Below are 114,325 nucleotides of genomic sequence, written 5' to 3' on the forward strand. Positions count from 1 at the left end.
CTCGCCCGCCCCGCTTTTGCCGAAACCATGGCGTGGGCACAGGAAACCGCCGCCCAGATGCCGCTCGAAGCGTAGGTTTTTCAGGCGGCCTGAAAGAACCTGAAAATCCGATACAACATTTATTTCTCAACCAATAAGGAGTATCTATGAAGTGCTTCATGTTGGTGAAAAATGATTATAAAAAACATATTCCAGTTGCCAGATGGAAGAATGCGGCACATAAAGGCGCAATGACCATGTCCCATTCGCGCCGCTGCCAGCCTATCCACGCATCGCCGAATTGCATGGCGGCGGGGATGGCGTGCGCGGCATACATCCGGGCATAAAATTTTTCGTTAATGTATGTGCAGCAATGCACTTTAATTTTTAGAAAGGAGAAAATATGAGCACCTACATCGTCTTGCTGCGTGGGGTAGTGCCCAGCGGTAAAAACAGTATCAAAATGGCTTTTTTGAGAGAAATTTTGGAAGAGGCAGGGTTTAAAAATGTCAAAACCTATATCCAAAGCGGCAATGTGATTTTGCAAAGTTCACTTTCGCCAAGTGAAACCAGCCAAAAAGTTCATTCTGTGATTTTGGAAAAAAACGGTTCGGATTTGCCCGTTATCGTCAAAACTGCCGATGAAATAGAGCGGGTTTTAAGTGAAAATCCTTTTGGCGAAGGTTATGACATCGGCCGTGTGTTTTTCACTTTAAGCAATGAAACGGCAGATAAAAATCTGGTGCGGGAGCTTGAAAACGGGGATTTTGGCGATGAAAAAATTGTCTTTGGAGAATACGCTGTTTATCTGTATCTCCCTAAAGATGCTTCACGCAGCAAATTAAGCAATAACTTTGTGGAGAAAAAGCTGAAAATCACAGCCACTACCCGTAATTTTAATACGCTGACGAAATTGTCGGACTTGGGCAGGCAGTGATGAAAATGATACGGAAGATTACCGTTTGATTGATGATAAGTTGGTTTTGGTGTCTGCCATGCAACACCATAGAATCGATGAAGATACCGTAAGAATAGACACGTTTAACGGACAAGGGGAATTGCTGTATTACGACATCTATGCATGAGAGCCGGAGCCTGAATAGATTAAGTACCGCTTGCAAAAATGCAAGCGGTTGTTTTTTTAAATTCTTTGCAAAGGTCTCAGATTGCATGGTGGCTTAAATTTAAAAGAGGACAAGGCGGCGGAGCCGCAGGCAATACAGATGGTACGGAACCGATTCTGTTGCCGCTTCAGCGGCTTACAAAACCGTTCTCTTTGAGCTAAGGCGGGGTAATGCAGTATCGTTTTAAATTTAAGCCATTATATCTACGGAAAACACACCGCGCAGGGCATTGCTCAGGCGGATCTCTCCGGCATCGCGCAGCATGGCGCGGGTGATGCGGCTTTCGTGCACGGTTGCCGTGCCCAAATAGCGTTCGGGGTCGGCCAGCACGGCTTGGCGCATCACGCCGTTGAGTATGTCCAAATCAAGGGCGGGGGTGTGCCATTCGTTGCCGGTTTTCACAAACACGTTGCTGCGGCCGCCTTCGAGCAGGAAGCCGTCGCGGTTGAAAAACAGGCTGTCGAACGCGCCTTGCCGTTCGGCTTCCCGCCAACCCGTATCGTAAATTTCACGGCGGGTGGTTTTGAAACGGCGCAGGTAGTCGTGCACGGGCAAAACCGTTTCGGCCAGGCACACCTTCGGCAACGGCAGCCCGCCGCCCAACGGCGCGTGGCTGAAGCTGAGGCCGCTTGAAGCGGTTAATTCGGCTTTTACTCGGAAAATGCCGTTGTCGGGCAGGGTGTTCAGGTAGGCGCGGATATGTGCTTCGGGATTGTCGGGGCAGGGCAGGTTGAGGGCGGCGGCAGACTGTTTCAGACGGCCTGCATGAAGGTGCAGCAGGGCGCATTGTTTGTGTTGCGCGCGCAGGGTTTCAAAAATGCCGAACTCGGGTTGGAGTCGGGTGAGAAAACGGGCTTTCCATTGGCATTCGGTGTATTCGGCCTGCGCTCCGCTGTCGGCCACGATGCCCGAGCCTACGCCGTAAACGCCGCGGTAGAGGCCGTCTGAAAGCGGGGAGAGTTCCAGTGTGCGGATCACCACGTTGAGCGTGCCGTGAAAGCCCAGGCCGCCTTCGCAAGGTTCGAGAAAGCCGATGCTGCCGGTGTAAAGCCCGCGCGGCGCGGTTTCGGTTCGGCCGATAATCTGCATACTCATGCGTTTGGGCGCGCCGGTAATCGAGCCGCAAGGGAAGGCAGCGCGGAAAATATCGGCGGCGCGGGTTTGCGGCTTGGCTTCGGCTTCTATCAGGCTGGTCATCTGCCACACGCTGCCGAAGCGGCTCACTTTAAACGGCTCGGGCACGCACACACGGCCGGTTCGGGCGATTTTGCCCAAATCGTTGCGCAATAAATCCACAATCATCACGTTTTCGGCGCGGTTTTTCGGATCGGCCTGCAAGGTGCGGGCGCGTTGGTTGTCGAGGCCGTCGTTCAGAACCGGCGCCGTGCCCTTCATCGGCTCGGTGCGGATGAGGCCGTCTGAAGAAATATCGAGAAACAGTTCGGGCGAAAAACACAATATCCAGCGCGGCTTGCCGTGCACGTCGGGCAGGCAGGCGCAGGCGCCGTAGGGAACGGGCTGGCGCAGGCGGCGGTAGAGTTCGGCGGGGTGGCCGTAAGCCGTGAGGTGCAGGCGCGTGGTGTAATTGATTTGGTAGGTGTCGCCGCGAGCAATCGCCGCCTGTATGTCGTGCACGGCCTGTATATAGGCAGTTTGCGGGGTGTCGCTTTGCGGGGCGGAAATGCCGGCCGGCGCGCTTTGCGGGCAATGTGCCGCCAGCCACGAGGCCGCGTCGGTTTCGCGTCTGCGCGCAAACCAATGCAGGGCGAGGCGGGCGTCGGCGCGGCCGGGCAGGTTGGCAAGCGGCAGGCCGAATTCGTAATCGGCGCAGATAAAAACGTGCAGGCCGCGCTGCCAGCCTTCGTGCAGGCAGGCATCGAGCGTGTCGAGTTCGGCAGCGGTGAGAAAGCGGCTGTGGGCATAGCCTTCGTAACAAACGGCACGGCCGTTTACGGCATCATCAAGCAGCGCGGAATAAGGCATGGCAGGCAGGATTCAAAAACCGCCATTATAGCGGACAGCGGGGCTTGGCGGAGGTGCGGAGGAAATCCGGCCGCATGTGGTTTTTTGTTCGTTTAAGTGAAAAGGAGTAGAATAACCCTATAAAGTTTACAGATTCCGATTAACCCTTTCTATATAAGGAGCACACATGGCCGACCACCAATTAAAACCGTTTGAACGAGTGGATCTCGGTGAGAAAAAAGAAGAGCTGAAAGTGTTTGAAAAAGCCGTTTTGGAACACAAAGGCCGCGCAACCAAAGAGGATTCGGGCACCGCGCCGCTGCCGGAAAGCTACCCCTACCGCACCCGCATGAACCGCAGCGTTTATGAAAAAGAAAAGAAAAAACTGCAAATCGAGCTTTTGAAAGTGCAAAGCTGGGTGAAAGATTCCGGCCAGCGCATCGTGTGCCTGTTTGAAGGCCGCGATGCAGCAGGCAAGGGCGGCACCATCAAGCGTTTTATGGAACACTTAAACCCGCGCGGCGCGCGCGTGGTGGCTTTGGAAAAACCCACCGAAACCGAAAAAGGCCAATGGTTTTTCCAACGCTATATCCAGCATCTGCCCACTGCGGGCGAGATGGTTTTTTTCGACCGCTCTTGGTACAACCGCGCCGGCGTGGAGCGCGTGATGGGCTTTTGCGAGCCGCATGAATACCTGCTGTTTATGCGCCAGACGCCCGAGTTCGAGCGTATGCTGGCGGCCAGCGGCATCCATCTGTTCAAATTCTGGTTTTCGGTAAGCCGCGACGAGCAGCTGCGCCGCTTTATTTCCCGCCGCGACGATCCTTTGAAACACTGGAAGCTCTCACCCGTAGATATCCAGTCGCTCGACCGCTGGGACGACTACACCGATGCCAAAAACGCCATGTTCTTCCACACCCACACGGGCGACGCACCGTGGACGATTATCAAATCCGACGATAAAAAACGTGCCCGTTTGAACTGTATCCGTGCGTTTCTGCATTCGCTCGACTACCCGGGCAAAGACATAAAAGCCATCGGCGAAGCCGACCCGCAGATTGTGAAAGTGCCTGATACCAAATTCACCAACAACAACTTTGATGTGATTGCCGATTAGGCAGGCAAAAGCCGTTGTGCAGGCCGTCTGAAAACCTTTGAGCGTTTCAGACGGCCTGTTTTTTAGCGGCCCCGATTTCTTGAAATATGCAATTAAGATATAATAACTGTTTCGATAACATAAAAACCGAACATTATGACACGATACGCCTTCTTACTTACCGCCGCCGCGCTGGCGCTGACCGCCTGCGGCACGCAAAAAGCCGTCCGCCCCGATGCCCCCGCCCCCGCAGTAGCCGAATCGCAGGCGCAGACTGTTCACTACAAAACCAAAAAAGGCAAACGCTTAACCGCCGTTTACCACAATAACCACAGCCCGCTGACCGTCGAGTTAAAGCAGGGTAACAGCGTGGAAAAACTGAAACAGGTTCAATCGTGGGCAAAAGGTGTGGAATATGCCAACCGCACAACCCGCTGGCACGTTCAGGAAGGCCGTGCCACACTCAGGCGCAAGGGGGTGGCCAGGATTTATTATGAAACGGATTAACGCTGTTTTTTGTGAGGGTTGAATGCAACAGGCCGTCTGAAGAAGTATTTTCAGACGGCCTGTTGCAGTTCCGCAGCGGGTTTACGGTTAAGGGTTCATAATCCGCGCAATCAGCGCGTTTTCTTTGCCCCGCATATGCGGGATTTTCACTTGAATGCCGTTGCCGGGCGCGGCATCCACCGCTTCGCCTTTGCGCATGATGGCTTCCAGCACCAGCGTTTGGTTGCCTGAAGGGTGGATGATTTCCAGCGTGTCGCCCACGGCGAAGCGGTTTTTCACGTCTACAGTGGCCCAGCCTTCGGCGTCGATTTCCAACACCCGGCCGACAAACCGGCTTTGTTTGGCGAGCGAATGGCCGGCCAGATAGTTTTGGTAGTCCTGCGTTTGGTGGCGCTCCAAAAAGCCGGAGGTGTAACCGCGGTTGGCCAGCCCTTCGAGTTCGGAGAGCAGGCCGTAGTCAAACGGTTTGCCTGCCACGGCATCGTCAATCGCTTTGCGGTAGGCCTGCGCCACGCGGGCGACGTAGTAAACCGATTTGGTGCGGCCTTCCACTTTGAGGCTGTCCACACCGATTTCGGCGAGCCTGGCTACCTGCTCGATGGCGCGAAGGTCTTTGGAATTCATGATGTAGGTGCCGTGTTCGTCTTCCATAACCGGCATGTATTCGCCGGGGCGGTTGGCCTCTTCGATGAAAAACACTTTGTCGGCGGCGGGGTGGCGCTGCTGGCCGTTGATGCCTTCGAAGGCGGCATCCGCTTCTTCCTGCGCACGGTTGAAATCGAAGCCTTGCAACAGCCCGGCATCACCCGCTTCGTCTTCAGTGCTGCCGTGCACTTTGTAATCCCAGCGGCAGGCGTTGGTGCAGGTGCCCTGGTTGGGGTCGCGGTGGTTGAAATAGCCCGACAGCAGGCAGCGGCCTGAATAGGCGATGCACAAGGCGCCGTGTACGAATACTTCCAATTCGATATCGGGGCATTCTTGGCGGATTTCGGCGATTTCTTCCAAACTCAGTTCGCGCGAGAGGATAATGCGCTCCACGCCGGTTTTCTGCCAGAACTGCACGCCCCAATAGTTGGTAGTGTTGGCCTGCACCGATAAATGAACCGGCACATGCGGCCACTTTTCGCGCACCTGCATAATCAGGCCGGGGTCGGCCATAATCAGCGCATCGGGCTTCATGGCGATTAAGGGTTCCATATCGGCCGTAAAGGTTTTCAGCTTGCTGTTGTGCGGCAGGGTGTTGACGGTCAAATAAAATTTTTTGCCGCGCGCATGAGCTTCGCTTATGCCTTGTTCAAGCACGGGCAGTTTGGCGAATTCGTTGTTGCGGGCGCGCAGGGAATAGCGCGGGCTGCCGGCATAGACGGCGTCGGCGCCGAAATCGAAAGCCGCGCGCATACGGTCAAGGCCGCCGGCGGGAAGAAGCAGTTCGGGTGATTTCATGATGTGTGTTGAAAATAAATATATTTCAAACGTTTAGGCCGTCTGAAAAAGAAACGGGAAAGGGGTGGGATTATCCGCTTTTTCGCGGTGGCGGTCAATTTGCGAGAGCCCGGGTTTTCAGACGGCCTCCGGGTTCGAAGGATAACTGCCGGAAACGGCAGCACCGCCAATACGGTAGTTTTGCTGCTTGAAATAAATCGTTTCAACGAATGTGTTTTCTTGTAAAATAGCCTGTTTCACACTGCGGCCGCACGCCGTTATCTTTAAGCTTCTTTTTCTGAAAAGCCAGGCATGAATTTCCGTTTCGACATTATCTACGAATACCGCGAGATGTTTTTCTACGGTGCGCTGACTACGCTGGGGCTGACGGTGGCGGCCACCTTGGGCGGCACGGTTTTGGGTTTGTTCGGCGCGCTGGCGCGTATTATCCGGGTGGAAAAAGGCAATTTCCTGCTGCGCGCGCTGGCGTGGCTGCTGCGCACCGTTTCACTGGTGTATGTTACGCTGTTTCGCGGCACGCCCCTGTTTGTGCAGATCTTTATCTGGTTCAACGTTTGGGCGGTGGCGCTTATCCACCCCGCCGGCGGCTGGTTGGTTTCGGGCGATCTGGCGGTAGAGCTGCGCCGCAATTACGGTGCGCTGATTGCGGGTGTTTTGGCCCTGACGTTTAACGCCGGCGCATATATTACTGAAATATTCCGCGCCGGCATCCAGTCTGTCGACAAAGGGCAGATTGAAGCGGCGCGTTCTTTGGGGCTTACCTATCCGCAGGCGATGCGCTATGTGGTGCTGCCGCAGGCGCTGCGCCGCATGCTGCCGCCTTTGGCCAACGAGTTTATCACGCTGCTCAAAGACAGCTCGCTGTTATCGGTTATCGCCGTGGCCGAGCTGGCCTATGTGCAGCGCACGATTTCGGGGCGTTTTTCCATTTATGAAGAGCCGCTCTACACCGTGGCGCTGATTTATCTGGTGATGACCATGTGTTTGGGCTGGCTGTTTTCACGGCTGGAAAAACGCTATAACACGACAGGGCAGCGTTAGCATAAAGGCCGTCTGAAAAGAAAATATTTTCAGACGGCCTTTCACTTGATTTGATTGATAGGGAAGGCTGTTTTAGATATGAGGGCCGTTATCCAAAAAGTTACCCGCGCCGCCGTAGAGGTGGCGGGCGGAAGCGGGCGCGAAACCGCCGGGCGCATCGGGCACGGTTTGGTGGTGCTGCTCGGCGTGGGGCGCGGCGACACCGAAGCCGATGCCCGCTATATCGCCGATAAAACCGCCAACCTGCGTATTTTTGAAGACGGCGCGGACAGGTTGAACCTGTCGCTGCAAGACGCCGGCGGTGCGGTGCTGCTGGTTTCGCAGTTCACGCTTTACGGCGATGCCCGCAGCGGCCGGAGGCCGTCGTTTTCGGAAGCCGCCCCGCCGGAAGAGGCCAACGCGCTCTATGAGCAGGTTGCCGCCATGCTGCGCGGGCACGGCATCACGGTAGAAACCGGCCGTTTCCAAACCCATATGCAGGTGGAGCTGTGCAACGACGGGCCGGTTACGCTGCTGCTGGATTCTCGAAAAATGTTTTAGCGGTTTCGCCGCCTTGTCCTCTTTTAAATTTAAGCCGCTATAACGGCAGCCTCCCCCCTTTTCAGACGGCCTCTTTGCTGACGGGCGGTTTGGGAAGGAGGCAAATTCAAGTATTGCGCGGGCAAGTTGGAAACCGATATGGTTTGAAAAAACCGGATGGTGTAAGGCTTCGGTTTATTTTGCCAGCTCCCGGTCTATTTCCTGATAGAGCTTGGCGAAATCCGGTTCGCCGACAAAGGTTTTCAGCAGTTCGCCTTTTTTATTGATGAAAAACGAAGTGGGGGCGACTTTTACGCCGAAGGCTTTGCCGGTTTTGCCGTCGGCATCATACATGACGGTAAACGGCAGTTGGCGGTCGGCGGCATAGTTTTTGACGCTTTCCGGCGGGTCGTAGGGCAGGGAAATGGCGATGATTTGGAAATCTTTGCCGTGGTAGTCTTTGGCGGTTTGAATCAGCTTGGGCATTTCGCTGACGCAGCCGGGGCAGGAGGGATACCAAAAGTTAATCAGGGTAACTTTGCCCTGCAGGTCGGCATTGCTGACGGTTTTGCCGTTTAAGTCGGGCAGGAAAAAGGCGGTGGCGGGTTGGTTTTTCGGCCACAGCACAAAGGCAAGCAGGGCGGTGACAATAAGCGCGGCGGCGGCGGTGAGGATTTTTTTCATGATTCGGTGTGTGCGTGTCCGGTTAAAAAGGTGAGCAGTTCGGCAGGCAGGTCGGTGGCGCGGCCGTTGGCGGCGCTGACGGGAACCAGCGTGATGCCGGCTTCGGCGGCGGTTTTGCCGGTGTCGGCGCGGCGGACGGTTTGGCGGAGCACCACTTGGCGGGGTGCGGCAGACCGGATGCGGGTGGCGATATCCAGCGTTTGGCCCTCTTGTGCGGCGCGCAGGTAGCGGATGTCGGTGCGGGCAACCACCATCATGATGCCGTCGAGCAGGCTCAGCAGGTTGTGCCGTTCGAAAAAAGCCCAGCGCGCTTCTTCGAGAAATTCGAGATAGCGCGCGTTGTTGACGTGGCCGTAGCCGTCGAGGTGGTAGCTGCGTATGCGTATGCGGGTCATGCCGAAGGCCGTCTGAAAACTTAATTCAGGGTGATGGGCTGGAAGATTTCGCGGCCGAGCGGCTCTTGTTCCAAATCGGTCAATACGGTGGAAAGTTGGATGTCGAACCATTCGTTGAAGATGTCGGGGTCCAAATCGGGCCACAGGCTTTCGTCTTCGCACCAGTCGGCCAGCTCGGCGGCGAAAAGCTGTTCGCAGCGGCTTTCGATTTCGTCCCACACTTCGTCGGCGGTTTCGCAGGGGCGTACGAGGTAGGAATTGGAATCGGCCTGCAGGTCTTCGAGACGGATGTCTTCGGGGCTTTCGGGCAGTGATTGCAGCCAGTTCCAAAACGGCTCGAGGGGAATCAGGAAAAATACGCTGCGGTTAACTTCATACATGGCTGTGCTCCTGCAAACAGATGAGTGAATGATATAGCAAAGGAAGGTGGAAATCTATAACGGTTCGGGCATCAGCCTGTGCGAATCTGCCGTTTGCGGCATATTTTGCGTGGTCTCTGTTGTGTTGCAAGCGGGGTCTGTTAAAAATCTTCGGCCGTCTGAAAATTTTTTCAGACGGCCTTGTGTTGCGTACCTGTTTATTCGCGGTGGTAGGGGTGGTTGTGCAGAATCGATACGGCGCGGTAGAGCTGTTCGGTGAGCAGCACGCGCACCATGCCGTGCGGCAGGGTGAGGCTGGATAAACGCATCATCAGGCGCGCCTGTTGTTTGAGCCGGTCGGTCATGCCGTCGGCGCCGCCGATAACGAAGCAGACGTGCTCGCCGTTGCGTTGCCAGTTTTCCAAATGATCCGCCAGTTCTACCGATGTGGGGGCTTTGCCGCGCTCGTCGAGCACAACCAAAAATGCGCCGGCGGGTATGGCTTCGAGTATGCGCTTTTCTTCTGCGGCCATGCCTTGGGCGGCGTTCACGCCGGCGCCGCGCTTTTCGGGTTTGATTTCTTTTAAGGTATAGCAAACATCGCTCCCGAAGCGCTTGGCGTATTCGTTGACGGCCTCATCGACCCAGCGCGGCATTTTGGTGCCGACGGCCAAAACGGTGATGTTCATAATGGATAATCTTTCTGCACGGCCAAATCTTGTTTGGTTGCGGTTGGCTTGACGGGTTATGTTTTCAGACGGCCTTAATAAAGCGCAGCGGCGGCGGATACCAAACAGGCCGTCTGAAAACATACATAATGGTTCAGACGGCCTGAGACCTTTGCAAACTCCCCATCTGCGGCGCATTTCTGCGTTGTGCGCTGCTCGCTCGCTTGCCTAACTCTATGTTATGTCTGCGCTCGCTGCGCTGCTACGCCTTGAACTGCATCCACATCTGGGAAGTTTGCAAAGGTCTCGGCCTGTCGGCACATTCAATAATGCGGCGGGATTTCGTCTGCCGGATTGTATGCGGTATCGCTGCCTTCGCCTCCCTTGTCTTGCAGTCGCCGGTAGAGCAGCCTGAGCTGCCCCTGCTGCAAATCCAACGCTTGCTGCATTTTGGCGACGGTGTCGCTGAGATTGTCGAGCAAGTCGGCCTGTAGTGCGGTTTGGATTTCCAATTCGGTGATGCGGTTTTCGAGATTCTGCATCACAACACCATGGCGGCAATCCAACCCGATACCATCAGCGGCAGGTTGTAGTGTAGAAAGGTGGGGATAACCGTATCGCGTATGTGGTCGTGTTGGCCGTCGGCATTCAAACCGGCGGTGGGGCCGAGGGTGGAGTCGGAAGCGGGCGAACCGGCATCACCCAGCGCGCCCGCTGTGCCGATAATCGCCAGTGTCGCCACCGGCGAGAAACCCATACCTATGCACAGCGGCACATAAATGGTAGCGATAATCGGCAGGGTGGAAAACGAGCTGCCTATACCCATCGTAACCAGCAACCCCACCAGCAGCATGGCGGCGGCGGCCATACCTTTGCTGCCTGCAAACATATCGGCCGAGGCTTTTACCAGCGGCTCGATTTCTTTTGTGGTTTTCATCACTTCGGCAAAGCCTTGGGCGGCAATCATGATGAAACCTATCATCGCCATCATTTTTACACCATTGTTAAATACGGCATCAGCCTCACCCCAGCGCACCACGCCGGCGGCCATAAACACAGCGAAGCCCACCATCGCGCCCAGCAGAAGCGAATCGGCCCAAAGTTGCACGACAAACGAAATCACAACTGCCGCCACCGCCACCGTGCTGCGGTAGGCCGACATTTCCGGCCTGGCGGCGGCCTGGCGGGCGGCTTCTACGTCGACGGTGCTGTTTTGATACGCGCGCGGACGGCGGTAGCTGAACAGCAGCGCGACCAGCAGCCCTGCCACCATGCCTAGGGCGGGAATGGTCATGGCGTGCATTACATTCACATCATCTACGTTCAGCCCGGCTTTATTAATGTTGCCTACCAGAATCTGTTTCAGAAAAATCTCGCCGAAGCCGTAAGGCAGCCACATATAAGTGGTAACCAGGCCGAAAGTCATCACGCAGGCGAGCAGGCGGCGGTCGATCTGCATGCGGTTGAACACCAGCAGAAGCGGCGGAATAATCAGCGGGATAAAGGCGATATGGATAGGAATCAGGTTTTGGCTCATCACGCTCATTGCCAGCAGCGCCAGCAGCAGCCCCCATTTAACTGCATTCATACTGCCGGGAACACGGTCGCGCACGTGGCCGGCATCCAAGCGTCGGATAACTGCATTGGCCAGTGTTTGCGGCAGCCCCGAATGGGCAATTGCTACGGCAAATGCCCCCAGCATGGCATAAGAGAGTGCAATTTGCGCGCCGTTGGCCAGGCCGGTTTGGAACGCTTTCATGGTTTCGGCCAACCCCAAGCCTGCCGCCAACCCACCTGCCAGCGCCCCCAGCAGCAGGCTCAATACAACATGCACCCGCGCCAGCGACAACACCAGCATCACAAGAACTGCAATCACCACGGCATTCATAGCTGTTTCTCCATAAAAATAACGGCATTGCCTGCCGCATAAAAAATTTAAGTTGCAGATTTTACCCTGTGCATAGGCTTACTTACAAACCGAAACTTTCGAAAAGCCGCACAGACGCCGTCAAAGAGGTGTTCCTCAGCGGGTTATGCTGTCTGCAACAAAATATTCAATATAAATTTCTGTTTGTTTACAACGGGTTTTATTCAAACAGCCAAATACCTGTGTAAATATATTGCTGTTTTTTGTAAATATCAGGATAATTCAAATATCTTAAAGGTGATTATTTCTGATATTCGGCATATTCAGACGGCCTTCAGCAATTCTGAGGCCGGCGCCCGCAGCAATAATCCCCGTAAGATGATTTTTCCGAGTTTAAACATAAAAACAGCCGGATATCCGCAAGCCGCCGTTTCCGGCAGGTTGCGGAACGGCCTTAATAAAAGGACATTACACATGAAAACGGTAAAAAACCTCTTTGTACTCACCACGACTGCGGCCGCTTTGCTGGCGCCCGGTATGGCGGCAGCCGAAACCAAAATTGCCGACTTCCACGTTACCATCCGCATCAAACCCATCTGTGAAGTGGTAACCAATACCGGCGGTGCGCCCACCGTAGAAGAATCCACTCCTTCTGCCGGTGCGGATATCGATTTCGGCGAATACTTCTCCAACCACAGCACCGACGTTGACGGCCAAAGCAAAGCGGGCGGTTCGGAAGGTATTGCCGTGAAATGTACCAAAGGCACACCGTACCAAATCGCTCTGACCCCCGCCACCGACAACAATAACGCCGGCGGCGGCAGCATGAACGGTTTGAGCGGTTCCGGAGCGGCGGGCAGCAAAATCGCCTACACCCTGTATCAGGACAGCGGCCGCAGCAAAGTATGGGGCGATCAAAGCGGCACCAACACCGTATCGGCCATCGGCGAGGGCTTTGCCCAAAACGTCAACTACCCCGTGTACGGCCGTGTTGCAGGCAGCGAGTTCGACAAACCGGTAGGCCGCTATACCGACAAAGTTACTGTTTCCGTTATCTATTAACCAAAAAGCAAGCCGATACACCTATGTTATGGTTTACACAAAAACCGGTACGCCTGCTGTGCGGCATGATGCTGGGTGCTGCGGCACTCGGCAGTCATGCCGCCGGGCTGCAAATCAGCCCGACCGGACTCTCCCTGCCCGCCAAACAGCGGGCAGGTATTTTCACACTTACCAACACCGGCGGCCAGCCGCTGACGGCACAGGTGCGGGTATACCGTTGGGATCAGGATGAAAACGGCAAAGACGTCCTCACGCCCAGCAAAGAAGTTATCGCCAGCCCGCCTATGGTGAAACTTGCCGCAGGAGGCGTGCAACAGTTCCGCGTCATCCGCACCAAACCTGCGGTGCAGGCAGAAGAAGCCTACCGGCTGGTGGTAGACGAGCTTCCTCCGCCGCAGGCCAAACAGAAAAAAGGCCTGCAATTCGTATTGCGTTATTCTGTGCCGTTGTTTTTAAACCAAACAGAAAATCCTGAAGCCGCGCTGCAATGGCATATCCGAAATGCGCCCGGCGGCAGGATGCTGCTCACTGCAGCCAATACCGGCACGGCACATGCCCAATTGAGCAATATCGCCGTGCAGACCGTTAAAGGCAGGCACAACCTGGTAAACGGCCTGGCAGGATACGCACTGCCCGGTAAAACCTGGCAATACAGTTTGGATTCTTCTGCTTCTGCCGCCGTTCGCCAAGGCAAATTGTCCGTTACGGTAAACGGCCGCACCGTCCAACCGGAGGTTCGATTTGCAGCCCGCTAATGCTGCTTTCACCCTCAAACACATTGTTTCCGGCATTTTGCTGTGCTTCTGCTCCTTACAGGCGGCGGCGCAACCCAATCTTCCGGAGGCCTCCGCATATTCTGAAGAATGGCTGCCCGTTTACCCGCAGGTAAATATCAACGGCAGCGATTCAGACGGCCTCTTTGAATTTATCTCCCATAACGGCAGGCTGCTGGTAAACAACGAAACACTGGCGGCACTCGGCATACGAGTGCCGCCCGAAGCACTGCGGCAGGCCGCCGTGTCAGCAGTACCTGTTTCAAACGGCGGTGAAAACAGGCATACAGCCTCCGGTGGCAGCACAACAGAAAACGAAACGCCGGAAGAAACATCAGACGGCGCATCAAACGGAGAAACTGCCGCCGATCCGTCTGCAGGCCGGGAAGCCCTTTCCTCTTCCGATGACGGCACCGCCCGGAAATGGTATGCGCCCGACAGCATTCCCGGTTTGGAAATGCAGTACGACGCAGGCAGGCAGACATTGGCCCTGACCGCCCCTTTGGCATGGCTCAACCTGCCGCTTACCAAAATCGGCGGCCGTCGGGAAGCAGCCTATGACGTTGCCAAAGCGGGCGTGGCGGGTATCTTCAACTACGATTACAACATCACGCGCAACAGCAGCGGCGACACCGGCCAAGGTCTGCTGGCCGAAGCGCGCCTTACCGCCCCGGCAGGCTATTTGAGCCACAACCATCTTTGGAGCCGGCAAAACCCGCAAACCGGCGGTTCATCATCTGAAAGTGTGCGCCTGGACACCTATTGGCGCACCGTATGGGAAGACAAAGGGCTGGTTCTGACCGCAGGCGATGTTTTAACCGGCCGTTCGGGCAATTCCGGCGGTTCGCGCATCGGCGGTTTGAAATTGGAGCGCACCTACAGCGTGCAGCCGTGGCGCAGCACCGCGCCGCTGCATTCCTATGTGGGAGAAAGCACGCTGCCGGGCACGGTTGATCTGTATTTGAACGGTGTCAAACAATACGGCCGCGATATTGCCGCCGGCAATTACGAAATCACCCTGCCGCCGGTTATCGGCGGCAGCGGCATGGCGCAGATAGTGGCTACCGATATTCTGGGGCGCACCGTCGTGGTAGACATGCCCCTGTACGGCGGCAGCGGCATGTTGGCCGAAGGGCTTTCGGAATGGTCGCTGGAAGCAGGCTACCTGCGCCGCAACTATGGGCTGAAATCTTCCGGCTACGGTAAAAAACCGGTGGGCGGCGGCATGTGGCGCCACGGCTTTACCAATTTCCTTACCGCACAGATCAATGCCGAAGGCGGAGGCAGTTACCGCAGGCTCGGCATGGCTTCCAGCGCCGTTTTGGGTGTTTTGGGGCAATTGGATCTCAGCCACACCCAAAGCCGTATCCGGTCAAAAAGCGGGCGGTACAGCAGCGCTTTTTTCAGCACCCAAAAGGGGGCTTGGTCGTTCGGCACGGGATTCGGCCGCACAAGCGGCAACTTTGCCGATTTAAGCGCCGTGCTCGATCCCGATGCCTACCTCGACAAATCCTCCCCCGTCCGCACGGCTTCCGCTTCTTTGGGTTGGAGCGGCAACAGTCTGGGTTCGTTCACCCTTTCCTACCTGTATAACCGGCAGGGCGGCGACACGGCCGACAAAGTCGGATCACTGGGCTGGAACCGCAACTTCGGCCGCCGCACCAATATTTTCCTGAACGGCACCCGCAACTTTAACGGCAGCAGGCAGCACAGCATCTACGGCGGCATATCGCTGAGTTTTGATAAAGGCTATTCCGCCACCCTCAGCGGCCAGCGCGACAATGCCGACAACAGTTACCGCGCTTCTTTAAACAAATCTTCCCACGGCTTAGGCAGCCCCTCGTGGCATCTCGGCTGGCAGCAAAACCGCAACGAAAGCGCAAACAGAAGCCATTTGAACGGCCACATAAACTACGACACCCAATACGGCGACGCGCGCGCCAATGTTTATAACAGCAGGGGCGATACCAACTGGAATGCAGGCTGGCGCGGCGGGCTGGTATTGATGCGCGGCGGCCTGTTTGCCTCGCGCACCGTCAATAACAGCTTTGCTGTGGTCAGCACCGGCGGCGTGGGCGGTATTCCCGTTTCCCTGTTCAACAACAAAGCGGGGGTTACCAACCGCAAAGGCCTGCTGCTCGTGCCCGATTTGTCGGCCTACCAGAAAAACACGCTGGATATCGACATTACCGGCCTGCCGCCCGACATATATGCCGAACAAGGCCGCATAGAAGCCGTGCCCCCCGAGCGTTCCGGCGTTGCCGTAGATTTCCGCCTCAACCGTATGCGTGCCGCCTCCATAACCTTAAAAGACGGCGGCGGCGCGTTTGTGCCCGCCGGCAGCACCATATACGGTGAAGACGGCACTGCCGCCGCCGTGGTCGGCTTCGACGGCCAAACCTTTATTGAAAACCTTTCGTCAGGAAAAAACCGCTTTACCGTTACCCTGCCCGAAAGCGGCGGCACATGCCGCTTCAGTGCAGATTATCCGGCCGACGGCGGCGGCAGCCTGCCCGATCTAGGTGAAACCATATGCGAAAATTAAACCCGTTCCGCCCCGGCTCTGCCCGGCTCAAAAGAAATGCCGCCGCCTCCGCCGCAAAAACGGCAGCCGCAGTGGCGGCGCTGTGTGCCTTTCAGACGGCCTGTGCGGCCTGTACCGCAACCATGGGCAATATCAATTTCGGCAATATCGACCCGCTGAATCCCGGCAACCTGACTGCGCAGGCGCAACTGACGGTTACCTGCAGCAGGGACAGAACCGGTTGGACTGCTTTTAGATATAGTGAATATATGAATGTATGTCTGGCTGTAGATGGCGGCCGTGCTTCGGGTTGGAATAACCGCACTACCAATCCGCGCGGCCTGTGCCTGAACGGTTCGTGCGCAGGTTCTACGCCCCTGTATTACAACCTCTACACTGATAGCAACTACAGCACCATTTGGGGGACGCCCAACCTTTCCGCTACACCAAACGTATTTCAGACCACATTTACCTTTCCTGCAAGGAATACTGCTTCACAATCCAATACTTTCACTGTTTATGCCAAGCTGAACGAGCCTTTTACCGGTCTCGTACCCGGCGCTTATTCAATAGCCTACACAGAAGGTGCCACCGCCTTGGCTTCCGCCAGTTCTACCGGCTCTATGCCCGCGTCGTGCGGTTCTATGCAAACTATCCGATTTCCCTTTACCGTTTCGGCCAACATAATAAAAAACTGCATCGTCGGCACGCCCGACGATATCGATTTCGGCACGGCTGCACCGACCGACACCAACCTGCAGGGTCAGGCCTCCTTCAACGTAACCTGCACCAACAGCACGCCCTACAATATCGGCCTGAAACCCTCCAACAACAGCACTACGGGGGCGGGCATTATGAGCCCGACTTCATCGGGCAACGCCGACCGCGTGCCCTATCAGCTGCGATCTGCAAGCGGCGCCAACGGCAAAATCTGGGGCAACACCGCCACCGCTTCCGCCAACGGCAACGGAGTGGGCGGCATGGGGACGGGATCGGCACAGAGCTACACCGTTTATGCCACCGTGCCTTCGGCCGATTACCATTACGGCGAATACCGGGATACTGTAACCGTGATGGTAAATTATTGATATGTTTTAATATACAGGAAGGCGTATCACGAAGCCGCCACCCTGAAACAATGGGTCTTTGCAAAATCACTCAGGCCGTCTGAAACACAGGTTTTCAGACGGCCTGAGTGATTTTGCCGTATGGCAGAAAATAACGTTACCGGCCGCTGTTTCTGCCGCCTGCCGTTTCATTTTTAGGCACCGCGCTGAGCCACTGCCATTGCTCGCGCAGAATATCGGCAACGGCCTGCCGCTTCTCTTCGGGGCTGGAAAGGCCCGAGGTGAGGCGGTTGTAGTCGAGCGTAACCGAAGGGTTGTCTGCAGGGCCGCTGATTTTGATGGGGATGGGCTTGGCATTGGGATTGGCATTGTTGCGGATCAGCATGTTTTCCGAAACGGTTTGGGTGTTAAGGTCGGTTTGGCCGCTGCCGGTGATGTTGAAGGCATCGGATTTCAGCTCGGCGTGTTCGTGGCGGCCTATGCCCGCACTGATTTCGCTGTTGAGCGAAAAGCTGCTGAACGGCGTTTGCACTTGTTCGTTGCGGGTTTGGCCGCTGCCGGAGGTGTTGTTGCGCAGGCTGCGCAGAAAATTGGCCATGTCCACGCCCAGCCATGCGCCGTCGGAAATATTCAGCTGCAGGCTGCCGTTAAGCGTTTGGGTGAGGCCTGCGCGGCTGCTGCCTTCGGCGGTGAGGTCAATAACGGCGTTGCCGCTGCCGCTGATGTTGTGATAGCCGAGCAGGTCCTGCAGCAGCGGGCGTATTTGCACGCCTTGGGCGTTTTGCTGCAAACGGTAAACGGGCGGGCTGGTGTTGGCGATGCTGATACCGCCTTCGGTGCGGCCGCCGTACAGGCCGGCGCTGAAGCCGGTGAGCGCGATACGGCGGCTGTCGGCATGGAGGGTGGTTTGCAGGTCGTCGATTTGCAGGCCGGGCAGGGTGAGGCCGCCGATGCGGATGTCGGCTTCGATGTGCGGCATCAGGGGGTGGTTGAGAAAGGGAGAAAGGAGGCCGCCGCCTTGCGCCTGCAAATCGTTCCAATAGGGGGCGAGTGAAATTCTACCTGCATTCAGCCCGGCGGTGAGTTTGGCGGGGGCGGCAGCGGCTGAGGCGGTATAGCGGGCAGAAAGGGCGGCGTGTTGGCGGTCGAACAGGCCTTTGAGGTCGAGCTGCCAGTTGCGGCCGCCGTCCATGGAGAAACGCCCTTCCATGCGGCTGTTCAGGCGCGGGTGCGGAGCGGCTTTGATGTTGTCTTGGCGGGTAGCCAGCACCAGGCGGTCTGATTCAAGCAAGGTGTTTTTCTGCCAGACAAGCGGGCCGGAAAGGCCGAAAGTGGTTTGCCGCGAAGCGTTTCTGTGGCTGCCGTTGAGGTTGAACCCGCCTACGGTGGCCACGCTCGGGCGCAGGCTGACGCGGGAAAGCGAAAACGATCCGTCCCACCGGCTGTTGCTGCTGCCGGCGCTAAACACGCTGTTGATTTCGGCGGTGCTGATGTGGCTGCCTTTCCACAGCACCAGCGGGCTGCGGGCGGTTAAGTGGAACTGCCGGTAGGTGCTGTCGGCGCGCAGGCTGATGTTTTCAACACGCAGGGTGTTTTGTTGCGGCTGCCAGAGCACATCTGCATCGGCGGCCGCGCGGGCGGTGCCGTTTCGGAAAGGCAGCCCGGCTTCAAGGTGCAGTGCGGGCAGCAGCCAGCCGTTGTCCGACCATGAGGCCGTGCCGCTGCCTTTCCAGTTCAGGGGCAGGCCGTTGTTGCGGCGGGTGGTGCCGCTGCTTTGGAAAATGCCGCCTGCTTCGGCAGTCTGTTTGGTATTCAAATGAAAACGTTCGGTGCGGTAGCTGCCCTCGGGCAGGTGCAGGCTGATGCGGCTGTTTTCCACAATCAGGCGGTTGACGCGCCATGTGCCGCCGCGCTGCCGCCATAAGTCTTGCAGGCTCCAGCTGCCGTCGGCGCGGCGGGTGATCTCGGCATCGGCGTTTTGCAGCACCCATTTTTCGATTTCCGCGCCGTTCCATAAACTGCGCCACGAAAGGCCGATACGCATTTGGCCGATATGTACGGCATCGGCGCGGCTGTTGGGTTTGCTTACGGCTACATCGCGCAGGGTGAGGGTGGGGCGGGGCAGCCAGCTGCGGCCGATATCGGTGCTGAAGCGCACCGTGCGGCCGGTGCCGCGCACGGCTTCGTCGGCCAGCGCCTGAATGCGGCGGCCGTCGAACAGGTGGTGAAGCAGGAAATAAAGGCCGGATACGGCGGCAGCGGCGGCCAGTGTGCCGTACACTGCAAAACGCAGCCAGAACTTTCCTGATTGAAGCAGGCGGGTCATGATAAAGGAATAACAGGTAGGAGGGGGCAGTATAGCACAGGGGCCGTCTGAAACGCCGTGCGACCGGCACGTGCGGCAGATTACTATTAATGAATCCGATTTGTTTCCGATATAAGGCGAAGCAATGCCGTAGCGGAAGTGAAGTGGATTCACTATACTATGCGGCCAAATAGAATCAGGAGGTTGCGATGATTATCGTGATGCAGAAACAGGCGGCGCCGGAAGCAGTGGAGCAGGTGATCGGCTTTATCCGCAGCAGGGGGTTGCAGGAACATATTTCGCGCGGCGAAGAGCGCACCATTATCGGAGCGGTGGGCGATGAACGGGTGTTTCACCCCAACGAGCTGGAAAGCCTGCCCGGCGTGGAGCGCGCCATACGCGTGTTGAACGAGTGGCGCATCATCAGCCGCGAAACCCAGCCCGCAAACAGTGTGATTACCGTGCGCGGCGTGTCGTTCGGCGGCGGCACCATGCTCGATATCACCGCCAATCCGCAACGCGCAGACAGCGCCGGCGCAGTGTTCTCCGACCCGTTCTATCTGCCCGCGCGTCCGTATGCTTCAGAAGGGGGCGGCAACGAAAAAGAACAGATCCGCACCATGCAGTCTGTGGTTGCGCGCTGTCATGAAGCGGGCAGGCCCGCAGTAGTGCGCATACGCGACGTGCGCCAGATTGTCCCGGCGCTGGAAGCCGAAGCCGACGTGCTTTATCTGGGCGGCGAGCTGATGAGCAACCGCGCCCTGCAAGACGAAGTAGGCCGTCTGAACACGCCGGTGGTGCTGTGCAAAGACAAACACCACCGCGCCGATGAATGGCTGGTGGCCGCCGAACACATCGCCCTGCGCGGCAACCATCACATCATCCTCGGCGAAGCGGGTACGCTCAGCTTCGAGCCGGAACACCCCTACCGTTTGGACGTGGACGCCATCGTACGTGTGCGCAAAGCCAGCCACCTGCCCGTGATTGCCAATATCACCCGCCTGTGGCACGGCGATATGCCGCAGCAGGTTTTATACAAACTGGCCGAGGCGGCAGGTGCCGACGGGATTGTGAACAGTTTATAGGCACTCAGGCCATCTGAAGGCCGAATCCTTGGCTTTAACGGTTTTTCGTTTGAAATTTCACGCCGGCGGATAATTTCCAATTGGAAAACCTGCTTAAAAAATGTACAATTCCCAATTTCGGCCACCGCAGTTTCATTTATGTACATCGGCGCTTATCCTATCGACCCCCCCATTGCGCTGGCACCGATGGCCGGCATTACCGACAAACCTTTCCGCCGCCTCTGCCGCGAATACGGTGCCAGTTGGGCGGTGGGCGAAATGCTCAACAGTGATCCTGCACTGCGCCATACCCGCAAAACCTTGCGCCGCAGTGATTTTGCAGGTGAAAACGGTGTAACCGCCGTGCAGATTGCGGGCAATAATCCCGTGCAGATGGCCGAAGCGGCGCGCTACAACGTGGAGCAGGGCGCAGAGGTTGTCGACATCAATATGGGCTGCCCGGCCAAAAAAGTCTGCAATGTTTCGGCGGGCAGCGCGCTGATGCAGAACGAACCGCTGGTGTACGAAATATTAAACGCCGTGGTGAAAGCCGTTAACGTGCCCGTTACCCTGAAAACCCGCTTGGGCTGGCACGACGAACACAAAAACATCTTAACCGTGGCGCGCATGGCCGAAGAAGCGGGCATAGCCGCCATCGCCATTCACGGGCGCACGCGCACGCAGATGTATCGGGGCGAGGCAGAATACGGTTTGATTGCCGAAGCCAAAAGCCGTCTGAACATACCCGTGTGGGTGAACGGCGACATCACCAGCCCCCAGAAAGCGCAGGCAGTGCTGGCGCAAACCGGTGCCGACGGCATTATGATAGGACGCGGGGCGCAGGGGCAGCCGTGGCTGTTCCGCGATATAAGCTATTTCGCCGAACACGGCCGCCTGCCCGAGCCGCTGAGCGTGGCACAATGCGGCGAAACCGCTTTGCGGCATATCGGCGCCATGCACGAATTTTACGGCGAGCGCGACGGCGTGCGCATCGCCCGCAAACACATAGGCTGGTATATAGCCGCGCTGCCCGGCGGCGAAACCGTCCGCCGCGAAATCAACCGCATGGAAAGCGCGGCAGAGCAATACGATGCGCTGGCGGCGTTTTTGGAAAAAGCCCCCGAAACCACCGACCGCTGGCCGTGTGTCTACCGGCAGTAGCAGTATGCGGCGAACCTTGTTTTCAGACGGCCTGTATTTCTGTAATTTAAAGTATTCAAAGACAATCAGGCCGTCTGAAAACTGCCTGTACCATTAAAGGGAAATCATGAAACAACCTCCCCCCGATATAGCCCGCTGCATCGAGCAGAACCTGCAACAGTATTTCCGCGACCTGGGCGGCGAAGCCGCCTGCGGGGTGTACGATATGGTGCTGGAGCAGGTTGAAAAGCCGCTGCTGCAGTGCGTGATGGCAGAATGCGGCGGCAACCAGAGCAAAGCCGCCGCCGTGCTGGGGCTGAACCGCAATACCCTGCGCAAGAAACTGGTGCAGTATGGTTTGCTGGATTCATAATGTAAAACAAGGCCGTCTGAAAGCATAAATGTTTTCAGACGGCCTTGTTGAATATCTTTATCTAGCGTTGTTTGACACTTTAAAAATAAGGAACCGAAATGCCCACCGTAAAACGTGCCCTAATCAGCTTGTCCGACAAAACCGGTGCAGTCGAATTTGCCCGCGCACTCGATAAAATCGGCGTGGAAATCCTCTCTACCGGCGGCACCGCCAAACTCTTGGCCGATGCCGGCCTGCCCGTTATCGAAGTGGCCGACTACACCGGCTTCCCCGAAATGCTCGACGGCCGCGTGAAAACGCTGCACCCGAAAATCCACGGCGGCATCCTCGGCCGCCGCGATTTGAGCGAGCACGCCGCCCAAATGGAAGAACACGGCATCGATAATATTGATCTGGTGTGCGTAAACCTTTATCCGTTTGCCGCAACCATCGCCAAACCCGGCTGCACGCTGGAAGACGCGGTTGAAAATATCGACATCGGCGGCCCCACCATGGTGCGTTCCGCCGCCAAAAACTGGAAACACGTCGCCATTGTTACCGATAACGGCGACTTCGCCGCAGTTGTTGAAGAGTTGCAAAACAACGGCGGCAAGCTGAGCGACAAAACCCGCTTCAACCTTTCGCGCAAAGCCTTCAGCCATACCGCTCAATACGACGGCATGATTTCCAATTATTTAACCAGCGTATCGGACGAAAAATTCTCGGGCGAGCCGGAAATCCGCGAATTTCCCGAACAGTTTAACCAAAGCTGGGTAAAAGTGCAGGAAATGCGTTACGGCGAAAACCCGCACCAGCAAGCCGCGTTCTACCGCGATTTATACCCCGCCGCCGGCAGCCTGGCCGCCTACAACCAGTTGCAGGGCAAAGAATTATCCTACAACAACATCGCCGATGCCGATGCGGCTTGGGAAGCAGTCAAAGCATTTGATGCGCCCGCTTGCGTAATCGTGAAACACGCCAACCCCTGCGGCGCGGCGGTGGCCGATACCCCGCTCAACGCCTACAAACTGGCGTTCGCCACCGACACCACCAGCGCGTTCGGCGGCATCATCGCCTTTAACCGCGAAGTGGATGCAGAAACCGTAGAAGCTGTTACCGGCCAGTTTCTCGAAGTTTTAATGGCGCCGAAGTTTACCGACAAAGCCAAAGAAATCATCGCTGCCAAGAAAAACGTGCGCGTGCTGGAAGTGCCGATTTTGGCCGGTGCCAACCGCTTCGAGCTCAAACGTGTGGGCGGCGGCCTGTTGGTGCAAACGCCCGACATCTGCCGCATCCGCCGCGAAGATTTGAAAGTGGTGAGCAAACGCCAACCCACCGAACAGGAATGGAACGATTTGCTGTTTGTGTGGAACGTGGCGAAATTCGTGAAATCCAACGCTATTGTGTTCGGCAAAGGCGGCCAAACCTACGGCATCGGTGCCGGTCAGATGAGCCGTGTAGATTCTACCCGCATCGCCGCGCGCAAAGCGCAGGACGGCGGCTTCGATCTGAACGGCGCCTGCGCCGCCTCCGATGCCTTCTTCCCGTTCCGCGACGGCATCGACGTGATTGCCGGGCAGGGCATCAAAGCCATCATCCACCCCGGCGGTTCGGTGCGCGACCAAGAAGTGTTTGATGCGGCCGACGAACACGGTATCGCCATGGTGCTCACCGGCGTGCGCCACTTCCGTCATTGATGGTTCGGGCAAACCTTGAGGGGCCGTCTGAAAACCTTTCAGACGGCCCCTCCGATTCGGTTTGAAAACAACAGAAGCTGATCTGAGAAAGTAGAAAAACACCGCCTTTTCAAAAAACAAGCTTGAAACACAAATGCTTTTTGTGGTATAAATTGCGTTTTACTGTTTTTCTTTTAGAAGTTTGGAGATTAAACCATGGCACGAGTTTGCAAAGTAACCGGTAAACGCCCGATGTCTGGCAATAACGTATCACACGCCAACAACAAAACCAAACGTCGTTTTTTGCCCAACTTGCAATCACGTCGTTTTTGGGTGGAAAGTGAAAACCGCTGGATTCGCCTGCGCGTATCCAACGCTGCGCTGCGCACCATCGACAAAGTAGGCATTGATGCCGTTTTAGCCGAAATGCGCGCCCGCGGCGAAGCTTAATTAACGAATTACAAGGAATACCGTAATGCGCGATAAAATCAAATTGGAATCATCAGCCGGTACCGGCCACTTCTATACCACGACCAAAAACAAGCGTACCATGCCCGGCAAACTGGAGATTAAAAAATTCGATCCGGTAGCCCGCAAGCATGTGATTTACAAAGAAACCAAATTGAAATAAACCGGTTTTTACCATGCAGCCGCGAAGCCCTTGCTGAAAAGCAAGGGCTTTTTCGTTATAGTGGTTTAAATTTAAAACAGTACGGCGTTGCTGCGCCTTAGCTCAAAGAGAACGATTTTGTAAGCCGCTATAGAGGGTTTGGGCCGGACGGATTATTTTATTGAAATAAAAATATTAAATATATCATTATGTTATTTTAAATTAAAAAGCCATTAAGCATTTTTTGTGCCGGTATGGAAGCATTAAAACCGTGTTGCAGGACAGCCCCGACCGGCCTTGTTGGAAGACAGTGTGATTTATTTTCTATGTAACAGTAATCTTGTGTATAAAATTAACGACAATGACATTATTACGGGTAAGCTGTTACAAACAATAAATTTTATTCCTTTCGGTTGAACTTTGTCCAGTATGGGTTGTCCCACTAAGTTAGCAGTATTGCTGAAATAAAGAAATTTGTTTGGTATATTGCATTCCGGTTAGATGTGGTTTTAAGGGAGGGTGTTGAATTAAAACTGCTGTTAAACCGGATTTAAGAATATTTTTGCAGAACTACTATTTATGGTTAATTAAGAAGAGGATGCCATGGGCAATACTCAAATGGTTTCAGAGTTAACAGATGAGCAAAATTTCTCATTAAAGCGTTATCGCGGCATCATTATTTCTATTGCTGTGTTTTTGGCTGTTGTATCGGGACTGATGTATTACGGCTATCTCATTACACAGCAGGTCAATAAAAGCCAGGTTCAAATCGATGCGGCCGGCACTTTGAGCGATACTTTTTATGATTTATTGGTAACAACCCAATCCTTACAGCTGGCAAACTTAGAACATGCCGCCGAACAGGGGGCTGCCGATGATATGGAATATGTTGCCGATCAAGTTGAAAGCCAAAAGCTGCTGGAGAAGTACCGCAGCCTCACGCAAAACTTACTTAATGTAATGGATAAGGGCGGAGCGTACGATATTGTAGAAGGTGCGGACAGTGTCGACGCCCTTGACCAAGGAGCCGCGCGCCAATCACTCGGCAAGGTTCAGAAGGTTTGGGAACAATATCAATCCTTGCTTGACGGCACGATCAAATATCCGGTGGCTTCGGGAACCGACCCCGACTTTGCCAAAGCCGTCGCCGCATTTGCAGCAGACAACCAAGATACGCTGTATGAAAGTATTGATGAAATTATTGTTTATTTAAATGAAAACATTACGGAAAATTCTGCTGAACTGAAAACGGTGCAGATAATCGGTATCGGTTTGTCGTTGCTGTATTTTCTGTTTTTTGTAAGCTTCTTTATACGACGTTTGGGTAAGGCGGACAGGGCGGCCGCCCTTGTGCGCCGGGAAAACCGCGAGATTCTGCAAACGGTAAACAGCGGTTTGTTTTTGTTGGATAAAAACCTGAACATCGGTTCTCAATATTCGGATGAGTTGGAGCGTTTGTGGGGTAAGAAAAATTTTGCCGGCCAGAATATGCTCAGTGTTTTGTCTGATATGGTATCTGACCCTGCAGACTTGGAAACGGCGGGCAGCTTTATGCGCCAGCTTTATAACCCGCGAACCAAAGAAAAACTGATTGCGGGTCTGAATCCTTTGTCGCGCAGCCCGATGAATGTTACCAACCCGTCGTCAGGCATTAAAGAAACACGCTACCTTGATTTCAAATTTAACCGCGTTTACCAAAACGGGGAAATCATCCGTGTGCTTGTCAGTGTGGGCGATGTAACCAATGCCGTGCTGCTGGAAGACAAAATTGCCAAAGAGCGGGAGCAGAATGATTTGCAGATGGAAATGCTGTCTTTCATTTTAAATGCAGATGCACAACTGTTGAGTGATTTTATCGAATCGGCCAAGAAACGTAACCACAGCATTAACGAAGTATTGAAGCAGCCGGTGCAGGAGCAGGCCGATTTCTTTAATAAATTGAGGATTATTTTCCGGGAAGTACACGGACTGAAAGGCGATGCCAGCTCGTTGAGCCTGCACGGTTTTGTTTCTATTGCCGAACATTTGGAAGACAGCCTGCGGGATCTGCAGAACAGGAAAACTTTGAATGGCGAAGATTTTCTGACGTTGACAGTTTCGTTGGAGGAACTGTTCAACCTGACTCAAACCATTGAAGATTTCAATAACCGTATCAATAACCTGACTGTGGATAATAACGGCAAGCCTTCCGGACTGACTGCCCGGAAGACCGTTGATTCCGAGCCGGTCAGGGGGCAGTTGTCAAAATATGTTGAAGAGCTTGCGCAACGGAACCGCAAAAAAGTGGATTTCAGCTGCGAGGGAATGGACAACCAAACCGTTAATCTGACCGTCAGAAGCCAGCTTAGGGAGCTGGCGGTGCAGTTGCTGCGTAATGCGGTGGTGCACGGCATTGAAACGCCTGAAGAGCGTATTAAGCGGCATAAACTTGATGCGGGCCATATACGTTTGGTTTTGGATGACGGCGGCGATTTCGTGCGGCTGACCGTTCAAGACGACGGGGCCGGTATCGATCCGGAGCTAATCCGCAGCAAACTTGTGGAAAACGGCGGTTATTCCCATGATGAGGCCGCCAAACTGGATAGCCGTGCACTGATTCAGAAAATATTTGCCCCCGGCTTCTCTACAGCTGCCGACAGCGGAGAAGATGCAGGCCGCGGGGTGGGTATGGACATCATCAGCGAACGCATCAAACAGATGAAAGGCAGGGTGTCTCTGGCTACCCGCACAGGCGCCTACACGAGGATTGTTTTGACGGTGCCGAAGAAACTTTAAAACGAAGCCTAAAGCCGCATTGGCGCAGCAGGCGGGGCGGACTCCCATCCGGATCGGGGCTTTCATAATATCGGACAGGGCCGGTTTTAACACGATAGGGATAAATGATGCTTACGGTAATGGTGGTAGACGATTCCAATATTATCCGAAACCGGATTACACGCAGTTCGGAAAATATGCATTTCGATGTGGTGGCAACGGCGGCCAACGGAAGGGATGCTGTGCAACTTTATGATGTTTTGCGGCCGGATATTGTTACCATGGATCTGACTATGCCTGAAATGAACGGTTTGGAATGTATCCGCAATATTATCAGCCTGAACGAGGAAGCCAATATTCTGGTTATTTCAGCACTTACCGATAAGGCTACGGGCATCAAAGCACTGGAGTACGGCGCAAGGGGGTTTCTTTATAAACCGTTTACTGATGAAGAATTATTCGAAGCACTAAACGAAATGGCAGAAGGGATGTAAAAATGAGAGAAGACCAGCTTCAGGTATTTTTGGAGGGGGCAAAAAAATACTTTACCCAGGTGTCGGGGGAAGAGGTTTTCGTCGGTACGCCGTATTTGGTTGAAAATGCTATCCCTGCGGCACAGCGTTATTCGGGTGTGATTGCGATTTCCGGAAAAAATAAAGGAATCGTGTATTTTACGTCGCCTGAAAAAATGGCCGAACGGCTGCTTGAGCTGATGGGTGAAAAGGATACCTCCGAAGAAAATCTGATGGATTTGGTCGGAGAGGTCGCCAACACGATTGCCGGTAATGCGCGAAGTGAATTTGGAGAAAAATTTGAAATTTCCGTACCCATTGTGATACGTGGCGCACCCGATGAAATCATGCTGCCGAGAGAAGGCCGTTCGTTTGTGATTCCGCTGAAGTGGGAGCAGTATCAGGCGGCAATCGTTGTGGCGTTTTATGCAGATACCGGACAGGAATCATTCTGAAAAATCATTCTGAAAACGGCGGATCCGTGTGAGCGGGGGCTGTTTGACCTTATCAGTATCAGGGCGGGTTTTCCCGCCCTGATAAATTTTTCTGTTTCAAAACAGTTTGTTCCGGCTTTGGTTTGAGAAAACCGGGTCAGCCCGTCAATTGCCGTGTAATCAGTTTTTTTAACGGAGGCAGGTTGTTGCTCACACGCAATACCAAGCCGCGCAGCAGTTTGGCGGGCGGGGTTTCGTCGGTAAACAGTTTCAGCAGCATATTGGTACCGTAATACAGCGGGCGGACGTGCAGGGCGTGTTTGCTGTCGTAGCGGGAAAGCAAGGTGGGAGAAGCGATATCCCGCCCCTGCCGGGCGGCTTCTTTAACCAAACCTGCGAGAATATCGGCGCCGGACAAACCTAAATTGAAACCGTGGGCGGTAACGGGGTGCATGCCTACCGCCGCATCGCCAATCAGTGCGCTGCGGGTGCCGTAAAACCGTTCGGCCAACATGCCGACCAGAGGATAGGTGTGGATGGTGCTGGCCAGTTCCATTTCGCCCAAACGGCCGTTAAGCTGCTGTTTGACGCTTTCTGCCAGTTCTTCGGGTGAAAGGTTTTGAACAGATGAGGCGCGGTCGCTGTCAACCGTAATTACGGTGTTGGTTAAATATTCTTCCAGCGGCAATAGGGCGATGGTGCGGCCGTAATGGAAGCATTCGTAGGCAGTATGCTGATTGGAAACGGTGTGTTTCATACGGCACAGGAACATGGTGCGGCTGTAATCGTGCATATCTGACGCAATGCCGAGCTGGCGGCGTGTTTGCGAGAAACGGCTGTCGGCGGCAACCAGCAGTTTGGCCGTCAGTGTTTCACCGTTTTCCAAAACCACTTGTGCCCTGTCGGGGTCGGTTTTGGCTTCTTTTACCCCTTGTCCGCAGATAAAAGATACGTTTTCCGATTCTGCAGCGGCTTCGTATGCGGCTTTGCGGATGTGGTGGTTGGAAATCAGATAGCCCAGGCAGTCGGCAGGTCCGCCGCGCGCTTGGGCGGGTTGCGGAAAATGCAGTTGGTAGTCGGACTGCCCGTTGAGCACTTTGGCGTCGCGCAAAGGATAGACTTCATTTTCGGGAATACGCTGCCATATACCCAAGCGCTGCATGATTTCTTTGGAAAGGTGCGTCAGGGCGATTTCCCTGCCGTCATAAGGCGGGTTCTGCAGGGTTTCATGCAGGCTTTTTTCGATTAAGGTAACGTTCAGGCCGCTGCCTGCCAAAGAGGCGGCGAAGCTCAATCCTGCAGGGCCTGCGCCGACGACGATGATGTCGCTGGTCGGGGTCATGACGGTTCCTTTGCTGTGGCAGATATCAAACGGGTGTAAGCATACCTGAAAAGATGCATTTGATGTGCGGTTTTTATGGCAGGTTTAATATGCGTCAAACGGCTCTCAGGCGGCCCGGCCACACCGTAGGGTCTGTCGACATTCAACGCAACGGCGGTATTTTTGGCCAAAACACCCCGTCTGCGGCGTTAAAAATGCTCGCAAGGTGTTCAACCTTGCTGCGCTTTTTGCCTGGCATACGCGGTTTTTGCCTCAAAAAACCGCTTCGTCGGTTAAATGTCGACAGCCCCTAGGGCCGTCTGAAAGTTTATACTTCGATGCGGTTGGGGGTGAAGGTTTCCCATTTGTTGCATGCGGGGCAGTGCCAGAAGAATACCTGTGATTTGAAATGGCAGTTGCGGCAGCGGTACATTACGGCTTTTTGCAGCTGGCGGCCGACGATGGCGCGCATCATGTCGGCATCGGCTTTCCACTCGGGGTGCAGGCCGCTCAGCTGCAGGCCGAGCAGACGGTAAACGCCGCCGAGGTCGGGCTTTTTGCGCACCAGATCCACGGCGGTTTGGTTGGCGGCGGCTTCGCCGTTGAGCAGCAGCGATTTGTCGTAAATCACGTTAATCAGATCGAGTTGCGGAAAAGTGTGCATATAGCCGGTGAGTACGCTCAATCCTTCCTGCGGTTTGCCCAACGCGTCGTAGGCGTCGTAGAGCCTTTCGCCCACCATACCCAGATAGGCGTGGTTTTGTTTTTCGATGGCGGTGTAGGCTTCGACGGCGGCGGCATAATGCCCCTGCTTTTGCTCGATGTCGCCCAAAATCATGTTGGCGCGGGTGCATTTTCTGTTGGCGTTTAAGGCGTTGTGCACGTGGCGGCGGGCCGTGTCGAAATCGGATCGGAACAGTGCGTCCTGTGCCAGCTCGCAATAGAATTGGGCGATTTCGAACTGGTAGGTTTGTTCGTCGTGGCTTAACAGTTGTGCCGTTTCAACGGCTTTTTCCCAGTCGCGGTCTTGCTGGTAGATGCTCAGCAGCACTTGCCGGGCTTCTTTGGCCATGTTGCCGTTTTGCAGGCCGGTGAAAATCTGTTCGGCGCGGTCGACCAGGCCTGCGCTTTGGTAGTTCAGGCCCAGCTCGAACAGCACGCGTTCGCGTTTGTCGCCCACTGTGTCGGGCGAATCGAGCAGGGCTTTGTGCATATTGATGGCTTTGTCGTTTTCGCCGCGCTGGCGGTAGAGTTTGCCCAGTGTCAGGTTTAAGTCGTAAGACTGAGGCTGTTGGTCGATTACTTCGGCCAGCTCGCGCGCGGCTTTGCCGCTGTTGCGGTCGACCAGTGCGTCGAGGCTTTTATAAAAGCCGCCGGGTACGGTTTTCGCCTGTTTGAGTACGGTTTTCATATCGATGCGTGCGGCAAACCAGCCCATGGCGAAGAAAACCGGCAGCAGGATAATCGGCAGTAACAATATCCAGATTTCATTTTCCATGCGGGTTTATTCCTTGCGTTCGAGCGGGGCGGGCGCGGGGTCTTGCGGCTGCGGCACGGCCAAACCGGAGGCGGTGCGGGCGGATTTTTTCACTTCGGCGCGCAGGCGGCTGTTTTCGCTGCGCAGGGTCAGCAGGCGGCCGAAGAGTGCGAAAATGCCGAACACCGAGCCGGTAACGAAGGCACCGAACAATACCAAAATCAGCGGCATGTCTATGCTTTGTGCGGGCAGGTAGAAAAACTGCACGCTTTGCATATTGCTGAGGGCAAGAATCAGGAATATCAACAAGATGATGATTTTGATAATGGTGTAGAAGATTTTCATCTGATGCTCCGTATTGCAAATGGTTCGGGCCGTCTGAAAGGCATGGAAACCCGAAGTTTAAACGATTTGCCTTGTTTATAGCGAAAAAACTTCAGCCTGCCCCGGTGCGGAAACGCTTCGGCAAAAAATAAGCCTTTCTGCCAAAAGGTGCCCGCCTGCCGTTTGCGGCACTTTTCAACGCCGCGGCCTTGACGTAATATCTGCCGTTAAGAATATCGAACGGCATTTTGCAAAGGAAAACAACATGACCGACCAAAAAAACGCCATCATCATCACACCGTATGATTTGCCGCTGCATTGTTCCGGGCCGCAAAACGAAGCGTGGAACGGCCACCCGCGTGTGTTTCTGCCCATTCGGTCGAACAGCACCATAGAATGCCCGTATTGCGGGGCAGTGTATCAATTGGTGGGCGAGGCAAAAGGGCATCATTAAAAAAGCAAAGCAGCAAACGCAAGCTGTGCATATTTTGAAATCAATTCGAACGATAAGGCCGTCTGAACGTTTTCAGACGGCCTTGATGTTTGCGGGTTATTTTTTATCGGCTTTGCGTGTATAGGCGGCGTAATAACCGTAACCGCTGCGGCCTTCGCTGCGCATACCGTTGAGTATCACGCCGCTGACTTTGATGTTGCTCTGTTTCAGACGGCTTGTGCTGATGTCGAGCTCCCGTGCGGAAGTGGTGTTGTGCCGCACTACGAGCAAGGTGGTGCCCGCCTGCTGGCCGACAATGTTGGCATCGGTTACCGACAATACCGGCGGCGTGTCGATAACCACATAGTCGTAACGCTGGCGCGCGCGCGCCAGCAGGGTAGCGAAACGGCTGTCGAGCAGCAGTTCGGATGGGTTGTCGGGCAGGGGGCCGTGGCCGATAAAGCTCAGGTTGGGGATGTCGGTTTCCTGCACAGCCTGGCCGGGCGAGAGTTTGCCTTCAAGAATATCGGACAAGCCTTTTTCGGGGCAGGTGGAGAAAATTTCGTCGAGATAACCTTTGCGCATGTCGGCATCAATCAGCAGCACTTTTTTGCCCGACTGCGCCATGACGGTGGCCAGGTTGGCAGCCGCAAAAGATTTGCCCACATCGGGCGCGCTGCCGGTAATCATCAGGATATTGTTTCTGGCGTCTATCATCGAAAAATAGATATTGGTGCGCAGGGCGCGCATTGCTTCAACCGCCGCATCGGTAGGTGCTTCCGTGGCCAGCAGGTATTTGCCGGAGCTGCTGCCTGCAAACGATTTCAGCTTGCTGCGCAGGGTGTCCCGCCGGTGCTGTGCTTTGGAGAGCGGAATAATCGCGGCGACATTCATGCCGGCCGCTTCTATTTCTTCGGGTTTGGTAATGCCGCGGCGCATTGCCGAACGCAGCAGGAACCAGCCCGCGGCCAACATGCCCGCACTCATGGCAGCAAGCAGGGTGATCACGGCTTTGCGCGGGGCGACGGGCTGTTCGGGCACGTCGGCATAATCGACAATCCACACATTGCCCTGTGTGCTGGCTTTCATGATGTTGAGTTCCTGCTGTTTGCCCAGCAGCTGGGTATAGGTGGTTTGGTTGGTTTCTACGTCGCGCGTCAGGCGGATAACCTCCTGCTGGGTGTTGGGCAGCTCGGCGATTTGCTGGTTGATACGGTTTTTGGCTTTTTCGAGCACGTCGAGTTTGTCGAGGACGGCTTTATACGAGGGGTGTTCTTTGGTATAGAGTTCGGCCAGTCCGGCTTCTTCGGTGCGCAGCTCGGTGATTTGGGTTTCGATGTTTACCAGGCTTTCGATGGCGCCTTTCGATTCGACCGGAATATCGAGCGAGCCGCTTTTTTTGCGGTATTCGTTCAGTTTGTTTTCGGCCTCCTGCAGGGTGGCTTTCAAACGCGGAAGTTCGTCGCTGATAAAGGCAAGCCCGCTGGCAGCAACCTGTACGTCGCGGTTGACTTTCTGGCTTACGTAGTTGTCGGCAATGCTGTTTAAGATTTTGGTGATTTCTTCGGCATCGGTGCCCTTATAGGCCAGGTTGATGACGGGGCTGGTTTTGCCCTTGCTCGAAACGGTCAGGTTTTGTTTGATGTTTTCTATTGCACTGAGCTTGGAATGTTTCACCAGGCTGAAACGCTGGCCGCCCTCGGCCAGAATCTGGTTGACTTGGAGCGTGGTTTGGGCGCCCAGTTTCAACGGTTGGCCGACTTTGCCCTTGAGGGTGCGCCCGTCGGGCAGTTCGACGGTGTAAAGTTTGCTGCTTTGGGCGGTCAGTACGAAAGGTTCGTTCAGCCACTGCTTCTCAACTTCGAAAGTGTGGATTTTCAATTCGGGGTCGGTATCGCTGCTCAGGTTGTGAATCAGACGGCCGACAACGGGAAAGTATTTCGGGGTAACGGTTTGGGCAAGCTGCAGATCGTCGACGGTTTTGCCCAGCACCAGACGCGATTGCGGCAGTTCCAGCTCTGCTTCGAAAGTGAGGTTGCTGCTTTCGGGCATGAACAGGTTGCTGATTTCGGTGAGAATCTGGTTTTGTTTGGTTTCGATTTCCAGCATGGCGTCGGCGCGGTAGACGGGCGTGGCCGCAAGGCTGTAAAGGGCACCCAAAAAGCCGCCTGCCAAAACGGCAACGGCAATCGGATATTTATAGTTCAGCAGGTTGCGCAACTGCTGGCCGACATCGATTTCGCCGCCGCTGTTTTGCGGCTGCCGGGGGTATTGCGGGTATTGTGGGTATTGTTTTGCCATGTTTGGGAAATCCTTTTCATTGTTTTGGGCTTCGAAGCCCGTGATTATATTTTTTATTAAGGCCGAACAGTCAGTTTGAATGCCCACTGCTCGGCTGCTTCGTTTATTTTACGGTAAACCGCTTCGAAAACATCATCGGTTTGCCCGTAGGGGTCGGGTATGCCGGTTTGCGGCAGCCACTGGCCGAACAGCATGGTTTTGCTGCGGGCGCTGGGTTGAATGTCGGCCACGCCGTCGATATGCCACGGTTCCATGACTAAAATCAGGTCGGCCTCTTCACACATGGCCGCTGTCAGTTGGCGGGCAGTGTGGCCGGCTACGACGACACCGTGGCGCAGGGCGGTTCTGATGGCCTGCAGGTCGGCATCTTTTCCCGCCGGCGCCCTCAGCCCGGCCGACGAAACCTGCAGATGGGGCATTTTTTGCGACAGCAGCCGCTCGGCGGTGGGGGAACGGCAGATGTTGCCGACGCACACAATCAAAATCTTTTGATACATCTTGCAACTGAAAGTCTGAATATGGCGGAAAGCTCCCCTCGGCAATACTGCGAACGCGGCGGCGGGGTTCCGTAAACGGAATATTGCCGCCTGCGGACAGGTTTTAACCTGCCGTTATATCAGTTGCCGCCGAAAATGTTGTCGATATAGTAAATATTGCTGACCGACGCGGTAACCTGGGAAATGACGCGGTTCCAACGGGCAACCGGCGCGGCGGTAACGTAAACCACATCGTCGGCACGCAGTTTGAAGCGGTTGGCCATGGCGTAGGCCGAGGCGTCTTTCAGGTTGAGCTGGTAAACGTGTATGGGTTTCTCGCGGTCGGACGGCATATTGCGGATAACGAATACGCCCGAAGCGTTGGCGGTTACCTGATTCATGCCGCCTGCGTTACCCAAGGCTTGGGTGAGGGTGAGGCCGTAGTTGCCCAAGGGCATGGAGGCCTGCCTGCCCACTTCGCCCATTACATGAATTCGGCTGTGTTCGTTAGTGGGCACGTAAATGATGTCTCCGCCGGAGAGCAGCAGGTTTTGCGACAAATCGCCGTGTTGGCGTATGTCTTGCAGCGAAATGGTGCGCTCTACGCCGTTTTGCGTCCATTTGATGTTGTTGGTGTCGGCATTGGCGGCGGTTCCCCCGGCCTGGTCGATGGCGTCGACCAAGGTGAGCGGCACGTTGGTCAGCGGGAGTTGGCCGGGTTTGCCTACCGCTCCGGAAACCGAAACGCGCTGCGAGCGGAACTCGGCCACGTTCACCGAAACCTGCGGGTTTTTGATATAGCGTTTCAGGCGGGCGGTGAGTATGGACTGCAGTTCGGGCAGGGTTTTGCCTCGCGCGTAAACTTTTCCTGCCAGCGGGTAGGCCAGATAGCCGGATTCGTCAACCCATGCGCCGTTGCTTACCTGTTTGCTTTCGGGGTTGGTGCTGATGGGGTTGGGGGTGTTCAGGTCGGGGTGGTGCCAAACCAAGATGTTCAGCACGTCGCCGCTGCCGATACGGTAGCGGTAACCGGCTTTCTGGCGGTCGAGCGCGGGGTTGCTCAAGGCACGGCGCGGCGCTTCCTCCATGCTCATGAGCAGGCCGGGAGTAATCGGCCGGATTCTGATGTATTTGCTGATATTGGTATCGGCACGGCTTTCTCCCGGGCCGTAAGATACGGTTTTGCCGCGGGAAGGCAGGCCCGAACCGGGAACAACGGTGCAGCCCGCAAATGCGAGCATCGATAAGCTGATGATGGTAAATTTTTGAATATTCACGTTTTATTCCATTTTCTAGGGCTGGTGGTATTGCACGGCCGTCTGAAAAAACGGTTTTCAGACACTGTGGCGGTTTTGCTGCCACACCAAATCGCAAATGCCGTCTTTGGGGGCGAAACCTGTCGGTGCTTCCAATAAGAGTTGTCTTAAAACGGTTTGGTTCATTTCGCCGCATGCCGAATCCATACGGTTAAGTATGTCGGATAATTCGTTCCACGGCAGCATTACTTCGCTGGCGGTCATAATGCGGGGATGAGTGGTCTTTTGAACCTCATCGCCGATTAACAATTCTTCATATAATTTTTCACCCGGGCGCAGGCCTGTGATTTTGATTTCGATGTCGCCGTCGGGGTTTTCGGCATCTTTCACTTGCAGCCCGCTAAGGTGGATCATCTGTTTGGCCAGGTCGATGATTTTCACCGATTCGCCCATGTCGAGCACGAATACGTCGCCGCCTTTGCCCATTGCTCCGGCCTGAATCACCAGCTGTGCCGCTTCGGGAATGGTCATGAAGTAGCGGGTGATGTCTTCATGGGTGAGGGTGATGGGGCCGCCGGCGGCGATTTGTTTTTCAAACACGGGCACTACCGAGCCGGAAGAGCCCAGCACGTTGCCGAAGCGCACCATGCAGAAGCGGGTTTGCTGGCCGGGTTCGGCGGCCAGCGCCTGCAGGCAAAGCTCGGCCATGCGTTTGCTCGCGCCCATGGTGTTGGTGGGGCGCACGGCTTTGTCGGTGGAAATCAAAACAAAGGTTTCCACGCCTGCGTCTATGGCGGCCTGTGCGCAGAAGAGCGTGCCGTACACGTTGTTGCACACGCCTTCGATGGTGTTGAATTCAACCATCGGCACATGCTTGTAGGCGGCGGCGTGATATACGGTTTGCACGCCGTAGGCCTGCATGATGCTGAAAAGGCGGTTGCGGTGCTGCACCGAACCCAAAAGCGGCACGATTTCGATATTCATGCCCGAGGCCGTCTGAAACTCGTTGAGCTCTTTGTCGATGCTGTATAGCGAGAATTCCGACAATTCGAACAGCAGCAGTTTGGCGGGGCGGTAGCGGATAATCTGGCGGCACAGCTCGGAGCCGATGGAGCCGCCCGCTCCGGTTACCAGCACCACTTTGCCCGTGATGTCCGCCCCCATCAGATCGGGGCAGGGGTCGACCGGATCGCGGCCGAGCAGGTCGATCACCGATACTTTTTTCAGCGAACTGATGCTGATTTTGCCGTCAACCAAATCCTTCATGCCCGGAATGGCCAGCACTTCGCAGGGATAGGCCTCAAGGCGCTGGATAATCAGCTTGCGCCGCTCTTGGGATGCGCTGGGAATCGCCAGCAGGATTTTTTCCACGCCGTAGCGTTTGATTAAGTCTTCGATTTCAGACGGCCTGTAAACGGGCAGGTCGTAAATGGTGGTGCGCTGGATAGCGCTGTTGTCGTCTACAAAGGCCACGGCGTTGTATTCGTTTACCTGTTTGACGGCTTCGAGCAGCTGGCGGCCGGACTGCCCCGCGCCGTAGATAATCACCGGTGCCATCTGTTTGCGGTGGCTGCGGTCGGTGAGCACGGCTTTCAAAATGATGCGCGAACTGGTTACCAGCACCACCAGCATCAGAAAATACACTACCGGCAGTGCCAGCCGCAGGCGCTGTTCGAATACCAGCATGCTGAAGAAGAAAACCGCAGCCGACACTACGCAGCCCAAAACGGCGGTGCTGAGGATGCGGGTGCTCACATAGCGGGTAACGGCGCGGTAGAGGCCCAGCCGCACAAACAGTAAGATGGTCAGCCCGGCGGTGGAGGCGAACGCCAGCCAGTTGGCAAAGCTACCCCATTCGTTGAAATAGTTGGCCTTCAGGCTTTGGGCAAACCAAAAAGCCACAAAAATCACCAAGGTATCGTGGATAACGAAAAAGGTTTTTTTCACATTGCGGGGCAATGCAAGTAAGGTTTCCAAGTTCATCGTTTTATTATCCGGTTGTTATTGTTTTGGAAAAGCATATTCTCGATCGGGATAACAGTGTTTTTTCAGACGGCCTGCCGAAGGGGAGGCCGTCTGAAAGCTTTTATGCGGTTGCTTCTGCGAGCACTTCCTGTATGTTTCTGCAGCAAAACGCCATTTCTTCGGGCGTGATGGTCGGGTGCACCAAAAACATGAGCGAGGTTTCGCCCAGCTCGACGGCGTTTTTCAGCCGCTCTTTGGGCCGCCACGGCGTGTTGTCGAAGGCTTTTTCCAAATATACCTCCGAGCAGCTGCCCTGATAGCAGGGCACTTTGCGTTCGGCCAAGGTTTCGACGATGCGGTCGCGGCTCCAGCCCGCTTTCAGGTTTTCCGGTTTCACAAACGCATAAAACTTATATTGCGCGTGTTCGATATAGTCGGGCACGTTTACCAAGCGGATGCAGGCAAACGGTTTGAGCACTGCTTCGAGCTGCGCGGCGTTGGCTTGGCGTTTGGCCGTCCAATCGCTCATGCGCTTGAGTTGGATGCGGCCGATAACCGCCTGCATCTCCGTCATGCGCCAGTTGGTGCCGAAGCTCTCGTGCAGCCAGCGGAAGCCGGGCGGGTGCTGGCGGTTATAAACAGCATCGTAGCTTTTGCCGTGGTCTTTATACGACCACATTTTCGACCACAAATCTTTATCGTTGGTGGTAACCATGCCGCCCTCGCCGCCGGTGGTCATGATTTTGTCTTGGCAGAACGACCACGCGCCGACATGGCCGATGGAGCCCACGGGTTTGCCTTTGTATTTGGAGCCGTGCGCTTGGGCGCAGTCTTCGATAACCCACAGTTTGTGTTGTTCGGCCAGCGCCATAATGCCGTCCATTTCGGCGGGCATGCCGGCCAGGTGAACCACGATGACGGCTTTGGTGTTCGGCGTTAAGGCCGCCTGAACGGTTTCGGCGGAAATGTTCTGGCTGTTCAAATCCACATCGGCAAACACGGGGTTGGCACCGGCGGTTACGATGGCGGAGGCGGAGGCGAGAAACGTGCGCGAGGTTACGATGACATCGTCGCCCGCGCCGATGCCCATGGCTTTGAGGGCAACGTCGAGCGCCAGCGTGCCGTTGCCCAGCGCAACGGCGTATTGCGTGCCGGCGAATTCGGCAAATTCTTTTTCAAACTCGCGGCATTCGGTGCCTGTCCAGTAGTTCACTTTGTTAGACAGTAAAACGCGCGAAACGGCGTCGGCCTCTTCTTGGGTGAAGCTGGGCCACGGGGCGATAGAAGTGTTAAGCATCGGCTGATCCTGCAAAAAGGCTGGTGGAATCTTTGGGGGCGGTTTCTTCCAAAATACGGCGGTCGACCAAGGTGTATTTTTGGCCGTCGATTTCGACGTAGGCGCCGTCGTAAGGGGGGAACCAGAATGCACGCACTTTTCTGGCCACGTCGTCGCCGGGGCGGATTTCTTTCATGGCTTCCATTTCGGCGCGGCTGGTGTATCTGCCGCCCTCATTGGGAAAAGCAGGCAGCTTGGTTTCGCTTTCAACCGCCTGCATAATCAGGCGTTTGGCAAAGGCTTCCAGCACCTGCATCGATTCGCGTTCCAGCGATTGCGCGGTGGCGGTGTCGGGATCCATCGCAAAGCGCACCACTTCGATTAAGTCGCCGGTATCGATGGAATCGTCGATGTAGTGGGCGGAAATGCCCCATTCGGAGAGGCCGTCGAGAATCGCCAGATTATAGCCGCCCGTGCCTTTGTATTCGGGCAGGATGGCGGGGTGGAAGTTGATGGTGCCGCGAGCGGGTACGGTTAAAAAGTCGTCGCGCAGTTTGCGCCAGTATAAAACCGAGATGCCCAAATCGTATTTCAGACGGCCTTCGCGCATGGCTTCGAGCGCGGTGTCGAAAGTGTAGAGAGGCAGCCCCAAACGTTTGGCCGCCGCCGTGGTGGGCGAACCTTGCAGGTGGCTGTCGGTTAACACGCCGACAATTTCTATGCCGCTTTGGGAGGATAGAAATTCCAAGAGGACGGCGGAAACTTTTTTCCGGCCCATAAAAAGAATTTTGGTCATTGCTTCATCCTTTTTGTTTGAAAGGTAGATTTAAAGTTTAGGTTTGAATTTTCAGGTTGGGACGCGCTGCCCCGGCATTTGTTTTCAGACGGCATGATGCGGTTCGGGTTTGTTTCGTTTTTTTTACCGGTAAGGCAGCATGCCGTTGTTGAGTGTTTATTTTTCGTGAACCAGCACTTTCGCGTCGTAGCGCAGCATAATCAGGTTGTTTTCCCATTCGTCGAAAAACGGGATTTTTCCGCCGTAGAGGTATTCGCGTATCAGCCAGCCCGGATAGTTGCCGCCGGCGGCATAGGTGAGCGGGAAGCCGCCGCCGAAGCGCGGGTTGATTTCGATGCCGTAAACCGTGCTGCCTTTGCAGAAAAACTGGGCGGTGATGCAGCCGCGCGCGCCTTCGAGATGCGGCATTTTATCGGTCAGCAGCGTATAAAGGCCGTTGCGGCGGGTGGCGCCTTTGCTCACTTCGCCGCTGCGCACTTCCAAACGCTCGCGCGGCACGGCGCATTTCAGACGGCCTGAACGGTCGTAATACATATCAACGGTAAATTCGGTGAATTCGTTGGCGATGTCGATATACTGGCAGAAGATGATTTTCGGGTCTTTGAGTATGTCGTAAGACAAATCTTCGGCCGAGCGTATATATTTTGCGCCCAAACTGCGGCTGCCGTCGTAGGGTTTGGCAAAACAGGGAAAAGAAATGTTTTCGCGCTCGTAGATTTCGGGTGTGGCAATGTCGCAGCGGGCGAACAGGCCTGCGGTGAAGCGTTTGTCGCGGCAGATGGTTACCAGCTCCGAGTCGGAAACCACAATGTGTATGCCTGCTTCTTCAAAACGGCTGCGCGCGTCGGCGAGTTTTTGCAGCTCGGTGTCGATGGTGGGGATAATCAGCCCCACATTGTGCGCAAGCGCCAGATCGAAAACGCTGCCGATATAGTTTTCGGCAGAAATCGGCGGCACTTCGAAAGCGTTGTCGGCCACATGGCAGGCGGGCGACATAAGGGGGTTCAGATCGGCGGCAAACACCTTGATGCCGTCTGAAAACTTGGCGGCTTCGGTTTGGAAGTCCTGCACAAGCTCTACGCGGCGGCCGGCGGATAAAATGAGTATGTTATTTTTTTTCATGATCTTGGTTCCCGGTAAAGTAAGGCATGGTGGCTTCTCCTTCGGCAGAAATTCCTTCCCGCACGAACACTTTTTTAATAGTTAAGAATAATATTTTGATATCGAGCCAAAAACTGTGGTTGTCGATATACCAAACGTCGTGGGCGAATTTTTCGTCCCATGAGAGTGCATTGCGGCCGTTAACCTGCGCCCAGCCGGTTACGCCCGGCTTCATCTCGTGGCGGCGGTTTTGGAAATCGTTATAAAGCGGCAGGTAGTGCATCAAGAGCGGGCGGGGGCCGACCAGGCTCATTTCGCCTTTCAAAACGTTCCACAGCTCGGGCAGCTCGTCGAGGCTGGTGGCGCGCAGTTTTTTGCCGAACGGGGTGAGCCGCTCGCTGTCGGGCAGCGGGTTGCCTTGTGCATCAACCGCATCGCGCATGGAGCGGAACTTAATCATTTTGAAGGGCTTGCCGTTCAGCCCGGGGCGCTCCTGCGTGAAAAACACGGGCGAACCCAAGTTTTTTTTAATCAGATAAATCAAAATTAAGAACACGGGCGAGAGAATAATCAAGCCGGCGGCTGAGGCAATAATGTCGAACAGGCGTTTCAATAATTTATTCATTGTCCGAGTCTTTCAATTAAACCGACGATTTTCTGATAGGCCACATCGCGTTTGAAGCGGCGCACGATTTCTTCACTTTGCACGGGGTCGTTTTTGCGCGCCAAAATATCGCGCGCGGCGCGTACGAAATCGGCCACATTGCCTGATTGGTAGTTGGCGTGGGGCAGCAGTTTCAGCACGTCGGCCACTTCGTCGTTTACTTGGCTGTTGAGTATCGGCTTTTGCAGCGCCATGTAGTCGGACAGTTTGTTGGTTATCGACTGCATGGCATACGAATGAATCGGGTTCACCGAAATATCGCAGCCTTTGGCCACCGCCATCATTTCGCTATACGGGATATAGCCGTAAAACTTGATGGTATCGTTTTCATATTGTTTGAGTTTTTCCAAATCGGGGCCGCCGCCCATGATGTGCAGCTCCACGTTTGCGCCTTCGTTCAAAAGCTGCCGCACGCCCCGGCACACGGTTTCCACGTCGTAGCTGAAGCTGAGGGTGCCGAGGTAGAAAAAGCGGGTTTTATCGTCGCCGAAATCTTGGGCGGGTGCGGCTTCGAGTTTGTCGAAATCCGCGCCGATATACACCACTTCGCCCGGCGCGTTCGGATTGGCTTCCTTTGCGCGGTCGAGATAGGTTTGCGACACTGCCGCCAAACCGTCGGCATGGCGGTAGGCGGCGTTGGCGCGCGAGGCGAAAGGCAGCAGGTTGTGCGGGATTTTCTTCAGCATCGGAATCACGGAAGAGAAGGATTCCGGCCACACGTCCTGCACATCGATAATCAGTTTGTAGCCCAAACGCGCTTTGTGTCTGCCCAACAGGATATTGGTGGCAATCAGCGGATAAGCCGAAAACACCACATCGGCAAAACCCGGCTGCTGCGCGGCAAGCCACGTTTCGAAATTTTTCACAAACACATGATGGCTTTTCACGCGGCCCAGCGACACGTTTTTCCGATAGCCGCTTTCTTTGAGCAGCAGCACTTTCAGACGACCTTGCGAAGCGGCTGCGGCATCTTCGGGCCGTCTGAACGATTTGTCGTAATGTTTGAAATTGCTGGTAATCAGCAAAACATCATGCTTTTGCGCCAACAGTTCGGCCAGATACCAAAAGCGGTTGAAGTGCGGCTCGCCCGGCAGCGAGCAATAGGGGGCGACAATGGTAATCTTCATTTCAGACGGCCTTACATTGCATACGCATCCATGGTGGTGCGGTAGATTTCGTCGTCGGAGCACAGTCGGGTAACGCGATCATGCAGGGCTTTGCCCATGCTGCGGCGCAGGGCGGGATCGGCAGCCAGTTTTTCAACGGCACCGGCAAAGGCTGCTTTGTTTTCAAAAGGAATGCAGAAACCGGTTTCGCCGTCGACGACCATTTCTGAAATACCCGCCGCATCGTATGACACTACAGGGGTTTCATACAGCCCGGCCTCGAGGATATTGTTGCCCACGCCCGCGCCGTGGTCGCCGATTAAAACGGGTGTGTTGAGCAGGATGTCGACTTCTTGGAAATAAGCGCCCAAGTCGCGCACGCCGCCGAGAAAGCGCACACGGTCTTCCAAACCCAAATGCCGCACCTGCTCTTTGAGCCTGTCGGCTTCTTCCCCGATTCCAGCCACCGAAAGTTTCACCGGCAAGCCGCGGTCGGCCAGGGTTTTGACCATGTCGACGGCCAGATGCACGGCACGCACGGTGTCGAGGCGCGAAAGTGTGCCGAGCATCACATAATCTTTGGCTGTTTTTTCCCGGATTTCTGCCGTTTTTTCGGGCAGTGCGTTATAAGTGTAGGCCGCACGCGCTGCGGGAAAACCGTGGCGTATCAGTTTGGCGCGCTCGTGGCGGCAGTTGGCGATGATATACACGCCGAGTTTGTCGAACAGTTTGGCGATTTTCGGATAAGTTTCGGGGTCGAGGCCGCGGGCGTGGTAAAACACTTTGGTTTCGGGCGAAACGATTTTGGCGGCCACGGCGCAGGCGGGCACGATGCGCGCCATCTGGCAGTGCACGATGTCGGGCCGCTCTTTGGCCAGCATTTTTGCATAGGCGAGCGTGCCTTTCAGATAGCCGCTTTTACCCCGGTAAAAATCAATCTCATACCACTTCATCCCCGCCGCTTCGGCTTCTGCAACCAAGGGGCCGTCTGAAGATGCCAGAACCACGGTGTGGCCGTGCCCGAGCAGCAGCTTTCCCAAGCGGAAGGCCGCGTGTTCGGTGCCGCCCAGGCCGCTCATTGAAGTTGTGATGATAATTTTCATGGTTGCGATAGTTTTGAGATGGATTAAATTTTAAATTTGACACTGAAACGGTGTAAAAAATGCCTGTTTGTATGCAAATAAACTTTAAATAGGGTTCAGGCGGCCGGAGGCTACATGCCGTAGGCCGCCATGGTTGTGCGGTAGATTTCTTCGTCGGAACACAGTGCGTTAACGTGTTTGTTTAACGCTTTGCCCAACTGCTGCCGCAAGGGTTTGTCGTAAACCAGCTTTTCCACAGCATCGGCAAAACCCTGTTCGTCGCCGAGCTTGAAGCAGTAGCCCGTTTCGCCCTGTATCACCATTTCGGTGATGCCGCCCATGTTGTAGGTAACCACAGGGGTTTCATACAGCCCCGCCTCCAACACATTGTTGCCCACGCCCGCGCAGCTGTCGCCGGGGCAGCGGGGGTTGTTCAGCAAAATATCCACTTCTTTGAAATATCCGGTCAGATTGCGCACGCCGCCGAGAAAAGTTACTTTGTCGGACACGCCCAAACGATCGGCCTGCGCTTTGAGTTTGTCCATATCTTCGCCCACGCCCGCGATGTTGAGGCGGACGGGCAGGTTGCGGTCGAGCAGTATTTTGAAAATATCCAGCGTTTGATCCACCGCGCGCAGGTAGTCCAGCCGCGACAGGGTGCCCAGCGTTACATAATCTTTTTCAGCCTTTTCGGGCACATAATCCACTTTGTGCAGGGCGTTGTAAGTATAGGTGATGCGGTTTGCGGGAAAGCCGTGGCGGATTAATTTGTCGCGTTCGTGTTTGCAGTTGGCGATGATATACACGCCCAGCCTGCGGAAAACTTTTACCACTTTCGGATAGGTTTCCGCCACCAGGCCGCGTGCGTGCCAAAACACCTTGGTGTGCGGCGACGCGAGTTTGGCGGCGGCGGCGCAGGCGGGTACGATGCGTGCCATCTGGCAGTGGACGATATCGGGTTTTTCCCGCCGCATCAGTTTGAAAAACGCCCCCATACTTTTTAAATATCCCGATATGCCGCCGCCGTAGAAATCGATTTCATGCCATTTCATACCTGCTTCGCGGCAGTCGCCTACCAACGGGCCGTCTGAAGAGGCCAGCAGCACTTCGTGTCCTTTGCCGCACAGCAAACGTCCCAAACGGTAGGTGGCGTTTTCGGTTCCGCCCAAACCGCTCATCGAGGTGGCCAAAACAATCTTCATGTATCAATAACTTTTATATCTGTTTGCGGAATAAGTGTTTTCAGACGGCCTGTAACTGAAAAAATAAACAGCCAGCATAAAGCAGGGAAGCCAGATAAACGGCAGCCGCAGAATGGAAGAAGGAATAAACCCGCCGATCAGAAACACACCCATGCACACCAGTGCCAGCATGCGTATTTTGCCGTCGATTTTTCCCGAGGCGGCAAACAGGGCGGCATAGCCCGCCGCATAGAGCAGAAAAGAGAGCAGCGACACAATGCCGAAGCCCAGGTAAAGCTCGATGATGAAACTGTGCGGGTTTTCAAAACCCAGGCTGCTGCCCAAATGGCCGCCGAAAAATTCGCCGAAGTTTTTCGGGCCGTAACCGGTGAACAGCGCGGGGGTGTGGTTCCAGAAGTGGTTGTAGATTTCTTGGCGCGACGAAACCGAATTGTCGCTGCCGAAATCGTATAAAAAGAGGTAAACGCGGGTGGAAAAACGCTCTAAAAATTCATTGCTGTTTAATGAAAGCAGAAAATCCTGCACCGCATAAGGCGGAATCATGGCCGCAAACAGGCCGAGCAGCAAAACGGCAAACACCGTGGCCAAGCCGTTTTTGCGGTAGAGCAGTGTGAGCAGCGCCACGGCGGCATAGCAGGCAATGGCCGTGCGCGACACGCTGGCGAGAATCACCAGGCCGAGCAGGGCAAACAAGCCCCAGCCTGCAAGCACTTCTTTGCGGCTGCGGCCGAGCCGGGTGAAAAACACCAATACGGCAGGGGTGAGGCATACGGCGGTGGTGGCGAGGTTGTTGGGGTTGAAAAACAACCCTTTCACCGCACCCGCTTCCAGTGCCAGCTCTTCGATGGCGGTAACAAACTGAACACCCGCACCGATTTCGATAAAGGGAGGAATGCAGACAAATGCCGCAAAAAACAGAATCAGCCGCTGGATAAAGCCCAAAGGGTCGGGCGAGCGCGAAACAATCTGATAGAGCAGGTAGAAAAAGCACGGCAGCGACAGAAAAAACATCAGGTCGACAAACTGCGAACCGGTGAGCGGCGAAATGACCAAGTGCAGCGCACTCCAGCCGGCCATAACCGCCAGACTGCCCGCCAGCACGGCAATGCCTGTGGGAAAGCGTTTGCTTTCGAGCAGGGCGGCAAACAGCGTGCAGATGATGAACAGAATGGTCAGGAGGTTGTCGACACGCTGCACGCCGAGAAAATACGATATTGCAGGCCCCAGCATATAGGCGCCCAGCATGCCGTAAACCAGCAGCGTATAGATACGGGTAGTTTTAATTTTCATTGCGCTCACCGTCGGTTTTTTCCAATACCGCGCGGTATCGGGCTTTGATTTGGCCGATAACGCTGTGTTCGCCGTATTCGTTCAGGCAGTTTTCACGCAATACGGCAGGGTTGTAGCGGCTGCGGTTTTCATAAAGTTCCACCAAGGCACGGGCCAGCGCGTCAATATTTTCGGTGGGCACCAGCAGGCCGTTTTCGGGGGTAACGGTAGAGTTCGGCCCGCCGCAGCGGGTGGCGATAACGGGCAGCCCCTGCGACAAGGCTTCAATGAAGACCACGCCGAAGGTTTCGTGGCGGCTGGCCAGCACGAAAGCATCGCTTTGGCGCATCAGGGCCAGCACTTCTTCGTTTTGCAGTTTGCCCAAAAACGTAACCGAGTTTTCAATGCCGAGTTTGCGTGCCAGTTCGTGGAGCTGCGCGTCGGCCAAGCCGGTGCCGCCGATTTTCAGCTTGAGGCCGGGGTGTTTCTTCAAGGCTTCGGCAAAGGCGGGCAGCAGAATGTCGTAGCCTTTGTTGTAGTTGAGGTGGGCAACCGAGCAAAACGTAAAACCGTCGTTTTGCGGTTTGCCTGCCGCATCGAAAGGCTCGGCGAATTTGGCCGGCAGGATGTTGGGGATATATTGCCAGCCAAGCCCGTTGTATTCGCTTTCGAGCAGGCGGCAGAAATTGCGGCTCACGGCAATGCGCGCGGCACAGCTTCGTGCCGCACGGTGCATGGCCGGCCATTGCCAGTCGCGCACCAGTTTGCGCGCATAAGTGGAGCTGTGTTCGGTGAGCACATAGGGAATGCCGGTTTCGCTGTGGATTTCGTGCGCCAGAATGCCGCCGTAGTTCATGCTGTGGGCGTGGATTATGTCGGGACGGCCGTGTTCGCGCACATAGCGGCGGAAAAGCTTCCAGCCGGCCTTCAGCCAGCGGCTGCGGTCGATGGCGGTGCGCGGAAAGAAATACATGCTTTTATAAAGATAGGTGGGGATCTGCTCTTCAACAAAGCTGCGCACGCCGTAGCCGCCGGTGAAAACCGACTTCGGCTCGCCGCGCATCGAGCGGAAAACGGGGGCGATCACGCCCACCTGCACGCCGGCGCGCTGCAAGGCCTGCGCCTGCTGCCGGAAGAAAATACCGTTGATATCGCCGGGGCCGGAAGGATACCAAGAGGGAATGATTAAAACGTGCATAATGTATTGCCTTGTTATTATTAAAATACGTCAGGTTTTCGGGTGCGGCTTATCTTTTCAGACGGCCTTTCGCTTTCGCCGTTAAAGCGCCGATGGCGGCGCGGTGTTTCCGATACAGCGCGGCCAATGCGGCCAGCCAGAACAGGGCGAAAATATAATAATTGCCGCTGTTGCCGGAATAAGTGTAAACCAGGCATACCGCCAGGCAGGCAAAGGTGGTGCCGTAGAGTTTGGCGCGCGGCAGCGGCAGCCACAAGCGGGCCGAAGCCTCGCTTTTCAACACCGAAAACACCCAGAAAGCCACGGCGGTGGACATGGCCGCACCTTTCGCGCCCAAGGCGGGCACCAAAACATATAAAAGCGCGGCGTTCACCAGCAGGGCGGTTATCGAAAACATCGTAATCAGCCAGGTTTTTTTGCTCACGTTGATGCCGATGCCGGTTACTTCGGTTAAGGTGTAGAGCAGCGGAAACAGCATGCTCGAGAGCAGGATAAACTGCACCGGCGCATATTTTTCAGGCAGTATCCAAGTAACCAGCGGCGAAAAAATCCCCACAATGCAGATGAGTGCGGCGATCAGGTCGGTCATCGATTCGGTGATACCGCCGATTTTATCCAAGTTGGTGTTTTCTTTCACCCATCTGAACACCATCGGTGCCCAGATAACCGAAAAAATATTCTGGAAAATCAGCGCAATCGCGCCGAAACTCACCGCCATCGAATACACGCCCAGCTCCGACAGCCCCGCCAGCTCTTTCAGCAGAAAACGGTCTATCGAGGTAAAGCCCCAATAGGCCAGCCCGCCCAAAGCCAGCGGCACGCCGTAGCGCAGGCTTTCTTTCAGCAGCGGAGCCGACAGCGGTGCGGCGGCGGCGGCTTTCAGCTCGCGGCGCGTTTGCAGGGCCAAAATGCCCACCGTTACCGCCTGCGACAACGCATAGGCCAGCACCAGCGTCAGGGTGTCGGTGGGCAGGGCGGCGGCCACATAAACCAGCACAAACACCAAAATCAGCACTTTCGGCGTGAGCTGGCTGATGGAAAAGGCGAAGGCTTTTTCCTGCATGCGCAGAATCAGCGCGAAATAGCGCGACAGCACCGAGCTGGTAAAAAACACCAAACACAGCAAACCCAAAACGCTGCTGCTGATTTCGAGCACCGCTTCAGACGGCCACGACAGCCGCCATACCGCCACGCCGCCGCAAAACAGCAGGGTCAGCAGCAGCGGCGGCACAATCACGGCTTTAAACAGGGCGGCTTTGTTTTCGGCGGCGTGGTATTCGCGGATATACGACTGGTCCAAACCCAAACCGGCCAGCGTGAGGGTGAGTGCCGACACGGTTTGCAGCAGCACGATACGGCCGATGTCTTCGGCAGGGTAATACCAAGAAATCAGCGGCAGGGAAACGATTCCGATGGCGGCGCTGCCTACGGGGCCGAGCGCGTAGCCCAATAATTTTCGTGCATTCATAAAATAACAGAAGCGTAGTCGGGCAACGCTTCTCAGGTAAAACAAAATAAAAACGATACGGCGGTCTCGCCTTAGCTCGAAGAGAACGATTTTGTAAACTGCTGAAACAGCAACAGAATCGGTTCCGTACTATTTGTTTGTACTGTCTGCGGCTCCGCCGCCTTGTCTCGTTTTTATTTTGTTTTACTGCAAAAGTTTTTCAGACGGCCTTCGGAACACTGCAGCGCGTACGTTCCGAAAGCGCCTGCCTATTTTTATAGGCCGTCTGAAACCCATCAAACGGCGGCTTTGAGCGCTTCGGCCACCTGCCGCACCTGCGCTTCGGTCAGATACGGGTGCATGGGCAGGCTCATCACTTCTTCGGCAGCTTTGTCACCCACGGGCAGCACGGCATCGCCGGCCACGGCGGGCTGTTTGTTGAGCGGAATCGGATAGTGCACGGCAGTGGGAATGCCTGCTTCTTTCAGCTTGGCCTGCACCGCGTCGCGGTTTTTTACGCGCACGGTGTATTGCGCGTAGGCGCTGCGGTTGTGCGCTTCGATAAACGGTGCGGCGATACCGGCTTCGGCAAGGGCGGCGGCATACCGGGCGGCTACCTGCTGGCGCAGCTGCATTTCTTCTTCGAGTATGGCCAGTTTGGGCAGCAGAATGGCGGCCTGCAAGGTGTCGAGGCGGCTGTTTACGCCCACGCGGATATGGTGGTAGCGGCGGTCTTGGCCGTGGCGGGCAATCTGGCGGATAACGGTTGCCAGCTCTTCGTCGTTGGTGAACACCGCGCCGCCGTCGCCGTAGCAGCCCAGCGGTTTGCTGGGGAAGAAGCTGGTGCAGGCGATGGTGGTGAGGTTGCAGGATTTGCGGCCTTTGTAGGTGGCGCCGAAACTTTGTGCGGCGTCTTCAATCACGGGCAGGTTGTACTTGGCGGCGATTTTGTTGATGGCATCGAAATCGGCGCATTGGCCGTAAAGCGAAACGGGGATAATCGCACGGGTTTTATCGGTGATGGCCGCTTCGAGTTTGGCGGGGTCGATGTTGTAGGTGGATTCGATTACATCCACATACACCGGCTTGGCGCCCAGCAGCGCCACGGTTTCTGCGGTGGCGATGTAGGTGAAGCCGGGGGTGATGACTTCGTCGCCCGCGCCCACGCCCAAGGCCATCAGCGCGATTTGCAGCGCGTCGGTGCCGTTGGCGACGCTGATGCAGTATTTCGCGCCGCAGTAGGCTTTCAACTGCTCTTCAAGCTCGGCCACTTCGGGGCCGAGGATATAGGCGCCGTGGGCGAGCACTTTTTGGATGTTGGCGTCGATTTGGGTTTTGATGCGCGCCTGTTGTGCGGCGAGATCGATAAACTGCATGGTGTTTGTCCTTCGCGTATTTGATCGGAATATTATTCTGATTTGCTTAAGAGGCCGTCTGAAAGCGTATAAACGGCGCCGGTGTGGGAGCAGACGGCGCTGCCGCTGCCGCCCACGGGCAGGTCGAGCTGTTCGCCGTATTCGCTCATCCAGCCGATCTGGCGGGCGGGCACGCCGACCATCAGGGCGTAGTCGGGCACGTCTTTATTCACCACCGCGCCCGCGCCCACAAAGGCGAAACGGCCGATGGTAACGCCGCAAACGATGGTGCAGTTGGCGCCCAGCGTGGCGCCTTTTTTCACCAGCGTATCGCGGTATTCGCTTTTGCGCTCGATTAAGGAGCGCGGGTTATACACGTTGGTGAACACCATGCTGGGGCCGCAGAACACGCCTTCTTCGAGATAAACGTTGTCGTAAACGGAAACGTTGTTTTGGATTTTGCAGTTGTCGCCGATTTTCACGCGGTTGCCCACAAACACGTTTTGCCCGAACGAGCAGTTTTCGCCGATTTCGGCACCGCCGCAGATGTGCACGAAATGCCAGATGCGGCTGCCGGCGCCGATTTTTGCGCCTTCGTCAACGATGGCGCTGGGGTGTACGGTGTAGTCGGTCATTTCAATAACTCCTGTAAGGCCGCTTCGCCCTGAAGCTGCGCCGTCGTCCATTTGCCGCCGTAGATGTGCAGCACGTTGCCTATACGCTCAAACGCCCATTCGCGGGTGGCGTCGCTCGGGTTGGCGGCGCTTTTGAGCAGCGGGCGTACGCCCGAAAAGCTGCCGCTCACATCTGCCGCCGTGAGTTTTTCGCTGTGGTAGGCGTTGTAGGCGGCCAAAAGGTAATCGGTTTCGGTTTCAGACGGCCTTTCCGCTTCGGGGTGATTTTGGCGGATTTCGGTGGTGCCTATCAGGGTTTTACCTTGGTAGGGCAGCACGAAGAAAATCCGTTTTTCTTGCGGAACCGGCAGCATCAGCGCCTGTTTTTGTTCGCGGTCGATAAGGATGTGGCTGCCGCGCACCCAGTCGATGGTGTAGGCGGGTTCTCCGCCCTGCTGCCGGCGCAGTTCCATCGCCCACGGGCCGGTGGCGTTGGCGATGCGCTCGAAACCGTCGAGTTCGGCCAGGGTTTCGATTTTATGCCGCTCTTGCACGTTTACGCCCAAGCTGCGGCATTGTTCCACCACCCAGCGGCCCAGTGCGAAATCGTCCATTTGTGCGTCGTAGAACGAGAATGCGCCTTTGAGGCCGTCTGAAAGCAGGGTGGGGCAGCGCTCGAGCGTTTCGGCTTTGTCGAACCACGAGCTGCGCGGAAAGCCGCTGCCCGCGGCTAGAAAGTCATACAGTTTGGTGCCGATGCCGATCTGCCATTTGGGGCGGCCGCGCCCTTCGTAAACGGGAAACAGCAATTCCAGCGGGCGGCACAGGTGCGGGGCTTGCGCCAGCCAGAAACGGCGGGCGTGCAGGGCTTTTTTCACCAGCGCAAACTGGCCGGTTTCAAGGTAGCGCAGGCCGCCGTGCAGCAGTTTGGACGACGATTGGCTGGTGTGCGCCATCACGGTGTCCTGTTCGAACAGCGTAACGGCGTGGCCTTGTTTGGCCGCCGCCCAAGCGGTGCACGCGCCTATGATGCCTGCGCCTGCTACGGCGATTTTCATGTTTGGACGGCCTTATCAGTAAACCAGTGGCAGCGACACGGTTTTGTTGTCGCGGGCGGAAAGATAAGCCGCGATTAAGAGTTCCAGCGATTTCAAACCTTCGCGTCCGTCGGTAATCGGCTCGGCTTGGCCGCGCATCACGTCAATCACGTTTTTGTAGTAGAGCGGGTGGCCGAAACCGTAAACCGAGGTGGTTTCGTAGTTGGCGGTTTTGACCTGTTCGTCGTAGTCGCGGCTGTCGGCGAAGTTCCATTCTTGGATTTCGTTAACCGCCACGCCGCCGATGCGCACGGTGCCGGTTTCGCCCAAAATGGTAATCGAGCCTTCGAGGTTTTTCGGGTAGGTGCACATGGTAACGGCCATCGAGCCGAGCGCGCCGTTGCGCCAGCGGATGTTGACCACGCCGGTGTCTTCGGTTTCGATGTCGCGGTGGGTGGAAACCATGGCCTGCACGTCCTGCACGGGGCCGATAAGCCATTCCATCAGGTCAACATAGTGGCTGGCCTGGTTCATGAACGCGCCGCCGTCGAATTCCCAAGTGCCGCGCCAGCCGCCGCCCTGGTCGTAATATTCCTGCGGACGCGTCCAGAATACGTTGAGGTGCACCATGGCGATTTTGCCGAAACGTTTTTCTTCTACGGCGCGTTTGAGCATTTGCAGCGTGGCGTTGAGGCGGTTTTGTTTGACCACGAACAGGCGTTTGTCGGCTTTGTCGGCGGCGTGAACCATGCGTTCGCCGTCGGCGAGGCGGGTGGCCATCGGTTTTTCGGTTACCACGTGAAAGCCCGCTTCCAATGCCTGCACCGCCTGTTCGGGGTGTTGGCCCGAGGGGGTGGTGAGCACGATGATGTCGGCGTCGGTTTCCGCCAGCATCTGTGCGTAGGAAGCGTAGCCTTTGGCGCCGGTTCGCTCTACGGCTTTTTGCAGGTTTTCGGGGTTGGTGTCGCACACGGCCACCACTTCGCAATCGTCTTTCAGGGTTTCGAACGAACCGAAATGGTTGTTGGAAATGCGGCCGCAGCCGGCCAGCGCGAATTTGATTTTTCGGTTTTGAATGGTTTCGTACATATTTGAATCCTATGATATGCATAGAGGCCGAGATCTTTGCAAAACCCCCATCTGCGGCGCATTTCTGCGTTGTGCGCTGCTCGCTCGCCTGCCTAACTCCTGTTATATCTGCGCTCGTTGCGCTGCTACGCCTTGAACTGCGCCGCAGATGGGGGTTTTGCAAAGGTCTCAGGCCGTCTGAAAAACAGGGTCTTTTCAGACGGCCTTTCTTTAAACTTTATGCTTTCACTACGTTATCGGCTTTGCCCTGGTATTTGCCGCGGGTGTCGATAATCAGCTTGGCGTGCTGTTTGAGCAGGCCGTAGTCGAATTTGTCGTGGTCGGTGGCCAGCACCACACAGTCGAACTTCGCCACGTTTTCGGCCGTTAACGGCTCGCTTTTCAGGTCGAATTTGTGTTCGCGCATTTTCGGAAACACGGGCACGTGCGGGTCGCTGTAAGACACTTCCGCGCCCAAATCACGCAAGAGTTCCATCACTTCGACCGAGGGGCTTTCGCGCATATCGTCCACGTTTTTCTTATAGGCGATGCCCAAAACCAGAATTTTGCTGCCTTTGATGGAGCGGTTGTGGTCGTTGAGCGCCAGCGCGGTTTTGTTGACCACATATTCGGGCATGGCCGAGTTCACTTCGCCCGCCAGCTCGATAAAGCGGGTGTTCACACCGTATTCGCGCGCCTTCCAAGTCAAATAGAAGGGGTCGATGGGAATGCAGTGGCCGCCCAGGCCGGGGCCGGGGTAGTAGGCCACGAAGCCGAACGGTTTGGTGGCGGCGGCGGAAATCACTTCGTGAATGTCGATATCCATTTTGTCGGCCACGATTTTCATCTCGTTTACTAGGCCGATGTTCACTGCACGGTGGATGTTTTCCAACAACTTGGTCAGTTCGGCTGCTTTGGTGGAGCTTACCGGTACCACTTTGTCGATGGCCGGCTGGTAAAGCGCAATGCCTACTTCCAAACATGCAGGCGTGTGGCCGCCGATAACCTTGGGAATGGTGCGGGTTTCAAAATCGGGGTTGCCCGGGTCTTCGCGCTCGGGCGAATACACCAAAAATACGTTTTCGCCCACTTTCAGGCCGCCTTCTTCCACGCGCGGCAGCAATTCTTCTTCGGTGGTGCCGGGGTAGGTGGTGGATTCGAGCGACAACACTTGGCCGGCGCGCAGATAAGGTTTCACGGCGTCGGTGGTATCGATAACGAAGCTCATGTCCGGCTCGCGGTATTTGTTGAGCGGGGTGGGCACACACAGAATCACCGCTTCCACTTCGCCGATGCGCGAGAAGTCGGTGGTGGCTTCGAACAGGCTGTTTCTGGCGGCGGCGATTTTACCGGCGGGAATGTGCTCAATATAGCTTTCGCCATTATTGAGTTTGCGCACTTTTTCTTCGTCGATGTCGAAGCCCAACACCTGATAACCGATGTCGACATAGCGCAGCATCAGCGGCAGGCCGACGTAACCTAAGCCAACAATGCCGATTTTGGCAGATTTGTCGGCGAATTTCTGAATGGTGGTATTTTTCATGAAGGTATTTCCGTGTGATAAAAAAAAGAAATTCTTAAGATGCAATTCACATAGTTCGACCGTTTTCGGAAGCATTGGTTTCATCAAAACAGGCGCATAACGGGAGGTTTACACAACGATAACAAATAACGGGCATGACTGTTTGGATATGACAGGCAAAAGAAAGCGGAAGCTTCTTTCGGAAATTGTGCAAAGCGGGCAGACATTTTCCGATAAGTGTTTGAGCGGATATTACAAAGGAATAAAACACCCGTAAAAGAAACCGGACCGCCCGGTTTGGTTGCGGGCGTTCCGGTGCTGGAAAGGCGCAGATGCCGTTTACAAAAATTTTCACCTTGGCGGAGGTAAAGGCTTTCGTTTTTCGATAAATGAAATTATTTACAATAAAGACGGCTATTTTTGCAAAACCCATTTTATATCGTTTCCCAGCAGCGTTGCCGACACGGTTTTCCAAAGCGGCGGTCCGGCAAGTGCTTGCGGGTTTTCTGATATAGAAAACAAACCCTTGCCGTTTCCGCCTAAAATTTTCGGTGCTTGGTAGAGCACGATTTCATCAACCAGGCCGGCTTCGACGAATGCGCCCGCCAAGACGGCGCCGGCTTCCACCATTACTTCGCCGTAGCCTTTTTCTGCCAATAAAACCAATAAATTGTGCAAATTTATGCGCCGGTTGCTTTCAGACGGCCTTAAAATTTGCAAATGCGGGTGTTTTGTGTATTTTTGCAAAGATTGATTGCAATTGTTTAAAGTGGCAATAAGTGTGGGGCTGCCGCCGTCCTGCACCACGCGGCTGGAGGGCGGGGTTTGCAGGCGGCTGTCGAGAATCACACGGGCGGGCTGGCGCAGGGTTGGAAAGGCGCGCACGTTCAGTTGCGGATCGTCGGCCAGCACCGTGCCGATGCCGGTAATCACGGCGCAGCTTTCGGCGCGCAGTATCTGCACGTCGGCGCGTGCTTCGGGGCCGGTAATCCATTGGCTGCGGCCGTCTGAAAGCGCGGTTTTGCCGTCGAGGCCGGCGGCGCATTTCAAACGCACGAAGGGGCGGCCGCGTTCTATGCGCGAGAGAAAGCCGCGGTTTAACGCGCGCGCTTCGGTTTCGAGCAGGCCGCATTCTACCTGTATGCCCGCTTCGCGCAGCACCGCCAAGCCTTTGCCCGCCACCTGCGGATTGGGGTCGGACATGGCCGCGACCACGCGCGATACGCCCGCCCGAATCAGTGCTTCGGCACAGGGCGGGGTGCGGCCGTAGTGGCTGCAAGGCTCCAACGTAACATAGGCGGTGGCGCCGCGCGCCGTTTCCCCGGCCTGGCGCAGGGCGTGCACTTCCGCATGGGGTCCGCCCGCCCGCAGGTGGAAACCCTGCCCCACAATCTGCGTGCCGTGCGCTACCACACAGCCTACGCGCGGGTTGGGCGAAGTGGAAAAACGCCCTTGTCCGGCAAGGGCAAGGGCGGTGTGCATCATTTGGGTGTCGTTTGCGTCAAACATTTTCAGACGGCCTCTGTGTTGCAGACTTTAAAATAAAAAATCAGGCCGTCTGAAAAAAAACAGCAGGATGCGTTTTGTTTTTCAGACGGCCTGATGCGTTCAGTTGGTAAGGTTGACTTCCCGCAGCACTTCGGCCAGCTCTTCCTGTGCGGCCGTGCGGCTTGAAGCGCACACGTTATACAGGCCGGTTTCATAAATGGCGATGCAGTTTTCGCGCAGCGCCGTGCCGTCGGCACCGTTTTGAACGAAGCGGTAGTTCATGCGCGTGTCGGTGGCGGCGCCGGTTTGCACGTCGCTTAACGACTGGTCGGCATCCAGCACGGTTTTAAGGTTGTCGAAATAGGTTTCGGCATCGGTTTTCGGGGTACCGAGGTTGGCGATGTAGAGCGTGATGTCGCGGTTGTTGTCGCGCTGCAGCAGCGTCAGCTCGCCGGCGCTCAAACCTTCGGGCAGCTCGCCGTCCGATGCGTCTTCAAACCGGTTGCCCGGAATCACGATGCTGATTTTGCCGTCGCTGCCCGTGAGCGTCTGCACACTGCTTCCGGCATCGGAGGAAACGGCGGAAGCCTGCCCGCTTTCGGCAGGAACGGAAGTTTCGGCTTTCTGGCTGCAGGCGGCCGAGCACAAAACGGCGGCAGCCAAAGCAAGAGCATAAGGTTTCATTCAATCGGGTTCCGTAAGTGTTGATGAAAAACGGCGGTCAGTATATCAAATTTGCCCGCTTAATGCTTGCTTTCTTCACTATCGGGCAGGGTAGCAATGGCTTGGGTGAACTCTGAAACGTCGTTGAAGCTTTTATAAACCGACGCAAAACGCACATAAGCCACCTGATCGATTTTCGCCAGTTCTTCCATCGCCATCTCGCCGACAAGCCGCGACGATACTTCTTTATGCCCCAGCCGGTACAGGCGCTGTTCGATAAGGGCGACGGTGTCGTCTATGGTTTCTGCGTCTATCGGGCGTTTGTGCAGCGCGCGCTCCAAACTGGTGCGCAGTTTGTGGGGGTTGAACGCCACGCGGCTGCCGGTGCTTTTGATAATCTGCGGCATACGCATTTCCACCGTTTCAAACGTGCCGAAACGCTGCCCGCAGGCGGGGCAGCGGCGGCGGCGGCGGATGCTGTTGGTTTCTTCCAAAAGCCGCGAGTCGGTAACCTGGGTGTTTGGGTTGTGGCAGAAAGGGCATTTCATAAGCGTTGCACGGCGGGTTGCTGTCGGGGGGATTGTAGCGTAAACATACTGCTGCCGTATAGTTTGCAGGCCTCGGGCCGTCTGAAACGCCGGAGTGCGGTTTTCAAAACAGCAGCATGCCCACTTTGCGTATTTTCTCTTCGTCATTCAATACCCCCGCGTTTTGCAGCAGCTGCAGGTAGGATTGGATATAGGTGTATTTGGCCTCGGCGAGTTTTTGCTCTGCGTCGGCTTTTTCCTGTTGTGCCTGAGTTTCTTCAAGGTTGTTGCGCACGCCGACCTGACGCCCCAGCCGTGTGGCTTCCAGTTTGGCGCGGTTGGTTTCGAGCAGGCGCTGCTGGGCGAGCGTTTGGATTTTGCTGCTGCGGGTGGTTTGATAGGCCTGCCTTACCGCCAGCCGCACTTTGCGCTCCGTTGCGGTGAGCAGGTCTTTATTCTGCATTTCGCGCGAAGCGGCCTCGCGGATCTGGCTGGAGATTTTGCCGCCGCTGAAAAGCGGCATACTGAGCTGGAAGTTTACCGTACCGCCTTTGCTGCGGTAGGTTTGATCGAAGCTTTCACCGAAATAATCCTGGCTGCGGTGGGTATTGCGGTCGTCCTGATAGCCGCCGCTTACGGTGAGCGTGGGCATACGGCTGCCTTTGGCGGCTTTGAACGCCTGTTTTGCATCTTCGAGGGTTTTGCGCTGCAGCTGCCATTCGGGATTGTGCCGCTCGGCCAGCGCCTGCCATTCCCGTTCTTCCGATTCGCCGAGCAGGTCGGCCAGCGCCTTATCGTTTTTTACCGGGCTGATTTGCTGCGGATCCAGCCCGGTCAGGTTGGCCAGCGTGTTTTCGGCCACCTGAAGCTGGGTGAGCGCGTCGATTTCTTTGGCAAGGGCCGCATCGTAGCCGGATTTGGCCTCGTGGGTGTCCAGAATTGTTGCCGCCCCCTGCCGGAACATTTCCTGCGCCCGCTCGAGCTGCCGGGAATAAGCGGCTTTTTCGTCGGCGATGGCGGCCAGCTTGTCTTTATTCAGCAGAATATCGAAATAGGCCTTGGCCACGTTTATTTTCAATTCGTCTTCACTGCCGCTCAGGCGCGCATCGGCCATTTCGGCGGCGATTTTTCCCTGTTTGTATTGGGCGAAGCGGGTTCTGTCGAACAAAACCTGCGAAGCCTGCACGTTCCAGCCGCGGCTTTTCGTGTTGGAAGAGAGCGAATAGGGCTGGCGCTGGTAGGTGGCGTTGGCATTAACCTGCGGCAGCAGCTCCGCACGCGCCTGGTTCTTTTTTTCCGATTCCGCATCACGCTCGTGTTTGGCAGCAGAAAAATCGGCCGAATAGTTCACAGCGGCCCGCCATGCGTCCAGCAGATTGAAGGCGTGGGAAGCGGCGGGCAGCGCGAGCATGCACGAAGAAAACAGCAGGGGCAGTGTTTTAAATTTGGCCATGGCAGACAATGATAATGAAATATTAACCTGACTTAGAGTGTTTTCGGGCCGGATAGTTTAATTTTTTTGAAATTTACCCTGTATGGATATTCGAAAAGTATATTGCAGGCCGCAAGATAATTTTCAATATATTTTTTCAGGAAACTGTTTTTGGAAAAACGGTTTACATTCACATAGGGTTACCCGAATGTTTTAGAGGCGGGCATGCCGTGTTTTTCGGAAAACCTCCTTTTTATTCTTACGGATAACGGTAAATAACTTATTTTATTATCATATAGATTAATTGATTGGATTTTTCGGGAACCAAACAAAACCTAACGAACAAAACGGCGGGCGGAGTTGTCGTAAAACCACGGAGCCCGGCAACGGGTTTCCGGGTTTTTATTAATTTTCAAGGAGACTGTAATGAAACAACTCAACCAGCATGAGATGCAGCAGGTGGCCGGCGGCTACAGATGGAGCGATTTCCGCAAAGACTGGAAAGACTTCTGGAAAGAAATGGGCGGCGGTTTCTCCAAGGCCGGCGACAACCTCGGCGACGCATGGAAAAACGCCCGCGATGCGGTTCGTAACAATTAAGCGGTATTTGGAATTTCGGAGTAGGCGGATTCTGAACCGAACGGTTGGTTTCTGCTTTCCGAATCGGGAGGTATCCGTCCTTCCTTAACCGTGTAGCAGCGAAAATTATTGCTGTTTTTAATTTTAACCTTAAAAAGGAGATTTGATATGCAGGCTGTAGTTTTGCAAAACAGTTTCGGCCGTGAACTGGCTGTGAATGAGTTGATAATGGTTGCCGGCGGAGGGTGTAATTGGAAAGATTTTGGTAAAGCTACCGTGGGAGGTGCTATTGCTACCGGAACAGCTGGTGCAATCGCAGGAGCCGCATTTGGTCCCGGTGCCCTTGCTGGTGGAGCCGTCGGTGCTGCTGGAGGTGCTGTAGGGGGAGCTCTTGCTTATGGGGCAACATGCGGATGGTGATTTAGTTATTTATCAGTAAGTATCCGGATGCGGTTTCCTGCACAGCAGGAAGCCGTATCTTTCCAGTATTTTCACGAGGTTAGAACCATGAAAAAGTCCGTTATGAGAAAGACAGTTCGTTACGCTTTTTTTTTCTCGGCCTCAGCATTGATCTTGTATCTTCTCGGAAACGGTTTATTGCAGACGTTAATTACATGTGCGGTTGCTACTTTTATATTTGCTTTTGTAATGGAAAGATTTATTGAGAAAAGAGAGCTTTAGTAAAGCACGCGTTGTCTGAAGTTCCTGATATTGCGTGCGAGGCTCTGCAGGCACTGTCTATAGAGATGGGAAAGTTATGACTAAAACCATTCTCTCGGTATGCATGTATCTTTTTATTGCTTTTACCGTAGCAACGCCGTTGGCTTGGCTTTATGAGTCTTTTACCGACGGGTTTGCATGGAAAAGCACGGTAGGTTTTTCGGTATCGTTTTTGGTGTTTCTCGGATTCAGCCTGTTTTCATACTGGTTTACCTATCATTATCTTAAGTTTGAAAGGAGTAAATCATGAAAGAATTGGATATTTATGAAGCAAAGAAAGTTACGGGCGGCCGACGGTTGGTTCCGTTTCCTCCTCCTCCTCCGGATTTTCGGACGCGTATAGCGGCCTATTACATCGGTCGGATTGCAGGTAAAGCCCTTAAAGCCCTTAAATAACCCTGTCGGTGCATACCTGTATTTACTATTGCCATCCGGCCGGATTTGTATGGATATGAATTCAAGGCCGTCTGAACTTTTTTAATTTTGGAGGATTGTTATGAAACATCTGAATCAATATGAGTTGGAACAGGTATCAGGAGGGTACTTAACAGACTACGGTAGAAAGTACGTTAGAGAGATTGCTATACGGGCAGCTGTCTGGCGTACTACAAGGGCTCTGAACTGGTTGGCGAAGAAACGCGCATCCAAAATTTACGACTGTAATGAAGCAAGCGTAGGGTGTGCCTCGGGCACGCACGCGCCGCATGAACCTTGATGCCGCGTGCGCGGCTCTGCTGCCGTCCCCTACGTTTGCTTTCCAACCGAAATTTACCTAAAGGAGTATGCAGTATGAGAGAAATCAGTATTAAAGACCTCAAACAGATTTCCGGCGGTTTTGCCCCAAGGAAATCATGGCTTGACAGATTGACGGAAAGAGTAGTGCTTTGGTAGGAGGAATGATGCGAAAATTGAATTTGCATGAAATGAAACAGGTTTCCGGCGGCCTTGTCGGCGGGCCGGTTGCAGAAGTAAAACGGAAGGTAAGCAGAGCAGTACGCAAGCTGTGGCCTTGGGATTAGTTGTCTGAACCTTCAATACCGCGCCGCGTGTGCGGCTTTGCGCACACCCTGCGAAAACGGTTTTCAGACGGCCTTGTTTTACAGTTAAGGAGAAGGTGATGAAAGAATTGAAAAAATCCGAAGCGTGTTATGTGTCCGGCGGCGGTGTGGTGTTTTTCCGCGATACGGCCGGCAGGGTGGTCGGCGAGCCGAGCCGGCAGGACGTGCTGAAGGGAAAGGTGAGGCTTTCCACACCCAGCGGCGGCAGCAATATCACTACTTTGGCATTTAAGCATTCGCGGTATTGATGGTTTATTTTGAAAGGATTAGGAATCATGAAAGAGCTGAATAGAAACGAGATTGAAAACGTATCAGGCGGTAATATTTTCGACTGGTTGTTTGGCAAAAAGAAGCCCAAAAGCGGATTTGATGGGGGAGGTGGGTTTGGCGGCGGCGGCGGCGGTTCTTGGTAAAAGACACACAGAGGCGCCGACCAAACCGAAAGCAGACAAAAGCATAAGCTGTATTTATTCTCTTCGGATCTGCCGGCTTTAAGTTTGGAGGATTATTATGAAACATCTGAATCAATATGAATTGGAACAAGTATCGGGAGGGGCAACTGTAGGCTCTGCATTAAAAGTAGCGGTTGAGGCTGCTGTGAGGGCTATCAGAGACGCACAAAGGCGAAGGCCACGCATCCCCACTCTCCCCGTTCATCGGTGGAAGCGCTAAGTAAGCGCAGGGTGTGCCCCCGGCACGCACGCCGTCCGAACCTTGATACCGCGTGCGCGGCTTCGCCGCACACTCTGCCGATTGTTCTTATATTCTTTAACCTTAAAGATTTCATCATGAAAGAATTGAAAAACAAAGAGTTTCATCAGGTAGGAGGCAGCTTCAGGATTCCTGCCGTGCCTTTGCCCCGACTGCCTTGGCTGCCTAACCGGTTACCGTGGCCGCCGATACGTGCTTAGCCGAAACTTCAAGACATGCTTACATCCGAAACGGCGGAAAGATTGGAAACGGAAAGTTCCGACGATCGGGTGTCGGGTTTATGCGCGGGCGGCCGGCTTTTGATGAATGGCTGTCGAAGTGGCAATAACGGAGGATTTCCCTCCACAGAGTATATTTTTATTTTATAGGAGTATTTGTTATGAAAAAATTGGATCAGCATGAATTGAACCAGGTAGCAGGCGGACTTGTAGGCTGGCATCCCGGATGGAAAGAGATAAACAGGAGAAGATTGGAGCATTATCTTAAGCATGGCAAATTTCCGCCGCATATGCCTCTCTTCTGAGCGTCCGGTAACCAGTTGGTTTTGCCTGAAGCCGCAGGGTTTCAAACCATCACAGTTTTTTGTTTTTATACGAAAGGATTAGATCATGAAAGAGCTGTACGAAAAAGAGCTCCGGCAGGTAGCCGGAGGCGCCGCATCTTCAAACTCTTGGCCTTGGCCGTGGCTGCCTCTATTGCCGGCATTGCCGAAGATACCGCTGCCGCGGTTCCCGGGGCGTACCCTTCCCGAGCCGCCCCGGGGAGCAGATTTAAAATAAACAACTGTAGGGTGTGCGGCTTTGCTGCCTACGTTATCGGAGGCCGTCTGAAAAGTTTTTCAGACGGCCTTGTTTTTAATTTATGGTAATTAAAAGATATATGAAAATATCAAGTCGCATGTATTAAAACATATACATACCCTTATGGGGTAGATAAAATTTAATTATTCTTTTCAAAAAATAAACCGGTTTGCCGGAACAAAGTTTGGGTTATGCTTGTCAAACATAACGAGAACGCCTGATAAAGGCCGTTTCTCTTTTCTTTTAACTTTTCATTTTTAAGAGGTATGATTTATGAAAGAACTGAATCAGTTTGAATTGGAAAAAGTTTCTGGTGGTTTTCTTCCGGCGTTGGCCGCTATACCGATCGGTTGGAAAATTTTTGGTGCTTCAGCTGCTGTCGGTGTTACGGCAGGAACCGCAGTAGGTCTTAATCGTGTCAACCGAGAAAAGAAATAACTTATTTTTAATTAATTAATGAAAAGTATGTAACTTATAAGGACTGGTTATGAGCGACAAAACTATTATGCTTATTGTATCCATATCTATGATAATAGGATTGTTGGTTGGAACCTTTGTAGGGTTGCATAGCCTCAAATAAATGATCTATCTTAAATTTAAAGAAAGGATGCTGTATTATGCAAATGAAGCATGTTCAGACTTTGGGTAATGTTCGTGAATTGGAAATGCATGAATTAGAAAGTATTTCTGGTGGCTTCCCGCCTGCACTTATAGCAGCAGGGTATGTTGCTGCTGGTTTTGGTACTGGTTTTGGCGTTTCTTACGGTCTTGCCCGCTGGCTTGGTTAAGCGAGCAAGCGTAGGGTGTGCGGCCTCGGGCACGCACGCATTATTTCGAACCTTGAACTGCGTGCGCGGCTTTGCCGCACACCCTGCGTTATCAGAAGCCGTCTGAAAAGTTTTTCAGACGGCTTTTTTAATTTTTGGTAATTAAAAATCATATGAAAACATCAAGTCACATGTATTAAAACATATACATACCCTTACAGGGTGGATAAAAGTTGATTATTCTTTTCAAAAAAAAATTAAACTTATTTTAGAAACTAAATTTATTCTGTTCTGTCAATAATAGCGAGAACGCCTGATAAAGGCTGTTTCTCTTTTCTTGTAAATTTTTATTTTTTAAGAGGTATGATTTATGAAAGAACTGAATCAGTTTGAATTGGAACAGATTTCCGGCGGCATCGCGCCCGCTATTATCGTTGGCTACCTTGCTTTGGGAGGTGTCGGCTTTACAGGCGGCATAGCCACGGGAGTGAACCGTAAAAATCGGGGGGATAAATCGGCTCTCTGATTAATTTTAAGGTAATACTATTATGAATACCAATACTGCTATTATAATAGGATTAATGTTTTTATTTGCGGTAGGGTTTCTTGCCGGAATTTTTGTAGGTCTGAACAGGCTTAATTAAATCCAAGGAGGATTATTTATGAACAATATGACACATTTTGTTGATGCACGTGAGCTGGAATTGCACGATTTGGAAAATATTGCCGGAGGCATTGCCTTTGTCCCCGCCTTGATTGCCGGTGCCAAAGTGGCCGGAGGCGCAGTTGCTGCCGGAGCAGCATTGTATGGCGGCTTCAAACTTGGTGACTATCTTGGTTACAAGCATGGTTAATTAAGCAGGCGTAGGGTGTGTGCCCTCGGGCATACACGCGTTGTTTTGAACCTTGTTAATACCGCGTGCGCGGCTTTGCCGCACACCCTGCGTTATCGGAGGCCGTCTGAAAAATTTTTCAGACGGCCTTGCTTATATCTGCTTCTCCGGCAGGCGGTTTGTGCCGAATGAAATATTTTTATACGGTATAGTTTTTGATGTTGATTTCCCGTTTTTCATATGCCGTTTTCTTATTTAAAAATTAATTGAACCAATGCCCGTTTTTTCGGTCTGAACCTTGTTCGGTTTTGCAGGTTTTCGATTATCAGGATTTTTGGGTATTGCAAATGGCTGGAAACGACAGTTTTTTCCGCCCGGAAATTTTCGAGGCGAAGAAGAATAAATGGACGGGGCATGTGGTGTTGTCGCGGCCGTTTTCTTTTGTGTTTTTAACGGGCTGTGCGGCGGCGGGGGCGTTTGCGCTGATTGTGTTCGCCTTTTTCGGCAGCTATACGCGCAAAACCACGGTGGAGGGGCAGCTGCTGCCGGTGTCGGGCCTGGTGCGGGTGTATGCGCCGGATACGGGCACGGTTACGGCCAAAAGGGTGAACGACGGCGATTATGTGGAGCAGGGCGACGAGCTTTTAACGATTTCTATGCCGCGCTACAGCGGCGGCGGCGATGTGCGTGCGAAACTGGTTAAAGAGGCGGAGATGAAAAAAGACATGCTGCTGCGCGAAATCGAGCGGCAGAAAAAAGTGCAGAAGGGCGAAGAGCGCTCGCTCACCGATACGGTGGGCAGGCTGCAGAACCAGCTTGCCGATGTGCGCAGCCAGATCAAGGGGCAGGGCAGACGGGTGGAGCTGGCGGCACAGATTATCGAAAAATACCGCCCGCTGCTGAAAAAGGGGTTTATTTCAGAGCAGCAGATGATGGAGTATGAAAACGAGCATCTGAACCAGGTTTCGCAGTTGGACGCGCTCAAGCGGGAAGAGGCGGGCGTGCTGCGCGAGCTGAACACGCAGAAGCAGACGCTGGCCGACCTGCCCGACAAGCAGGAAACCGAATTGAGCCAGCTTAACCGCACGGTGTCGGAGCTGAAGCAGGAAGGGTTGAATTTGGATTTGCAGCAGGAGCAGACGGTGCACGCGAGCAAATCGGGCTATGTGAGCACTTCTAATGTGGAAGTGGGGCAGCAGGTCAGCCCTTCGCAGCTGCTGCTGAGCATCGTGCCGGGCAAAACCGAGCTGGTGGCGAACTTATATGTGCCCAGCCGGGCGGCGGGCTTTGTGAAGCCTGAAGATAAAGTGGTGCTGCGCTATCAGGCTTACCCCTATCAGAAATTCGGCCATGCAGAGGGCAGGATTCTTTCGATTGCGAAAACGGCCTTGGGCAAGCAGGAGCTGGCAAGCCTGGGCAGCGGCTCGGCCGAGGGCGCAGAAAACCAGATGATACAGGCGCAGGCCAACGAGCCTGTGTATCTGGTGAGGGTGAAGCTGGACAAGCAGACGATTAAGGTATACGGCGAAGAAAAACCGCTGCAAATCGGCATGGTGGCCGAGGCCGATATTCTGCACGAGCGCAAAAAGCTTTATGAATGGGTGCTCGACCCGCTTTACAGCATTACAGGCAAGCTTTGAACGACGGTATGAAAAAACTGCTTTGCCAAACCGGCCCGATGGCAATTGCTGCGTTTGTTTATTTGTTTATCAAAAAAACAATCGGGGTTTGTCTATAGGCGCTCAGCGTGTCGTTTTATACGGCTGCATGACTTCGGGGGCAATTGCCGGATTTTGGTTAAGAAATAAATATTTTCAAGAAAAACGGTAACAGAAAACGCAACCGAGGCTATGAGAAAGCTTTTTTATCAGATTATTCCTTTGGTTTTTTTGTTATCCGTGTGCTTTATTATTAAGCAGGCTACTGATATTTCAGGAATTCTGTATTGGATTTTATTTATATTCTGCGTAATGTCCGGCTGCGTAATAGGCAATATTATTTCAAAAAAAATCGATTGAAGAAAACCATCGGTTATTCAAATAAAATTTAATCTATGTATTTGAAATGCGCCTGTATGTCAGCCGTCTGAATTTTTCAGACGGCTTAATCCAATTAATAAAACAGGGTTTGAAGAAACTATGAATTATTTGGAACGCCTCTCTTTCGGGTTCGGCAAAAAGCTGCCCGTAGTATTGCAAACCGAGGTGGCCGAATGCGGTTTGGCCTGCCTGACTGCGGTTGCGGGCTATCACGGTTATCATTCCGATTTGCGCACGATGAGGCAGAAATATTCGCTCTCGCAAAAAGGGCTGACGCTGGCCGATATTGTGCGCTTTGCCAATGATTTGAACCTGACTTCGCGCGCGCTGCGGCTGGATCTGGACGACCTGCCCAACCTGCGCGCGCCCTGTATCCTGCACTGGGATCTGAACCATTTCGTGGTGCTCAAAGAGGTGGTTAAAGACGGCATCATGATTATGGATCCCGCCGTGGGAATGCGCAAAATCAGGCAGGAAGAGGTGTCGCAGAAGTTTACCGGCATTGCGCTGGAATTGTGGCCGAACACGCATTTTGAAAAAAAAGAAGAAAAGAAAAAAGTTAAAATCCTCACGCTGCTCAAAGGCGTTACCGGCGTTAAGCGTTCGTTGGCGCAGGTGCTGCTGCTGGCATTTGCGCTGGAAATTTTCGGCCTGGTCAGCCCGTTTCTGATGCAGTGGGTTATCGACCATGTGATTGTGTCGGCAGACCGAAACCTTCTGCTGACGCTGGTTTTGGGCTTCGGCCTGCTGAAAATACTGGAGCAGCTTACCGGCCTTTTGCAGGCGTGGGTAAACATGCACCTGACCACCACGCTGAATGTGCAGTGGAAAGCCAACATATTCAAAAGGCTGCTCGAGCTGCCCGCCGATTACTTTTCCAAACGCCATCTGGGCGATGTGATTTCGCGCTTCGGGGCCATCGACAATATTCAGGAAACCTTAACCTCCACCGCCTTTAAAACCATTTTAAGCGGCATTATGGCCGTGTTTACGCTGGTGCTGATGTTTTATTACAGCTGGCTGTTAACGGTGGTGGTATTGGTTGCGCTGGCTTTGTATGTCATTATCCGCATCGTTGCCTATTATCCGCTGCGCAACGCCACCGAAGAAAACATTGTGCACGATGCCAAGCAAGACACCTATTTTATGGAAACGGTGCGCGGAATCCACACGGTCAAGCTGTTTGAAAAAAACGAGCAGCGGCACAGCTCGTGGATGACCTTGTTTGTCGATACGGTGAATACCGATTTGACCAAACAGAAGCTCACCAATATTTTCGACTTTGCCAACAAACTCCTGTTCGGCATAGAAGGCATATTGATTATCTATCTGGGCGCCGACAAGATTCTTGCGGGCGGTTTCACCGTGGGCGCGCTCACGGCATTTTGGGCGTATAAAAACCAGTTTGAAGAACGAGTGGGCGAGCTGGTCGACCAATACATCAAAATCCGCATGCTGGGTCTGCACGCCGAGCGTCTGGCCGACATCGTGCTCACCGAAACCGAAACGGAAAAAACCAAAGAAATTTATGTTCCCGAGGTTGAGGGGGACATCGATATTGCGGTGGAAGACGTATCGTTCCGCTATTCCGACACCGAGCCGTATATTCTGAAAAACATCAGCCTGCATATCAGGCAGGGCGAATCGGTGGCGTTTACCGGCAGCTCGGGCTGCGGCAAAACCACGCTGATGAACATCTTAATCGGCAACCTTGCGCCCGAATCGGGCAAAGTGCTGGTAAACGGGCACGACATCCACAAACTTTCACCGCGCTTTATCCGCGGGTTGAGCGGCACGGTAACGCAGGATGATGTGTTGTTTGCCGGCTCGATAGCGGAAAACATCTGCTTTTTCGACGAAACGCCCGACCAGCAGAAGATTATGCAGTGCGCGGCGATGGCGCAGATACACGAAGACATCATGCAGATGACCATGGGCTACGAAACCCTGATAGGCGACATGGGCAACGCCCTGTCGGGCGGACAGAAGCAGCGGATTATTCTGGCGCGCGCGCTTTACCGCGAGCCGAAGATACTGTTTCTCGACGAGGCGACAAGCCATTTGGATATGGAAAACGAGCGGGCGATCAACGAAAACCTGAAGCGGTTGAACATTACCAAAATCATGGTTGCGCACCGCAGGGAAACGATTGAGTCGGCCGACAGGGTGGTGGATATGGAGGCGCTGGCGCACAGGGAGGAGCAGGAAGGGTAGCGGTTTTGCCGAAAAGGCCGTCTGAAAATTTGCCTTTCAGACGGCTTTTTATCGGCAGTAAAAACGATGTAACTATTCGGCATTAACTATTATTTAAATAATGAATGATTTTGTTAATTTAATTAATGTTTTTTTTTTTTTTTGCGAACTTTTGAGAATTGTCGCGGTCTTATCGTATATGAAAAAAGCCGGTTCGGCCAACGGGTTGCATGGTTTGCATAATTGTTATTCAAAATACATTGCAATCCGAATGTCTTAACAAGCAAGTTTATGCGTTTTCAAAATAGATGTGCTTGAACTCGGATATTGTAATTGAAAAACATGAAAATCCTTTTATAAACTTGTTTTTTTAGGAAGCTTTTTAGTACAAATCGTTACGGAAAAATATTGATTATAGGATAAGTTTGATGAATAAAAATATGGTGTTGGTGTCTGATTGGTATTTTGAAAATTTTTAAATAAGAGAGGAAATATGGAGGGTAAAAAGTTTGCAGGCTGCCGTAAAAATAAAATAACGGAATGGGTAATTATTATATTGTTAATGATTTTTTGCGGTTTATTTTCAAGATTTTATTTAAAAGAATTGGTTTCGGATGAAAATTATAAGACAGCAAGTTTCGGATTACTTGTTATTTGTTTTCTGATTTTTTATCCGTTGTTATGTAAAATTTTCATAAAGAAAGGAAAGTAATTATGTTTGAATTGGAAATCCGCGATCTGGAAGTTGTATCAGGAGGAGGTTGGCCTATTTTGGGAGCCATAGCTGCAGGAGCAGCTAGAGTTGCAAGTACTTCTGCTGCTAGGAATGCAGCTATAGGAGCAGGTACATATACTGGCTATTCTTATTTAAGCGGTAATGAAATTACGGCTGCAGGAGTTGCAGGAGCTATGGTTGGCGGTTCAGTAGGAGGTGCAATTAAAAATACAACAGGAGCCGCTATAGCAGGATCGGCTACAGCCGGAGCAACAGAGGGATTGGTTAACGGTAACAGCCCCCTGCTTAATAGGGATAAAAATGATTATGATGCAGGGGGTGGCGAGTATTAAGTTTGAAAATCGAAAACTTTGTTAAATATATTGTTTTATGCCGTCTGAAAACTTCAGACGGCATTTTTCAGATATATTCCAGAATGTTTATGAAACGTTTGAGCTGTTTGTTTTCCGGCTTTCGTAAAAAACTGCCTGTAGTGCTGCAAACCGAAGTGGCCGAATGCGGCCTGGCTTGTTTGGCCTCGGTTTTGGGGTATTACGGGCACCGTATCGATTTAAGCATACTCCGGCAGAAGTATGCGCTGTCGCTCAAAGGTGCCAATCTTGCCCATATCGCACGCTATGCCCATAGTTTGAACCTGAACACGCGCGCGCTGCGCTTGGATCTGGGCGATCTGCCCAACCTGCGCACACCCTGTATCCTGCACTGGGATTTGAATCATTTTGTGGTATTGCGTTCCGTCGGCATAAATTCCATAACGGTAATGGATCCGGCTTCGGGGTTGCTGAAAGTTGAAATGAAAGAGGTGTCGCGCAGGTTTACGGGTGTGGCTTTGGAATTGTGGCCGGATAAAAACTTTGAGAAAAAGGAAGAAAGAAACAAGGTTAAAGTTCTGCTGCTGCTTAAAGATGCAGTAGGCATTAAGCGTTCGCTGATGCAGATACTGCTGCTGGCGTTTGCGCTGGAAATTTTCGGCCTGACTTCTCCGTTTCTGATGCAGTGGGTTATCGATCATGTGGTGGTAACGGCAGACCGTAATCTGCTGCTTATGCTGGTTTTGGGTTTCGGCATGCTGCTGGTTGTGCGGCAGTTGATCGGGCTGTTGCAGTCGTGGGTGGGAATGCATTTTGCCACTACCCTGAATGCACAGTGGAAAGCCAATATATTTGCAAAAATGCTTGATTTGCCTGCCTCTTATTTTTTCAAACGCCACTTGGGCGATGTGGTTTCGCGCTTCGGTGCCATCGACACTATTCAGAAAACACTGACTTCTGCGTTTTTTAAAGTTGTTTTAAACGGCATTATGGCCGTATTCACCTTTTGGCTGATGATGCTTTACAGCGCGGATCTTTCAATGATTGTGGCCGTCGCGCTGATTCTGTATATCCTGATCCGTACGGCAGCCTATTATCCGTTACGGAATACCACCGAGAAAAATATCATTAATACGGCGAAACAAAGCTCTTATTTTATCGAAACAATGCGCGGAATCGGCACGGTGAAATTATTCGATAAAACTCCGCAGAGGTTTAATGTATGGATAAGCCTGTTTGTGAACACGGTCAACACGGGGCTGGCGGCACAGAAATTATCGGTTTTATTTAGTTTTGCCAATTCGTTGATTTTCGGCATAGAAGGCATACTGATCATTTATCTGGGCGCCGACAAGATTCTTGCGGGCGGTTTCACCGTGGGCGCGCTCACGGCATTTTGGGCGTATAAAAACCAGTTTGAAGAACGAGTGGGCGAGCTGGTCGACCAATACATCAAAATCCGCATGCTGGGTCTGCACGCCGAGCGTCTGGCCGACATCGTGCTCACCGAAACCGAAACGGAAAAAACCAAAGAAATTTATGTTCCCGAGGTTGAGGGGGACATCGATATTGCGGTGGAAGACGTATCGTTCCGCTATTCCGACACCGAGCCGTATATTCTGAAAAACATCAGCCTGCATATCAGGCAGGGCGAATCGGTGGCGTTTACCGGCAGCTCGGGCTGCGGCAAAACCACGCTGATGAACATCTTAATCGGCAACCTTGCGCCCGAATCGGGCAAAGTGCTGGTAAACGGGCACGACATCCACAAACTTTCACCGCGCTTTATCCGCGGGTTGAGCGGCACGGTAACGCAGGATGATGTGTTGTTTGCCGGCTCGATAGCGGAAAACATCTGCTTTTTCGACGAAACGCCCGACCAGCAGAAGATTATGCAGTGCGCGGCGATGGCGCAGATACACGAAGACATCATGCAGATGACCATGGGCTACGAAACCCTGATAGGCGACATGGGCAACGCCCTGTCGGGCGGACAGAAGCAGCGGATTATTCTGGCGCGCGCGCTTTACCGCGAGCCGAAGATACTGTTTCTCGACGAGGCGACAAGCCATTTGGATATGGAAAACGAGCGGGCGATCAACGAAAACCTGAAGCGGTTGAACATTACCAAAATCATGGTTGCGCACCGCAGGGAAACGATTGAGTCGGCCGACAGGGTGGTGGATATGGAGGCGCTGGCGCACAGGGAGGGTCAGGAAGGGTAGGGCGGTTTTGTCGGAAAGGCCGTCTGAAAGTTTGGCTTTCAGACGGCCTTTAATTGTTTAGACCCTAATGCTTGGTATATTGCAAGCGGGTAACCGGCCTATTGCTTTTTATTTTTCAATACGATGTTTCAACACACAGGACGACACATAAAGCGCCGCCCTACGTGTTGCCCTGATTGGGAAGGGGTTACACCCCTACCCGATAAACCCAAATTCTACCGCCATAAATGGCGGGGTCTCAACCGAAAAGGAAACTTGATGAAAAATACGATACACGCCACCATACCCCCTACGCTTAACGCCAAACTGTCTGAGTTCAGATAAAAGTTATCGGAAACCTTAATATCGGGAACATCAAGCAGATAGAATACGATACCGGATAACGACTGAAAAATAACGATCAAAACCAAAAACAGTTTCCAATGCTTCAGCATGTTGCTCAGGTTAAATTCCATAGCAGAGCCTTTCTTGCTTTTTGAAAGCCGGGTTGGCGGTTAAATTGAAATACCTTAGGGGCTGTCGACATTTAACCGACGAAGCGGTTTTTTGAGGCAAGCCCCCCGTATGCAAGGCAAAAAGCACGGCAAGAAGGCCGTCTGAAAGGCAGATTTTCAGACGGCCTTGCTTTATTTCAGGCTGTTGAAGTTTCGGCGGAAGTAAACCAGTGTGGGTTCGGCGGTGCCGTGCACCTTGATTTCGCCGATTTCCACATAAAACACATGGTGGGTGCCGATGTCGTGTTGGGCGGTGATTTTACCGTGCAGGTGGGCGAGTGCGCCTTCCACTTGCAGCTGGCCGGTTCGGCCGCGGTGCCAGATATGGTATTCGAAACGCTCTTCGGGCGAGAGCGGGGTGAGGCCGGCGAAGTGTTCCGCGATGTCTTGCTGGCGGGCGGATAACACGTTGATGCACAAATGGCCGTTGTCGGAAAGTATGGGGACGATGGCCGACTGGCGGTTGATGCACAGCAGCACGGTGGGCGGTTCGTCGGTGATGGGGGCGACGGCGGTCATGGTGATGCCGTAACGCCCCGCACTGCCGTCGGTGGTGATAACGTGCACGCCGGCGGCGCATGAGGCCATGGCGTCGCGGAAGGGTTGTTGCAGGGGGTGTGTTGCGGTGGGTGTGTCGGTCATGGCGTAGGGGTTATGGTTTGTCGAGGTGCTCGCCGATGTGGGAGAGTTCGGCCAAAAGGCTTTGCAGTTGCAGCATTTTTTCTTTTGAAAACACGGTTTCGATGCGGTCGTAGCATTTATCGACTTCGGCGCCGAGCGAGTGGTAGAGTTGTTCGCCTTCGGCGGTGAGTTTCAGATAAACGCGGCGCTGGTCGTTGGAGGGCTTCAGGCGCACCAGAAGGCCGGCTTTTTCAAGGCGGGTGAGGATGCCGGTGAGGCTGGGGCGCAGAATGCAGGCTTGGTTGGCCAAGTCTTGAAAGTCTAAAGTGCCGTTTTCGGCCAAAAGGCGGATGATGCGCCATTGCTGGTCGGTGAGGCCGGCGTTGTGAAGGATGGGGCGGAACTGCGTCATCAGGGCTTCGCGCGCCTGAATCAGGCTGATGTTCATAGATGCGTGCTTTGAAGGGGGCGGCATGGCGGGTTCTCCGGTATTTTCCAATGTGGCGGCTGTTGTGGTGTTTTTTGATGTTTAGGCGGCTAATATTATTCCAATACGTTTGGAATCTCAACGGTATCTTGCAGCAGGCATTAAAAAACCTGTTTTCAGGCTATGGCAGGCCGTCTGAATGCCAAGTTTAATGTAAATATCATGATGGTTGCTGTTGTTATTTTATGTCGGTTTTATACCGCCTGTTTCAAAAATAATACCGAATATCTACAGGCTGAAAACTTTACTCTATAATATAAAAAGAAATTCACATTATTTTACGGAAAACATATGAAAGTTTACGCATTTGGCATTACACGCGACGGCAAAACAGAAACCGTGGAAATACACCCTGATCAGCCTGCGGCCGGGCAGACTCTGCCCGATGCGGCGCATCGAGTGCCGGAGGAACAGACCGAACCGGCAGTGCAGCCTGCAGCCGGGCAGGCAGAAGGCGGTTTGTGGGCGTATGCCGGTGAAACGCACGGCAGTGCGCCTGATTGGGTGCGGAAAGGTTACCGAACAGGTTTTCCGTTAGAAAAACAACAATATGCCGCGCAGGCGGGCGGTACTGCTGCCGCCGCTGCCGATGAAGGGGCTTGGCAGGCGGTCCGGCCTGTGGCGGAAGAAGTAGCCGCCGGCGGAAGTGCGGGCGGTGCAAAGTTGTGGGGAGCGGCAGCGGCGGTTTCAGGCTTGGCCGCAGCAGGCTTGGCCGCAGCACGGCGCGGGGGCGGCGCGGCAGACGGAGCCGGTCAGGCGCAGCCCGCCGCCGAGCAGAATCCTTCGGAAACACTTCCGGAAACCGTTTCCCTGCCTGCAGAACCTTCTGCACCTGCGGCCGAGTCCGAGGGGCCGTCTGAAACGGCTGGGGAAACGGAACCCTCCGCACCAGAGGTTACGCTGCCTCAGCCGGTAGTTGTTTTGCATACGCCGGCGGGCGACGGCATTGTTAATATTGCTGAATCGCAAGCTTCGGTAACGGTGTCGGGCATGGTTGGAAATGTGCGGGAGGGAGATACGGTTACGGTTGCCGTCGGCAGCCGGAGCTATGCGGCAACCATGAAAAACGGCACGTTCAGCGTGGAGGTTGAAGGCGCGGTTTTAGCTACGGCAGACGAAATCCGTGCGTTTGTTCAAACAGCCGATGCAGCAGGCAATGCTGTTGTTGCCGAAACCGGCCTGGCCTATACCCTCGACTTGCAGGCTCCCGAAGTGGCGGTTTCGATTGATGCGGTTGCGGGAGACGACGTGCTTAACCGTGCCGAACGCGCGCAAAGCACCCATACGGTTTCGGGCACGGTAACGGGAATGCAGCCCGACGAGCGGATAAGCAGCGTTACCGTGAGCGTGAACGGTGAGGATTATGCCGCCGAAGTGAGCGGCAGCGGCTACAGCGCAGATATTCCGACCGGGCAGCTGGCGGCGGCAAACGAAGTGGCCGTGCGTGCCGAAGTGGTTGATGCGGCCGGTAATACCGGCACGGCGGAACACACCCGCAGTTATCTTAATGCCGATCCCGATCCCATTATTGTGCTTGATGCGGTTGCCGGAGACGGCATCATCAATAAAGCCGAGGCCGAAAGCGGCAGCATTACCCTTTCGGGCCGTGTGGAAAATGTGGAAGACGGATCCGAAGTTACCTTGAGCGTGGGCACGCAGCACACCACCGCCGTGGTTTCAGACGGCCTGTTCGGCACGGATGTGGATGCATCGTTTTTCGGCATCGGCAGCAGCACCCGCAGCGGTTTCGGCACACTCACCGCATCAGTGAGCACCACAGGCGGCGGAGGGGCGGTAACGTTTTCTGATTCGCAGGCATACCGCATTGATTTGGAGAACAGCACCGCAATCACTATCGACGCAGTAACGGGCGACAATGTGGTGGACGGCAGCGAGCTGGCACAGCCAACCCTCACGGTTTCGGGAAAAGTAACCGACGGCAAAACGGGCGCTGCGGTAACCGTAACCGTAAACAAAACCGAACACACCGCCATGGTGCAGGCAGACGGTACTTACAGCGTTGAAGTGGAAACCGCCCGGGTGTTTCCCGGCGGGGCAGAGGGCAAATATGCCGTCGCCGCCAGCGTGCAGCGTATCGACGAAGCAGGAAACGAAGGCAGCGGCAATGCCGTTGCCTCCCGCATCTTCACGGTTGATACAACTCCGCCCGCAGGTGTGATTGTGCTCGATGCAGTAACGGGCGACAACGTGATCAACCAAAGCGAAGCGGCGCAGGCGGCGGTTACGGTTTCCGGCAAAATCACCGGCTTGGGAGAAGGCGACGATGTACAGTCGGTTACCGTTACCGTGGGCGGTAACGAATACCGCGCCGATTTGAAAGGCGCAACGTTCAGCGCACAAGTGCCGGCCGAAGTGATGGCGGCCGACACCGAAGTGAGCGCAGCCGGCACGGTTAAAGATATGGCCGGGCGCACCGCCGAAACCGCCGCCGCTACACAGGGCTACACCTATCAAACCGTGCCGCCCGAAATCGAAATCGGCATCGGCAGCATCAACGGCGGCAAAGCCGTGAATGCGGCAAAACTGCCCGAAACCGTGTTGATTGAAGGCACGCTCGCCGCAGGCACAACCGTTTCTAAAGACAGCATCGCCGTCGGCATCACCATCAACGGTACCACCTACACACCAGTGGTTTCAGACGGCCATTGGACCTTGCAACTGCCCGCAACCGCGCTGGCCGTTAATGAAGGCCGTCTGAACATCAGCGCACACGCAAGTGCGGCCGATGCTTACGGCAACACCGCCGAACACACGGCAACCGGCAGCTATGATGTGGACACCGTTGCCCCCGTGCCGACTATTGAATTAAACGACATCGCCGCAGGCAATATCATCGGCGAGAACGAGAAAAACGGCGAAGTAAGCGTTTCAGGCAAGGTGGGCGGCGAATTCAAAGCGGGCGACACCGTTGCCTTAACCGTTAACGGCGTCAGCCATGAAACCGCCGTTGACGGCAGCGGTGCGTTTGCCGTTAACGTACCCGGCGAGCTTTTGGCTTCTGCCGCCGTGCCGGTGGTTTATGCCGTTGTTAACACAACCGACGAAGCCGGCAACACCGGTTCCGCCCGAACCGGCCTCGGCTACAGCATACAGTCGGGCGATATCGGCATCAGCCTCAATGCCGTTACTGCTGACGATTTTATCAACGTAACCGAAGCCGGGCAGCAAATCGAAATTTCCGGCCGCGTGTCGGGTGCGGATGCTAAGGTTGGCCAAACCGTAACATTAACGGCAGGCGGCGAAACCCTCTATGCCGAAGTAAACGGCGATTACAGCTTCAGCGCGTCGGTAGCTGCCGGAAAACTGCTTGCAGGCAGCGGCTACACCGTGCGGGCCGCCGTGAGCGGGTTAAACGGTGCCGAAGCCGTTACCGCGCGCAGTTACGGAGTGGCCGCCGAAGCCGCAGCCGATATCGGCATCACACAGATAGGCAGCAATTTCAGCATCGGCCTGCCCCAAGCCGCCACCACCCGTATCGGCGGCATAATCGGGGTTGAAGGCGTATTCGCCGAGGGCATGAACAGCGAAAGGCTGCGCCAAATCACCGTAACCATCGGCGATAAAAGCTACACCGCAGGCGTTAAGGCCGACCGCAGCTTTTATCTGGATATCCCCGTTAAAGAATTGGCGGAATTAAACGGCGAAACGCTTGCTTTTAAAGTGGATGCCGATCCGCAGCTTTACGGTTTGGTGCAAACCGGCAGCAATGCCTACCGCATCGATGCACTTTCTCGTTATGCACCGGTGAAGGTGGAGTCGGTTATATTCGACAGCCCCTATATCAAACAGAATTCAGACGGCCTGTATGTGGTGGCCGGGGCGGAAGCGGAGCAGACCCTTATCGGCGGCACGGTGGGCGGCAGCGCCAAAGCGGGCGATACCGTAACGCTGGAAGCCGGCGGTAAAATCTACACTACGCGCGTTGGCGACGACCTTACCTTCAGCGCCAAAGTGCCGACGGAAGACTTGGCAAACGCCGAAACCCACACCGTGCGCGCCGTGTTGGGCACTACCGACGGCGCAGGCGGCAGTATCACCGTTACCGACAGCAAAACCTACGCCGCGCCGAATCAAAACAGCGGCACATTCGTCAGCGCGCACAATCAAACAAGCAGCACTGCGGCCGACGGCAGCCACACCGGCGAAGGGTATGACTTACCGTATTTCATTCAGAAAACCGGCAACCCCGGCGGCGGCAGCTACGGTATCGCCTTCGGCGGCAATACCGACGGCCCCGCCGTGGTCAAATACCACTTTATGACGCTTGAAGAAATTGCCGCCCTGCCGGAGGATTACAACCGTTATATCGACCGCAGCACGATGAGCACCTATTCGTCGGATCTGCAGGAAACCGTGCGCAACGCATATAAAGAAATCAGCGCCGCAACCAACATAGAATTCGTTGAAACCGGCAGCATGGCCGAAGCCGACACCAACTATTTCATGGGCAACCTGACCAACGGTTTCGAAGCCTCTTCCGCCATCGCCTACAACGGCGGCCTGATTGCGTGGAACAGCCGCCACAACTATATGTCGTGGGGTGAAGATTTCCTCCGCTACACCGTGCTGCACGAAGTTACCCACACCCTCGGCATGACACACACGTCCGACAGTTTTACCGGAGGTTACCTCAAAGAAGAAACCGTCGAGTTTTCCAATATGTCGTATAAAGCCTATGCCAACAACAGCCTGTTTTTAAACCAAGGCCAGTTGCGGATCTACGATTTGGCCTATCTGCATTACGCATTCGGCGTCAACCAAAACGTGCGCACCGGCGACGATACCTACACCTTCAAAAACTACAATATGTACAGCCAAGATGCCGACCGCTATATTTGGGACGCAGGCGGTGTCGATACCTTCGACGCTTCCGCCGAAAAGCAGGGGGTAAACGTCAACCTCTCCCCCGGTTCGTGGATCTACACCGGCGGCAGTCCGGAAACAACCTTCGCCGTAACCGGCAGCAGCACCTACGATATGCGCAGCTATTTCGGGCTGGGCGCTGATGCAGAACTCAGCGGCAACAGCGCCGCCACCGTAACGCTGAACACCTACACCGAAGGCCAAGCCTTTATCGGCTACGGCACGCAGATAGAAAACCTGATCGGTTCCGAATACGACGACGTACTCACCGGCAACGACGCCGACAACATCATCACCGGCGGTGCAGGCAGCGACATTTTGACCGGTGGGGCCGGTAACGATTATCTCGACGGCGGCAGCGGCGCCGATGTGCTGATCGGCGGCACAGGCAACGATACTTATATAGTCGACGATATCGGCGACACCGTTATCGAGGCCGAAAACGAAGGCGAAGATCATGTGTACAGCAGCATCGACTACACCCTCGGCGATCATCTCGAATCCCTCACCTTAATCGGCACCACGGCCGTTACAGGCAACGGCAACAGCCTGAACAACACCCTTACCGGCAACGGTGCAGACAACATACTCAACGGCGGCGCGGGGGACGACCGCATCATAGGCGGTGCCGGCAGCGATATTCTCACCGGGGGCGAAGGGCGCGATACTTTCGTATTCGACAGCGTTTTAGACGGCAGCGTCGACACCATCACCGATTTTGACGTAGATCTTGACATTATCGAGCTGCACAGCAGCATTTTTGAGAGCCTGAGTAGCTCTACGATGGAAGAATGGGAACAATATGTCCGCTACCATGCCGATACCGGCCACCTCTTTTACGACGGCGACGGCAGCGGTAGGGGCGACGCTGTCCATTTCGCCACACTCGATAAAGATTTGGAAATCAGCCGGGCCAACTTTACCGTGGTATAGAGCCCTAGGGCGTGTAGTCATAATGCTTTCTGACTACACGCCCTAAAATTATTGGCGATATAATCCGGGCCGTCTGAAACATCTGTCGAACCCGTTATGCCGCAAACCCTGAACCAATGGCTGCAAGCCTGCCCGTTGCCCAAAAACGAAGCGCGTATGCTGCTGCAACACGCCGGCGGCTACACCCGCGCCCAACTGGTTACGCGCGGGCAGGAAACGCTGCCCGAAACCGTGGCCGCCGCCGCCGCCGCGCTGGCCGATCGCCGCATCGGCGGCGAACCGGTGGCCTACATTCTCGGCACGCGCGAATTTTACGGCCGCACTTTCCAAGTGAACGGCAGCGTGCTGATTCCCCGCCCCGAAACCGAACATCTGGTCGAAGCCGTGCTCGAGCACCTGCCGCCGAACGGGCGGGTGTGGGACTTGGGCACAGGCAGCGGCATCATTGCAATAACCGTTGCACTCGAGCGCCCCGATGCGCTCGTGCGCGCTTCCGACATCAGCCCCCAAGCCTTGCAAACCGCCGCCGCCAACGCCCGCGCGCTCGGCGCAAACATCGAATTTGCCTGCGGTTCGTGGTTTGAGGCGGGCGGGCCGTCTGAAAACCAATCCTACGACATCATCGTTTCCAACCCGCCCTATATCGAAGCGGGCGACAGCCATTTGCAGCAGGGCGATTTGCGTTTCGAGCCGCAAAACGCGCTCACCGATTTTTCAGACGGCCTAAGCTGTATCCGCACGCTGGCGCAGGAAGCCGGCCGGCGGCTCAAAGCCGGCGGCATGCTGTTGGTGGAACACGGCTATAACCAAGGCGCGGCGGTGCGGGCGCTGTTTGAGCAAAACGGGTTTGCGCAAGTGGAAACGCGGCAGGATTTGGCGGGATTGGACAGGTTGACGTTAGGCCGTCTGAAAACTTAGTGCACATATAGGGTCAAGCCCGATAATGACGAAATCAAACATTTCAGACGGCCTCAATGTTTTTCACAACCCTGCCAGCAGCCTGGGCAGTTCCGACAAATCATCGATAACCGCCAAACAGCCCGCCTGCCGCAATTGTTCCGCCGGATGGGCGCCGGTGGTGATGCCCACGGCGCGGGCGCCGGCGTTGGCGGCCATTTCCAAATCGTAAACGGTGTCGCCTACCACCAGTGCGTCGGCAGGGCTAAGCCCCAGCTCGTCGCACAGCTTGAACACCATGTCGGGTGCGGGTTTGGAGGGCTGCTCGCCCGCGCAGGCGGTGGCCAGCCAAAAGCCGGCGGTGCCGGTTTGGGCGATGGCTTTGTCCAGCCCGCTCCTGCCTTTGCCGGTGGCCACCGCCAGCCAATAGCCTTGCTGCTTGAGGGTTTGCAGGCAGGGGAGGGCGCTGTCGAACAGTTTCATGTTGTGGTTGTTGGGGTTGAGGTAATGGTGGGCGTAGGTTTCGGCCAACTGTTCTTTGGTGTGGATGTCGGCATCGGGTGCGAGGTGGCGGATGATGGTAACAAGATTGTAGCCGATTAATTTTTTAACGGCGGCGGCTTCGGGGGCGGGCAGGCCGCATTCGGCGAAGGTTTGCCGGAAAGTATCGATAATCGGGCCGGTGGTGTCGGCCAGCGTGCCGTCCCAGTCGAAAATAATCAGTTTGGGTTTCATATCGGTTTTCCTTTCCGGCCGTTTCCCGTTTTTAAGTCTCATTTTAAGAAACAATTAAAGGCCGGCTTAAAGCGGCTATCGGGAACACATATGAGTAACAAAATGAATAAAAAAGGTAGAAACAGCAGCTATTATAGTGAAAATCCAATTGATGCTGTATTCGTATTTGGGTTTGAAAAAATCGTCAAGTTTGAGCAGCCTGCCCAAAAACACTAAAAAGAAAAAACTGCTCAAGCAGAAGGTTTTAAAAAATGTTGGGTTTAAAAAATAAAGCCGTCTTGGCTGCGTTCAGACGGCCTATTATCCGATTGTGCCGCCGTATTCTGTAAATCTTGGTAAGGCCGTCTGAAAGGGTGTAGAATACGCGCCGTTTCCAACCACACGCCTGAACGGTTCAGGCACGTATCATGGACCTTCCCAGTTCATTACCAGCCGCACACAACCCCACCGTTTAACCACCCCGCCGGAATACTGCCCCCGCACTTCAGGCGGGCGGAGTATTTATGAGCATCGAAGAAAATACCCCCGAAACCGCCGAAGCGGGCAAAACAGGACGTATGCCGCTCGACATCGGACGCATCCACGCACTTACCGAGGCCCTGCTGCCCGCAGCCGGGCAGATTGAAAACAACCTGCCCGTTGAAGACGAAACCTTAAACGCCAAACTGGTCGAGCTCATTGCCGTGCTGCACGAGCTGCACCCCGCCGACGTGGCGGCGGTGCTCGAATCGCTGCCACCCAAAGAGCGTTCGATGGTGTGGCATCTGGCTTCGCCCGAAGAAGACGGCGAGGTGCTGCTGGAAGTTTCCGACGCGGTGCGCGAAACGCTGATCGGGTCGATGGACAAAGAAGAGCTGCTCGCCGCCGTAGACGATTTGGACGCCGACGAGCTGGCCGAGCTGGCGGGCGGCCTGCCGCACCAAGTGGTATATGAGGCGCTGCAAACCCGCGATGCCGAAGAGCGCGCGCAGGTGCAGGCGGCGATGTCGTATGAAGACGATCAAGTGGGCGCGATTATGGATTTCGAGCTGGTGAGCATCCGCGCCGACGTGGCCTGCGAAGTGGTGCTGCGCTACCTGCGCCGTTTCGAGAGCCTGCCCGACCACACCGATAAAATATTCGTGGTCGACGAAAACGACATTCTGCAGGGTGTGCTGCCCATCCGCAAACTGTTGGTGGCCGACCCCGACGAGCTGGTGGAAAACGTGATGGCCACCGACGTGGTGCGCTTCCACCCTGAAGACAACGTGGAAGAAGCCGCACAGGCCTTCGAGCGTTACGACTTGGTAACCGCCCCCGTGGTCGATGAAAACAAAAAACTTATCGGCCGCATCACCGTCGACGAAATGGTCGATGTGATCCGCGAAGAGGGCGAAGCCGATATGTTGAACATGGCCGGTTTGCAGGAAGACGAAGACTTGTTTGCCCCCATTTGGCACTCGGTCAGAAACCGCTGGGTATGGCTGGCGGTAAACCTGTGCACCGCCTTTATTGCCAGCCGCGTTATCGGCGCATTTGAAGGCAGCATCGAAAAAATCGTGGCGCTGGCCGCGCTGATGCCGATTGTGGCGGGTATAGGCGGCAACTCGGGCAACCAAACCATCACCATGATTGTGCGCGCGATGGCCACGGGGCAGATTTCCGGCACCCAGGCCGGCCGGCTGCTGAAAAAAGAAGTGGGCGTGGCACTGGCCAACGGCCTGATTTGGGGCACGGTGATGGGTGTGATTTCATGGTTGATGTATGGTAGTTTGGGCATCGGTCTGGTTATGGTGGCCGCGATGACGCTCAACCTGCTGCTCGCCGCCACCGTGGGCGTGCTGATTCCCGTTTTGATGGACAAAGCCGGCCGCGATCCCGCGTTGGGCAGCTCAGTGCTGATTACCGCCGTAACCGATTCGGGCGGCTTCCTGATTTTCCTGGGGCTGGCCACGATGTTTTTGCTGTGATGCCTGTATCGTGAACCAAAGGCCGTCTGAAACGTTTCAGACGGCCTTCATTATGGAAATAAAGTTTCACCTGCCTGCATCGATTACCCTGATTCCGTATTGCGGGATATATCCGTCAACAGTCATCAGCTCCAAACCTTCTGCTTGGGTCTGGGCAATCAGCATTCTGTCAAAAGGATCCTGATGTATCGCAGGAAGCAGGCCGGCCTGCTTTGCGTGGAAGAAATCTATCGGGAGGCGTTCAAAATCTTCCTGCCCGATAATCTCGAAAAATTCTTCGGGCAGTTTCAGCAGCCCCTTATTCAGCTTGATTGAAATTTCCCAAATACTTGCAGCACTGACAAAAATCAGATTGTTGGAGTTTTCGATCAGTTTTCGGGCATTTTCCCCTAACTTCCCATCATCCAGCAGCCACCACAGTACCACGTGCGTATCTAATAGGATTTTTCTCATAGGGACGATGCCTCAAATAAATCTGCGGTCTCTTTATCACTTTCAAGGATTCGCGAAATATCGGTGTTTTCGGAATGGCTGAATTTTTTCAGACTGCCTGCTTTCCGTTGTTGTTTGACAATGCAGGTTAATTGAACGCAGGGCTTGCCCGCCTTGGCAATAATGACTGTTTCTCCGGCCTCGGCCTTTTGTATCAGTTGGCTGAGATTGGTTTTTGCCTGATGGATATTTGCTTGGAACATAATCATGCCTTTTCTTAGTTCAGTTAGCTAATTATAGCCGGTATTCAAACGGATGGCGACCCAACTTAATGTTCACATAGGAGGCCGTCTGAAAACGTTTTTCAGACGGCCTTTGGTTCATATGCCGCCGGATAGCGTTCAAAAATCGTTTAAAATAGCCACTTCCACCGCTTTCCTCAACGCTATGACCCCCGAACACCAAAAGCTGCTCAAAATCAACGACGCCACGGCCAAGAAGCTTGCAAAGCTCAACCTCGACACGCCGTGGGACGTGGTGCTGCACCTGCCTCTGCGCTATGAAGACGAAACGCACATCATGCCGATTGCCGATGCGCCGCTCGGCACGCCGTGTCAGGTGGAAGGAGAGGTGGTTCATCAGGAAGTGCAGTTCAAGCCGCGCAAGCAGTTGGTCGCGCAGATACGCGACGGCTCGGGCAGCGTGCTGCATCTGCGCTTTATCCATTTTTACCCAAGCCATCAAAAGCAGCTCGCGGCGGGTAAACGCATACGCGCGGTGGGCGAAATCAAGCACGGGTTTTACGGCGACGAGATGATACACCCGAAAATCCGCGATGCCGAAGGCAGCAGCCTGGCCGAAAGCCTCACGCCCGTGTATCCCACCGTAAACGGCCTCAACCAGCCGACCTTGCGCCGCATCGTTCAGACGGCCTTAGACACGGTTTCCCTGCACGACACTTTGCCCGATGAATTATTAGGCCGTCTGAACCTGCCGCACTTGGCCGAAAGTCTGCGCCTGCTGCACGCACCGCCGCCGAGTTTCACCATCCACCAGCTTTCAAACGGCACTTTGCCCGCGTGGCAGCGGCTGAAGTTTGACGAACTGTTGGCGCAGCAATTATCCATGCGTTTGGCACGGCAAAAGCGCATCAGCGGCCAAGCCACGCCCCTGTGCGGTACGGGCGAACTCACGGCCAAGCTGATGGCCGCGCTGCCGTTTGCACTCACCGCCGCACAAGAGCGCGTGCTCGCAGAAATCCGCAGCGATATGGCACAAACCCATCCCATGCACCGCCTGCTGCAAGGCGACGTGGGCAGCGGCAAAACCATCGTGGCCGCGCTTTCCGCGCTGGCCGCCATCGAAGCGGGCTGCCAAGCGGCAGTGATGGCGCCCACCGAAATTCTGGCCGAGCAGCATTACGCCAAGTTCAAACAATGGTTCGAACCGCTGGGTTTGAGCGTGGCATGGCTCTCCGGCAGCCAGCGCAAAAAAGCCAAAGACCAAAACAAAGCCGCCATTTCAGACGGCCTTGTGCATATCGCCGTGGGCACGCACGCGCTGTTTCAAGACGACGTGGCCTTTCCCGATTTGGGGCTGGTGATTGTGGACGAACAGCACCGCTTCGGCGTAGCTCAGCGTTTGGCCTTGAAAAACAAAGGGCAGGACGTGCATCAGCTCATGATGTCGGCCACACCGATACCGCGCACGCTGGCAATGAGTTTTTTCGCCGACCTCGACGTTTCCGTCATCGACGAACTGCCGCCCAGCCGCACCCCGATTAAAACGCGCTTAGTGAATAGTGTACGCCGCGCCGAAGTGGAAGGGCTGGTGTTGGGCGCGTGCCAAAAAGGGCAGCAGGCCTATTGGGTCTGCCCGCTGATTGAAGAAAGCGAAACCCTGCAACTGCAAACCGCCACCGAAACACTGGCCGAGCTTCAGACGGCCTTGCCCGAACTCAATATCGGCCTCGTGCACGGCCGCATGAAACCCGCCGAAAAAGCCGAAGTGATGGCCGAATTTTCCGCAGGCCGTCTGAATGTGTTGGTGGCCACCACCGTGATTGAAGTGGGCGTGGACGTGCCCAACGCCGGCCTGATGGTCATCGAACACGCCGAACGCATGGGCTTGGCGCAACTGCACCAGCTGCGCGGCCGCGTGGGGCGCGGCGCAGCGGCCAGCTCGTGTGTGCTGCTGTTTTCCGAACCCTTAAGCGAACTCGCCAAAGCGCGCCTGAAAGTGATTTACGAACACACCGACGGCTTTGAAATCGCCCGCCAAGATTTAAACATACGCGGCCCCGGCGAATTTCTCGGCGCACGCCAAAGCGGCGTGCCGATGCTGCGTTTCGCCAATTTGGAAGAAGATTTGCAGCTGCTGGAAAAAGCCCGCGAAATCGCGCCCAAGCTGATTGAAGAGCGGCCGGATATTGTGGAGGCGCATTTGGAACGGTGGCTGAGCAGTAGGGAAGGGTATTTGGGGGTGTGAGCGGATGTTTTAAGGTATCGAAAAGAATTTTGCAAAGGTCTCAGGCCGTCTGAAAAAAGTTTTCAGACGGCCTGAACAGATTTGGCAAAGGTTTCGGCTTTTGATTGCCGCGGTATGTCCGAAGTTTCCGTTTACATCACTTCCAGCGTTTCAATCCCCAACAGTTCCAAGCCCTGTTTCAGCGTTTCGCCGGTTAGCGCGGCCAGTTGCAGGCGGGTGTTGCGGGTTTGGCCTTCGGCTTTCAGAATCGGGCAGGCTTCGTAGAAACGGGAAAACAGCGTTGCTGTTTGGTAAAGATAAGCGGCCAGATAATGCGGGTAGGATGTGTCGGCGGCGTTTTGCAGCACGTCTTCAAACTTCAGCAGCTCCACCGCCAGCTGTTTTTCCAGCGGCTCGCTCAAGGTTAAAGCGGCGGTTTTGTCCCATTCGCCCGCTTTGCGGAACACGCTTTGCACGCGGGTGTAGGCGTATTGCAGGTAGGGCGCGGTATTGCCTTCGAAGCTGAGCATCACATCCCAGTCGAACACATAATCGCTGGTGCGGTTTTTGCTCAAATCGGCGTATTTCACCGCGCCGATGCCGACGGTACGGCCGATTTTCGCTGCTTCTTCCGCCGCCAATTCACTGTTTTTGCTTTGCACCAAAGCGGTGGCGCGCTCGACCGCTTCGTCCAGCAAATCCACTAATTTCACAGTATCGCCCGAACGGGTTTTGAACGGTTTGCCGTCTTTGCCCATCATGGTGCCGAAGCCGATAAATTCGGCTTGAACATTTTCGGGCAGCCAGCCGGCTTTGCGTGAAACGTTAAACAATTGTTCAAAATGCAGTTTTTGACGGGTATCGACCACATACAGCAGGCGGTCGGCTTTAAGTTTGCCTACGCGGTAACGCACGCAGGCCAAATCGGTGGTGGAATAGAGAAAGCCGCCGCCTTGTTTCTGCACGATAAAGGCGGCGGGGTCGCCGTCTTGGTTTTTGAATTCGTCGAGAAACACCACTTTGGCGCCGTCGTCGTCCACCGCCAAGCCTTTTGCGCTCAATTCGTTGATAACATTGTGCAAATCGTTGTTATAAATAGATTCGCCCGCCACATCATCGGGTGTGATCAGCAGGCCCAAGGTGTCGTACACGTTTTGCGCGTGGCGCAGGGAAATTTCGACGAACTGTTTCCACAAGGCCAGCACGGTTTCGTCGCCGCCTTGCAGTTTCACCACATATTCGCGGGCGGTGTCGGCAAAGGCGGGGTCTTTGTCGAAGCGCACTTTGGCGTTACGGTAAAACTGTTCCAAATCGGAAAGTTGGAATTCGGTATTGTGTTGCTGCTGCTCGACCATATAGGCCACCAGCATGCCGAACTGTGTGCCCCAGTCGCCGACGTGGTTTTGACGGATAACGGTGTGCCCCAAAAAGCCGAGGATGCGGGCGATGCTGTCGCCGATAATGCTGGAGCGCAAATGGCCGACGTGCATTTCTTTGGCAAGGTTGGGGGAGGAATAGTCAATCACCACGGTTTGTTTGTTTGCCGCCTCCGCCACGCCGCAGCGCGCATCGTTTAAGGCCGCGCGCAGGTGTTTGGCCAAAAAGCCCGCATTCAGGCGCAGGTTGATAAAGCCGGGGCCGGCAACTTCGGCACTGTCGATAACGGCGCTGCCCGCGAGCGCGTCGGCCACTTTTTGCGCCAGCTCGCGCGGGTTCTGCTTGGCCTGCTTGGCGGCGCCCATCACGCCGTTGATTTGGAAGTCGCCGAAACCGGCGTTTTTGGCGGGCTGCAAAATCACCGGCGCGCCGGCGATACCGGCGGCGGCAAAGGCTTGTTCGGCTTCTTGGGAAACGGTTTGGTATAGGTTCATTCGGATAATGCTCGGGTCAATCAAACAGGTAAAGGCCGTCTGAAACGGCCTGCGGGTTCGGGCATTATTTTAAAAGAAATCGGCGCGGGGTTGTAGCTTTTCTTTGGACGGGTGGGGAAGCAGGAAGGCCGTCTGAAAACGGGCGGGCGGTTTTCAGACGGCCTCAAGGTAGTTTTGCAAAGGCGTTAGGCGGCTGTATGTGGTTTATTTTCGCCCGCCCTGCTGATTCGGGCTGCCGCCGTCAAACCACTTCAAGCCGTTGCCGTTTTCTTTGCCGCTGTTTCGGCCGGACTGTTCCCGGCTGATTTCGACGGCAAACTGTTTTTCGCAGGGAACGCCGTTTTTATCGCCGTCCATTTTCACATTGGGGCAATGCTTCAGAAAGAATTTGGCTTCTTCGTAAGATTTCATTTGCGAGCAGTATTGCCTGCCGTCGCATCTGAATGCGGAAGGGGGTCTGCTTTTTTCCGTAGCCTCCACCGCTTCTTTCCAGGCGCGGCGTTCGGCTATCATTTTTTCGGCCACTTCGTCTACCACTACGGCGTTGTTGGTTTGGCTTGCACGGTAGGTCTGCCAATAATCCAGGCCGTAATAGCCGGCGGCGCCGAGCAGGGGGATGCCGATCAGGGCGGCGGCCATGCCTGCGAGCCAGCGGTTCAGGTTTTTGGGGGTATCTTCATTTGATTCGGCTGCGGTTGCGGCGGGTGTGCGGCGGCGGTTGAGGTATTCGATGTTTTTGGCTTCTTCGGTGCCGCGCTTGTTGCTGACAATTTCAAAAGATACGGTTTCACCGTCGCGCGGCGGCGGGTTTTCTGTTTCGAATTCGCCGATGTGGGCGAAAATTTCCGATTTGGTTTGTTCTTCTTTAATGAAACCGAAGCCGAGCTCATAGTCCCAGCGCATGATGGTGCCGTGGTAACGCATATTTTCCCTTTTTGGTATTGTTGTTATGCAATTGCGTTATTTTAAAAGAAAGCCGTTTGAAACACATCATTTTTTTGACTGTTCTTAATATATGTAAAACGTTTTTTCAGACGGCCTTGACAAACCCTTTGAAAAGATTAATATAAAATCACTACACAAGATTACAAAACGCAACACAAGTGGTGATTATGCCTACAATTGAGATTATTCCTATCAGCGAATCCGCGCTGGCCTGCGTGCTGCCGCCGCCTGCCGCGCTGCCGAAACAGCAGCGGTTGTGGGCGTTTGCCGATGCGGTGCAGGCGCTGCCCGAAACGGAAGAGGCGGTAACGGGCATGAACAATTTAACCGTGTTTGTGCGCCCGGATACCGATTTACAGGCGTTTTCAGACGGCCTCTTGGCATTGTGGCCGCAAACCGAAGCCGTTAAGCGCAAAGGCAGGCGCGTGCGTATTCCCGTGGTTTATGGCGGCGAGTTCGGCGAAGACTTGGCCGAAGTGGCGGCCTTTCACCAAACCGGCGCCGAGGAGATTGTGCGCCGCCACACCGAGCCTGTTTATACGGTGTTTATGATGGGCTTCCAGCCCGGGTTTCCTTATTTGGGCGGGCTGCCGGAAAACCTGCACACACCGCGCCGCGCGGTTCCGCGCATCAAGGTGCCGGCCGGTTCGGTGGGCATAGGCGGCAGCCAAACGGGCGTGTATCCGTTTGCTTCGCCGGGCGGCTGGCAGATTATCGGCCGCACCGAAGTGCCTTTGTTTCAGATAAACGCCGATCCACCCGCCCTGTTGGCGGCAGGCGACACGGTGCAGTTTGTGGCAGAAAGGGTTTGGCTATGATGTATGTGGCCGATATTCAGGCAATGGCCCATATACAAGACTTGGGGCGCTACGGTTTGCGCCGCTACGGCATCGGCCACGCGGGTGCGATGGACACGCTGTCGCTGCGGGCGGGCAACCTGCTGCTGGGCAATCCCGAAGGGGCGGCGGCGGTTGAAATCGCCTTGGGCGGCATGAGTGTATCGTTTGCCCACGACACGCCTTTCTGCATCACCGGGGCGGTTTACGAGGCCCAGCTCGACGGCGAACCCGTTTATTCCTACTGGCGCTACACCGCCCGCCGCGGGCAAACCCTGAAACTGATACGCGCGGTGCAGGGAATGTATGGTTATTTGTGTGTGTACGGCGGTTTCAACGTACCTGCGGTGCTCGGCTCGCGCAGCACCGATTTGAGGGCGGGTTTCGGCGGTTTCGAAGGGCGCTGCCTGCGCAAGGGCGACGAAATTCCGCTTAAACACCGCGGTTTCGAAGCCAAACGTGTGGGCATCGCGCCGCCCACGCCGTCGCACCGCATTCATGCGCTGCCTTCTTCGGAATACGGCGCTTTTACGCGGCGCGCCCATTCCGTGTTGTGGCAGAACGCGTGGACGCTGCAAAGCGACAGCAACCGCATGGGCTACCGTTTCGACGGCGGAACGCTCGAATTGGCAACCCCGCTCGAAATGTTGTCGCATGCCGTGCAGTCCGGCACGGTGCAGGTGCCGCCGGGCGGCAGGCCGATTATTTTGATGGCCGACACGCAAACCACCGGCGGCTACCCGAAAATCGCCTGCGTGGCCGCTGCCGATTTGGGGCGGCTGGCGCAAATCCGTTTCGGCGGCAAAATCTTTTTCAAGATGACCACGACGCAAGGGGCGGCGCAACTGCAACGCCAAAACCGGGCTTATTTAAACCAAATCAGAAGGATAGCCGAAAATGCACGTTGATTTGAACGCCGATTTGGCCGAAGGCTGCGGCAACGACGGCGCGCTGATGCAGCGGGTGTCGTCGGCCAATATCGCCTGCGCCCTGCACGCGGGCAGCGCCGCAGAAATGCAGCGCGCCCTTGCTTGGGCGAAGCAATACGGCGTGCGCGTTGGGGCGCATCCCGGCTACCCCGACCGCGAAAATTTCGGCCGCACCGCCATGGCTTTACCCGAAGCCGAACTGCGCGCCTGCCTGCAATACCAACTCGGTGCCCTGCAAGCCTTGTGTGATGCGGCGGGCGTTCAGACGGCCTATGTGAAACCGCACGGCGCGCTATACAACCAAGCCGCCGCCGATGCCGCGCTGGCGGAAATTGTGGCCGACACCGTGCGCCGCTTCAACCCCGGTTTGAAACTGATGGCATTGTCAGGCAGCCTGCTGCTGGAAGCGGGCAGGGCGGCGGGTTTGGAGGTGGTTTCGGAAGCGTTCGCCGACCGCCGCTACCTGCCCGACGGCAGACTGGTGCCGCGCAGCCGTCCCGATGCGCAAATAGAAAGCGACGAAGAAGCCATCACCCAAGTGTTGCAGATGGTGCGCGAGGGCAGCGTAACCGCCGTGGACGGCAGCCGCACCGCCGTGCGCGCCGACAGCATCTGCCTGCACGGCGACGGCGCGCACGCCCTTGAATTTGCCGATAAAATCCGCGCGGCTTTGCGTGCGGAAGGCATTGCGGTCAAGGCCGTCTGAAAAAGAAAAACCGCATAAAACTGATTGTTGTGAAACTAATTGTAATGATGATGATCTTGAAAGTTTGATATTTTTTCAGCATTTTGATTTGATTGATTCTGCTGCCGGCGCACCCCGCCCGAGTTCTTAAAATAATTTTCGGGGCTAAACCACCCGGCGGCAACTTTGCACAAGGAGCGTCATATGTCTGCCAGCAACCGCCGCAACGCGCTTATCGGTGCCGCTTTCCTGATGGCCACCTCGGCCGTCGGCCCGGGTTTTCTCACCCAAACGGCCACGTTCACCCAAAACCTGCTTGCCAGCTTCGGCTTTGTGATTCTGATTTCCATCTTGCTCGATATCGGCGCGCAATTGAATATCTGGCGCATCATCGCCGTATCGGAGCAGCGCGCGCAAGACATTGCCAACCGTGTGTTCCCCGGCGCGGGCTATTTTCTCGCCCTGCTGATTGTGATGGGCGGGTTGGCGTTTAATATCGGCAATGTCGGCGGTGCGGGCTTGGGCGTCAATATCCTCACCGGCCTTGCACCCGAAACGGGCGCGGTTATCAGCGGCGGCGTGGCCGTGGGCATTTTTCTGTTCCGCGAAGCGGGCAGGGCGATGGACAGGTTCACACAAGTGATGGGCTTTATCATGATTGCGCTCACGCTTTATGTGGCCTGGCGCGCTTCGCCGCCGCTGGGCGAGGCCGCGCTGCGCACGTTTGTGCCCGAAAAGCTCGATGCCGTCGCCATCGTTACGCTGGTGGGCGGCACGGTGGGCGGCTATATCACCTTTGCCGGCGCGCACCGCCTGCTTGATGCGGGCGTGAAGGGTAAGGAGTCGCTGCCCGAAGTGAACAAAAGCTCGGTTTCGGCCATTCTGATTGCCTCGGTGATGCGCGTGGTGCTGTTTCTGGCCGTGTTGGGCGTGGTGTCGCAAGGGGTGGCGCTCGACCCGCAAAACCCGGCGGCAACGCCGTTTCAGCATGTGGCCGGCCACGCCGGGCTGCTGATTTTCGGCGTGGTGATTTGGGCGGCATCGATTACGTCGGTGATCGGCGCGGCCTACACTTCGGTGTCGTTTATCGCAGGCTTAAGCCCTGCCGTTGAGAAAAACAAAAACAAGTGGATTATCGGCTTTATTCTGATTTCCACGCTGGTGCTCGCCACGGTGGGCCGCCCCGCACAGGTTTTGGTGTTTGTGGGCACGCTCAACGGCCTGATTCTGCCCGTTTCGCTCGGCCTGATTCTGCTGGCCGCCTACCGCGCCGACATCATCGGCGACTACAAACACCCGAAATGGATGACGGTGTGCGGCGTGGTGGTGGTGGCGGCCATGGCCGTGTTGAGCGGCATGACGCTGGTGAAATATATCGGCGGTTTAATGGCCTGACGGGTCGGGTATTCTAAAAAGCATGGGCCGTCTGAAAAATGTGTTTTCAGACGGCCTTATCGTTTTCAACAAATAGCGTAAACTGCATTTCCAGCCGGAAACCTTTACAAGCCGTGCCGGTATTTTAAAATCTCTGCGTCATGCCCGGGCTTGACCCGAATATCTCTATTTCTTTCGAAACAAATTTAAGATGCCCGGGTCAAGCCCGGGCATGACGACGGTTGGTTTTTCAGACGGCCTGAACAACTCGCAAAAAAAAAAACAGCCACTTTAAAAAAAGCCCGTTTTCCCCCACAATACGGCTTTCGGCGATTGACTCACCAACAAAGGCAACCACCATGTGCCAACTGCTCGGCATGAACTGCAACACCCCCACCGACATCGTTTTTTCGTTTGAAGGCTTCCGCCGCCGCGGCGGTTTGACCGACCATCATGCCGACGGCTTCGGCATCGGCTTTTTCGAAGGCCGGGGCGTGCGCCTGTTTCACGACGACAAACCCAGCGCCAACTCGCCGGTGGCCGATTTGGTAAAGGCCTACCAAATCAAATCGGAAAACGTGATTGCCCATATCCGCAAAGCCACGCAGGGGCAGACTTCGCTTGCCAACACTCATCCGTTTATGCGCGAAATGTGGGGCGGATACTGGCTGTTTGCCCACAACGGCCATCTGAAAAACTTTTTTCCCAAAGAAGGCAGTTTCTACCGGGCGGTGGGCAACACCGATTCGGAGCGTGCGTTTTGTTATATTTTAGAGCAGCTGCGCCGCCGCTTTTCAGAGCGCCCCGACGAAAACGCCCTGTTCGATGCCGTGGCGGAGCTGACCGCCGAAATCCGCGGATACGGCCTGTTTAACTTTATGATGTCGGACGGCGAATGCCTGTTTGCCCACGCCAGCACACTCTTGCACTATATCGTGCGCAAGGCCCCGTTCGGCGAGGCGCATCTGATTGACGACGACGTGAAGGTCGATTTCGCCGCCGTTACCACCCCCAACGACAAAGTGGCGGTGATTGCCACCCTGCCGCTCACCGCCAACGAAACCTGGCTGCAACTGGCCGTTAACGAGCTGGTGATGTTCCGCGAAGGCGGCATCGTGCGCCGCCATGCGCCCGAGCACCCCGTTTACATGAGCGCGGAAGAGGGTTTGGCCATCGCCCGCGCGGCAGGTGTGAGCGTGTGAGGCGTCGGTTTGAAAATATCGGAAACAGGGCTTTTTCAAAAAAACGTACCGGCTGCACATTTGCGCTTCAAATTCCGATATGGAGCGATAATAAACAGATTTTAAAAATTTTGAGGCCGTCTGAAAGGTGAACTGCACCTTTCAGACGGCCTGTTTGATTTGCCTGATGCGGTTGCAAACGGTGTTACGCGTCAACCGGAATAATGCCGATTTTCGCCTGCCACTGTTTCGGTGCGACGGCGTGTACCGATTTGCCGCTGGAATCCACGGCCACGGTAACGGGCATATCTTTGACTTCGAATTCGTAAATCGCTTCCATGCCCAGTTCGGGGAAGGCCACCACTTTGGCCGCTTTGATGGCTTTTGCCACCAGATAGGCCGAACCGCCCACGGCCATCAGATACACGGCTTGGTTGTCGGCAATCGCTTTGCAGGCTTCGGCGCCGCGTTCGGACTTGCCGATCATGCCCAAGAGGCCGGTTTGTTCGAGCATTTGGCGGGTGAATTTGTCCATACGGGTGGCGGTGGTGGGGCCGGCGGGGCCGACCACTTCGTCGCGCACGGGGTCTACCGGGCCGACGTAGTAAATCAGCTTGTTGGTGAAGTCTACCGGCAGTTGTTCGCCTTTGTTGAGCATATCGGTCATGCGTTTGTGGGCGGCGTCGCGGCCGGTGTAGATTTTGCCGTTTAAGAGCAGCACGTCGCCCATTTTCCAAGTGGCCACTTCTTCTTTGGTGAGGTTGTTTACATCAACGCGTTTGCCGTTGTCGGGGCTGTAGGTGATGTCGGGCCAGTCGTCGAGGCTGGGCGGGTCGAGTTTCACGGGGCCTGATCCGTCGAGTTCGAATTCCACATGGCGCGTAGCGGCGCAGTTGGGAATCATGGCCACGGGCTTGGAAGCGGCGTGGGTGGGGTAGTCGAGGATTTTCACGTCCAACACGGTAGTGAGGCCGCCCAATCCTTGCGCGCCCACGCCCAGCGCGTTCACTTTTTCATAAAGTTCGAGGCGCAGCGCTTCGGTGGTGGAAAGTTCGGCGTCGGACTTGGCTTTTTCCTGCAGTTCTTGAATATCCACATGGCTCATCAGGCTTTCTTTGGCCAACAGGGCGGCTTTTTCGGGCGTGCCGCCGATGCCGATGCCCAAGATGCCGGGCGGGCACCAGCCGGCGCCCATTTGCGGAATGGTTTTGATTACCCAGTCGACAATGTTGTCAGAGGGGTTGAGCATGGCCATTTTGGTTTTGTTTTCGGAACCGCCGCCTTTGGCCGCGCAGGTAACTTCAACTTTATCGCCTTTCACGATTTCCATGTGCACCACGGCGGGGGTGTTGTCTTTGGTGTTGGTGCGCTTGCCGGCGGGGTCGGCCAAAACCGATGCGCGCAGGGTGTTGTCGGGGTGGGTGTAGGCGCGGCGCACGCCTTCGTTCACCATTTCCTGCACGCTCAATTCGGCATCCCATTGCACGTTCATGCCCACTTTCAGAAACACGGTGGCGATGCCGGTGTCTTGGCAGATGGGGCGGTGGCCTTCGGCGCACATGCGGCTGTTAACCAGAATCTGCGTCATTGCGTCTTTGGCGGCGGGGTTTTCTTCTTTCTGCCACGCTTTGTATAAAGCCTGAATGTAGTCGGCGGGGTGGTAGTAGCTGATGAATTGGAAGGCATCGGCGATGCTTTGGATAAAGTCTTCCTGTTTGATAACGGTCATGGTTGTTCCTTTTGGGTTTGTTTTATCGAAACTTTGCCGCACGGCTTTCAGACGGCCTGTTTTATCGGCTGAAGCATACAGGTTTGCAATGTTAATTTGTGTTAGCAGGCCGGGCTTGTCTGTTTCGCTTGATTTAGCGCAGCAAAATACGGTTGTAAAGTTACAGAAAAACGGCGCGGACGGGGGAATATTATGGCAGGCAGGCCGTCTGAAATGGCGGTATCGGGCTGTGCTCTGTATATTTTAATTTAAAACAAAACCTTGTTTCGGGCAGGGCGGGTGCTTACTTGGGGTATATTTGACTGTAGTCAAATAACACATTTAAATACCAATGCACGGTTTTTGATTAGAATAAAATTACAAAACCGATAGTTGATTAATAAGGATAATTTTCAAAATGCTGAAAACTGATGCTTGAGCTGTGCGGTTCGGCGGATTTTAACGGTAGAAATGAAAATATATTACAGGAACACAAACATGAGTGAAGAATCTTTGAGCCTGATTATCGACGGGCGCGAGATACAGGCTTCGCCCGAGCATTCCATTATTCAGGCCTATGCCCGTTCGGGTTATGTGTTAACGGCCAATGTGGGCTGCATGGGGCAGGGCGTGTGCGGTTCGTGCCGCTGCATGATACGCAGGGAGGGTGAGCGCGAGGTTACCACCGCATTGGGCTGCGAAACCAAAGTGGAGCAGGGTATGCAGGTGAGTTTTATGGATTATTTCATGCCCGAACACGTCCACTACTACGATATGGAAGATATGGGCGACGGCTGGAGCAGGCTCGATGACACCGCGCGCTTTTTCCCCGAAGCCGCCCACTGCCGCCATTGCGGCGGCTGCAACCGCGCCTGCCCGAAAGGCTTGCAGGTGGAGCAGGGTGTGGCGCAAGTGGTGGCGGGCGACTTTTCGGCAGCAACCGTTACGTTCGACGAATGCGTGATGTGCAACTTGTGCACGCTGGCCTGCCCGGAAAACATCCGCCCCAACCATGTGGGGCTGTTTGCGCGGCGTATGAGGGCCGCGCGCACGTTGCGTCCGGTTGATCTGATGCACCGCTTACGGCAAATCAGAAGCGGTGCGATGAAAGTGGATATCCACGCCGACGGGGAGGTGCAGCCATGAATCCTAACGTAACCGGCATTGCCTACGAACAGGCCCTGCAAGCGCTGCGCGGTTCCAAACCGGAAATGCGAAGCGATCTGCCGCCCAAAGAAATGCTGCTCAACGGCTACCACCCCGACTACCGCGCCGATGCGCGGGTGAAACTGCCCGTGGGCGCCAACGCAGGCAGCGACTGCCACCCCGAATTGGCCAAGCTGCTGCTGAGCCGCCCGCTGATTGATGATTTTGACTTGGCCGGTGCCGAACACCTCGATACCGACGTGTTGGTAATCGGCGGCGGCGGTGCGGGCGCGGCGGCTGCGCTGGCGGCCACCGAAGCGGGCGCATCGGTGATTATCGCCAACAAACTGCGCATCGGAGACAGCAACACCGTGATGGCCGAAGGCGGCATTCAGGCTGCCGTCGGCGAAGAAGACAGCCTGCAACAGCACTATGAAGACACCCTTAAAGGCGGCCACCATGCCGGCAACAAAGAGCTGATTGCGCAAATGGTTACAGACGGCCCTTCGGTTATCCGCTGGCTGATCGGCATCGGCATGAACTTCGATATGGTGAAAGACGAAGGCAACAGCAAACGCCTGCAACGCAAACGCGCGGGCGGCACGGCAATTCCGCGCATTTTGTGCTACCGCGACTTTACCGGCCTCGAATTGATGCGCGTGCTGCGCGAAGCGGTTGAGCTGGAGCGCAGAATCACCCAGCTCAACCGCTGCCCGGCCGTAGAGTTGTTGTCTGACGAGCACGGCCGTTGCGTCGGTGCGGTGTTATACGATTTGGAACGCCGCAAACTGCTGGTGGCACACGCCAAAGCCGTGATTCTGGCAACCGGCGGCAGCGGCCGCCTGCACTTGCAGGGTTTCGCCACCTCCAACCACTACGGCGCCACCGCCGACGGCTTGGTGATGGCCTACCGTATGGGGGCGAAACTGCGCGATATGGATTCCTTCCAATACCACCCGACCGGCGTGGCCTATCCCGCCCATTTGGTGGGCGTGCTGATTTCCGAAGCCGTGCGCTCGGCAGGCACGCATCTGGTGAACGGTTTGGGCGAACGTTTCGTTGACGAACTGCAACCGCGCGACGTGGTGGCGGCGGCGATTCTGCGCGAAGTGGCCGAAGGCCGCGGCGTGGTGCGCGGCAGGCAGGTGGGCGTGTTTTTGGATACGCCGCGCCTGATTGCCAAAGACCCCGACGTGCTCAAACGCTTGGTATCGCTCGCGCACGTTGCCCGCAAGTGCGGTATCGATCCTGCCGTCGAACCCATGCTGGTCCACCCGACCCTGCATTACCAAAACGGCGGCATGCAAATCGACGGCAACGGCGCCACTTCCATTCCCGGCCTGTATGGTGCGGGCGAAGTAACCGGCGGCATCCACGGCCGCAACCGCCTGATGGGCAACGCGCTGCTCGACATCATCAGCTTCGGCCGCCGTGCAGGCGCAGCGGCGGCGGAGGGCATTGTGCGTTCCGACCATCCCTTTCAGAAAAAGCGCGGCGGTTTCGCCCATGTGTATAACCTGCAGCGCGAATTAACGCGCGCGGGCATCAAAAGCGAAACCAAGGCGCCGGTGCTTTACCCTAACTACGGCACATTCGATTTGCGTGAACACGCAGGACTTCAGGAGGGCGCGAAATGAGCGAAGCCAACACCTTATTGATGCACCCTTCACGCTCGGTGGGTGCCGACTTGCAGGCATGGATTAAAGTGGGCGGCGGCGAAGGGCTGTTGGCCGCATTGGCAAACGCAGGCAATATCATCAACACTTTGCGCGATGCCAACCTTGCCGGCATGGGCGGCGCGGGTTTCCCCTCATGGCGCAAATGGGAGGCCGCCGCGGCTGCCGCCGGCTCCAAGGGCGACAAATACATCGTGTGCAACGGCAACGAAGACGAACCCGGCACGTTCAAAGACCGCTACCTGCTCTCGCACACGCCGCATCAGGTAATCGAAGGCATGCTGATTGCCGCTGCCGCCGTGGGCGCCAACCATGTGGTGCTGTATATCAACCCGCACCAAACCGAATCTGTCGCCGCCGTTTCCGCCGCCATCGCGCAATGGCAGGGCAGCGGCCTGATGGGCAAGCTGGAAGCTTTTCTCGGCAAGCCCGTGCATTTGAAGCTGGTGCAAACATCAGGCCGCTATATCGGCGGCGAAGAAACCGCCGTGGTTTCCTGGCTCGACGGCGGATTTCCGTTTCCGCGCCGCAAACCGCCGTATCCTGCCGAAAGCGGGGTAGACGGCCAGCCCACGTTAATCAACAACACCGAAACCTTCGCCAACGTGCCGCACATTCTGCGCAACGGTGCCGAGTGGTACCGCAATCTCGGCAAGGGTGAGGCTTCCGGCACCAAGCTCTATTCGCTCTCGGGCGATGTGCTAAACCCCGGCCTGTATGAGCTGCCGATGGGCACCACCCTGCACGAGCTGATTTTCGTGCACGGCGGCGGTATGCTTGAAGGCCGCGCCTTTAAGGCCGTGTTTACCGGCGGCCCTTCCAACACACTGCTCACCGCAGCCGATTTGGATGTGCCGCTCGACTTCGCTTCGGTGCGCGCGCGCCATTCCAGCCTGGGCACGGGCGCGATGATTGTGATTTCGGAAGGCACGAGCGTGGTGCGCAAAGTGGCCGAGTATGTGGAATTTTTCGCCACCAATTCGTGCGGCCAATGCCCGCCGTGCAAAGGCGGCACGTTCCAGCTCGCCCGCCTGCTCAACCGCATCGACAGCGGCGTGAGCACCGAAGACGACCTGCGCGCCCTGCAAAGCCTGTGCCGCCTGCTGCCCGGCAGCGGCCGCTGCGCCCTGATAGACGGCGCGGTAACGGTAACGCAAAGCTCGATGCGCACGTTTCCGCAGGAATACGGCCTAGGGTCTGTCGACAATTAACGCAACGGCGGTGTTTTTGGTCAAAATCCCCCGTCTGCGGCGTTAGGTAGCGTAGCGGACTTGCGAAGCTAAAATGCCCGCAAGGTGTCCAACCTTGCTGCGCTTTTTGCCTTGCATACGCGGTTTTTGTCTCAAAAACCGCTTCGCCGGTCAATTGCCGACAGACCCTGGAGCGCGGGGAAATGCTGTGATACGTTCTCAGACGGCCTTACATTCGGATTTCAAACAGGCCGTCTGAAAAAACAAAAATGTTTTTCATATCCTTAAACGAAGAGGAGTTTTATTATGGGTTTCAAACCAATCCCCACGCTGGTTGCGCTAGCGCTGGCACTGGTTATCTGGTTTATACCGGTGCCCGAAGGCGTTTCGGCGCAGGCCTGGCACCTGCTGGCATTGTTTGTGGGCATTATCGCCGCCATTATCGGCAAAGCCATGCCCATCGGCGCAGTGGCCGTTATCGCCATCACGCTGGTGGCTTTGTTGGGCATCACCGTGCCCGAAGTTGATCCTGAAACAGGCAAGGCCATTGCCAATCCGGCAGGGCAGGCGGCCAAAGATGCGTTGAGCAGCCTCAATAACAGCCTGATTTGGATGATAGGTGTGGCAATTATGATTTCGCGCGGCCTGCTGAAAACGGGTTTGGGCACACGCTTCGGCTACATGTTTACCGCCCTTTGGGGCAAACGCACCATCGGTGTGGCCTACAGCCTAGTGATTTCCGATTTGGTTCTCGCACCGGTTACCCCCAGCAATACCGCCCGCGGCGGTGCCATTGTGCACCCCGTGATGCGCGCGATTGCCGCCGGTTTCGATTCCGATCCCGAAAACGGCACCGAAGGCAGAATCGGCAAATATCTGGCTTTGGTCAACTACCACGCCAACATCATTTCCTGCATGCTGTTCATCACCGCCACCGCACCCAACCCGTTGGTGGTAAAACTGATTGCCGAGGCCACCAATTCCGATATTTCCATCAGCTGGGGCACTTGGTTCACGGCCATGGTGGTGCCCGGCCTGACAGCCATGATACTGATGCCGCTGATTCTCTTCTGGCTTTACACGCCCGAAATCAAACAAACCCCCAATGCCACCGAGTTGGCCAAAGAAAAGCTCAAAGAAATGGGGCCGATGAGCCGCAACGAATGGATTATGCTCGGCATTTTCGGCCTGCTGCTGGTGTTGTGGGCAGGCGTTCCCGCCATGATTTTCGGTAAAGGTGCCGAGGTTGACGCCACTACCACCACCTTTATCGGCCTCAGCCTGCTGCTGCTCACCGGCGTGCTCACTTGGGACGACGTGCTGAAAGAAAAAAGCGCGTGGGACACCGTGGTGTGGTTTGCCGCGCTGGTGATGATGGCCACTTTCCTCAACAAATTGGGGCTGATCGGCTGGTTTTCCGGCCTGTTGGGAAGCAGCATTTCCGGCCTCGGCTTAAACTGGGTGGCCGGCTGCGGACTGCTCACATTGGCCTATATCTATTCGCACTATATGTTTGCCAGCGGCACCGCCCACGTTACCGCCATGCTCGGCGCATTCTACGCCGCCGGCCTTGCGCTGGGCGCGCCGCCCATGCTCTATGCGCTGGTGTTGGCCGCTTCTACCAGCATCATGATGTCGCTCACCCATTATGCCTCAGGTTCTTCACCCGTGATTTACGGCTCGGGCTACGTTACCATGACCGAATGGTGGAAAGCCGGCTTTATCATGAGCGTGATCGAAATCATCATCTTCGCCACTGTCGGTGTGATGTGGTGGAAGGTGTTGGGTTATTGGTAGGAATGGGAAAAAACCTTATTCTGCAACCGTATATGGCAAGGCCGTCTGAAAATATTCAGACGGCCTTGCTGATGTTATGAATCATAATTGCACAGGGTCCGGCTTGATTCTTAATCCGGGCATTTCAGCCCCAGCCATTTCATCGAACCGTCGGAACCGGTTTCTTTTACGGTGAGGGTGAAACTGCCGATATGGATACGGTCGCCTTCCACCGGCAGGCTGCCTTCGAAACGTTTTTTAAACAGCCCGCGCAAGGTGAGGCTGCGTTCTTCTTCGTTAAGCTGCAGGCCGTAGGCATCGGCCAGATCGCCCGCCATGCTCGAAGGGTTGACCACAAACTCGCCGAAGAAGCTGAAATTCATACGCACCAGGCTGCCGGTTTCGGCAAAGCGTTTGGCGATGGTTTCCACATGCTCGGGCGGCACGATATACCAGGCGGTATCGCCCGCCAGCAGGCGGGTGTCCAAATCCAGTTCTTCCCGTTTGCCGTTGCGGATTAGGGCGAAACAGCGGGTAGAGAGCAAATCCAAATCCTGAGCCACTTCGTCGGGGTGCATGCCTTCGGCGTCGGAGTCGGCCAGCACTTCATAGGCCAAAAGCGGCACCGATTCGCTTTCCGAAAGCCAGATTTCGCGGCTGTCGGCAGGTTCGGGTTTGGGCGGCACGGTTACCTTCAGCCGGCGCGCCATCACGGGAATGGTGGTGCCCTGAATCAGCAGCGACAGTATCACTACGGCAAAAGCCACGTCGAACAGCAGGCGCGCGTTGGGCACGCCCATTACCAGCGGCATCATGGCCAGTGTAATCGGCACTGCGCCGCGCAGCCCTACCCAGCTGATATAGGCCATTTCGCGGCGGCTGTAGTGAAATTTCCAAATGCCGCTCACCACCGCGGCCGGGCGGGCCACCAGCATCAGAAAGGCGGCGATGGCCAAGGCGTCCAGACCCTGTTCCCACAGGCGGTGGGGCGTAACCAAAAGGCCGAGCACCACAAACATGCTGGCTTGCGCCAGCCAGGCCAAGCCGTCCATTACGCGCAAAACGTGTTCGGTGGCGTGGCTGTGGCGGTTGCCGACGATGATGCCTGCCAGATATACGGCCAAAAAACCGCTGCCGCCGATTAGGTTGGTGAGGCCGAAAACGAGCAGGCCGCCCGAAACAATCATCAGCGCATACAGACCCTCGGCGAGGTTTAAGCGGCGTGTAAGCCGCGACAGGATTCTGCCGCCGAGAAAGCCCGCAGCCAAACCGAAGCCGAGCTGGAGCAGCAGCATCCATAAAAAAGACAGCACGCCCGATTCTTCGGGGGTGAGCGTGATCGAAATCAGCGCGGTTACCAGAAAAACCGCCATCGGATCGTTGGCGCCCGATTCGATTTCGAGGGTGGCCTGTACGCGTTCGTTAAGCCGCACGCCGCTGTTGCGCAGCAGGTTGAACACCGCGCCGGCATCGGTGGAGCCGACGATGGCCGCCATTAAGATGCCGAAACGCCAGTCCCAATCCATATACCAGGTGGCGAATACGCCCAGCAGCGCCACGGTGGCGATTACCCCCCAGCTTGCCAAAACGGCGGCGGGTTTGAGGGCGATGCGGAAGCTGTCGAGCTTGGTGCGCAGGCCGCCGTCGAGCAGAATCACCGCCAGAGCCAGCTGGCCGATGGCGGTGGCGGTGAAAAAATTGTCGAACTCGATGCCGCCTATGCCCTCGTCGCCCGCCAGCATGCCCACGGCCAAAAACATCAAAAGCAGCGGCATGCCGAGCCGTGCCGAGAGCGTGGTTGAAATCACGCTGAGAAACAGCAGCAGCCCGCAGAGCACGAATAAACTGTTGAGTCCGTCCATAATTTTTTGTGAGTGTGTGCGTTTGGCATGAAAAGCGCGTATTTTAGCATGAAGATACTTGTTTCTTAAATGAAACCCGGAATCTTAAAACGGGTGTTCGGGCGGCCGTCTGAAAGAGTGTGCCGAAATCGGCTATAATGCAGCAAAACCGCCGGGCGGGAAAAAAGTGAATGAACACAACAACAGGCCGTCTGAAAACCAATCAGAGTTTTTCAGACGGCCTTACACGCAAACCCTGTTTATGAACCCGATTCAAAAACTCGAACAATTCTGGCAGAAGCCGCTGTGTTACTGGCCGCTGCTGCTGGCGGTTGCCGCCGCAACACCGTTAACGTTTGCGCCGTATTACCATTTCTGGCTGATGCCGCTCTTGTTCGGCGCGTTAATCCGCCTCACCGAGCTGCGCCCGCAGCACGCCGTGAAAAGCGCCTATCTGTTCGGCCTGACCGGTTATGCCGCGCAGTTTTATTGGATACACACCGCGCTGCATACCGTTTCCGGCCTGCCCAACCTTTACGCCGTGCCGCTCACCTTTCTGCTGCCCGCGTTTCTCGCCCTGTATCCCGCCGCCGCTTTCTGGCTGCTGAAAAAATTCAACCTGCCGCGCGCTTGGCGCATCGGCGCGGTGCTGCCGCTGTTATGGACGCTCACCGAATTCGCCCGCGAACGCCTGCTCACCGGTTTTGCCTGGGGCGCGCTCGGCTATTCGCAAATCGCCGACCACAGCCCGCTGGCCGGTTTCGCCCCGCTGGGCGGCATCCATCTGGTTACGCTCGCCACCGCCTGCACCGGCGCATGGCTGGTGTTGCTGGCGGATAATTCAGGCCGTCTGAAACAGCGCGCGGCGGCGTTGGGCGGCATCGTGCTGTTGGCCGCCGCCGGTTTTGCCGCCAAACACACCGACTTTACCCGCCCCGACGGCAGCACCGCCACCGTGGCATTGGCGCAGGGCAATATCCCGCAAACGCTGAAGTGGACGCCTGAACATTTCGCTCCCACCGTCGAGCGCTATTACGCCCAAGTGGCGGGCAGCCGCGCCGACATCGTTATCCTGCCCGAAACCGCCATCCCGCTGATGCGCCAAGATTTACCGCAGGGGCTGCTGGCGCAGTTTGCCTTGCAGGCCAGAGAAAACGGCAGCGCGCTGGCCATAGGCATCAGCCAATACACTTCAGACGGCCGCGATTATGAAAACGCCGTTATCAATCTCTCGCATTACAGCGAAGAAGCGCCGGATCACATTCCGTATTACGCCAAAAACCACCTGGTGCCCTTCGGCGAATACAAACCGCTGCCGTGGCTCACCGGTCCGCTCTACCAAATGATGAATATGCCGCTGGCCGACTTCAAGCGCGGTGGCAGCGCCCAAGCACCGTTTCAGATGGCCAATCAGAAAGTGGCTTTCAACATCTGTTATGAAGACGGTTTCGGCGACGAATTAATCGCTTCGGCCAAACAGGCCACGCTGCTGGCCAACGCCAGCAATATGGCGTGGTACGGCAAATCCAACGCCATGTTCCAACACTTGCAGCAGTCGCAGGCGCGCGCGCTGGAGCTGGGGCGTTATATGGTGCGCGCCACCAACACCGGCGCCACCGCCATTGTTAATCCGAAAGGCCGCATTGTTGCCCAAACCGTACCCGACACCGCTACCGTGTTGGAAGGGCGCATCGAAGGCCATACCGGCGAAACCCCGTATATGAAACTCGGCGGCTCATGGCCGCTCGTTATCCTATTGGGCGTGTCGGCCGCCGGTTTGTTTGTGTGGGGCAGATACCGCCGCTAAGCGGTTTTCAGACGGCCTTTGCGAAAAATTTCCAAGTATTAATAAAGCCTTAATAATAAAACCACACAATGGGCAGAAACTGTGTTTTAATAGGGAACTATTTCTGACAAAAACACTCAAATATTTTAAATCAATCGAAAACTTAAAAATACAAAAGTTTACCTATTGAGTATTGAAACCATACAGAGAAACGAGTTTAATAAGCAAGGCCGGTGCGGCAAACCCGAAACCGGCTCCGCACAATATAAGGAAAGCCAATCAATGACCATGAATAACGCCTTCGCATTACCCGTACCCAGCGGGCACGGCAGCCTGGAGCAGTACATTCATACCGTAAACAACATTCCCATGCTTTCTGCCGAAGAAGAAACCCAACTGGCAGAACGCCAACAGAAAGGCGACCTCGAAGCCGCCAAACAACTGATTCTTTCACACCTGCGCGTTGTCGTATCGATTGCGCGCGGTTACGACGGCTACGGCCTCAACCAGGCCGACCTGATTCAGGAAGGCAACATCGGCCTGATGAAGGCGGTGAAACGTTTCGAGCCTGCCCGCGGCGCACGCCTGTTTTCGTTTGCCGTGCATTGGATTAAGGCCGAAATCCACGAATTCATCCTGCGCAACTGGCGCCTGGTGCGCGTGGCCACCACCAAACCGCAGCGCAAACTGTTTTTCAACCTGCGCAGCATGCGTAAAAACCTCAACGCCTTAAGCCCCAAAGAAGCACAGGAAATCGCCGACGATTTGGGCGTGAAACTTTCCGAAGTGCTCGAGATGGAACAGCGCATGACCGGTCGCGACATCGGCATCATGGCCGACAACAGCGACGATGAAGACAGCTTCGCCCCCATCGACTGGCTGGCCGACAACGACACCGAGCCGACCCACCAAATCGCCCAAAAAGCCCACTACGCCTTGCAAACCGAAGGCCTGCAAAACGCGCTGGCGCAATTGGACGACCGCAGCCGCCGCATCGTTGAGAGCCGCTGGCTGCAAGACGACGGCGGGCTGACCCTGCACGACTTGGCCGCAGAATACGGCGTATCCGCCGAGCGTATCCGCCAAATCGAAGCCAAAGCCATGCAGAAACTGCGCGGTTTCCTTGCCGAAGAGGCCGAAGCCGTTTAACGCTTGAGGTTTTCTTAACGGCAACTGCCCAAACGGTTTCAGGCCGTCTGAATGTTTCAGACGGCCTGGAGTTTTTTGTAGGGCGGAGATATAGATATTTCAGACGGCTTAAACCACTTGTAAAGTCTCAGCCTGTCAAATCCTCAATCACACATCCAACTCATCGCTCAGATAAACCTTTTCGCCCTCGTCGCGCGGCATAATCAGGTTCATCAGCAGCGCCGCCGTGCCGCCCATGCAGATGGGGTTTTGGAACAGCTATTTCACCGGCAGGAGGGCGAACACTTCGGGTTTGAAACTCACGCCCAAACCCAAACCGATGGAGGTGGCGGCAATCACGGCTTCGCGGCGGTTGATGCCGTTGGTCATGATGATGCGCACGCCGGCGATGGCGATCAGGCCGAACATCAGCACCATCGCGCCGCCGATAACCGGGCTGGGAATGGTGGTAAAAGCGCGGCCCACCACGGGAAACAGCCCCAACACCACCAAAATGGCGGCGATATACTTGCCCACATGGCGCGAGGCTACGCCGGTCATCTGAATCACGCCGTTGTTTTGCGCGAACGTGGTCAAAGGCAGCGAACCCAGCGCGGTGGCAATCACCGACACCAAGCCGTCGGCAAACACGCCGCCGCGCAGGCGTTTTTGAAATTCTTCGCCTTCATAATCTTCGCCGGACACCATCGCCGTGGCGGTTAAGTCGCCCACCGCTTCAAAAATACTCAGCAGATATACCAAACCTGCCACCAGAAACGGAATGAATTGGAAGTCGAAACCGTATTTGAACGGCACGGGCACGGTAACCGGCGGCAGGTTGTCCAACACCGAAAAATCCACCATACCCAAAAACAGCGCCACCACATAGCCCGCAATCATGCCCACGGCAATGCCGCTCATACGCAAGAGCGGGTTTTTCAGGCTGTTGAAAAACAGCACCACCGCCAACACAAAAGCCGCCAGCGCGATGTTTTGCCACGCGCCGAACGTGCCGTTGCCCATGGCCGCATAGCCGCCGCCGAATTCGGTAATTGCCACGCCGATCAGGCTCAGGCCGATCATCATCACCACCACGCCGCTCACGGTGGGGGTGATCACTTTTTTCAGATAGGGCAGCAGCCATGCCGATCCGGCCACCAGAAACGCGCCCGCAAACGCCACGCCGAGAAGGGCGGAGAGCATAGCGTGTTCGTCCAGCCCTTGCTCTTTCATGCCCAAGCCCAGCGAAATCATCACGCCCACAAACGAAAAGTTGACCGACTGAATCGACAGCATGCCCGAACCCACCGGCCCGAAACGGTTAACCTGCAAATAAGTGCCGATGCCCGAAGCCACCATCGCCATCGACACCAGATAGGCCGTCATTTCCGGCGGCAGTTTCAGCGCGCCGCCCACAATCAGCGCGGGGGTAATCATCGGCACGAAAATTGCCAGAAGGTGGGTGATTGCGCTCAAAAGCGCGTTGGGGAAGGGCGGTTTGTCTTCCAGGCGGTAAACCAAATCGGGCGTATCGCCCTTGCGGGAGAGGGGGGCTGTCATCGTAAATTCTTTATGTAACCGAACGATAAAATTTGTAAGCGCAGATTGTAAATAATCTGAGTGCCGACTTCAATTTCACAGCGGCGGGCGACGGTTGGAAAACCGCACCGTTCAGCATGACCGCATAAAAACAGGCCGTCTGAAAAGCCGCCGAAACGTTTTCAGACGGCATTGAAAACCTTTGCAAACCTTTGCAGGACGCATGTAACCAGCATTTCCCATCTATTTCAAAGTAGGCTACAATCCGCCTGATTTACCGAACGTTCGAGAATAAAGGTTTTACCATGTTAAAAGGCAGTTTGGTTGCCCTGATTACCCCCATGAATGAAGACGGCAGCGTCAATTACGGCGAACTTCGCACCTTGATCGACTGGCACATCGAAAACGGAACCGACGGCATCGTGGCCGTGGGCACCACAGGCGAGAGCGCCACCCTGCCGGCAGAGGAGCATCTGGCCGTGGTGGAAACTGCCGTCAAACACGCTAACAAGCGCGTGCCCGTGATTGCCGGCACCGGCGCCAACAGCACCGCAGAAGCCGTCGAGCTTTCCAAAGCCGCCGGGCGTTTGGGTGCCGACTACACCCTGTCGGTGGTTCCCTACTACAACAAACCGTCGCAGGAAGGCATTTACCGCCATTTCAAAGCCATCGCCGAGGCCGCCGCCGTTCCCATGATTATCTACAACGTGCCCGGCCGCACCGTGGTGGATATGAGTAACGAAACCATTCTGCGCCTGGCCGAAATCCCCAATATCGCCGGCGTGAAAGAAGCCAGCGGCGACATCGCCCGCGCAACCGACCTGATCAACCGTGTTCCCGAAGGTTTCGCCGTTTATTCCGGCGACGATCCCACCGGTATGGCGTTTATGCTCTGCGGCGGCCACGGCGTGATTTCGGTGGCCGCCAACGTCGCCCCCAAACTGTTTGCCGATATGTGCCGCGAAGCCGTCGCCGGCAATATTCCCGCAGCACGCAGGCTGAACGAGAAGCTCATTCCCCTGTATGACGTGATGTTTTGCGAACCCAGCCCCGCCGCCCCCAAATGGGCGCTTGCCCGGATGGGCCTGTGCCGCCCTCATGTGCGTCTGCCGATTATTGAACTTTCTTCAGACGGCCAAGACAAAGTATGCAGCGCGCTGAAAAGCGCCCAACTGATTTAACCGGAGGAATCCCGCCAATGAACCGCATTAAAACGGCATTATCCCTTATCGCCCTTGCAGGCCTTGCCGCCTGTTCGGGCAGCAAAGAGCAGCCCAAGCTCGACTACCAAACCCAAAACCGCAAAGTGGTGAACCTTGAAGTTCCGCCCGATTTAACCAACCCCGACCAAGGCAATATGTATCAGATTCCCGCCGGTTCGGGCGCAGTCCGCGCCAGCGATATGGCCCGCCGAAACGGCGCACAGCAGCCCGCCAACCAAGCCGTGCTGCAAGGTGTGAAAGGCGTGCGCCTCGAGCGCGACGGCAGCCAGCGCTGGCTGGTGGTGGAGGGCAAACAGCCCGCCGAAATCTGGCCGATGCTGAAAGTGTTCTGGCAGGAAAACGGCTTTGAAATCAAATCGGAAGAACCCGCTATCGGCCAGATGGAAACCGAGTGGGCCGAAAACCGCGCCAAAATTGCCGGCGACGGCCTGCGCCGCCTGTTTGAAAAAGTTGGCTTGGGCGGTATTTATTCCACCAGCGAGCGCGATAAATTCATTATCCGCGTAGAGCGCGGCCGCAACGGCACCACCGATGTTTTCTTTGCCCATAAAGGCCTGCAGGAAGTCTATACCAGCAAGAAAAAAGAAAACACTACCTGGCAGCCGCGCCCGAACGACCCCAACCTTGAAGCCGCCTTCCTCGCCCGCTTTATGCAGTATTTGGGTGTAGATGCCAAACAGGCCGAAAATGCTTTGGGCAGCAGCGTTGCCCCCGCCGCACGCAGCGGCAGCGATTTGGCTTCTGTCAGCGGTAATGCCGTTTTGGTGAATGGCGACTACAACCGCAACTGGCGCCGTACCGCGCTGGCGCTCGACCGAATCGGCCTGACCGTGCTCGGCCAAAACCCCGAGCGCCACGCCTTCTTGGTACAGCCTGCTCCGCAGGAAGGAGCGGCCGTTACCGATAAGAAACCCGGTTTCTTCAAACGCCTGTTCGGCAAAGGTAAAACCGACACTGCCGCTGCGGCCGCAGCCCGCCCCGAGCTGATTGTTTATGTGGAGCCGGTAAACAACGGCGCACGCATCCGCCTGCTTAACCGCGACGGCAGCGCTTATCAGGGCAGCGACGCTTCCGCATGGCTGAGCCGCCTGCACACCGAATTGCGCTGATACATATTCCCGAAGCCAATAGCGTATAACAACAGGCCGTCTGAAAAAAATATTTTCAGACGGCCTGATTCTTTCAAATTAAAGCCTCTGCGCCATGAACGGGCCTGAACCGGGTATCTGTTATTTCTCTCAACAAAAAGATACCCGGGTCAAGCCCGGGTATGACGACAGTTGGGTATTTCAGACGGCTTCAATAAACTTTGAAAAGCCCCTGCCTGCCCGTTTACACAAAATATCCGTTTACTTCAACAACATTTCCTGCAACAGCTTCATTCCCCACTGCCAGCCGTGCAAATGTCCGTTCAGACGGCCTGTTTGCGGGGCGGTCAGCAGGCGTGCGCCCCAAAGCTGCGCTTGCTGTTGCGCCCATTCCTGCGGGCATTCGGGGTCGCCGGTGCCGATAACCAGCGCGCCCGGGCAATGGCAGCGCACCCGTTGCAGGGTGTGCACCGCATCGTCGGGCAGCGCATCTTGGCGGGGCGACACCAATATCATGTTCCGCACCCGTTTCTGCATATTCACATCGGCTAGATAAAGCCATGCCAGCCAGCCCGAAACGCCTGCGCCGTGGGCGACGGCGGCGATGTTGCGGCTGTGGATGCCGGCCACCGCCGCGCCGACAATCCGCTGCCATTCGGCAACAGACTGGCCGCGCGAAACCGCCGCCGTGCGCACGGTCGGGTAGCATGCCGCCCAGCGGTCTATCCACATTTCTGCTTCGTCGGCATCGCGAATCAGCAGCAGGGTTAAGTCTTCGAGTTCCTGGCTTTGCATGGTTTTGTGTTATCGGGCTTTCAGACGGCCTTGGATCAAGCATGAGGCCGTCTGAAAGCATATTGATACCTTTGCAAAAAACCATCTGCGGCGCATTTCTGCGTTGTGCGCTGCTACGCTTTGAACTGCCTCCACATCAGGGGGCAAAGGCTTCTATTGTATATCGGTATCCGAAAATTAAAGCGGATAATCGTATTCCACTACCAGCGGTGCGTGGTCGGAAAATTTTTCATCTTTGTAAACATGGGCACGGACGGCTTTGGCGGCCAGACCGGGCGTAACCATATGGTAGTCGATGCGCCACCCCACGTTGTTGGCATAGGCTTGGCCGCGGTTGCTCCACCAAGTGTAGCCCGGCTCTTCGGGGTAGAGCGTGCGCCATATGTCCGTCCAGCCCAAGTCATTGATAACTTTGCCTATCCATGCCCGCTCTTCGGGCAGGAAGCCCGAATTTTTCTGGTTGCTTTTCCAATTTTTCAGGTCGATATTTTGGTGGGCGATATTCCAGTCGCCGCACACCACGATATCGCGCCCTGCTGTTTTCATGTCGGCCAGCATGGGGTAGAAAGCGTCGAGAAAGCGGTATTTCAGCTCCTGCCGCTCCGGCGCGCTGGTGCCGGAAGGCAGATAAAGCGAAATCACGCTCAGCTTGCCGAAATCGGCACGCACGAAACGGCCTTCGCGGTCGAATTCTTCAATACCCATGCCGATTTGCACATTATCGGGGCGCTGCCTGCTATACACCGCCACGCCGCTGTAGCCGCGTTTTTCGGCGCAATGCCACACGCCGTACATACCGTGCGGGTTTTTCATATCTTCCGATAAATCAGGCTCTTGTGCTTTCAATTCCTGCACGCACACAATATCCGCGCCCGATGCGGCGATATATTCGTGAAAACCTTTTTTATAAGCAGAACGGATGCCGTTTACATTGGCGGAAATAATTTTCAGCATGATGTGGTATTTAAGGGGAGGAAAGGAAACGCGATTGTAGCCCAATTGGAGCCGTCTGAAAAAGGAAAAGCCGTCTGAAACCAAAGATTTCAGACGGCTTTTAAGTTTAGGTGCCTCAAGCAGGCAATGGTGCTTATTTTCTACCGGCAAATGCCCCCACCGTGTCGCCCGCTTTAAAGATGCCCCCGATTTCAGCTGCGCCCGCACCGAAAAAACCGCCTTCTACTTGCGTGGCCGAACCGTCGGCCGAAGCAAATTTATTGCCGCTGATACCGGCATTCAGAGCGATATCGCCGCCGTAAGCGGCATCACGGGAAATATTGCCGCTCACGGTTTTCGCGCCGAAGTCGGCAGTAATCAGGGTGCTGCCCAGGGTTTGCGAACCCAACCCGTTGAACTGCACCACACCGGCGTTGTATACGGCTTGGCCGGAAGCGGGGATTTGCGCGGTATCGGTGAATTTGCCGTTGTAGAAGGCGAAGTTGTTGCCGCCTTTGGTAATCACGCCGGCTGCCAGGTTGTCCGACTGGTTGTAAACCAGCCAGTCGCTCACACCCGCAGGCGCATTGGCGCTGCCCGAGCGGATACCGCCGAAGTTGCCGCGCCAGCTGTTATTGAACGAGCCGCCGCCCACTTCGGCCAGGTTGATTTCCACACCGTCGATTTTCAATTTTTTGATGTCGGCAGCGTCGAACGTTACTGCATCGGCAGCGGTGTTCCGCCAGCTGTAATACTGCCTGCCTGCGGTTTGCGCCGCCGGAGCCGAAGGTGCCGCAGTGTTGCTGCCGATCGGAGTGGACTGGGTATCCGGAGATGCGCCGCCGCCGCCGCCACAGGCGGCTAAAACCAGCAAACAGGCCAACGTTAAATAGTTTTTCATCTTAATCCTTTCTAAACATAATGAAAAATCTGCCGTTCCTGCATGGCATAACTATTTTAATTATTCCAAAGGAATTTTAATGTTTATTTTGATGACAGGAGGTTATTTGAGATAAATGGCAGAGGCTGCCGCCCCGGTGGCGGTTTTGCTAATATAGGATTAACTGAACTTCCGCTACGGCGCTGCTGTGCCTTAGTTCAAAGGGAGCGATTTTGTAAGCCGCTGAAGCGGAAACAGAATCGGTTCCGTGCGACTTGTACTGTCGGCGCTTTGCTGCCTTGTATCGAAAATTGATTGAATCCGCTATATAATCATCCTTATTTTTCTTGATACAGAAAGTATTTAAATGTCTGATTTCCGCCAAGATTTCCTCAAGTTCGCGCTTGAGCAAAACGTTTTGAAGTTCGGCGAATTCACCACCAAAGCCGGCCGCCGATCGCCTTATTTTTTTAACGCCGGGCTGTTTAACGACGGCGCTTCCACCCTCGCGCTGGCGCGGTTCTATGCACAAGCTGTTATCGAAAGCAAAATCCAATTCGATATGCTGTTCGGCCCTGCTTATAAAGGCATCATTCTCGCCGCCGCCACCGCCATGATGCTGGCCGAAAAAGGCATCAACGTGCCGTTTGCCTACAACCGCAAAGAAGCCAAAGACCACGGCGAAGGCGGCGTGTTGGTGGGCGCACCGCTCAAAGGCCGCGTGCTGATTATCGACGACGTGATTTCCGCCGGCACATCCGTGCGCGAATCGGTGAAGTTAATCGAAGCCGAAGGCGCCGCCCCCGCCGCCGTTGCCATCGCACTCGACCGTATGGAAAAAGGCACGGGCGAAAAGTCGGCCGTGCAGGAGGTGGAGCAACAATACGGCCTGCCGGTGGTGGCTATCGCCAACCTGCACGACCTGCTTTCGCTGCTTGAAAACCATGCAGAATTCGGCAGGTATCTCGAACCCGTCCGCGCTTACCGCGAACGTTACGGTGTGGCGTAGCCGATGGAAACCGGATAATAAAAGGCCGTCTGAAAAAGGTTTTTTCAGACGGCCTTTTATCAAGTTTCCTTTTCGGTTGAGACCCCGCCATTTATGGCGGTAGAATTTGGGTTTATCGGGTAGGGGTGTAACCCCTTCCCAATCAGGGCAACACGTAGGGCGGCGCTTTATGTGTCGTCCTGTGTGTTGAAACATTATCCGGTTTCTATTTAAACAGCACGATCAACACCAGCGCCACGGCGATAACGGCCAGCCACAGGTTTTGCCGCTGCTGGGTTTTTATCAGGTGAAGGTAGGCGTCGCGCATTTCTTTTTGGCGGGTTTCATCGACCAGCGCGTTGATTTTGCGCGGCAGGGCGGGCAGGATTTGCGCCCAGTCGGGCGCTTCGTTTTTCAGTTGTTTGAAGAAAGCCTGCGGGCCGACCTGTTCGGCCATCCATTTGGTGAGGAACGGCTTGGCGGTGTCCCACAAATCCAAATCGGGGTCGAGCCGGCGGCCCAAGCCTTCGATATTGAGCAGGGTTTTTTGCAGCAAAACAAGCTGTGGCTGGATTTCAACGTTGAAGCGGCGGCTCACTTCAAACAGGCGCATCAGCACGAGGCCGAACGAAATTTCGGAAATCGGTTTGTTGAAAACCGGTTCGCACACGCTGCGCACGGCGGCTTCCAACTCTTCTGCGCGTGTGTCGGCGGGTACCCAGCCCGATTCGATATGGGCGGTGGCCACGCGGTGGTAGTCGCGGTTGAAAAAGGCGAGGAAGTTTATCGCCAGATAGCGTTTGTCGTAATCGGTGAGGCTGCCGACGATGCCGAAATCGAGTGCGATATAGCGGTTGTCGCCGGCTACCAGGATATTGCCGGGATGCATGTCGGCATGGAAGAAACCGTGCCGGAACACTTGGGTAAAGAAAATTTCCACACCGAAGCGCGAAAGTTTCTGCAAGTCGGTGCCTTGTTTGCGCAGGGCGGCAATATCGCCTACGGGTGTGCCGTCCATCCATTCGATCGTTAGAACGTCGCGGCTGCAATAGTCGTAATACACCTTGGGAATAATCAGCATATCGCTGTTTTGGAAGTTGCGTCCCAGCTGGCCGGCATTGGCCGCTTCGCGCATCAGATCCAGCTCGTCGTGCAGGTATTTGTCGAACTCGGCCACCACTTCGCGGGGTTTTAAGCGTTTGCCGTCGGTAAACAGCCGCTCTATCCAGCCCGCACCAAAACGCAGCAGTGCCAAATCCTGCTCGATAACGGGTTGCAGATTGGGGCGGAGCACTTTCACCGCCACCTCTTCGCCGCTGTGCAAACGGGCTTTGTGTACCTGCGCAATCGAGGCGCTGGCTACCGGCACGGTTTCAAATTCGGCATACAGTGCTTCAACCGGCTGCCCCAGTGAGGTTTCAATCTGGCGGCGCGACAATCCGGCATCAAACGGCGGCACGCGGTCTTGCAGCTTGGCCAGTTCCTGCGCGTAATCGTGCGGAATCAAATCCGGGCGGGTGGAAAGCACCTGCCCGAACTTCACGAATATCGGCCCCAAATGCTCCAAAGCCTCGCGCAGGCGCACCGGCATGGGTTGGTTTTGCGCGTCGGGAGATTGCG

At 55.2% G+C, this 114,325-nt stretch carries 101 protein-coding genes and 3 pseudogenes (1 of these 104 cut by a window edge); 53 read left to right on the forward strand and 51 right to left on the reverse strand.

The features are described 5' to 3' along the window. Window positions 1–175: 175 nt before the first annotated feature. Window positions 176–316 carry a hypothetical protein gene (locus tag Q3970_RS02425; RefSeq protein ID WP_303099017.1) on the reverse strand — a complete coding sequence of 47 codons (141 nt, stop codon included), beginning with the start codon at window positions 314–316 and terminating at the stop codon, window positions 176–178. A gap of 66 nt (window positions 317–382) precedes the next feature. Here Q3970_RS02425 and Q3970_RS02430 point away from each other — a divergent pair, with 66 nt between their 5' ends. Next, window positions 383–916 carry a DUF1697 domain-containing protein gene (locus Q3970_RS02430; RefSeq protein ID WP_303099018.1) on the forward strand — a complete coding sequence of 178 codons (534 nt, stop codon included), beginning with the start codon at window positions 383–385 and terminating at the stop codon, window positions 914–916. 376 nt (window positions 917–1,292) lie between these two features. On the opposite strand, the gene Q3970_RS02435 is transcribed toward Q3970_RS02430, so the two are convergent. Beyond that, complete coding sequence (locus tag Q3970_RS02435; protein ID WP_303099019.1) at window positions 1,293–3,086, reverse strand: bifunctional chorismate-binding protein/class IV aminotransferase; 1,794 nt, start codon at window positions 3,084–3,086, stop codon at window positions 1,293–1,295. Between the two features lie 166 nt (window positions 3,087–3,252). Between Q3970_RS02435 and ppk2 the strand changes: the two genes are divergently transcribed. Both ppk2 and Q3970_RS02445 read left to right on the forward strand, forming a co-directional pair. Then, a complete protein-coding gene (ppk2, locus tag Q3970_RS02440) occupies window positions 3,253–4,182 on the forward strand; it encodes a polyphosphate kinase 2 (RefSeq protein WP_303099020.1) in 930 nt (309 codons plus the stop codon). Between the two features lie 135 nt (window positions 4,183–4,317). After that, entirely contained in the window at window positions 4,318–4,668 is a 351-nt protein-coding gene (locus Q3970_RS02445; protein WP_303099021.1) for a hypothetical protein, read from the forward strand. 87 nt (window positions 4,669–4,755) lie between these two features. Here Q3970_RS02445 and yegQ read toward each other — a convergent pair whose 3' ends face one another. Then, complete coding sequence (gene yegQ / locus Q3970_RS02450; protein WP_303099022.1) at window positions 4,756–6,111, reverse strand: tRNA 5-hydroxyuridine modification protein YegQ; 1,356 nt, start codon at window positions 6,109–6,111, stop codon at window positions 4,756–4,758. A gap of 291 nt (window positions 6,112–6,402) precedes the next feature. On the opposite strand from yegQ, the gene Q3970_RS02455 reads away from it, so the two are divergent. Together Q3970_RS02455 and dtd are read left to right on the forward strand one after the other, a co-directional pair. Beyond that, window positions 6,403–7,152 (forward strand): amino acid ABC transporter permease, encoded by a 750-nt coding sequence (locus tag Q3970_RS02455; RefSeq protein WP_303099023.1) that lies wholly within the window; start codon window positions 6,403–6,405, stop codon window positions 7,150–7,152. 78 nt (window positions 7,153–7,230) lie between these two features. After that, on the forward strand, window positions 7,231–7,692 hold the full coding sequence (gene dtd, locus Q3970_RS02460; RefSeq protein ID WP_303099024.1) for a D-aminoacyl-tRNA deacylase: 462 nt from the start codon (window positions 7,231–7,233) through the stop codon (window positions 7,690–7,692). Window positions 7,693–7,866: 174 nt separating this feature from the next. Here the strand turns inward: dtd and Q3970_RS02465 are convergent, their stop codons facing one another. The 4 genes from Q3970_RS02465 to rlmH form a co-directional block, all read right to left on the reverse strand. Continuing rightward, entirely contained in the window at window positions 7,867–8,355 is a 489-nt protein-coding gene (locus Q3970_RS02465; RefSeq protein ID WP_303099025.1) for a TlpA disulfide reductase family protein, read from the reverse strand. Continuing rightward, the gene (locus tag Q3970_RS02470) at window positions 8,352–8,750 is read right to left on the reverse strand and encodes an acyl-CoA thioesterase (protein ID WP_368494366.1); all 399 of its coding nucleotides are present in this window, start codon (window positions 8,748–8,750) and stop codon (window positions 8,352–8,354) included. Before Q3970_RS02470 ends, Q3970_RS02465 begins: the two co-directional genes overlap by 4 nt. Window positions 8,751–8,770: 20 nt before the next feature. Beyond that, window positions 8,771–9,130, reverse strand: a complete 360-nt coding sequence (locus tag Q3970_RS02475) for a VacJ (RefSeq protein ID WP_303099027.1) — start codon at window positions 9,128–9,130, stop codon at window positions 8,771–8,773. Window positions 9,131–9,327: 197 nt separating this feature from the next. Next, window positions 9,328–9,798, reverse strand: coding sequence for a 23S rRNA (pseudouridine(1915)-N(3))-methyltransferase RlmH (gene rlmH / locus Q3970_RS02480; RefSeq protein ID WP_303099028.1), 471 nt, complete (start codon window positions 9,796–9,798; stop codon window positions 9,328–9,330). 58 nt (window positions 9,799–9,856) lie between these two features. On the opposite strand from rlmH, the pseudogene Q3970_RS02485 reads away from it, so the two are divergent. Continuing rightward, a pseudogene (locus tag Q3970_RS02485) lies at window positions 9,857–10,090 on the forward strand (hypothetical protein); the annotation flags it as partial. A 10-nt stretch (window positions 10,091–10,100) separates the two neighbouring features. Here the strand turns inward: Q3970_RS02485 and Q3970_RS02490 are convergent. Together Q3970_RS02490 and Q3970_RS02495 are read right to left on the reverse strand one after the other, a co-directional pair. After that, complete coding sequence (locus tag Q3970_RS02490) at window positions 10,101–10,319, reverse strand: SlyX family protein (protein WP_303099029.1); 219 nt, start codon at window positions 10,317–10,319, stop codon at window positions 10,101–10,103. Then, entirely contained in the window at window positions 10,319–11,665 is a 1,347-nt protein-coding gene (locus Q3970_RS02495) for a Na+/H+ antiporter family protein (protein ID WP_303099030.1), read from the reverse strand. The genes Q3970_RS02490 and Q3970_RS02495 overlap by 1 nt, the downstream gene beginning before the upstream one ends. 453 nt (window positions 11,666–12,118) lie before the next feature. Here Q3970_RS02495 and Q3970_RS02500 point away from each other — a divergent pair, with 453 nt between their 5' ends. From Q3970_RS02500 to Q3970_RS02515, 4 genes are read left to right on the forward strand one after another with little or no spacing between them, the layout of a single operon-like run. Continuing rightward, entirely contained in the window at window positions 12,119–12,706 is a 588-nt protein-coding gene (locus Q3970_RS02500; protein WP_303099031.1) for a spore coat U domain-containing protein, read from the forward strand. Between the two features lie 23 nt (window positions 12,707–12,729). Next, a complete protein-coding gene (locus tag Q3970_RS02505; protein ID WP_303099032.1) occupies window positions 12,730–13,461 on the forward strand; it encodes a molecular chaperone in 732 nt (243 codons plus the stop codon). Next, the gene (locus tag Q3970_RS02510; protein WP_303099033.1) at window positions 13,448–16,024 is read left to right on the forward strand and encodes a fimbria/pilus outer membrane usher protein; all 2,577 of its coding nucleotides are present in this window, start codon (window positions 13,448–13,450) and stop codon (window positions 16,022–16,024) included. Before Q3970_RS02505 ends, Q3970_RS02510 begins: the two co-directional genes overlap by 14 nt. Beyond that, window positions 16,012–17,091 (forward strand): spore coat U domain-containing protein, encoded by a 1,080-nt coding sequence (locus tag Q3970_RS02515; RefSeq protein ID WP_303099034.1) that lies wholly within the window; start codon window positions 16,012–16,014, stop codon window positions 17,089–17,091. The genes Q3970_RS02510 and Q3970_RS02515 overlap by 13 nt, the downstream gene beginning before the upstream one ends. 136 nt (window positions 17,092–17,227) lie before the next feature. Here the strand turns inward: Q3970_RS02515 and Q3970_RS02520 are convergent, their stop codons facing one another. After that, the gene (locus tag Q3970_RS02520; protein WP_303099035.1) at window positions 17,228–19,396 is read right to left on the reverse strand and encodes an AsmA family protein; all 2,169 of its coding nucleotides are present in this window, start codon (window positions 19,394–19,396) and stop codon (window positions 17,228–17,230) included. Between the two features lie 188 nt (window positions 19,397–19,584). Here Q3970_RS02520 and Q3970_RS02525 point away from each other — a divergent pair, with 188 nt between their 5' ends. From Q3970_RS02525 to Q3970_RS02565, 9 genes are all read left to right on the forward strand, one after another. Then, window positions 19,585–20,460, forward strand: coding sequence for a chorismate mutase (locus Q3970_RS02525; protein ID WP_303099036.1), 876 nt, complete (start codon window positions 19,585–19,587; stop codon window positions 20,458–20,460). A gap of 138 nt (window positions 20,461–20,598) precedes the next feature. Next, window positions 20,599–21,600 carry a tRNA dihydrouridine synthase DusB gene (gene dusB / locus Q3970_RS02530; RefSeq protein WP_303099037.1) on the forward strand — a complete coding sequence of 334 codons (1,002 nt, stop codon included), beginning with the start codon at window positions 20,599–20,601 and terminating at the stop codon, window positions 21,598–21,600. A 106-nt stretch (window positions 21,601–21,706) separates the two neighbouring features. Further along, a complete protein-coding gene (locus Q3970_RS02535) occupies window positions 21,707–21,952 on the forward strand; it encodes a Fis family transcriptional regulator (protein WP_303099038.1) in 246 nt (81 codons plus the stop codon). 98 nt (window positions 21,953–22,050) lie between these two features. Beyond that, window positions 22,051–23,628, forward strand: a complete 1,578-nt coding sequence (purH, locus tag Q3970_RS02540) for a bifunctional phosphoribosylaminoimidazolecarboxamide formyltransferase/IMP cyclohydrolase (RefSeq protein ID WP_303099039.1) — start codon at window positions 22,051–22,053, stop codon at window positions 23,626–23,628. A gap of 195 nt (window positions 23,629–23,823) precedes the next feature. Further along, window positions 23,824–24,057 (forward strand): 50S ribosomal protein L28, encoded by a 234-nt coding sequence (gene rpmB / locus Q3970_RS02545; RefSeq protein WP_303099040.1) that lies wholly within the window; start codon window positions 23,824–23,826, stop codon window positions 24,055–24,057. A gap of 25 nt (window positions 24,058–24,082) precedes the next feature. After that, entirely contained in the window at window positions 24,083–24,238 is a 156-nt protein-coding gene (rpmG, locus tag Q3970_RS02550) for a 50S ribosomal protein L33 (protein WP_003684373.1), read from the forward strand. Window positions 24,239–24,820: 582 nt separating this feature from the next. Next, a complete protein-coding gene (locus Q3970_RS02555; RefSeq protein WP_303099041.1) occupies window positions 24,821–26,992 on the forward strand; it encodes an ATP-binding protein in 2,172 nt (723 codons plus the stop codon). A gap of 104 nt (window positions 26,993–27,096) precedes the next feature. Next, window positions 27,097–27,465, forward strand: coding sequence for a response regulator (locus Q3970_RS02560; protein ID WP_303099042.1), 369 nt, complete (start codon window positions 27,097–27,099; stop codon window positions 27,463–27,465). A 2-nt stretch (window positions 27,466–27,467) separates the two neighbouring features. Next, window positions 27,468–27,938: a chemotaxis protein CheX gene (locus Q3970_RS02565; protein ID WP_303099043.1), complete on the forward strand. Its 471-nt coding sequence runs from the start codon at window positions 27,468–27,470 to the stop codon at window positions 27,936–27,938. A gap of 136 nt (window positions 27,939–28,074) precedes the next feature. On the opposite strand, the gene ubiM is transcribed toward Q3970_RS02565, so the two are convergent. The 3 genes from ubiM to Q3970_RS02580 form a co-directional block, all read right to left on the reverse strand. Next, window positions 28,075–29,259: a 5-demethoxyubiquinol-8 5-hydroxylase UbiM gene (gene ubiM, locus Q3970_RS02570; RefSeq protein WP_303099044.1), complete on the reverse strand. Its 1,185-nt coding sequence runs from the start codon at window positions 29,257–29,259 to the stop codon at window positions 28,075–28,077. 307 nt (window positions 29,260–29,566) lie between these two features. After that, complete coding sequence (gene lapB / locus Q3970_RS02575) at window positions 29,567–30,736, reverse strand: lipopolysaccharide assembly protein LapB (RefSeq protein WP_303099045.1); 1,170 nt, start codon at window positions 30,734–30,736, stop codon at window positions 29,567–29,569. Between the two features lie 6 nt (window positions 30,737–30,742). Next, a complete protein-coding gene (locus tag Q3970_RS02580; RefSeq protein WP_303099046.1) occupies window positions 30,743–31,060 on the reverse strand; it encodes a lipopolysaccharide assembly LapA domain-containing protein in 318 nt (105 codons plus the stop codon). 244 nt (window positions 31,061–31,304) lie between these two features. On the opposite strand from Q3970_RS02580, the gene Q3970_RS02585 reads away from it, so the two are divergent. Continuing rightward, a complete protein-coding gene (locus Q3970_RS02585) occupies window positions 31,305–31,493 on the forward strand; it encodes a zinc-finger domain-containing protein (RefSeq protein WP_303099047.1) in 189 nt (62 codons plus the stop codon). Window positions 31,494–31,589: 96 nt separating this feature from the next. Here Q3970_RS02585 and Q3970_RS02590 read toward each other — a convergent pair whose 3' ends face one another. From Q3970_RS02590 to Q3970_RS02675, 18 genes are all read right to left on the reverse strand, one after another. Next, window positions 31,590–33,773 carry a polysaccharide biosynthesis tyrosine autokinase gene (locus Q3970_RS02590; RefSeq protein ID WP_303099048.1) on the reverse strand — a complete coding sequence of 728 codons (2,184 nt, stop codon included), beginning with the start codon at window positions 33,771–33,773 and terminating at the stop codon, window positions 31,590–31,592. 56 nt (window positions 33,774–33,829) lie between these two features. Next, complete coding sequence (locus Q3970_RS02595) at window positions 33,830–34,270, reverse strand: low molecular weight protein-tyrosine-phosphatase (protein WP_303099049.1); 441 nt, start codon at window positions 34,268–34,270, stop codon at window positions 33,830–33,832. Window positions 34,271–34,389: 119 nt separating this feature from the next. After that, window positions 34,390–35,520 carry a polysaccharide export protein gene (locus tag Q3970_RS02600; protein ID WP_303099117.1) on the reverse strand — a complete coding sequence of 377 codons (1,131 nt, stop codon included), beginning with the start codon at window positions 35,518–35,520 and terminating at the stop codon, window positions 34,390–34,392. A gap of 63 nt (window positions 35,521–35,583) precedes the next feature. Then, complete coding sequence (locus Q3970_RS02605) at window positions 35,584–37,488, reverse strand: nucleoside-diphosphate sugar epimerase/dehydratase (RefSeq protein ID WP_303099050.1); 1,905 nt, start codon at window positions 37,486–37,488, stop codon at window positions 35,584–35,586. Between the two features lie 103 nt (window positions 37,489–37,591). Further along, the gene (locus tag Q3970_RS02610) at window positions 37,592–38,767 is read right to left on the reverse strand and encodes a DegT/DnrJ/EryC1/StrS aminotransferase family protein (protein WP_303099051.1); all 1,176 of its coding nucleotides are present in this window, start codon (window positions 38,765–38,767) and stop codon (window positions 37,592–37,594) included. Further along, entirely contained in the window at window positions 38,760–39,542 is a 783-nt protein-coding gene (locus Q3970_RS02615) for a formyltransferase family protein (protein ID WP_303099052.1), read from the reverse strand. The genes Q3970_RS02610 and Q3970_RS02615 overlap by 8 nt, the downstream gene beginning before the upstream one ends. 156 nt (window positions 39,543–39,698) lie before the next feature. Then, window positions 39,699–40,664: an ATP-grasp domain-containing protein gene (locus tag Q3970_RS02620; RefSeq protein ID WP_303099053.1), complete on the reverse strand. Its 966-nt coding sequence runs from the start codon at window positions 40,662–40,664 to the stop codon at window positions 39,699–39,701. Further along, complete coding sequence (locus Q3970_RS02625; protein ID WP_303099054.1) at window positions 40,651–41,268, reverse strand: sugar transferase; 618 nt, start codon at window positions 41,266–41,268, stop codon at window positions 40,651–40,653. Before Q3970_RS02625 ends, Q3970_RS02620 begins: the two co-directional genes overlap by 14 nt. Next, entirely contained in the window at window positions 41,265–42,434 is a 1,170-nt protein-coding gene (locus tag Q3970_RS02630; RefSeq protein ID WP_303099055.1) for a glycosyltransferase, read from the reverse strand. Before Q3970_RS02630 ends, Q3970_RS02625 begins: the two co-directional genes overlap by 4 nt. A gap of 11 nt (window positions 42,435–42,445) precedes the next feature. Further along, the gene (locus Q3970_RS02635) at window positions 42,446–43,516 is read right to left on the reverse strand and encodes a glycosyltransferase (RefSeq protein ID WP_303099056.1); all 1,071 of its coding nucleotides are present in this window, start codon (window positions 43,514–43,516) and stop codon (window positions 42,446–42,448) included. A gap of 110 nt (window positions 43,517–43,626) precedes the next feature. Then, on the reverse strand, window positions 43,627–44,697 hold the full coding sequence (locus tag Q3970_RS02640; protein WP_303099057.1) for a glycosyltransferase: 1,071 nt from the start codon (window positions 44,695–44,697) through the stop codon (window positions 43,627–43,629). A 3-nt stretch (window positions 44,698–44,700) separates the two neighbouring features. Then, the gene (locus Q3970_RS02645; RefSeq protein ID WP_303099058.1) at window positions 44,701–45,987 is read right to left on the reverse strand and encodes an O-antigen ligase; all 1,287 of its coding nucleotides are present in this window, start codon (window positions 45,985–45,987) and stop codon (window positions 44,701–44,703) included. Continuing rightward, window positions 45,977–47,164: a glycosyltransferase gene (locus Q3970_RS02650; RefSeq protein ID WP_303099059.1), complete on the reverse strand. Its 1,188-nt coding sequence runs from the start codon at window positions 47,162–47,164 to the stop codon at window positions 45,977–45,979. Before Q3970_RS02650 ends, Q3970_RS02645 begins: the two co-directional genes overlap by 11 nt. 49 nt (window positions 47,165–47,213) lie before the next feature. Beyond that, the gene (locus Q3970_RS02655) at window positions 47,214–48,632 is read right to left on the reverse strand and encodes a lipopolysaccharide biosynthesis protein (RefSeq protein ID WP_303099060.1); all 1,419 of its coding nucleotides are present in this window, start codon (window positions 48,630–48,632) and stop codon (window positions 47,214–47,216) included. 275 nt (window positions 48,633–48,907) lie between these two features. Then, complete coding sequence (locus tag Q3970_RS02660) at window positions 48,908–49,987, reverse strand: DegT/DnrJ/EryC1/StrS aminotransferase family protein (RefSeq protein ID WP_303099061.1); 1,080 nt, start codon at window positions 49,985–49,987, stop codon at window positions 48,908–48,910. Window positions 49,988–50,019: 32 nt separating this feature from the next. Then, window positions 50,020–50,601: an acyltransferase gene (locus Q3970_RS02665; protein WP_303099062.1), complete on the reverse strand. Its 582-nt coding sequence runs from the start codon at window positions 50,599–50,601 to the stop codon at window positions 50,020–50,022. Then, window positions 50,598–51,638 carry a glycerol-3-phosphate dehydrogenase/oxidase gene (locus Q3970_RS02670; RefSeq protein ID WP_303099063.1) on the reverse strand — a complete coding sequence of 347 codons (1,041 nt, stop codon included), beginning with the start codon at window positions 51,636–51,638 and terminating at the stop codon, window positions 50,598–50,600. The genes Q3970_RS02665 and Q3970_RS02670 overlap by 4 nt, the downstream gene beginning before the upstream one ends. 15 nt (window positions 51,639–51,653) lie before the next feature. After that, window positions 51,654–52,706 carry a Gfo/Idh/MocA family protein gene (locus Q3970_RS02675; protein ID WP_303099064.1) on the reverse strand — a complete coding sequence of 351 codons (1,053 nt, stop codon included), beginning with the start codon at window positions 52,704–52,706 and terminating at the stop codon, window positions 51,654–51,656. Between the two features lie 36 nt (window positions 52,707–52,742). Here Q3970_RS02675 and Q3970_RS02680 point away from each other — a divergent pair. Continuing rightward, window positions 52,743–52,887, forward strand: a pseudogene (locus tag Q3970_RS02680) (lipoprotein signal peptidase). A 36-nt stretch (window positions 52,888–52,923) separates the two neighbouring features. On the opposite strand, the gene Q3970_RS02685 reads toward Q3970_RS02680, so the two are convergent. From Q3970_RS02685 to Q3970_RS02710, 6 genes are all read right to left on the reverse strand, one after another. Then, the gene (locus Q3970_RS02685) at window positions 52,924–54,228 is read right to left on the reverse strand and encodes a nucleotide sugar dehydrogenase (RefSeq protein ID WP_303099065.1); all 1,305 of its coding nucleotides are present in this window, start codon (window positions 54,226–54,228) and stop codon (window positions 52,924–52,926) included. 46 nt (window positions 54,229–54,274) lie between these two features. Next, entirely contained in the window at window positions 54,275–54,640 is a 366-nt protein-coding gene (locus Q3970_RS02690; protein ID WP_303099066.1) for a hypothetical protein, read from the reverse strand. After that, entirely contained in the window at window positions 54,622–55,716 is a 1,095-nt protein-coding gene (ribD, locus tag Q3970_RS02695) for a bifunctional diaminohydroxyphosphoribosylaminopyrimidine deaminase/5-amino-6-(5-phosphoribosylamino)uracil reductase RibD (protein WP_303099067.1), read from the reverse strand. The genes Q3970_RS02690 and ribD overlap by 19 nt, the downstream gene beginning before the upstream one ends. Window positions 55,717–55,815: 99 nt before the next feature. Next, window positions 55,816–56,379, reverse strand: a complete 564-nt coding sequence (locus tag Q3970_RS02700; RefSeq protein ID WP_303099068.1) for a cytochrome C — start codon at window positions 56,377–56,379, stop codon at window positions 55,816–55,818. Window positions 56,380–56,438: 59 nt separating this feature from the next. Next, window positions 56,439–56,906 (reverse strand): transcriptional regulator NrdR, encoded by a 468-nt coding sequence (nrdR, locus tag Q3970_RS02705; RefSeq protein WP_303099069.1) that lies wholly within the window; start codon window positions 56,904–56,906, stop codon window positions 56,439–56,441. Window positions 56,907–57,009: 103 nt separating this feature from the next. Further along, on the reverse strand, window positions 57,010–58,338 hold the full coding sequence (locus tag Q3970_RS02710; RefSeq protein WP_303099070.1) for a TolC family outer membrane protein: 1,329 nt from the start codon (window positions 58,336–58,338) through the stop codon (window positions 57,010–57,012). Window positions 58,339–58,743: 405 nt separating this feature from the next. Here Q3970_RS02710 and Q3970_RS02715 point away from each other — a divergent pair, with 405 nt between their 5' ends. The 13 genes from Q3970_RS02715 to Q3970_RS02775 all read left to right on the forward strand — a co-directional run bounded on the left by Q3970_RS02715 (window position 58,744) and on the right by Q3970_RS02775 (window position 71,289). Continuing rightward, the gene (locus Q3970_RS02715) at window positions 58,744–58,917 is read left to right on the forward strand and encodes a hypothetical protein (protein ID WP_303099071.1); all 174 of its coding nucleotides are present in this window, start codon (window positions 58,744–58,746) and stop codon (window positions 58,915–58,917) included. A gap of 736 nt (window positions 58,918–59,653) precedes the next feature. Next, window positions 59,654–59,866: a hypothetical protein gene (locus Q3970_RS02720; protein WP_303099072.1), complete on the forward strand. Its 213-nt coding sequence runs from the start codon at window positions 59,654–59,656 to the stop codon at window positions 59,864–59,866. Then, entirely contained in the window at window positions 59,863–60,012 is a 150-nt protein-coding gene (locus Q3970_RS02725) for a hypothetical protein (RefSeq protein ID WP_303099073.1), read from the forward strand. Before Q3970_RS02720 ends, Q3970_RS02725 begins: the two co-directional genes overlap by 4 nt. A 721-nt stretch (window positions 60,013–60,733) precedes the next feature. After that, on the forward strand, window positions 60,734–60,922 hold the full coding sequence (locus Q3970_RS02730; RefSeq protein ID WP_303099074.1) for a hypothetical protein: 189 nt from the start codon (window positions 60,734–60,736) through the stop codon (window positions 60,920–60,922). Between the two features lie 27 nt (window positions 60,923–60,949). Then, complete coding sequence (locus tag Q3970_RS02735) at window positions 60,950–61,087, forward strand: hypothetical protein (RefSeq protein WP_303099075.1); 138 nt, start codon at window positions 60,950–60,952, stop codon at window positions 61,085–61,087. A 1,371-nt stretch (window positions 61,088–62,458) separates the two neighbouring features. After that, the gene (locus Q3970_RS02740) at window positions 62,459–62,623 is read left to right on the forward strand and encodes a class IIb bacteriocin, lactobin A/cerein 7B family (protein ID WP_303099076.1); all 165 of its coding nucleotides are present in this window, start codon (window positions 62,459–62,461) and stop codon (window positions 62,621–62,623) included. Window positions 62,624–62,802: 179 nt separating this feature from the next. Further along, window positions 62,803–62,973 carry a class IIb bacteriocin, lactobin A/cerein 7B family gene (locus Q3970_RS02745; RefSeq protein WP_303099077.1) on the forward strand — a complete coding sequence of 57 codons (171 nt, stop codon included), beginning with the start codon at window positions 62,803–62,805 and terminating at the stop codon, window positions 62,971–62,973. A 349-nt stretch (window positions 62,974–63,322) separates the two neighbouring features. Further along, window positions 63,323–63,478, forward strand: a complete 156-nt coding sequence (locus tag Q3970_RS02750; protein WP_303099078.1) for a class IIb bacteriocin, lactobin A/cerein 7B family — start codon at window positions 63,323–63,325, stop codon at window positions 63,476–63,478. 136 nt (window positions 63,479–63,614) lie between these two features. Next, on the forward strand, window positions 63,615–63,806 hold the full coding sequence (locus tag Q3970_RS02755; protein ID WP_303099079.1) for a hypothetical protein: 192 nt from the start codon (window positions 63,615–63,617) through the stop codon (window positions 63,804–63,806). Between the two features lie 326 nt (window positions 63,807–64,132). Next, a complete protein-coding gene (locus Q3970_RS02760) occupies window positions 64,133–65,425 on the forward strand; it encodes an HlyD family secretion protein (protein ID WP_303099080.1) in 1,293 nt (430 codons plus the stop codon). A 498-nt stretch (window positions 65,426–65,923) separates the two neighbouring features. Next, on the forward strand, window positions 65,924–68,038 hold the full coding sequence (locus tag Q3970_RS02765) for a peptidase domain-containing ABC transporter (protein WP_303099081.1): 2,115 nt from the start codon (window positions 65,924–65,926) through the stop codon (window positions 68,036–68,038). 693 nt (window positions 68,039–68,731) lie between these two features. Continuing rightward, on the forward strand, window positions 68,732–69,085 hold the full coding sequence (locus Q3970_RS02770; protein WP_303099082.1) for a hypothetical protein: 354 nt from the start codon (window positions 68,732–68,734) through the stop codon (window positions 69,083–69,085). 89 nt (window positions 69,086–69,174) lie between these two features. Next, window positions 69,175–71,289, forward strand: a complete 2,115-nt coding sequence (locus Q3970_RS02775) for a peptidase domain-containing ABC transporter (RefSeq protein ID WP_303099083.1) — start codon at window positions 69,175–69,177, stop codon at window positions 71,287–71,289. Between the two features lie 626 nt (window positions 71,290–71,915). Here Q3970_RS02775 and hpaC read toward each other — a convergent pair. Beyond that, the gene (gene hpaC, locus Q3970_RS02780; protein ID WP_303099084.1) at window positions 71,916–72,425 is read right to left on the reverse strand and encodes a 4-hydroxyphenylacetate 3-monooxygenase, reductase component; all 510 of its coding nucleotides are present in this window, start codon (window positions 72,423–72,425) and stop codon (window positions 71,916–71,918) included. 10 nt (window positions 72,426–72,435) lie between these two features. Continuing rightward, window positions 72,436–72,879, reverse strand: a complete 444-nt coding sequence (hpaR, locus tag Q3970_RS02785) for a homoprotocatechuate degradation operon regulator HpaR (protein ID WP_303099085.1) — start codon at window positions 72,877–72,879, stop codon at window positions 72,436–72,438. A gap of 303 nt (window positions 72,880–73,182) precedes the next feature. Between hpaR and Q3970_RS02790 the strand changes: the two genes are divergently transcribed. Both Q3970_RS02790 and prmC read left to right on the forward strand, forming a co-directional pair. Next, on the forward strand, window positions 73,183–78,708 hold the full coding sequence (locus Q3970_RS02790; RefSeq protein WP_303099086.1) for an Ig-like domain-containing protein: 5,526 nt from the start codon (window positions 73,183–73,185) through the stop codon (window positions 78,706–78,708). A gap of 96 nt (window positions 78,709–78,804) precedes the next feature. Then, the gene (gene prmC / locus Q3970_RS02795) at window positions 78,805–79,626 is read left to right on the forward strand and encodes a peptide chain release factor N(5)-glutamine methyltransferase (RefSeq protein WP_303099087.1); all 822 of its coding nucleotides are present in this window, start codon (window positions 78,805–78,807) and stop codon (window positions 79,624–79,626) included. Window positions 79,627–79,689: 63 nt separating this feature from the next. Here the strand turns inward: prmC and Q3970_RS02800 are convergent, their stop codons facing one another. Further along, window positions 79,690–80,340, reverse strand: a complete 651-nt coding sequence (locus tag Q3970_RS02800; RefSeq protein WP_303099088.1) for an HAD-IA family hydrolase — start codon at window positions 80,338–80,340, stop codon at window positions 79,690–79,692. Between the two features lie 90 nt (window positions 80,341–80,430). Here Q3970_RS02800 and Q3970_RS02805 point away from each other — a divergent pair, with 90 nt between their 5' ends. Both Q3970_RS02805 and mgtE read left to right on the forward strand, forming a co-directional pair. Further along, a complete protein-coding gene (locus tag Q3970_RS02805; protein ID WP_303099089.1) occupies window positions 80,431–80,556 on the forward strand; it encodes a hypothetical protein in 126 nt (41 codons plus the stop codon). A gap of 341 nt (window positions 80,557–80,897) precedes the next feature. Next, window positions 80,898–82,289: a magnesium transporter gene (gene mgtE, locus Q3970_RS02810; RefSeq protein WP_303099118.1), complete on the forward strand. Its 1,392-nt coding sequence runs from the start codon at window positions 80,898–80,900 to the stop codon at window positions 82,287–82,289. A 66-nt stretch (window positions 82,290–82,355) separates the two neighbouring features. On the opposite strand, the gene Q3970_RS02815 is transcribed toward mgtE, so the two are convergent. Beyond that, window positions 82,356–82,742, reverse strand: a complete 387-nt coding sequence (locus Q3970_RS02815; RefSeq protein WP_303099090.1) for a type II toxin-antitoxin system VapC family toxin — start codon at window positions 82,740–82,742, stop codon at window positions 82,356–82,358. Then, the gene (locus Q3970_RS02820) at window positions 82,739–82,984 is read right to left on the reverse strand and encodes a type II toxin-antitoxin system Phd/YefM family antitoxin (RefSeq protein ID WP_303099091.1); all 246 of its coding nucleotides are present in this window, start codon (window positions 82,982–82,984) and stop codon (window positions 82,739–82,741) included. The genes Q3970_RS02815 and Q3970_RS02820 overlap by 4 nt, the downstream gene beginning before the upstream one ends. A gap of 121 nt (window positions 82,985–83,105) precedes the next feature. On the opposite strand from Q3970_RS02820, the gene recG reads away from it, so the two are divergent. Then, window positions 83,106–85,208: an ATP-dependent DNA helicase RecG gene (recG, locus tag Q3970_RS02825; RefSeq protein WP_303099092.1), complete on the forward strand. Its 2,103-nt coding sequence runs from the start codon at window positions 83,106–83,108 to the stop codon at window positions 85,206–85,208. A 131-nt stretch (window positions 85,209–85,339) separates the two neighbouring features. Here recG and argS read toward each other — a convergent pair whose 3' ends face one another. Further along, window positions 85,340–87,058: an arginine--tRNA ligase gene (gene argS / locus Q3970_RS02830; RefSeq protein ID WP_303099093.1), complete on the reverse strand. Its 1,719-nt coding sequence runs from the start codon at window positions 87,056–87,058 to the stop codon at window positions 85,340–85,342. Window positions 87,059–87,262: 204 nt separating this feature from the next. Next, window positions 87,263–87,982 carry a cold shock domain-containing protein gene (locus Q3970_RS02835; RefSeq protein ID WP_303099094.1) on the reverse strand — a complete coding sequence of 240 codons (720 nt, stop codon included), beginning with the start codon at window positions 87,980–87,982 and terminating at the stop codon, window positions 87,263–87,265. 188 nt (window positions 87,983–88,170) lie between these two features. On the opposite strand from Q3970_RS02835, the gene pxpB reads away from it, so the two are divergent. From pxpB to Q3970_RS02860, 5 genes are all read left to right on the forward strand, one after another. Next, a complete protein-coding gene (gene pxpB / locus Q3970_RS02840) occupies window positions 88,171–88,821 on the forward strand; it encodes a 5-oxoprolinase subunit PxpB (RefSeq protein ID WP_303099095.1) in 651 nt (216 codons plus the stop codon). Further along, window positions 88,818–89,747, forward strand: a complete 930-nt coding sequence (locus tag Q3970_RS02845; RefSeq protein WP_303099119.1) for a biotin-dependent carboxyltransferase family protein — start codon at window positions 88,818–88,820, stop codon at window positions 89,745–89,747. The genes pxpB and Q3970_RS02845 overlap by 4 nt, the downstream gene beginning before the upstream one ends. Then, window positions 89,737–90,474, forward strand: coding sequence for a 5-oxoprolinase subunit PxpA (pxpA, locus tag Q3970_RS02850; protein WP_303099096.1), 738 nt, complete (start codon window positions 89,737–89,739; stop codon window positions 90,472–90,474). Before Q3970_RS02845 ends, pxpA begins: the two co-directional genes overlap by 11 nt. A 183-nt stretch (window positions 90,475–90,657) precedes the next feature. Further along, complete coding sequence (locus Q3970_RS02855) at window positions 90,658–91,848, forward strand: NRAMP family divalent metal transporter (protein WP_303099097.1); 1,191 nt, start codon at window positions 90,658–90,660, stop codon at window positions 91,846–91,848. Between the two features lie 338 nt (window positions 91,849–92,186). Further along, window positions 92,187–93,029, forward strand: a complete 843-nt coding sequence (locus Q3970_RS02860) for a class II glutamine amidotransferase (RefSeq protein WP_303099098.1) — start codon at window positions 92,187–92,189, stop codon at window positions 93,027–93,029. 184 nt (window positions 93,030–93,213) lie between these two features. On the opposite strand, the gene Q3970_RS02865 is transcribed toward Q3970_RS02860, so the two are convergent. Further along, window positions 93,214–94,737 carry a fumarate hydratase gene (locus Q3970_RS02865; protein WP_303099099.1) on the reverse strand — a complete coding sequence of 508 codons (1,524 nt, stop codon included), beginning with the start codon at window positions 94,735–94,737 and terminating at the stop codon, window positions 93,214–93,216. Window positions 94,738–95,214: 477 nt separating this feature from the next. Here Q3970_RS02865 and Q3970_RS02870 point away from each other — a divergent pair, with 477 nt between their 5' ends. The 4 genes from Q3970_RS02870 (at window position 95,215) to Q3970_RS02885 (ending at window position 100,525) form a co-directional block, all read left to right on the forward strand. Next, complete coding sequence (locus Q3970_RS02870; protein ID WP_303099100.1) at window positions 95,215–95,862, forward strand: 4Fe-4S dicluster domain-containing protein; 648 nt, start codon at window positions 95,215–95,217, stop codon at window positions 95,860–95,862. Then, window positions 95,859–97,499, forward strand: coding sequence for an FAD-binding protein (locus Q3970_RS02875; RefSeq protein WP_303099101.1), 1,641 nt, complete (start codon window positions 95,859–95,861; stop codon window positions 97,497–97,499). The genes Q3970_RS02870 and Q3970_RS02875 overlap by 4 nt, the downstream gene beginning before the upstream one ends. Continuing rightward, window positions 97,496–98,749, forward strand: coding sequence for an NADH-quinone oxidoreductase subunit F (locus Q3970_RS02880; RefSeq protein ID WP_303099102.1), 1,254 nt, complete (start codon window positions 97,496–97,498; stop codon window positions 98,747–98,749). The genes Q3970_RS02875 and Q3970_RS02880 overlap by 4 nt, the downstream gene beginning before the upstream one ends. A gap of 285 nt (window positions 98,750–99,034) precedes the next feature. Beyond that, window positions 99,035–100,525 carry a DASS family sodium-coupled anion symporter gene (locus Q3970_RS02885; protein ID WP_303099103.1) on the forward strand — a complete coding sequence of 497 codons (1,491 nt, stop codon included), beginning with the start codon at window positions 99,035–99,037 and terminating at the stop codon, window positions 100,523–100,525. 110 nt (window positions 100,526–100,635) lie between these two features. Here Q3970_RS02885 and Q3970_RS02890 read toward each other — a convergent pair whose 3' ends face one another. Continuing rightward, the gene (locus Q3970_RS02890; RefSeq protein WP_303099104.1) at window positions 100,636–102,366 is read right to left on the reverse strand and encodes a potassium/proton antiporter; all 1,731 of its coding nucleotides are present in this window, start codon (window positions 102,364–102,366) and stop codon (window positions 100,636–100,638) included. 241 nt (window positions 102,367–102,607) lie between these two features. Between Q3970_RS02890 and lnt the strand changes: the two genes are divergently transcribed. Both lnt and rpoH read left to right on the forward strand, forming a co-directional pair. Continuing rightward, a complete protein-coding gene (gene lnt, locus Q3970_RS02895; RefSeq protein WP_303099120.1) occupies window positions 102,608–104,152 on the forward strand; it encodes an apolipoprotein N-acyltransferase in 1,545 nt (514 codons plus the stop codon). Between the two features lie 267 nt (window positions 104,153–104,419). Further along, complete coding sequence (gene rpoH / locus Q3970_RS02900; protein WP_303099121.1) at window positions 104,420–105,280, forward strand: RNA polymerase sigma factor RpoH; 861 nt, start codon at window positions 104,420–104,422, stop codon at window positions 105,278–105,280. Window positions 105,281–105,427: 147 nt separating this feature from the next. Here the strand turns inward: rpoH and Q3970_RS02905 are convergent. Beyond that, window positions 105,428–106,819, reverse strand: a pseudogene (locus Q3970_RS02905) (nucleobase:cation symporter-2 family protein). A gap of 284 nt (window positions 106,820–107,103) precedes the next feature. On the opposite strand from Q3970_RS02905, the gene dapA reads away from it, so the two are divergent. Next, window positions 107,104–107,979 (forward strand): 4-hydroxy-tetrahydrodipicolinate synthase, encoded by an 876-nt coding sequence (dapA, locus tag Q3970_RS02910; RefSeq protein ID WP_303099105.1) that lies wholly within the window; start codon window positions 107,104–107,106, stop codon window positions 107,977–107,979. Window positions 107,980–107,996: 17 nt separating this feature from the next. After that, window positions 107,997–109,130, forward strand: coding sequence for an outer membrane protein assembly factor BamC (bamC, locus tag Q3970_RS02915; protein ID WP_303099106.1), 1,134 nt, complete (start codon window positions 107,997–107,999; stop codon window positions 109,128–109,130). A 240-nt stretch (window positions 109,131–109,370) separates the two neighbouring features. Here bamC and Q3970_RS02920 read toward each other — a convergent pair whose 3' ends face one another. From Q3970_RS02920 to Q3970_RS02930, 3 genes are all read right to left on the reverse strand, one after another. After that, entirely contained in the window at window positions 109,371–109,904 is a 534-nt protein-coding gene (locus Q3970_RS02920; protein ID WP_303099107.1) for an alpha/beta hydrolase, read from the reverse strand. Window positions 109,905–110,081: 177 nt separating this feature from the next. After that, window positions 110,082–110,858 carry an exodeoxyribonuclease III gene (locus Q3970_RS02925; protein WP_303099108.1) on the reverse strand — a complete coding sequence of 259 codons (777 nt, stop codon included), beginning with the start codon at window positions 110,856–110,858 and terminating at the stop codon, window positions 110,082–110,084. Between the two features lie 133 nt (window positions 110,859–110,991). Then, complete coding sequence (locus Q3970_RS02930) at window positions 110,992–111,738, reverse strand: transferrin-binding protein-like solute binding protein (RefSeq protein WP_303099109.1); 747 nt, start codon at window positions 111,736–111,738, stop codon at window positions 110,992–110,994. A gap of 346 nt (window positions 111,739–112,084) precedes the next feature. On the opposite strand from Q3970_RS02930, the gene pyrE reads away from it, so the two are divergent. Next, complete coding sequence (gene pyrE / locus Q3970_RS02935) at window positions 112,085–112,726, forward strand: orotate phosphoribosyltransferase (RefSeq protein WP_303099110.1); 642 nt, start codon at window positions 112,085–112,087, stop codon at window positions 112,724–112,726. Window positions 112,727–112,931: 205 nt separating this feature from the next. On the opposite strand, the gene ubiB is transcribed toward pyrE, so the two are convergent. After that, window positions 112,932–114,325: the 3' portion of a ubiquinone biosynthesis regulatory protein kinase UbiB gene (gene ubiB, locus Q3970_RS02940; protein WP_303099111.1), read on the reverse strand. It continues 118 nt past the right edge of the window; 1,394 of the gene's 1,512 nt are visible here — the last part of the coding sequence; its start codon lies beyond the right edge, outside the window; it ends in the stop codon at window positions 112,932–112,934.

Source organism: Neisseria sp. (assembly GCF_030530745.1).
Taxonomy (GTDB): Bacteria; Pseudomonadota; Gammaproteobacteria; order Burkholderiales; family Neisseriaceae; genus Neisseria.

What these genes read in the sequence shown, in the direction of transcription:
- Q3970_RS02815 (WP_303099090.1), bottom strand. Translation starts at nt 82,742, where the DNA reads ATGAGAAAAATCCTATTAGATACGCACGTGGTACTGTGGTGGCTGCTG.
- Q3970_RS02770 (WP_303099082.1), top strand. Translation starts at nt 68,732, where the DNA reads ATGTTTGAATTGGAAATCCGCGATCTGGAAGTTGTATCAGGAGGAGGT.
- Q3970_RS02475 (WP_303099027.1), bottom strand. Translation starts at nt 9,130, where the DNA reads ATGTATGAAGTTAACCGCAGCGTATTTTTCCTGATTCCCCTCGAGCCG.
- Q3970_RS02870 (WP_303099100.1), top strand. Translation starts at nt 95,215, where the DNA reads ATGAGTGAAGAATCTTTGAGCCTGATTATCGACGGGCGCGAGATACAG.
- Q3970_RS02805 (WP_303099089.1), top strand. Translation starts at nt 80,431, where the DNA reads ATGAGTAACAAAATGAATAAAAAAGGTAGAAACAGCAGCTATTATAGT.
- Q3970_RS02470 (WP_368494366.1), bottom strand. Translation starts at nt 8,750, where the DNA reads ATGACCCGCATACGCATACGCAGCTACCACCTCGACGGCTACGGCCAC.
- Q3970_RS02685 (WP_303099065.1), bottom strand. Translation starts at nt 54,228, where the DNA reads ATGAAAAATACCACCATTCAGAAATTCGCCGACAAATCTGCCAAAATC.
- Q3970_RS02675 (WP_303099064.1), bottom strand. Translation starts at nt 52,706, where the DNA reads ATGTACGAAACCATTCAAAACCGAAAAATCAAATTCGCGCTGGCCGGC.
- Q3970_RS02860 (WP_303099098.1), top strand. Translation starts at nt 92,187, where the DNA reads ATGTGCCAACTGCTCGGCATGAACTGCAACACCCCCACCGACATCGTT.
- Q3970_RS02490 (WP_303099029.1), bottom strand. Translation starts at nt 10,319, where the DNA reads ATGCAGAATCTCGAAAACCGCATCACCGAATTGGAAATCCAAACCGCA.
- Q3970_RS02625 (WP_303099054.1), bottom strand. Translation starts at nt 41,268, where the DNA reads ATGAATAAATTATTGAAACGCCTGTTCGACATTATTGCCTCAGCCGCC.
- Q3970_RS02565 (WP_303099043.1), top strand. Translation starts at nt 27,468, where the DNA reads ATGAGAGAAGACCAGCTTCAGGTATTTTTGGAGGGGGCAAAAAAATAC.
- ppk2 (WP_303099020.1), top strand. Translation starts at nt 3,253, where the DNA reads ATGGCCGACCACCAATTAAAACCGTTTGAACGAGTGGATCTCGGTGAG.
- pxpB (WP_303099095.1), top strand. Translation starts at nt 88,171, where the DNA reads ATGCCTACAATTGAGATTATTCCTATCAGCGAATCCGCGCTGGCCTGC.
- Q3970_RS02465 (WP_303099025.1), bottom strand. Translation starts at nt 8,355, where the DNA reads ATGAAAAAAATCCTCACCGCCGCCGCCGCGCTTATTGTCACCGCCCTG.
- prmC (WP_303099087.1), top strand. Translation starts at nt 78,805, where the DNA reads ATGCCGCAAACCCTGAACCAATGGCTGCAAGCCTGCCCGTTGCCCAAA.
- Q3970_RS02635 (WP_303099056.1), bottom strand. Translation starts at nt 43,516, where the DNA reads ATGAAAATTATCATCACAACTTCAATGAGCGGCCTGGGCGGCACCGAA.
- Q3970_RS02690 (WP_303099066.1), bottom strand. Translation starts at nt 54,640, where the DNA reads ATGGGTTTTGCAAAAATAGCCGTCTTTATTGTAAATAATTTCATTTAT.
- Q3970_RS02555 (WP_303099041.1), top strand. Translation starts at nt 24,821, where the DNA reads ATGGGCAATACTCAAATGGTTTCAGAGTTAACAGATGAGCAAAATTTC.
- Q3970_RS02750 (WP_303099078.1), top strand. Translation starts at nt 63,323, where the DNA reads ATGAAAGAACTGAATCAGTTTGAATTGGAACAGATTTCCGGCGGCATC.
- Q3970_RS02525 (WP_303099036.1), top strand. Translation starts at nt 19,585, where the DNA reads ATGATTATCGTGATGCAGAAACAGGCGGCGCCGGAAGCAGTGGAGCAG.
- Q3970_RS02845 (WP_303099119.1), top strand. Translation starts at nt 88,818, where the DNA reads ATGATGTATGTGGCCGATATTCAGGCAATGGCCCATATACAAGACTTG.
- Q3970_RS02590 (WP_303099048.1), bottom strand. Translation starts at nt 33,773, where the DNA reads ATGGCAAAACAATACCCACAATACCCGCAATACCCCCGGCAGCCGCAA.
- yegQ (WP_303099022.1), bottom strand. Translation starts at nt 6,111, where the DNA reads ATGAAATCACCCGAACTGCTTCTTCCCGCCGGCGGCCTTGACCGTATG.
- Q3970_RS02535 (WP_303099038.1), top strand. Translation starts at nt 21,707, where the DNA reads ATGAAACAACCTCCCCCCGATATAGCCCGCTGCATCGAGCAGAACCTG.
- Q3970_RS02755 (WP_303099079.1), top strand. Translation starts at nt 63,615, where the DNA reads ATGAACAATATGACACATTTTGTTGATGCACGTGAGCTGGAATTGCAC.
- lapB (WP_303099045.1), bottom strand. Translation starts at nt 30,736, where the DNA reads ATGGAAAATGAAATCTGGATATTGTTACTGCCGATTATCCTGCTGCCG.
- ubiM (WP_303099044.1), bottom strand. Translation starts at nt 29,259, where the DNA reads ATGACCCCGACCAGCGACATCATCGTCGTCGGCGCAGGCCCTGCAGGA.
- Q3970_RS02620 (WP_303099053.1), bottom strand. Translation starts at nt 40,664, where the DNA reads ATGAAAAAAAATAACATACTCATTTTATCCGCCGGCCGCCGCGTAGAG.
- lnt (WP_303099120.1), top strand. Translation starts at nt 102,608, where the DNA reads ATGAACCCGATTCAAAAACTCGAACAATTCTGGCAGAAGCCGCTGTGT.
- Q3970_RS02710 (WP_303099070.1), bottom strand. Translation starts at nt 58,338, where the DNA reads ATGGCCAAATTTAAAACACTGCCCCTGCTGTTTTCTTCGTGCATGCTC.
- bamC (WP_303099106.1), top strand. Translation starts at nt 107,997, where the DNA reads ATGAACCGCATTAAAACGGCATTATCCCTTATCGCCCTTGCAGGCCTT.
- Q3970_RS02855 (WP_303099097.1), top strand. Translation starts at nt 90,658, where the DNA reads ATGTCTGCCAGCAACCGCCGCAACGCGCTTATCGGTGCCGCTTTCCTG.
- argS (WP_303099093.1), bottom strand. Translation starts at nt 87,058, where the DNA reads ATGAACCTATACCAAACCGTTTCCCAAGAAGCCGAACAAGCCTTTGCC.
- Q3970_RS02585 (WP_303099047.1), top strand. Translation starts at nt 31,305, where the DNA reads ATGACCGACCAAAAAAACGCCATCATCATCACACCGTATGATTTGCCG.
- Q3970_RS02500 (WP_303099031.1), top strand. Translation starts at nt 12,119, where the DNA reads ATGAAAACGGTAAAAAACCTCTTTGTACTCACCACGACTGCGGCCGCT.
- Q3970_RS02580 (WP_303099046.1), bottom strand. Translation starts at nt 31,060, where the DNA reads ATGAAAATCTTCTACACCATTATCAAAATCATCATCTTGTTGATATTC.
- Q3970_RS02725 (WP_303099073.1), top strand. Translation starts at nt 59,863, where the DNA reads ATGAAAGAATTGGATATTTATGAAGCAAAGAAAGTTACGGGCGGCCGA.
- Q3970_RS02615 (WP_303099052.1), bottom strand. Translation starts at nt 39,542, where the DNA reads ATGACCAAAATTCTTTTTATGGGCCGGAAAAAAGTTTCCGCCGTCCTC.
- Q3970_RS02665 (WP_303099062.1), bottom strand. Translation starts at nt 50,601, where the DNA reads ATGACCGACTACACCGTACACCCCAGCGCCATCGTTGACGAAGGCGCA.
- Q3970_RS02435 (WP_303099019.1), bottom strand. Translation starts at nt 3,086, where the DNA reads ATGCCTTATTCCGCGCTGCTTGATGATGCCGTAAACGGCCGTGCCGTT.
- nrdR (WP_303099069.1), bottom strand. Translation starts at nt 56,906, where the DNA reads ATGAAATGCCCTTTCTGCCACAACCCAAACACCCAGGTTACCGACTCG.
- rpmG (WP_003684373.1), top strand. Translation starts at nt 24,083, where the DNA reads ATGCGCGATAAAATCAAATTGGAATCATCAGCCGGTACCGGCCACTTC.
- Q3970_RS02740 (WP_303099076.1), top strand. Translation starts at nt 62,459, where the DNA reads ATGAAAGAACTGAATCAGTTTGAATTGGAAAAAGTTTCTGGTGGTTTT.
- Q3970_RS02875 (WP_303099101.1), top strand. Translation starts at nt 95,859, where the DNA reads ATGAATCCTAACGTAACCGGCATTGCCTACGAACAGGCCCTGCAAGCG.
- Q3970_RS02865 (WP_303099099.1), bottom strand. Translation starts at nt 94,737, where the DNA reads ATGACCGTTATCAAACAGGAAGACTTTATCCAAAGCATCGCCGATGCC.
- Q3970_RS02760 (WP_303099080.1), top strand. Translation starts at nt 64,133, where the DNA reads ATGGCTGGAAACGACAGTTTTTTCCGCCCGGAAATTTTCGAGGCGAAG.
- Q3970_RS02515 (WP_303099034.1), top strand. Translation starts at nt 16,012, where the DNA reads ATGCGAAAATTAAACCCGTTCCGCCCCGGCTCTGCCCGGCTCAAAAGA.
- mgtE (WP_303099118.1), top strand. Translation starts at nt 80,898, where the DNA reads ATGCCGCTCGACATCGGACGCATCCACGCACTTACCGAGGCCCTGCTG.
- hpaR (WP_303099085.1), bottom strand. Translation starts at nt 72,879, where the DNA reads ATGCCGCCCCCTTCAAAGCACGCATCTATGAACATCAGCCTGATTCAG.
- Q3970_RS02735 (WP_303099075.1), top strand. Translation starts at nt 60,950, where the DNA reads ATGAAAGAGCTGAATAGAAACGAGATTGAAAACGTATCAGGCGGTAAT.
- ribD (WP_303099067.1), bottom strand. Translation starts at nt 55,716, where the DNA reads ATGTTTGACGCAAACGACACCCAAATGATGCACACCGCCCTTGCCCTT.
- pyrE (WP_303099110.1), top strand. Translation starts at nt 112,085, where the DNA reads ATGTCTGATTTCCGCCAAGATTTCCTCAAGTTCGCGCTTGAGCAAAAC.
- Q3970_RS02715 (WP_303099071.1), top strand. Translation starts at nt 58,744, where the DNA reads ATGAAACAACTCAACCAGCATGAGATGCAGCAGGTGGCCGGCGGCTAC.
- Q3970_RS02920 (WP_303099107.1), bottom strand. Translation starts at nt 109,904, where the DNA reads ATGCAAAGCCAGGAACTCGAAGACTTAACCCTGCTGCTGATTCGCGAT.
- Q3970_RS02775 (WP_303099083.1), top strand. Translation starts at nt 69,175, where the DNA reads ATGAAACGTTTGAGCTGTTTGTTTTCCGGCTTTCGTAAAAAACTGCCT.
- Q3970_RS02925 (WP_303099108.1), bottom strand. Translation starts at nt 110,858, where the DNA reads ATGCTGAAAATTATTTCCGCCAATGTAAACGGCATCCGTTCTGCTTAT.
- recG (WP_303099092.1), top strand. Translation starts at nt 83,106, where the DNA reads ATGCCGCCGGATAGCGTTCAAAAATCGTTTAAAATAGCCACTTCCACC.
- Q3970_RS02610 (WP_303099051.1), bottom strand. Translation starts at nt 38,767, where the DNA reads ATGCTTAACACTTCTATCGCCCCGTGGCCCAGCTTCACCCAAGAAGAG.
- dtd (WP_303099024.1), top strand. Translation starts at nt 7,231, where the DNA reads ATGAGGGCCGTTATCCAAAAAGTTACCCGCGCCGCCGTAGAGGTGGCG.
- Q3970_RS02835 (WP_303099094.1), bottom strand. Translation starts at nt 87,982, where the DNA reads ATGCGTTACCACGGCACCATCATGCGCTGGGACTATGAGCTCGGCTTC.
- rlmH (WP_303099028.1), bottom strand. Translation starts at nt 9,798, where the DNA reads ATGAACATCACCGTTTTGGCCGTCGGCACCAAAATGCCGCGCTGGGTC.
- rpoH (WP_303099121.1), top strand. Translation starts at nt 104,420, where the DNA reads ATGAATAACGCCTTCGCATTACCCGTACCCAGCGGGCACGGCAGCCTG.
- hpaC (WP_303099084.1), bottom strand. Translation starts at nt 72,425, where the DNA reads ATGACCGACACACCCACCGCAACACACCCCCTGCAACAACCCTTCCGC.
- Q3970_RS02765 (WP_303099081.1), top strand. Translation starts at nt 65,924, where the DNA reads ATGAATTATTTGGAACGCCTCTCTTTCGGGTTCGGCAAAAAGCTGCCC.
- Q3970_RS02890 (WP_303099104.1), bottom strand. Translation starts at nt 102,366, where the DNA reads ATGGACGGACTCAACAGTTTATTCGTGCTCTGCGGGCTGCTGCTGTTT.
- Q3970_RS02660 (WP_303099061.1), bottom strand. Translation starts at nt 49,987, where the DNA reads ATGCAGTTTATCGATCTCGCCGCACAACAGGCGCGCATCAAAACCCAA.
- Q3970_RS02640 (WP_303099057.1), bottom strand. Translation starts at nt 44,697, where the DNA reads ATGAAGATTGTTTTGGCCACCTCGATGAGCGGTTTGGGCGGAACCGAA.
- Q3970_RS02650 (WP_303099059.1), bottom strand. Translation starts at nt 47,164, where the DNA reads ATGCACGTTTTAATCATTCCCTCTTGGTATCCTTCCGGCCCCGGCGAT.
- Q3970_RS02730 (WP_303099074.1), top strand. Translation starts at nt 60,734, where the DNA reads ATGAAAGAATTGAAAAAATCCGAAGCGTGTTATGTGTCCGGCGGCGGT.
- Q3970_RS02520 (WP_303099035.1), bottom strand. Translation starts at nt 19,396, where the DNA reads ATGACCCGCCTGCTTCAATCAGGAAAGTTCTGGCTGCGTTTTGCAGTG.
- Q3970_RS02670 (WP_303099063.1), bottom strand. Translation starts at nt 51,638, where the DNA reads ATGAAAATCGCCGTAGCAGGCGCAGGCATCATAGGCGCGTGCACCGCT.
- rpmB (WP_303099040.1), top strand. Translation starts at nt 23,824, where the DNA reads ATGGCACGAGTTTGCAAAGTAACCGGTAAACGCCCGATGTCTGGCAAT.
- Q3970_RS02430 (WP_303099018.1), top strand. Translation starts at nt 383, where the DNA reads ATGAGCACCTACATCGTCTTGCTGCGTGGGGTAGTGCCCAGCGGTAAA.
- Q3970_RS02655 (WP_303099060.1), bottom strand. Translation starts at nt 48,632, where the DNA reads ATGAATGCACGAAAATTATTGGGCTACGCGCTCGGCCCCGTAGGCAGC.
- pxpA (WP_303099096.1), top strand. Translation starts at nt 89,737, where the DNA reads ATGCACGTTGATTTGAACGCCGATTTGGCCGAAGGCTGCGGCAACGAC.
- Q3970_RS02495 (WP_303099030.1), bottom strand. Translation starts at nt 11,665, where the DNA reads ATGAATGCCGTGGTGATTGCAGTTCTTGTGATGCTGGTGTTGTCGCTG.
- Q3970_RS02630 (WP_303099055.1), bottom strand. Translation starts at nt 42,434, where the DNA reads ATGAAGATTACCATTGTCGCCCCCTATTGCTCGCTGCCGGGCGAGCCG.
- Q3970_RS02720 (WP_303099072.1), top strand. Translation starts at nt 59,654, where the DNA reads ATGACTAAAACCATTCTCTCGGTATGCATGTATCTTTTTATTGCTTTT.
- dapA (WP_303099105.1), top strand. Translation starts at nt 107,104, where the DNA reads ATGTTAAAAGGCAGTTTGGTTGCCCTGATTACCCCCATGAATGAAGAC.
- Q3970_RS02445 (WP_303099021.1), top strand. Translation starts at nt 4,318, where the DNA reads ATGACACGATACGCCTTCTTACTTACCGCCGCCGCGCTGGCGCTGACC.
- Q3970_RS02745 (WP_303099077.1), top strand. Translation starts at nt 62,803, where the DNA reads ATGCAAATGAAGCATGTTCAGACTTTGGGTAATGTTCGTGAATTGGAA.
- Q3970_RS02505 (WP_303099032.1), top strand. Translation starts at nt 12,730, where the DNA reads ATGTTATGGTTTACACAAAAACCGGTACGCCTGCTGTGCGGCATGATG.
- Q3970_RS02560 (WP_303099042.1), top strand. Translation starts at nt 27,097, where the DNA reads ATGATGCTTACGGTAATGGTGGTAGACGATTCCAATATTATCCGAAAC.
- Q3970_RS02820 (WP_303099091.1), bottom strand. Translation starts at nt 82,984, where the DNA reads ATGTTCCAAGCAAATATCCATCAGGCAAAAACCAATCTCAGCCAACTG.
- Q3970_RS02700 (WP_303099068.1), bottom strand. Translation starts at nt 56,379, where the DNA reads ATGAAACCTTATGCTCTTGCTTTGGCTGCCGCCGTTTTGTGCTCGGCC.
- Q3970_RS02790 (WP_303099086.1), top strand. Translation starts at nt 73,183, where the DNA reads ATGAAAGTTTACGCATTTGGCATTACACGCGACGGCAAAACAGAAACC.
- Q3970_RS02595 (WP_303099049.1), bottom strand. Translation starts at nt 34,270, where the DNA reads ATGTATCAAAAGATTTTGATTGTGTGCGTCGGCAACATCTGCCGTTCC.
- Q3970_RS02425 (WP_303099017.1), bottom strand. Translation starts at nt 316, where the DNA reads ATGTATGCCGCGCACGCCATCCCCGCCGCCATGCAATTCGGCGATGCG.
- Q3970_RS02885 (WP_303099103.1), top strand. Translation starts at nt 99,035, where the DNA reads ATGGGTTTCAAACCAATCCCCACGCTGGTTGCGCTAGCGCTGGCACTG.
- dusB (WP_303099037.1), top strand. Translation starts at nt 20,599, where the DNA reads ATGTACATCGGCGCTTATCCTATCGACCCCCCCATTGCGCTGGCACCG.
- Q3970_RS02605 (WP_303099050.1), bottom strand. Translation starts at nt 37,488, where the DNA reads ATGAACTTGGAAACCTTACTTGCATTGCCCCGCAATGTGAAAAAAACC.
- Q3970_RS02880 (WP_303099102.1), top strand. Translation starts at nt 97,496, where the DNA reads ATGAGCGAAGCCAACACCTTATTGATGCACCCTTCACGCTCGGTGGGT.
- Q3970_RS02800 (WP_303099088.1), bottom strand. Translation starts at nt 80,340, where the DNA reads ATGAAACCCAAACTGATTATTTTCGACTGGGACGGCACGCTGGCCGAC.
- Q3970_RS02930 (WP_303099109.1), bottom strand. Translation starts at nt 111,738, where the DNA reads ATGAAAAACTATTTAACGTTGGCCTGTTTGCTGGTTTTAGCCGCCTGT.
- purH (WP_303099039.1), top strand. Translation starts at nt 22,051, where the DNA reads ATGCCCACCGTAAAACGTGCCCTAATCAGCTTGTCCGACAAAACCGGT.
- Q3970_RS02645 (WP_303099058.1), bottom strand. Translation starts at nt 45,987, where the DNA reads ATGAAAATTAAAACTACCCGTATCTATACGCTGCTGGTTTACGGCATG.
- Q3970_RS02455 (WP_303099023.1), top strand. Translation starts at nt 6,403, where the DNA reads ATGAATTTCCGTTTCGACATTATCTACGAATACCGCGAGATGTTTTTC.